Source organism: Metabacillus mesotrionivorans (assembly GCF_052171315.1).
Taxonomy (GTDB): Bacteria; Bacillota; Bacilli; order Bacillales; family Bacillaceae; genus Bacillus_P.
Genome location: NZ_JBQMFF010000010.1, coordinates 1 through 109,780, shown reverse-complemented (window position 1 = coordinate 109,780; position 109,780 = coordinate 1). Strand labels below are relative to the sequence as shown.

At 43.9% G+C, this 109,780-nt stretch carries 124 protein-coding genes, 1 tRNA gene, 2 pseudogenes and 2 riboswitches; of the genes and pseudogenes, 103 read left to right on the top strand and 24 right to left on the bottom strand.

From position 1 onward, the window contains the following. Positions 1-292: 292 nt before the first annotated feature. The 5 genes from dnaJ (at position 293) to deoC (ending at position 5,473) form a co-directional block, all read left to right on the top strand. On the top strand, positions 293-1,408 hold the full coding sequence (gene dnaJ / locus ACTSEZ_RS19140; RefSeq protein ID WP_369735914.1) for a molecular chaperone DnaJ: 1,116 nt from the start codon (positions 293-295) through the stop codon (positions 1,406-1,408). Between the two features lie 20 nt (positions 1,409-1,428). Continuing rightward, the gene (prmA, locus tag ACTSEZ_RS19135; RefSeq protein WP_369735913.1) at positions 1,429-2,367 is read left to right on the top strand and encodes a 50S ribosomal protein L11 methyltransferase; all 939 of its coding nucleotides are present in this window, start codon (positions 1,429-1,431) and stop codon (positions 2,365-2,367) included. 13 nt (positions 2,368-2,380) lie between these two features. After that, positions 2,381-3,136, top strand: coding sequence for a 16S rRNA (uracil(1498)-N(3))-methyltransferase (locus ACTSEZ_RS19130; protein WP_369735912.1), 756 nt, complete (start codon positions 2,381-2,383; stop codon positions 3,134-3,136). Positions 3,137-3,141: 5 nt separating this feature from the next. Next, the gene (gene mtaB / locus ACTSEZ_RS19125) at positions 3,142-4,500 is read left to right on the top strand and encodes a tRNA (N(6)-L-threonylcarbamoyladenosine(37)-C(2))-methylthiotransferase MtaB (protein ID WP_342823551.1); all 1,359 of its coding nucleotides are present in this window, start codon (positions 3,142-3,144) and stop codon (positions 4,498-4,500) included. 301 nt (positions 4,501-4,801) lie between these two features. Then, positions 4,802-5,473 (top strand): deoxyribose-phosphate aldolase, encoded by a 672-nt coding sequence (gene deoC / locus ACTSEZ_RS19120; protein ID WP_035207215.1) that lies wholly within the window; start codon positions 4,802-4,804, stop codon positions 5,471-5,473. 32 nt (positions 5,474-5,505) lie between these two features. On the opposite strand, the gene ACTSEZ_RS19115 is transcribed toward deoC, so the two are convergent. Next, positions 5,506-6,453, bottom strand: a complete 948-nt coding sequence (locus ACTSEZ_RS19115; RefSeq protein ID WP_369735911.1) for a Na/Pi symporter — start codon at positions 6,451-6,453, stop codon at positions 5,506-5,508. A gap of 206 nt (positions 6,454-6,659) precedes the next feature. On the opposite strand from ACTSEZ_RS19115, the gene rpsU reads away from it, so the two are divergent. The 26 genes from rpsU to ACTSEZ_RS18985 all read left to right on the top strand — a co-directional run bounded on the left by rpsU (position 6,660) and on the right by ACTSEZ_RS18985 (position 31,071). Further along, on the top strand, positions 6,660-6,833 hold the full coding sequence (gene rpsU, locus ACTSEZ_RS19110; protein WP_015595024.1) for a 30S ribosomal protein S21: 174 nt from the start codon (positions 6,660-6,662) through the stop codon (positions 6,831-6,833). A 13-nt stretch (positions 6,834-6,846) separates the two neighbouring features. Further along, on the top strand, positions 6,847-7,293 hold the full coding sequence (locus tag ACTSEZ_RS19105) for a GatB/YqeY domain-containing protein (protein ID WP_369735910.1): 447 nt from the start codon (positions 6,847-6,849) through the stop codon (positions 7,291-7,293). Positions 7,294-7,462: 169 nt separating this feature from the next. Further along, positions 7,463-8,761, top strand: a complete 1,299-nt coding sequence (locus ACTSEZ_RS19100; protein ID WP_442504693.1) for an NfeD family protein — start codon at positions 7,463-7,465, stop codon at positions 8,759-8,761. A 16-nt stretch (positions 8,762-8,777) separates the two neighbouring features. Beyond that, a complete protein-coding gene (floA, locus tag ACTSEZ_RS19095) occupies positions 8,778-9,767 on the top strand; it encodes a flotillin-like protein FloA (protein WP_369735909.1) in 990 nt (329 codons plus the stop codon). Positions 9,768-9,797: 30 nt separating this feature from the next. Continuing rightward, entirely contained in the window at positions 9,798-10,289 is a 492-nt protein-coding gene (locus ACTSEZ_RS19090) for a YqfB family membrane protein (RefSeq protein ID WP_369735908.1), read from the top strand. A 60-nt stretch (positions 10,290-10,349) separates the two neighbouring features. Continuing rightward, complete coding sequence (gene yqfC, locus ACTSEZ_RS19085; protein WP_029279581.1) at positions 10,350-10,637, top strand: sporulation protein YqfC; 288 nt, start codon at positions 10,350-10,352, stop codon at positions 10,635-10,637. 17 nt (positions 10,638-10,654) lie between these two features. Further along, positions 10,655-11,839 (top strand): sporulation protein YqfD, encoded by a 1,185-nt coding sequence (gene yqfD / locus ACTSEZ_RS19080; RefSeq protein ID WP_369735907.1) that lies wholly within the window; start codon positions 10,655-10,657, stop codon positions 11,837-11,839. A gap of 3 nt (positions 11,840-11,842) precedes the next feature. Continuing rightward, the gene (locus ACTSEZ_RS19075; RefSeq protein ID WP_369735906.1) at positions 11,843-12,802 is read left to right on the top strand and encodes a PhoH family protein; all 960 of its coding nucleotides are present in this window, start codon (positions 11,843-11,845) and stop codon (positions 12,800-12,802) included. Between the two features lie 62 nt (positions 12,803-12,864). Continuing rightward, the gene (locus ACTSEZ_RS19070) at positions 12,865-15,042 is read left to right on the top strand and encodes an HD family phosphohydrolase (protein ID WP_369735905.1); all 2,178 of its coding nucleotides are present in this window, start codon (positions 12,865-12,867) and stop codon (positions 15,040-15,042) included. Further along, positions 15,039-15,521 carry an rRNA maturation RNase YbeY gene (gene ybeY, locus ACTSEZ_RS19065; RefSeq protein ID WP_369735904.1) on the top strand — a complete coding sequence of 161 codons (483 nt, stop codon included), beginning with the start codon at positions 15,039-15,041 and terminating at the stop codon, positions 15,519-15,521. Before ACTSEZ_RS19070 ends, ybeY begins: the two co-directional genes overlap by 4 nt. Further along, positions 15,493-15,870: a diacylglycerol kinase family protein gene (locus tag ACTSEZ_RS19060; RefSeq protein WP_369735903.1), complete on the top strand. Its 378-nt coding sequence runs from the start codon at positions 15,493-15,495 to the stop codon at positions 15,868-15,870. The genes ybeY and ACTSEZ_RS19060 overlap by 29 nt, the downstream gene beginning before the upstream one ends. Positions 15,871-15,982: 112 nt before the next feature. Then, positions 15,983-16,381 carry a cytidine deaminase gene (locus tag ACTSEZ_RS19055; RefSeq protein ID WP_369735902.1) on the top strand — a complete coding sequence of 133 codons (399 nt, stop codon included), beginning with the start codon at positions 15,983-15,985 and terminating at the stop codon, positions 16,379-16,381. After that, positions 16,374-17,282: a GTPase Era gene (gene era, locus ACTSEZ_RS19050; protein ID WP_029279593.1), complete on the top strand. Its 909-nt coding sequence runs from the start codon at positions 16,374-16,376 to the stop codon at positions 17,280-17,282. The genes ACTSEZ_RS19055 and era overlap by 8 nt, the downstream gene beginning before the upstream one ends. A 117-nt stretch (positions 17,283-17,399) precedes the next feature. Continuing rightward, positions 17,400-17,543, top strand: coding sequence for a YqzL family protein (locus ACTSEZ_RS19045; RefSeq protein WP_369735901.1), 144 nt, complete (start codon positions 17,400-17,402; stop codon positions 17,541-17,543). A gap of 32 nt (positions 17,544-17,575) precedes the next feature. Beyond that, on the top strand, positions 17,576-18,334 hold the full coding sequence (gene recO / locus ACTSEZ_RS19040; protein ID WP_369735900.1) for a DNA repair protein RecO: 759 nt from the start codon (positions 17,576-17,578) through the stop codon (positions 18,332-18,334). A 311-nt stretch (positions 18,335-18,645) separates the two neighbouring features. Continuing rightward, positions 18,646-19,536 (top strand): glycine--tRNA ligase subunit alpha, encoded by an 891-nt coding sequence (gene glyQ / locus ACTSEZ_RS19035; protein WP_035207207.1) that lies wholly within the window; start codon positions 18,646-18,648, stop codon positions 19,534-19,536. After that, positions 19,529-21,589: a glycine--tRNA ligase subunit beta gene (gene glyS, locus ACTSEZ_RS19030; protein WP_369735899.1), complete on the top strand. Its 2,061-nt coding sequence runs from the start codon at positions 19,529-19,531 to the stop codon at positions 21,587-21,589. Before glyQ ends, glyS begins: the two co-directional genes overlap by 8 nt. A gap of 181 nt (positions 21,590-21,770) precedes the next feature. After that, the gene (ccpN, locus tag ACTSEZ_RS19025; protein ID WP_029279601.1) at positions 21,771-22,409 is read left to right on the top strand and encodes a transcriptional regulator CcpN; all 639 of its coding nucleotides are present in this window, start codon (positions 21,771-21,773) and stop codon (positions 22,407-22,409) included. Between the two features lie 19 nt (positions 22,410-22,428). Further along, positions 22,429-23,241: a pyruvate, water dikinase regulatory protein gene (locus ACTSEZ_RS19020; protein ID WP_369735898.1), complete on the top strand. Its 813-nt coding sequence runs from the start codon at positions 22,429-22,431 to the stop codon at positions 23,239-23,241. A 315-nt stretch (positions 23,242-23,556) separates the two neighbouring features. Next, positions 23,557-24,009: a YaiI/YqxD family protein gene (locus tag ACTSEZ_RS19015; protein ID WP_369735918.1), complete on the top strand. Its 453-nt coding sequence runs from the start codon at positions 23,557-23,559 to the stop codon at positions 24,007-24,009. A 32-nt stretch (positions 24,010-24,041) separates the two neighbouring features. Continuing rightward, positions 24,042-25,853: a DNA primase gene (gene dnaG, locus ACTSEZ_RS19010; protein ID WP_369735897.1), complete on the top strand. Its 1,812-nt coding sequence runs from the start codon at positions 24,042-24,044 to the stop codon at positions 25,851-25,853. Between the two features lie 99 nt (positions 25,854-25,952). Beyond that, on the top strand, positions 25,953-27,065 hold the full coding sequence (gene rpoD / locus ACTSEZ_RS19005; RefSeq protein WP_029279609.1) for an RNA polymerase sigma factor RpoD: 1,113 nt from the start codon (positions 25,953-25,955) through the stop codon (positions 27,063-27,065). A 357-nt stretch (positions 27,066-27,422) separates the two neighbouring features. Further along, on the top strand, positions 27,423-28,562 hold the full coding sequence (locus ACTSEZ_RS19000; protein WP_369735896.1) for an acyl-CoA dehydrogenase family protein: 1,140 nt from the start codon (positions 27,423-27,425) through the stop codon (positions 28,560-28,562). Between the two features lie 179 nt (positions 28,563-28,741). Further along, the gene (gene cccA / locus ACTSEZ_RS18995) at positions 28,742-29,104 is read left to right on the top strand and encodes a cytochrome c550 (protein ID WP_369735895.1); all 363 of its coding nucleotides are present in this window, start codon (positions 28,742-28,744) and stop codon (positions 29,102-29,104) included. A gap of 135 nt (positions 29,105-29,239) precedes the next feature. Further along, a complete protein-coding gene (locus ACTSEZ_RS18990; protein ID WP_369735894.1) occupies positions 29,240-29,953 on the top strand; it encodes a tRNA (adenine(22)-N(1))-methyltransferase in 714 nt (237 codons plus the stop codon). After that, positions 29,950-31,071, top strand: coding sequence for a Nif3-like dinuclear metal center hexameric protein (locus ACTSEZ_RS18985; RefSeq protein WP_369735893.1), 1,122 nt, complete (start codon positions 29,950-29,952; stop codon positions 31,069-31,071). The genes ACTSEZ_RS18990 and ACTSEZ_RS18985 overlap by 4 nt, the downstream gene beginning before the upstream one ends. A 162-nt stretch (positions 31,072-31,233) precedes the next feature. Here ACTSEZ_RS18985 and ACTSEZ_RS18980 read toward each other — a convergent pair whose 3' ends face one another. Further along, positions 31,234-32,178: a 4-hydroxy-3-methylbut-2-enyl diphosphate reductase gene (locus ACTSEZ_RS18980; protein WP_369735892.1), complete on the bottom strand. Its 945-nt coding sequence runs from the start codon at positions 32,176-32,178 to the stop codon at positions 31,234-31,236. Positions 32,179-32,303: 125 nt separating this feature from the next. Continuing rightward, entirely contained in the window at positions 32,304-33,050 is a 747-nt protein-coding gene (gene vrrA, locus ACTSEZ_RS18975) for a VrrA/YqfQ family protein (RefSeq protein WP_369735891.1), read from the bottom strand. Positions 33,051-33,293: 243 nt separating this feature from the next. Here vrrA and ACTSEZ_RS18970 point away from each other — a divergent pair, with 243 nt between their 5' ends. Together ACTSEZ_RS18970 and ACTSEZ_RS18965 are read left to right on the top strand one after the other, a co-directional pair. Next, positions 33,294-34,610: a DEAD/DEAH box helicase gene (locus ACTSEZ_RS18970; RefSeq protein ID WP_369735890.1), complete on the top strand. Its 1,317-nt coding sequence runs from the start codon at positions 33,294-33,296 to the stop codon at positions 34,608-34,610. Positions 34,611-34,621: 11 nt separating this feature from the next. Then, on the top strand, positions 34,622-35,518 hold the full coding sequence (locus ACTSEZ_RS18965; protein WP_369735889.1) for a deoxyribonuclease IV: 897 nt from the start codon (positions 34,622-34,624) through the stop codon (positions 35,516-35,518). Positions 35,519-35,551: 33 nt separating this feature from the next. Here the strand turns inward: ACTSEZ_RS18965 and ACTSEZ_RS18960 are convergent, their stop codons facing one another. Next, entirely contained in the window at positions 35,552-35,812 is a 261-nt protein-coding gene (locus ACTSEZ_RS18960; RefSeq protein ID WP_369735888.1) for a DUF2624 domain-containing protein, read from the bottom strand. Between the two features lie 118 nt (positions 35,813-35,930). On the opposite strand from ACTSEZ_RS18960, the gene ACTSEZ_RS18955 reads away from it, so the two are divergent. The 4 genes from ACTSEZ_RS18955 (at position 35,931) to zur (ending at position 38,973) form a co-directional block, all read left to right on the top strand. Beyond that, positions 35,931-36,812 carry a YitT family protein gene (locus ACTSEZ_RS18955; protein WP_369735887.1) on the top strand — a complete coding sequence of 294 codons (882 nt, stop codon included), beginning with the start codon at positions 35,931-35,933 and terminating at the stop codon, positions 36,810-36,812. A gap of 123 nt (positions 36,813-36,935) precedes the next feature. Next, positions 36,936-37,709 (top strand): metal ABC transporter ATP-binding protein, encoded by a 774-nt coding sequence (locus ACTSEZ_RS18950; protein ID WP_369735886.1) that lies wholly within the window; start codon positions 36,936-36,938, stop codon positions 37,707-37,709. Positions 37,710-37,711: 2 nt separating this feature from the next. Continuing rightward, positions 37,712-38,548: a metal ABC transporter permease gene (locus ACTSEZ_RS18945; RefSeq protein ID WP_369735885.1), complete on the top strand. Its 837-nt coding sequence runs from the start codon at positions 37,712-37,714 to the stop codon at positions 38,546-38,548. A 2-nt stretch (positions 38,549-38,550) separates the two neighbouring features. Next, complete coding sequence (gene zur / locus ACTSEZ_RS18940; protein ID WP_369735884.1) at positions 38,551-38,973, top strand: zinc uptake transcriptional repressor Zur; 423 nt, start codon at positions 38,551-38,553, stop codon at positions 38,971-38,973. A 39-nt stretch (positions 38,974-39,012) separates the two neighbouring features. Here zur and ACTSEZ_RS18935 read toward each other — a convergent pair whose 3' ends face one another. Beyond that, positions 39,013-39,594: a hypothetical protein gene (locus tag ACTSEZ_RS18935; RefSeq protein WP_369735917.1), complete on the bottom strand. Its 582-nt coding sequence runs from the start codon at positions 39,592-39,594 to the stop codon at positions 39,013-39,015. Positions 39,595-39,782: 188 nt separating this feature from the next. On the opposite strand from ACTSEZ_RS18935, the gene ACTSEZ_RS18930 reads away from it, so the two are divergent. After that, on the top strand, positions 39,783-40,169 hold the full coding sequence (locus ACTSEZ_RS18930) for a hypothetical protein (protein ID WP_369735883.1): 387 nt from the start codon (positions 39,783-39,785) through the stop codon (positions 40,167-40,169). A 47-nt stretch (positions 40,170-40,216) separates the two neighbouring features. On the opposite strand, the gene ispG is transcribed toward ACTSEZ_RS18930, so the two are convergent. Further along, positions 40,217-41,320 (bottom strand): flavodoxin-dependent (E)-4-hydroxy-3-methylbut-2-enyl-diphosphate synthase, encoded by a 1,104-nt coding sequence (ispG, locus tag ACTSEZ_RS18925; RefSeq protein WP_203290356.1) that lies wholly within the window; start codon positions 41,318-41,320, stop codon positions 40,217-40,219. Positions 41,321-41,461: 141 nt separating this feature from the next. Continuing rightward, the gene (gene yqfZ, locus ACTSEZ_RS18920; RefSeq protein ID WP_369735882.1) at positions 41,462-41,794 is read right to left on the bottom strand and encodes a protein YqfZ; all 333 of its coding nucleotides are present in this window, start codon (positions 41,792-41,794) and stop codon (positions 41,462-41,464) included. A 223-nt stretch (positions 41,795-42,017) separates the two neighbouring features. Here yqfZ and ACTSEZ_RS18915 point away from each other — a divergent pair, with 223 nt between their 5' ends. After that, positions 42,018-43,757: a methyl-accepting chemotaxis protein gene (locus tag ACTSEZ_RS18915; RefSeq protein ID WP_369735881.1), complete on the top strand. Its 1,740-nt coding sequence runs from the start codon at positions 42,018-42,020 to the stop codon at positions 43,755-43,757. Positions 43,758-43,814: 57 nt separating this feature from the next. Here ACTSEZ_RS18915 and ACTSEZ_RS18910 read toward each other — a convergent pair whose 3' ends face one another. Next, entirely contained in the window at positions 43,815-44,588 is a 774-nt protein-coding gene (locus ACTSEZ_RS18910) for a DUF1189 domain-containing protein (RefSeq protein ID WP_369735880.1), read from the bottom strand. Positions 44,589-44,796: 208 nt separating this feature from the next. Between ACTSEZ_RS18910 and ACTSEZ_RS18905 the strand changes: the two genes are divergently transcribed. The 10 genes from ACTSEZ_RS18905 (at position 44,797) to phoU (ending at position 56,610) form a co-directional block, all read left to right on the top strand. Beyond that, the gene (locus ACTSEZ_RS18905; RefSeq protein WP_369735879.1) at positions 44,797-46,434 is read left to right on the top strand and encodes a Na/Pi cotransporter family protein; all 1,638 of its coding nucleotides are present in this window, start codon (positions 44,797-44,799) and stop codon (positions 46,432-46,434) included. A 96-nt stretch (positions 46,435-46,530) separates the two neighbouring features. Further along, positions 46,531-47,013 (top strand): DUF456 domain-containing protein, encoded by a 483-nt coding sequence (locus tag ACTSEZ_RS18900; RefSeq protein ID WP_369735878.1) that lies wholly within the window; start codon positions 46,531-46,533, stop codon positions 47,011-47,013. Between the two features lie 117 nt (positions 47,014-47,130). Then, positions 47,131-47,739 carry a superoxide dismutase SodA gene (gene sodA / locus ACTSEZ_RS18895; protein WP_320156846.1) on the top strand — a complete coding sequence of 203 codons (609 nt, stop codon included), beginning with the start codon at positions 47,131-47,133 and terminating at the stop codon, positions 47,737-47,739. Between the two features lie 547 nt (positions 47,740-48,286). Then, complete coding sequence (locus ACTSEZ_RS18890; protein WP_369735877.1) at positions 48,287-49,582, top strand: MFS transporter; 1,296 nt, start codon at positions 48,287-48,289, stop codon at positions 49,580-49,582. A 140-nt stretch (positions 49,583-49,722) separates the two neighbouring features. After that, positions 49,723-51,885, top strand: a complete 2,163-nt coding sequence (locus ACTSEZ_RS18885; RefSeq protein ID WP_369735876.1) for a peptidoglycan D,D-transpeptidase FtsI family protein — start codon at positions 49,723-49,725, stop codon at positions 51,883-51,885. A 230-nt stretch (positions 51,886-52,115) separates the two neighbouring features. Further along, entirely contained in the window at positions 52,116-53,090 is a 975-nt protein-coding gene (locus ACTSEZ_RS18880) for a PstS family phosphate ABC transporter substrate-binding protein (RefSeq protein ID WP_369735875.1), read from the top strand. Positions 53,091-53,163: 73 nt separating this feature from the next. Then, positions 53,164-54,105 carry a phosphate ABC transporter permease subunit PstC gene (gene pstC, locus ACTSEZ_RS18875; RefSeq protein ID WP_369735874.1) on the top strand — a complete coding sequence of 314 codons (942 nt, stop codon included), beginning with the start codon at positions 53,164-53,166 and terminating at the stop codon, positions 54,103-54,105. A 1-nt stretch (position 54,106) separates the two neighbouring features. Beyond that, positions 54,107-54,985 (top strand): phosphate ABC transporter permease PstA, encoded by an 879-nt coding sequence (gene pstA / locus ACTSEZ_RS18870; RefSeq protein WP_035207164.1) that lies wholly within the window; start codon positions 54,107-54,109, stop codon positions 54,983-54,985. A 34-nt stretch (positions 54,986-55,019) separates the two neighbouring features. After that, a complete protein-coding gene (pstB, locus tag ACTSEZ_RS18865) occupies positions 55,020-55,844 on the top strand; it encodes a phosphate ABC transporter ATP-binding protein PstB (RefSeq protein WP_369735873.1) in 825 nt (274 codons plus the stop codon). A gap of 106 nt (positions 55,845-55,950) precedes the next feature. Then, positions 55,951-56,610 carry a phosphate signaling complex protein PhoU gene (gene phoU, locus ACTSEZ_RS18860; RefSeq protein ID WP_369735872.1) on the top strand — a complete coding sequence of 220 codons (660 nt, stop codon included), beginning with the start codon at positions 55,951-55,953 and terminating at the stop codon, positions 56,608-56,610. A gap of 100 nt (positions 56,611-56,710) precedes the next feature. On the opposite strand, the gene ACTSEZ_RS18855 is transcribed toward phoU, so the two are convergent. Both ACTSEZ_RS18855 and ACTSEZ_RS18850 read right to left on the bottom strand, forming a co-directional pair. Further along, on the bottom strand, positions 56,711-57,187 hold the full coding sequence (locus ACTSEZ_RS18855; protein WP_369735871.1) for a hypothetical protein: 477 nt from the start codon (positions 57,185-57,187) through the stop codon (positions 56,711-56,713). Continuing rightward, positions 57,184-57,531: a hypothetical protein gene (locus ACTSEZ_RS18850; protein ID WP_029279669.1), complete on the bottom strand. Its 348-nt coding sequence runs from the start codon at positions 57,529-57,531 to the stop codon at positions 57,184-57,186. Before ACTSEZ_RS18850 ends, ACTSEZ_RS18855 begins: the two co-directional genes overlap by 4 nt. 196 nt (positions 57,532-57,727) lie before the next feature. Here ACTSEZ_RS18850 and ACTSEZ_RS18845 point away from each other — a divergent pair, with 196 nt between their 5' ends. From ACTSEZ_RS18845 to ACTSEZ_RS18785, 13 genes are all read left to right on the top strand, one after another. Next, a complete protein-coding gene (locus ACTSEZ_RS18845) occupies positions 57,728-59,413 on the top strand; it encodes a glycosyltransferase family 4 protein (protein ID WP_369735870.1) in 1,686 nt (561 codons plus the stop codon). Positions 59,414-59,418: 5 nt separating this feature from the next. Beyond that, positions 59,419-60,468 carry a nucleotidyltransferase family protein gene (locus ACTSEZ_RS18840; protein WP_369735869.1) on the top strand — a complete coding sequence of 350 codons (1,050 nt, stop codon included), beginning with the start codon at positions 59,419-59,421 and terminating at the stop codon, positions 60,466-60,468. A 110-nt stretch (positions 60,469-60,578) separates the two neighbouring features. Further along, positions 60,579-60,728, top strand: a complete 150-nt coding sequence (gene rpmG / locus ACTSEZ_RS18835) for a 50S ribosomal protein L33 (protein ID WP_070875478.1) — start codon at positions 60,579-60,581, stop codon at positions 60,726-60,728. Positions 60,729-60,791: 63 nt separating this feature from the next. Further along, positions 60,792-61,358: a 5-formyltetrahydrofolate cyclo-ligase gene (locus tag ACTSEZ_RS18830; RefSeq protein ID WP_369735868.1), complete on the top strand. Its 567-nt coding sequence runs from the start codon at positions 60,792-60,794 to the stop codon at positions 61,356-61,358. Continuing rightward, complete coding sequence (locus ACTSEZ_RS18825; RefSeq protein WP_369735867.1) at positions 61,351-62,121, top strand: DUF92 domain-containing protein; 771 nt, start codon at positions 61,351-61,353, stop codon at positions 62,119-62,121. The genes ACTSEZ_RS18830 and ACTSEZ_RS18825 overlap by 8 nt, the downstream gene beginning before the upstream one ends. Before the next feature lie 67 nt (positions 62,122-62,188). Further along, complete coding sequence (gene yqgO, locus ACTSEZ_RS18820; RefSeq protein WP_087946341.1) at positions 62,189-62,365, top strand: protein YqgO; 177 nt, start codon at positions 62,189-62,191, stop codon at positions 62,363-62,365. Between the two features lie 190 nt (positions 62,366-62,555). Then, positions 62,556-63,725 carry a rhomboid family intramembrane serine protease gene (locus tag ACTSEZ_RS18815; RefSeq protein ID WP_369735866.1) on the top strand — a complete coding sequence of 390 codons (1,170 nt, stop codon included), beginning with the start codon at positions 62,556-62,558 and terminating at the stop codon, positions 63,723-63,725. A gap of 147 nt (positions 63,726-63,872) precedes the next feature. Beyond that, the gene (locus tag ACTSEZ_RS18810) at positions 63,873-64,073 is read left to right on the top strand and encodes a YqgQ family protein (RefSeq protein ID WP_029279680.1); all 201 of its coding nucleotides are present in this window, start codon (positions 63,873-63,875) and stop codon (positions 64,071-64,073) included. 68 nt (positions 64,074-64,141) lie between these two features. Further along, positions 64,142-65,110, top strand: coding sequence for an ROK family glucokinase (locus ACTSEZ_RS18805; RefSeq protein WP_035207153.1), 969 nt, complete (start codon positions 64,142-64,144; stop codon positions 65,108-65,110). Between the two features lie 351 nt (positions 65,111-65,461). Then, on the top strand, positions 65,462-67,345 hold the full coding sequence (locus tag ACTSEZ_RS18800) for an LTA synthase family protein (protein ID WP_369735865.1): 1,884 nt from the start codon (positions 65,462-65,464) through the stop codon (positions 67,343-67,345). Positions 67,346-67,476: 131 nt separating this feature from the next. Continuing rightward, positions 67,477-68,619, top strand: coding sequence for a M14 family metallopeptidase (locus ACTSEZ_RS18795; RefSeq protein ID WP_369735864.1), 1,143 nt, complete (start codon positions 67,477-67,479; stop codon positions 68,617-68,619). Between the two features lie 54 nt (positions 68,620-68,673). Next, positions 68,674-69,768, top strand: coding sequence for a YqgU-like beta propeller domain-containing protein (locus ACTSEZ_RS18790; protein ID WP_369735863.1), 1,095 nt, complete (start codon positions 68,674-68,676; stop codon positions 69,766-69,768). Positions 69,769-69,789: 21 nt separating this feature from the next. Further along, complete coding sequence (locus ACTSEZ_RS18785; protein WP_369735862.1) at positions 69,790-70,101, top strand: MTH1187 family thiamine-binding protein; 312 nt, start codon at positions 69,790-69,792, stop codon at positions 70,099-70,101. Positions 70,102-70,160: 59 nt separating this feature from the next. Here the strand turns inward: ACTSEZ_RS18785 and ACTSEZ_RS18780 are convergent, their stop codons facing one another. Both ACTSEZ_RS18780 and ACTSEZ_RS18775 read right to left on the bottom strand, forming a co-directional pair. Next, on the bottom strand, positions 70,161-70,334 hold the full coding sequence (locus tag ACTSEZ_RS18780) for a DUF2759 domain-containing protein (protein ID WP_029279690.1): 174 nt from the start codon (positions 70,332-70,334) through the stop codon (positions 70,161-70,163). Positions 70,335-70,417: 83 nt separating this feature from the next. After that, positions 70,418-70,864, bottom strand: a complete 447-nt coding sequence (locus ACTSEZ_RS18775; protein WP_369735861.1) for a hypothetical protein — start codon at positions 70,862-70,864, stop codon at positions 70,418-70,420. Positions 70,865-70,945: 81 nt separating this feature from the next. Between ACTSEZ_RS18775 and ACTSEZ_RS18770 the strand changes: the two genes are divergently transcribed. Both ACTSEZ_RS18770 and ACTSEZ_RS18765 read left to right on the top strand, forming a co-directional pair. Beyond that, on the top strand, positions 70,946-71,578 hold the full coding sequence (locus ACTSEZ_RS18770) for an MBL fold metallo-hydrolase (protein WP_369735860.1): 633 nt from the start codon (positions 70,946-70,948) through the stop codon (positions 71,576-71,578). A gap of 8 nt (positions 71,579-71,586) precedes the next feature. Further along, positions 71,587-72,675: a class I SAM-dependent methyltransferase gene (locus tag ACTSEZ_RS18765; RefSeq protein ID WP_369735859.1), complete on the top strand. Its 1,089-nt coding sequence runs from the start codon at positions 71,587-71,589 to the stop codon at positions 72,673-72,675. Between the two features lie 54 nt (positions 72,676-72,729). Here ACTSEZ_RS18765 and ACTSEZ_RS18760 read toward each other — a convergent pair whose 3' ends face one another. Beyond that, positions 72,730-72,975, bottom strand: coding sequence for a DUF2626 domain-containing protein (locus ACTSEZ_RS18760; protein WP_029279699.1), 246 nt, complete (start codon positions 72,973-72,975; stop codon positions 72,730-72,732). 269 nt (positions 72,976-73,244) lie between these two features. Between ACTSEZ_RS18760 and mgsR the strand changes: the two genes are divergently transcribed. Both mgsR and ACTSEZ_RS18750 read left to right on the top strand, forming a co-directional pair. After that, complete coding sequence (gene mgsR, locus ACTSEZ_RS18755; RefSeq protein WP_035207135.1) at positions 73,245-73,625, top strand: transcriptional regulator MgsR; 381 nt, start codon at positions 73,245-73,247, stop codon at positions 73,623-73,625. 182 nt (positions 73,626-73,807) lie between these two features. Then, on the top strand, positions 73,808-74,056 hold the full coding sequence (locus ACTSEZ_RS18750) for a hypothetical protein (protein WP_369735858.1): 249 nt from the start codon (positions 73,808-73,810) through the stop codon (positions 74,054-74,056). Between the two features lie 601 nt (positions 74,057-74,657). Here ACTSEZ_RS18750 and ACTSEZ_RS18745 read toward each other — a convergent pair. Beyond that, positions 74,658-74,729: transfer RNA gene (locus ACTSEZ_RS18745), tRNA-Gln, on the bottom strand. 196 nt (positions 74,730-74,925) lie between these two features. Here ACTSEZ_RS18745 and comGA point away from each other — a divergent pair. The 9 genes from comGA (at position 74,926) to ACTSEZ_RS18700 (ending at position 79,662) form a co-directional block, all read left to right on the top strand. Next, a complete protein-coding gene (gene comGA, locus ACTSEZ_RS18740) occupies positions 74,926-75,993 on the top strand; it encodes a competence type IV pilus ATPase ComGA (protein ID WP_369735857.1) in 1,068 nt (355 codons plus the stop codon). Beyond that, positions 75,983-77,017: a competence type IV pilus assembly protein ComGB gene (comGB, locus tag ACTSEZ_RS18735; protein WP_369735856.1), complete on the top strand. Its 1,035-nt coding sequence runs from the start codon at positions 75,983-75,985 to the stop codon at positions 77,015-77,017. The genes comGA and comGB overlap by 11 nt, the downstream gene beginning before the upstream one ends. 19 nt (positions 77,018-77,036) lie before the next feature. Then, positions 77,037-77,348: a competence type IV pilus major pilin ComGC gene (gene comGC, locus ACTSEZ_RS18730; protein ID WP_369735855.1), complete on the top strand. Its 312-nt coding sequence runs from the start codon at positions 77,037-77,039 to the stop codon at positions 77,346-77,348. Continuing rightward, on the top strand, positions 77,287-77,775 hold the full coding sequence (gene comGD, locus ACTSEZ_RS18725) for a competence type IV pilus minor pilin ComGD (protein ID WP_369735854.1): 489 nt from the start codon (positions 77,287-77,289) through the stop codon (positions 77,773-77,775). Before comGC ends, comGD begins: the two co-directional genes overlap by 62 nt. Further along, a complete protein-coding gene (locus tag ACTSEZ_RS18720; RefSeq protein ID WP_369735920.1) occupies positions 77,762-78,070 on the top strand; it encodes a hypothetical protein in 309 nt (102 codons plus the stop codon). The genes comGD and ACTSEZ_RS18720 overlap by 14 nt, the downstream gene beginning before the upstream one ends. Further along, positions 77,955-78,494, top strand: coding sequence for a competence type IV pilus minor pilin ComGF (gene comGF / locus ACTSEZ_RS18715; protein ID WP_369735853.1), 540 nt, complete (start codon positions 77,955-77,957; stop codon positions 78,492-78,494). Before ACTSEZ_RS18720 ends, comGF begins: the two co-directional genes overlap by 116 nt. Continuing rightward, positions 78,491-78,865, top strand: a complete 375-nt coding sequence (comGG, locus tag ACTSEZ_RS18710) for a competence type IV pilus minor pilin ComGG (protein ID WP_369735852.1) — start codon at positions 78,491-78,493, stop codon at positions 78,863-78,865. The genes comGF and comGG overlap by 4 nt, the downstream gene beginning before the upstream one ends. A 73-nt stretch (positions 78,866-78,938) precedes the next feature. Continuing rightward, positions 78,939-79,457 (top strand): shikimate kinase, encoded by a 519-nt coding sequence (locus tag ACTSEZ_RS18705; protein ID WP_369735851.1) that lies wholly within the window; start codon positions 78,939-78,941, stop codon positions 79,455-79,457. Positions 79,458-79,482: 25 nt separating this feature from the next. Further along, positions 79,483-79,662: a YqzE family protein gene (locus tag ACTSEZ_RS18700; RefSeq protein ID WP_369735850.1), complete on the top strand. Its 180-nt coding sequence runs from the start codon at positions 79,483-79,485 to the stop codon at positions 79,660-79,662. A gap of 49 nt (positions 79,663-79,711) precedes the next feature. On the opposite strand, the gene ACTSEZ_RS18695 is transcribed toward ACTSEZ_RS18700, so the two are convergent. Next, positions 79,712-80,035: a DUF3889 domain-containing protein gene (locus ACTSEZ_RS18695; protein WP_369735849.1), complete on the bottom strand. Its 324-nt coding sequence runs from the start codon at positions 80,033-80,035 to the stop codon at positions 79,712-79,714. A gap of 66 nt (positions 80,036-80,101) precedes the next feature. Here ACTSEZ_RS18695 and ACTSEZ_RS18690 point away from each other — a divergent pair, with 66 nt between their 5' ends. The 3 genes from ACTSEZ_RS18690 to ACTSEZ_RS18680 all read left to right on the top strand — a co-directional run bounded on the left by ACTSEZ_RS18690 (position 80,102) and on the right by ACTSEZ_RS18680 (position 81,072). Then, positions 80,102-80,308 (top strand): hypothetical protein, encoded by a 207-nt coding sequence (locus tag ACTSEZ_RS18690; RefSeq protein WP_369735848.1) that lies wholly within the window; start codon positions 80,102-80,104, stop codon positions 80,306-80,308. 270 nt (positions 80,309-80,578) lie between these two features. Next, a complete protein-coding gene (locus ACTSEZ_RS18685; RefSeq protein ID WP_369735916.1) occupies positions 80,579-80,860 on the top strand; it encodes a DUF5658 family protein in 282 nt (93 codons plus the stop codon). Between the two features lie 14 nt (positions 80,861-80,874). Beyond that, entirely contained in the window at positions 80,875-81,072 is a 198-nt protein-coding gene (locus tag ACTSEZ_RS18680) for a hypothetical protein (RefSeq protein ID WP_369735847.1), read from the top strand. Positions 81,073-81,127: 55 nt separating this feature from the next. On the opposite strand, the gene ACTSEZ_RS18675 is transcribed toward ACTSEZ_RS18680, so the two are convergent. The 4 genes from ACTSEZ_RS18675 to ACTSEZ_RS18660 form a co-directional block, all read right to left on the bottom strand. After that, positions 81,128-81,457, bottom strand: coding sequence for a helix-turn-helix domain-containing protein (locus tag ACTSEZ_RS18675; RefSeq protein ID WP_369735846.1), 330 nt, complete (start codon positions 81,455-81,457; stop codon positions 81,128-81,130). A 97-nt stretch (positions 81,458-81,554) separates the two neighbouring features. Continuing rightward, positions 81,555-81,686, bottom strand: a complete 132-nt coding sequence (locus ACTSEZ_RS18670) for an anti-repressor SinI family protein (protein ID WP_369735845.1) — start codon at positions 81,684-81,686, stop codon at positions 81,555-81,557. Between the two features lie 31 nt (positions 81,687-81,717). Continuing rightward, positions 81,718-81,804, bottom strand: a riboswitch (cyclic di-GMP riboswitch). A 296-nt stretch (positions 81,805-82,100) separates the two neighbouring features. Further along, positions 82,101-82,895 carry a YqhG family protein gene (locus tag ACTSEZ_RS18665; protein ID WP_369735844.1) on the bottom strand — a complete coding sequence of 265 codons (795 nt, stop codon included), beginning with the start codon at positions 82,893-82,895 and terminating at the stop codon, positions 82,101-82,103. A 3-nt stretch (positions 82,896-82,898) separates the two neighbouring features. Continuing rightward, positions 82,899-84,575, bottom strand: coding sequence for a DEAD/DEAH box helicase (locus tag ACTSEZ_RS18660; protein WP_369735843.1), 1,677 nt, complete (start codon positions 84,573-84,575; stop codon positions 82,899-82,901). A gap of 304 nt (positions 84,576-84,879) precedes the next feature. Continuing rightward, positions 84,880-84,972: riboswitch (glycine riboswitch) on the top strand. Between the two features lie 165 nt (positions 84,973-85,137). On the opposite strand from ACTSEZ_RS18660, the gene gcvT reads away from it, so the two are divergent. The 3 genes from gcvT to gcvPB are packed head-to-tail and all read left to right on the top strand — an operon-like array spanning position 85,138 to position 89,066. After that, a complete protein-coding gene (gcvT, locus tag ACTSEZ_RS18655) occupies positions 85,138-86,241 on the top strand; it encodes a glycine cleavage system aminomethyltransferase GcvT (RefSeq protein ID WP_369735842.1) in 1,104 nt (367 codons plus the stop codon). 25 nt (positions 86,242-86,266) lie between these two features. Further along, entirely contained in the window at positions 86,267-87,613 is a 1,347-nt protein-coding gene (gene gcvPA / locus ACTSEZ_RS18650; protein ID WP_369735841.1) for an aminomethyl-transferring glycine dehydrogenase subunit GcvPA, read from the top strand. Further along, a complete protein-coding gene (gene gcvPB / locus ACTSEZ_RS18645; protein WP_369735840.1) occupies positions 87,606-89,066 on the top strand; it encodes an aminomethyl-transferring glycine dehydrogenase subunit GcvPB in 1,461 nt (486 codons plus the stop codon). Before gcvPA ends, gcvPB begins: the two co-directional genes overlap by 8 nt. A 39-nt stretch (positions 89,067-89,105) precedes the next feature. On the opposite strand, the gene ACTSEZ_RS18640 is transcribed toward gcvPB, so the two are convergent. Beyond that, positions 89,106-89,465 carry a rhodanese-like domain-containing protein gene (locus ACTSEZ_RS18640; RefSeq protein WP_234703420.1) on the bottom strand — a complete coding sequence of 120 codons (360 nt, stop codon included), beginning with the start codon at positions 89,463-89,465 and terminating at the stop codon, positions 89,106-89,108. A gap of 231 nt (positions 89,466-89,696) precedes the next feature. Between ACTSEZ_RS18640 and lipM the strand changes: the two genes are divergently transcribed. The 6 genes and pseudogenes from lipM (at position 89,697) to ACTSEZ_RS18610 (ending at position 96,087) form a co-directional block, all read left to right on the top strand. After that, entirely contained in the window at positions 89,697-90,533 is an 837-nt protein-coding gene (gene lipM / locus ACTSEZ_RS18635; protein ID WP_369735839.1) for an octanoyltransferase LipM, read from the top strand. 318 nt (positions 90,534-90,851) lie between these two features. Further along, positions 90,852-92,807 (top strand): annotated as a pseudogene (locus ACTSEZ_RS18630) (vitamin B12-dependent ribonucleotide reductase); the annotation flags it as partial. A gap of 231 nt (positions 92,808-93,038) precedes the next feature. Beyond that, entirely contained in the window at positions 93,039-93,872 is an 834-nt protein-coding gene (locus ACTSEZ_RS18625) for an HNH endonuclease (RefSeq protein ID WP_369735838.1), read from the top strand. A 69-nt stretch (positions 93,873-93,941) separates the two neighbouring features. Beyond that, positions 93,942-94,541 (top strand): annotated as a pseudogene (locus ACTSEZ_RS18620) (ribonucleotide reductase barrel domain-containing protein); the annotation flags it as partial. A gap of 130 nt (positions 94,542-94,671) precedes the next feature. Next, positions 94,672-95,103: a transcriptional regulator MntR gene (gene mntR / locus ACTSEZ_RS18615; protein ID WP_029279748.1), complete on the top strand. Its 432-nt coding sequence runs from the start codon at positions 94,672-94,674 to the stop codon at positions 95,101-95,103. 111 nt (positions 95,104-95,214) lie between these two features. After that, entirely contained in the window at positions 95,215-96,087 is an 873-nt protein-coding gene (locus ACTSEZ_RS18610; protein ID WP_369735837.1) for a patatin-like phospholipase family protein, read from the top strand. 18 nt (positions 96,088-96,105) lie between these two features. Here ACTSEZ_RS18610 and ACTSEZ_RS18605 read toward each other — a convergent pair whose 3' ends face one another. Both ACTSEZ_RS18605 and ACTSEZ_RS18600 read right to left on the bottom strand, forming a co-directional pair. After that, positions 96,106-96,480, bottom strand: coding sequence for an SA1362 family protein (locus ACTSEZ_RS18605; protein WP_369735836.1), 375 nt, complete (start codon positions 96,478-96,480; stop codon positions 96,106-96,108). Between the two features lie 43 nt (positions 96,481-96,523). Then, the gene (locus tag ACTSEZ_RS18600) at positions 96,524-97,471 is read right to left on the bottom strand and encodes a DUF1385 domain-containing protein (RefSeq protein WP_369735835.1); all 948 of its coding nucleotides are present in this window, start codon (positions 97,469-97,471) and stop codon (positions 96,524-96,526) included. Positions 97,472-97,721: 250 nt separating this feature from the next. Here ACTSEZ_RS18600 and ACTSEZ_RS18595 point away from each other — a divergent pair, with 250 nt between their 5' ends. From ACTSEZ_RS18595 to efp, 4 genes are all read left to right on the top strand, one after another. Continuing rightward, entirely contained in the window at positions 97,722-98,252 is a 531-nt protein-coding gene (locus ACTSEZ_RS18595) for a YqhR family membrane protein (protein ID WP_369735834.1), read from the top strand. 150 nt (positions 98,253-98,402) lie between these two features. Then, the gene (aroQ, locus tag ACTSEZ_RS18590) at positions 98,403-98,858 is read left to right on the top strand and encodes a type II 3-dehydroquinate dehydratase (protein WP_369735833.1); all 456 of its coding nucleotides are present in this window, start codon (positions 98,403-98,405) and stop codon (positions 98,856-98,858) included. Then, the gene (locus tag ACTSEZ_RS18585) at positions 98,845-99,909 is read left to right on the top strand and encodes a M24 family metallopeptidase (protein WP_369735832.1); all 1,065 of its coding nucleotides are present in this window, start codon (positions 98,845-98,847) and stop codon (positions 99,907-99,909) included. Before aroQ ends, ACTSEZ_RS18585 begins: the two co-directional genes overlap by 14 nt. Before the next feature lie 48 nt (positions 99,910-99,957). Then, entirely contained in the window at positions 99,958-100,515 is a 558-nt protein-coding gene (gene efp / locus ACTSEZ_RS18580; RefSeq protein WP_029279759.1) for an elongation factor P, read from the top strand. Between the two features lie 153 nt (positions 100,516-100,668). Here the strand turns inward: efp and ACTSEZ_RS18575 are convergent, their stop codons facing one another. After that, on the bottom strand, positions 100,669-100,851 hold the full coding sequence (locus tag ACTSEZ_RS18575; protein ID WP_369735831.1) for a hypothetical protein: 183 nt from the start codon (positions 100,849-100,851) through the stop codon (positions 100,669-100,671). A 188-nt stretch (positions 100,852-101,039) separates the two neighbouring features. Here ACTSEZ_RS18575 and ACTSEZ_RS18570 point away from each other — a divergent pair, with 188 nt between their 5' ends. From ACTSEZ_RS18570 to ACTSEZ_RS18530, 9 genes are all read left to right on the top strand, one after another. Then, positions 101,040-101,321 (top strand): YqhV family protein, encoded by a 282-nt coding sequence (locus tag ACTSEZ_RS18570; protein ID WP_035207096.1) that lies wholly within the window; start codon positions 101,040-101,042, stop codon positions 101,319-101,321. A gap of 66 nt (positions 101,322-101,387) precedes the next feature. Next, positions 101,388-102,311 (top strand): stage III sporulation protein AA, encoded by a 924-nt coding sequence (spoIIIAA, locus tag ACTSEZ_RS18565; protein ID WP_369735830.1) that lies wholly within the window; start codon positions 101,388-101,390, stop codon positions 102,309-102,311. Then, positions 102,305-102,820 (top strand): stage III sporulation protein SpoIIIAB, encoded by a 516-nt coding sequence (spoIIIAB, locus tag ACTSEZ_RS18560; RefSeq protein WP_369735829.1) that lies wholly within the window; start codon positions 102,305-102,307, stop codon positions 102,818-102,820. Before spoIIIAA ends, spoIIIAB begins: the two co-directional genes overlap by 7 nt. A 21-nt stretch (positions 102,821-102,841) precedes the next feature. Next, positions 102,842-103,048 (top strand): stage III sporulation protein AC, encoded by a 207-nt coding sequence (spoIIIAC, locus tag ACTSEZ_RS18555; RefSeq protein ID WP_029279768.1) that lies wholly within the window; start codon positions 102,842-102,844, stop codon positions 103,046-103,048. A 12-nt stretch (positions 103,049-103,060) separates the two neighbouring features. Beyond that, on the top strand, positions 103,061-103,450 hold the full coding sequence (gene spoIIIAD, locus ACTSEZ_RS18550; protein ID WP_174434979.1) for a stage III sporulation protein AD: 390 nt from the start codon (positions 103,061-103,063) through the stop codon (positions 103,448-103,450). Positions 103,451-103,460: 10 nt separating this feature from the next. Then, on the top strand, positions 103,461-104,639 hold the full coding sequence (spoIIIAE, locus tag ACTSEZ_RS18545; protein ID WP_035207086.1) for a stage III sporulation protein AE: 1,179 nt from the start codon (positions 103,461-103,463) through the stop codon (positions 104,637-104,639). Positions 104,640-104,651: 12 nt separating this feature from the next. Continuing rightward, positions 104,652-105,281 carry a stage III sporulation protein AF gene (gene spoIIIAF / locus ACTSEZ_RS18540; RefSeq protein ID WP_369735828.1) on the top strand — a complete coding sequence of 210 codons (630 nt, stop codon included), beginning with the start codon at positions 104,652-104,654 and terminating at the stop codon, positions 105,279-105,281. Continuing rightward, on the top strand, positions 105,274-105,927 hold the full coding sequence (spoIIIAG, locus tag ACTSEZ_RS18535) for a stage III sporulation protein AG (protein ID WP_369735827.1): 654 nt from the start codon (positions 105,274-105,276) through the stop codon (positions 105,925-105,927). Before spoIIIAF ends, spoIIIAG begins: the two co-directional genes overlap by 8 nt. A gap of 17 nt (positions 105,928-105,944) precedes the next feature. Further along, positions 105,945-106,520, top strand: a complete 576-nt coding sequence (locus ACTSEZ_RS18530; protein WP_369735915.1) for a SpoIIIAH-like family protein — start codon at positions 105,945-105,947, stop codon at positions 106,518-106,520. Positions 106,521-106,856: 336 nt separating this feature from the next. Here the strand turns inward: ACTSEZ_RS18530 and ACTSEZ_RS18525 are convergent, their stop codons facing one another. Beyond that, a complete protein-coding gene (locus ACTSEZ_RS18525) occupies positions 106,857-107,048 on the bottom strand; it encodes a hypothetical protein (protein WP_369735826.1) in 192 nt (63 codons plus the stop codon). Positions 107,049-107,131: 83 nt separating this feature from the next. Here ACTSEZ_RS18525 and accB point away from each other — a divergent pair, with 83 nt between their 5' ends. The 3 genes from accB to ACTSEZ_RS18510 are packed head-to-tail and all read left to right on the top strand — an operon-like array spanning position 107,132 to position 109,426. Continuing rightward, positions 107,132-107,632, top strand: coding sequence for an acetyl-CoA carboxylase biotin carboxyl carrier protein (accB, locus tag ACTSEZ_RS18520; RefSeq protein ID WP_369735825.1), 501 nt, complete (start codon positions 107,132-107,134; stop codon positions 107,630-107,632). 11 nt (positions 107,633-107,643) lie between these two features. Beyond that, positions 107,644-108,996 (top strand): acetyl-CoA carboxylase biotin carboxylase subunit, encoded by a 1,353-nt coding sequence (gene accC / locus ACTSEZ_RS18515; RefSeq protein WP_369735824.1) that lies wholly within the window; start codon positions 107,644-107,646, stop codon positions 108,994-108,996. A gap of 22 nt (positions 108,997-109,018) precedes the next feature. Continuing rightward, complete coding sequence (locus tag ACTSEZ_RS18510) at positions 109,019-109,426, top strand: Asp23/Gls24 family envelope stress response protein (RefSeq protein WP_029279783.1); 408 nt, start codon at positions 109,019-109,021, stop codon at positions 109,424-109,426. The last annotated feature ends 354 nt before the right edge of the window (positions 109,427-109,780 follow it).

The window sequence follows — 109,780 nt, the reverse complement described above, 5'->3', positions numbered from 1 at the left end:
CGCTTCTCTTATTAAAGACGTTCAAAAAACGGTGTGCGGGAGGAACCTTGACAGTTTCGTTCATATCAGGAGGCTCCAGGCACTCCCCGCGGAAAGCAAGTGACTGGAGCGAAAGGGAGCGGGTATGACTGCAGAGTGATCAATTTATGCTGAAACTGACAAAATACAAAGACACTTTCAGCTGCCAAGAATAATGTATAGGTACAGAATGACCCCCACAAACATTATCTTGCAATCATGCCAAATCGAGTGATACAATTTACTTTATGTGAGAATTCGGGAGTGAGCAATTATGAGCAAGCGTGATTACTATGAAGTGCTTGGAGTAAGTAAGAGCGCGTCTAAGGATGAAATGAAAAAAGCGTACCGCAAGCTGTCCAAAAAATATCATCCTGATATTAATAAAGAAGCAGACGCTTCAGATAAATTCAAAGAAATTACAGAAGCATACGAAGTCCTTTCTGACGACCAAAAACGGGCTCAATATGATCAATTCGGCCATGCTGATCCAAATCAGGGCTTTGGCGGTTCTGACTTTGGCGGGGGATTCGGCGGTTTTGACGATATCTTCAGCTCTATTTTCGGAGGCGGCAGAAGACGCGACCCTAACGCGCCGAGACAGGGTGCAGACCTGCAGTATACAATGACGATTGCTTTTGAAGAAGCTGTATTCGGCAAAGAAACAACGATTGAAATTCCTCGCGAAGAAACATGTGATACGTGTGACGGATCCGGAGCCAAGCCCGGAACAAAACCTGAAACCTGTTCACACTGCAGCGGTTCAGGCCAGCTGAACGTTGAACAGAACACGCCGTTTGGAAGAATTGTCAACCGCAGAGTATGTCATTACTGCAGCGGGACAGGCAAACAAATCAAGCACAAATGTTCAACATGCGGCGGAGCCGGAAAAGTGCAAAAGCGCAAGAAAATCTCGGTTAAGATTCCTGCCGGTGTTGATGACGGCCAGCAGCTGAGAGTATCCGGACAGGGTGAGCCAGGCGTAAACGGCGGTCCTTCAGGAGACCTGTATGTTGTCTTTAATGTAAGGCCTCATGAATTCTTTGAACGAAACGGTGATGACATCTACTGCGAAATGCCTCTGACATTTGCACAGGCTGCTCTTGGAGATGAAATTGAAGTTCCGACTCTGCACGGCAAAGTGAAGCTGAAAGTGCCTGCCGGTACACAAACCGGCACCAAATTCCGCATGAAGGGCAAAGGTGTCGCGAATGTGCGTGGCTATGGCCAGGGCGATCAGCACATTGTTATCCGGGTGCTTACACCTACTAATATTAATGAAAAACAAAAAGAACTGCTGCGCGAATTTGCTGAAATGAGCGGCGGCAGACCGGATGAGCATGAAGAAAGTTTTTTTGATAAAGTGAAACGTGCTTTCAAGGGTGAATAAACAGAAGTGGAGCTGGTAGAATGAAATGGTCTGAGTTAAGTATTCATACAACACAGGAAGCGGTTGAGCCGATTTCCAATATCCTGCATGAGGCGGGAGCTAGCGGAGTCGTAATTGAAGATCAGATGGATCTGTTAAAAGAGCGCGAAAGTGTGTATGGAGAAATCTACCACCTCAATTCTGATGATTATCCTGATGAAGGTGTTATTATTAAAGCATATCTTCCAGTAAACAGTTTTCTCGGGGAAACGGTGGAAGAAATTAAAGAAGCTGTGAACAATCTGCTTATTCATGACATTGATTTAGGGAAGAATGATATATCAATCAGTGAAGTGAATGAGGAAGAATGGGCTACAGCCTGGAAAAAGTACTACCACCCTGTGAAAATTTCAGAGCGGTTCACCATTGTTCCAACATGGGAAACCTATACTCCTGTCCATTCGGATGAACTCATTATCGAGCTTGATCCCGGAATGGCGTTCGGTACAGGAACGCATCCGACGACCGTTTTATGCATTCAGGCGCTTGAACGCTCTGTTAAAGAAAATGACACGGTTGTCGATGTAGGTACCGGTTCAGGCGTTCTAAGCATTGCATCAGCAATGCTTGGGGCAAAACATGTACAGGCAATGGATCTTGATCCGGTTGCAGTTGATGCGGCGCGGCTCAATACGAAGCTCAACAAAGTCCATCAGACAGTCACGGTTACACAGAACAACCTTCTGAACGGTGTCGAAGGACCGGTTGATGTAGTTGTTGCGAATATTTTGGCTGAAGTCATTCTGCGATTTGCAGATGACGCAAATCATATCCTGAAGCAGGGCGGATTATTCATTACTTCAGGCATTATTCTTAATAAAAAGGCAGAAGTCAGGAACGGTCTGATTGAAGCCGGGTTTGAGATTGAGGAAACAGTGGTCATGGAAGACTGGGTGGCCTTTATCGCCAGAAAAAAATAAGAGGTGCTCATCTGTGCAGCGTTATTTTATTGAGGAAAAAAAAGAAAACAGTCCATCCAGAATAACAATCACGGGAGACGATGTTCATCACATCTCCCGTGTTATGCGTATGAAGCCAGGCAATGAAATTGTATGCTGTACAGCAGACGGGTTTTCTGCGCTGTGTGAAATCGCAGAGCTCCACGAGGATGCGGTTGTATGTTCTGTTCGGGAATGGCAGGATGCGGACAATGAACTGCCTGTGAAGGTCACGATTGCGAGCGGGCTGCCTAAAGGGGATAAGCTCGAGTGGATTTTTCAAAAAGGCACTGAGCTTGGTGCTTCTTCGTTTATCCCTTTTAATGCTGCCCGTTCCGTTGTTAAACTTGATGCAAAAAAAGCAGGCAAGAAAGCGGACCGCTGGAGAAAAATCGTGAAAGAAGCTTCAGAGCAATCGTACAGAAATGTGATTCCCGATGTTTCTGAGCCTCAAAGTTTTAAAGAACTTTTAAGACTTTCAGAGTCTTATGATTATAAAATGGCCGCTTACGAGGAATCAGCCAAAACAGGCGAGATGTCGAACCTTGCGAAGGTGCTGCAGTCTTGCAGTCCGGGGCAGTCGGTTCTTGCTGTGTTCGGACCTGAAGGCGGCCTGACGAAAGAAGAAACAGAGCAGCTGGCAGCCGCAGGATTTAACCTTTGCGGACTTGGGCCAAGAATTTTAAGGACGGAAACGGCTCCTCTATACCTTTTGTCTGCTGTTTCCTATCATTTTGAATTATCGAGGTGAATCCCATGCCAACAGTAGCTTTTCATACACTTGGCTGTAAAGTAAATCATTACGAAACAGAAGCGATCTGGCAGCTGTTCAAAGAATCAGGCTATGAGCGGTCTGATTTTGAAAGCAAAGCAGACGTATATGTTATTAATACATGCACCGTTACAAATACGGGCGATAAAAAAAGCCGGCAGGTCATCCGCCGCGCCATCAGAAAAAATCCGGACGGCGTCATCTGTGTAACCGGCTGTTATGCACAAACTTCTCCTGCTGAAATTATGGCAATTCCGGGAGTCGATATTGTAGTTGGAACATCCGACCGCATTAAAATGCTTGATTATATCGAGCAGTTCAAAAAAGAAAGACAGCCAATCAACGGTGTCAGCAACATCATGAAGGCGCGCGTCTATGAAGAACTGGACGTTCCGGCCTTCACAGACCGCACGCGTGCTTCCCTTAAGATCCAGGAAGGCTGCAATAACTTCTGCACATTCTGCATTATTCCATGGGCACGCGGACTTATGCGTTCACGTGACCCGGAGGAAGTCATCAATCAGGCTCAGCAGCTTGTTGATGCAGGATACAAAGAAATTGTTCTGACCGGCATTCACACAGGCGGATACGGCGAAGATATGAAAGATTACAACTTCGCGATGCTTCTCCGTGATCTTGATGCACGGGTAAAAGGACTGAAACGCATCCGGATTTCATCTATTGAAGCAAGCCAAATTACAGACGAAGTGATTGAAGTATTGGATCAGTCGGACAAAATTGTCCGTCATTTGCACATTCCTATTCAATCCGCTTCAAACACAGTGCTGAAAAGAATGAGACGAAAGTACACAATGGAATTTTTCGCAGAGCGTCTGACGCGCCTGAAACAAGCGCTGCCGGGCCTTGCGGTTACATCTGACGTTATTGTTGGTTTCCCTGGGGAAACAGAAGAAGAATTCATGGAAACCTACAACTTTATTAAAGAGCACAAATTTTCCGAGCTTCACGTATTCCCGTACTCGAAACGTACCGGAACACCTGCTGCAAGAATGGAAGATCAGGTGGACGAAGAAATTAAAAACGAACGCGTTCATCAGCTTATTGCGCTGTCTGACCAGCTTGCAAAAGAATATGCTTCAGATTACGAAGGCGAGGTGCTTGAGGTCATTCCTGAGGAAGAGTACAAAGAATCTCCTGAGAGCGGCCTTTATGTAGGATATACTGACAATTATCTGAAAGTCGTATTCCCGGCTTCTGAAGAAATGGTTGGAAAAATAGTAAAAGTGAAAATTACAAAAGCAGGCTATCCGTACTCAGAAGGACAATTTGTCCGTGTCATGGACGAAGACACCACAGCTGAAGCGGTCCGCCAGATTTCATAGAGACTTTGTTAGAGGAAAATCCGGACTGGAGATAAACAGTTCGGATTTTTACTTTCTGGAATGCTTTTACAAAGTAAAGTTTTAATTAAGTTATTTAAGCACCAGACTAACATATATGGCGCTATTCCTCACTCCAGTGGAGCGAAAGGGAACGGGTTTTCATTCTAACTAAAAGAATTACCGAAAGCAGGTTTATAATTATTTTCCCGGTGTAAATTAAACTTGTACTCGTATTTCAATAAAAAAAATGATAAGATGTAAGAGGTCAGACGACTATAATAATGGAAAAGGGGTAGTACATATGTCAGTAAACATTGGCAGTATGATCGACCATACGGCTTTAAAGCCTGAAACATCTAAATCACAAATCGAAACATTATGCGCAGAAGCGAAAGAATATAAATTTGCATCTGTCTGTGTAAACCCGACTTGGGTTGAAACAGCAGCAGCCCTTCTAAAAGGCACAGAAGTAAAAGTTTGCACAGTAATCGGTTTTCCGCTGGGAGCATCTACTCCTGAAACGAAAGCATTTGAAACAGGCGATGCGATTGCAAAAGGTGCAACTGAAGTAGACATGGTCATCAACATCGGTGCCCTGAAAGACAAAAACGATGAGCTTGTTGAGCGAGACATCCGCGCAGTTGTCGATGCAGCTAAAGGAAAAGCGCTTACGAAGGTAATCATTGAATCATGCCTTCTGACTGACGAAGAAAAAGTCAGAGCATGTGAGCTTTCTGTGAAAGCAGGAGCTGACTTTGTTAAAACATCTACTGGCTTCTCAACTGGCGGAGCAACGGTAGAAGACATCGCTCTTATGCGCAAAACAGTAGGGCCTGATATCGGCGTAAAAGCTTCAGGCGGAGTCCGTGACCGTGCAGGCGCAATGGCAATGGTTGAAGCCGGCGCTACACGCATCGGTGCAAGTGCGGGAATTGCTATTGTAAATGGTGAAACTTCAACTTCAGATTATTAATTGCGGAAAAAAGCTGCCACCGGCAGCTTTTTTTAATGCTTTCTATTAAAAAACCTGGCGGAAGACTCCACAAATCTTCCGAAGGGTTCAGCAAAAGGAAGTACGGCAATCGAACTTACTACATTGAACACGAGACTGAAATGGGCCAGCTGCAAATCAGGCTCGGCTGCAAAATGCTCTGCAATCCCGCTGCACAAAGCGATGAAAGGGTAAAAGGCTGCGACCCCAAGTACATTGAGCCATACATGGGCATAGGCGGTCAGTTTGGCTTCATGCCCCGCTCCGGCAGATGCCATCAGACCGGTGATGCACGTGCCGATATTGGCTCCGAGAATGTAGGCTATGCCGGCGCTTAGAGTCAAAAGGTCGGCATTCATAAAGCTCATAATAATGCCTGCGGCTGCAGCACTTGAGTGAATGATGGCAGTCAGCACCGTGCCGCCGAGCACTCCTGCAAATGCATGGGTGTTCGAATACATCAGCAGCTCACTTACTGTCTCAAGATGCGACAGCGGTTCTGCAAGCTTGCCGAACCCCGACATGGATAAAAACAGCAGGCCAAGTCCTGATAAGATGCCGCTGATCCTTACAAGGGACTGCCTTTTCATCATCGCACCCGCTAAAAAGAAAAGAAATCCCCCGCCTATCATGGGTATAATCAGCGATCCAAGGTCAAGAGTGATGAGCTGAGTCGTAAAAGTGGATCCAATATTTGTCCCCAGTATGATGCCGATTGTTTGTCTGAAAGTAATGACACCCGCGGAAACCAGCCCGATCACAATGACCATAACCGCTGAGCTGCTCTGCAGAATGCCGGTAAAAACAATGCCTGCAAGAAACGCTTTGAACGGGTGATCGATACAGGCAAACACCCAGTTTCTCATAGTGCTCCCTGATAAGATGGAAAGACCGTTTTTAAGTATATGCATACCTGTCAGAAAGAAAAGTAAATATAACAAAAAGAACCCTGCAGCCGCCATGTGCTCACCTCTTCTTACCACTATATGGACAAGCGCGCAGAAACATGACAGAAACACCAGGGACAAACGATTGTTCTTTAGAAGTTTATTTATATAAGTTGACCTCTGAGGCACGTTATATTATAATGGCAAAGTACATGTTTTCTTTAAACATGTTTATTAAACAGATGATGTCGATTGGTTGTATTCGGAGGGAGGGAATAAGAATGTCAAAAACGGTCGTTCGTAAAAACGAGTCGCTTGAGGACGCTCTTCGTCGCTTCAAACGTACAGTATCAAAAAGCGGTACTATACAAGAAGCAAGAAAGCGCGAATTCTATGAAAAACCTAGCGTAAAACGTAAGAAAAAGTCTGAAGCTGCTAGAAAACGCAAATTCTAAAGAGGGTGGATTTATGAGTCTTCTTGAGCGTTTGAATCAAGATATGAAACAAGCGATGAAGAACAAAGAGAAGGACAAACTGGCTGTTATCCGTATGGTGAAAGCCTCATTACAGAATGAAGCCATCAAACTGGGTAAACAGGAGTTGTCTGCTGAAGAGGAACTGACTGTGTTTTCTCGCGAATTAAAGCAACGTAAAGACTCCCTCCAGGAATTCAGTAAAGCTGATCGCTTAGATTTAGTTGAAAAGACACAGGCTGAACTTGATATTTTAACTGTATACATGCCTAAGCAGCTGACAGAAGAAGAGCTTACGGTCATCGTTCAGGAAACGATTGCCGAAGTGAATGCTGTGTCAAAAGCGGACATGGGGAAAGTTATGGCCGCCATCATGCCTAAGGTTAAAGGTAAGGCTGACGGTGCGCTTGTCAATAAAACTGTAGCTGGACAGCTATCATAAAAACCGGAAAACACTCTGTTCATTTGAACAGAGTGTTTTTTATTGGGTCTTTCCGGAGAATTTTTATAAAAATTGAAACCTATACTTAAGTAGAAACGTATAACAGATAGACTGTAAATGGAAGGGGGCCAGCTGAACTTTGAGGAGTCATCATAACCGTCTTTTTCACATCTTTTTCGGCGTTGTTCTTTTCCTTTCGCTTTTCGGAAGTGCTTATATGCCCGCAGCTGACAATTCAGCAGATAAAGTTGCGGTTATCCCCATTGAAGAGACGGTTGAAAAAGGATTGTCGCAGTTTATCAAGAGGTCGTTTAAGGAAGCCGCTGCAGAAAATGCAGACCATATTATTTTAGACATCAATACTCCAGGGGGAGCGGTTGATGCCGCTCTTGAAATTGCGGATACAATCAGAGGATCGAAAATCCCTGTAACCGCTTTTATTGACCGCAGGGCGCTGTCTGCCGGAGCGTATATTGCCCTGAATGCAGATCAGATTTATATGGTTCCGGGTGCGAAAATGGGATCTGCCGCTATCATTGATCTGGAAGGCAATACAGCAGATAAAAAGGCAGAATCGCTCTGGCTAGCGGAAATGAAGGAATCAGCTGAGCAAAATAACCGTAATGCCAAATATGCCCTTGCCATGGCAGATCCTGATGTGGATGTGCCTGAATACGGAGCCGGAAAAGGTGATCTTCTAACACTGAATTCGGAACAGGCGCTTGAGGTCGGTTATTCCGAGGGAACAGCTGAAAATCTGGACAGTTTGCTCCAAAAGCTGAATCTTGCCTCGGCTGAAGTGATTGATATTGAAGTAAGCTTTGCTGAGAAGGTTGCGCGGTTTGTCACAAACCCGATTGTCATCCCTATTTTGCTCTCTATTGGAAGCCTCGGGCTGATTGTTGAGCTTTACAGTCCAGGTTTCGGACTGCCGGGGATTATGGGGCTGTCTTCTCTTTTCCTGTTCTTCTACGGTCACTATATTGCGGGGCTTGCAGGGCTTGAGACCATCATTCTTTTCGCTGCCGGAATCATTCTTGTGGCAGCTGAGTTTTTCGTCCCGGGAGGCATTATAGGATTTATTGGATTTGGAGCGATCCTGCTCAGTTTCTTCATCGCAACAGATGACATAGGGTATATGGCCTTTTCGCTTGGGATTGCGCTTTTAGTTGCCGTATCGGCAGCCATCATATTTGTAAAGGTGTTTGGAAAACGTATGAATATCTTTAAAAAAATCATTTTGCGTGATTCAACCAATACGGAAAGCGGATATGTTTCGAGCCGCAGCAGGCTCGAGCTGATCGGCAAAACGGGTGTGGCTTTAACTTCAATGAGGCCTTCGGGCACAGCTCTGATTGATGATGAGCGCATTGATGTGGTAACGGAAGGAACGTTTATTGCAAAAGATCAGAAAGTAAAGGTTATTAAAGTAGAGGGCTCACGGGTCGTCGTAAGAGAAATCATTTAATTGAAGGAGGAACAACATGGATCCATCATTGCTGCTTACGTTAGGCTTAATTGTTATTGGTGTCATTGTACTTGGTGTTTTATTTACCTTTGTGCCGATTACACTGTGGATTTCAGCACTTGCTGCAGGGGTAAGAATCAGTATTTTCACCCTGATTGGGATGAGGCTTCGCCGAGTAAGTCCGAACAGAATCATTAATCCGCTCATTAAAGCGCATAAGGCTGGACTTGGAGTAACCATCAATCAGCTTGAAAGCCATTATCTTGCCGGAGGGAACGTAGACCGGGTTGTTAATGCTTTGATTGCAGCTGAGCGCGCCAACATCGAACTGACATTTGAGCGCTGTGCAGCCATTGACCTGGCCGGACGCGATGTTCTTGAAGCCGTTCAGATGAGTGTTAATCCAAAAGTGATTGAAACGCCGTTTATTGCAGGGGTTGCCATGGACGGAATCGAAGTAAAAGCAAAAGCGCGCATCACAGTCCGCGCAAACATTGAAAGACTTGTCGGCGGTGCCGGCGAAGACACCATTATCGCAAGGGTAGGAGAAGGAATAGTAAGTACGATCGGTTCATCTGACAACCATAAAAAAGTTCTCGAAAACCCGGACATGATTTCTCAGACCGTATTAAACAAAGGACTTGATTCCGGGACTGCTTTTGAAATTCTGTCGATCGATATCGCGGATGTTGATATCGGCAAAAACATCGGGGCGATTCTGCAGACTGACCAGGCTGAAGCAGATAAGAAAATTGCCCAGGCAAAAGCAGAAGAACGCCGTGCGATGGCGGTCGCTCTTGAACAGGAAATGAATGCTAAAACGCAGGAAATGAGAGCGAAGGTTGTGGAGGCAGAAGCTACAGTCCCGCTTGCTATGGCAGAAGCACTTCGAAATGGAAAAATCGGCGTAATGGACTATATGAATTTTGAAAATATCCATGCCGATACAGGCATGAGAGATTCAATTGGAAAGCTTTCGAAAGATCAGCCTGATCATGAAGAGTAGGAATCAGCCCAAATCAGGAGGTGCTGATGGATGGAATGGATCGATTTTCTTTTAAACAACCCGCTTGTGATAGCAGGTCTTATCTTTGCCATTTCCTCCCTGTTCGGAAAAAAAGCGAGAGATAAAAAAGCAGAAGCGCAGCGTGATCGAAAAAGAAAACCTGCATCTGTACCAAATCAGTCTGCCGCCACGCATAAAGCGGAGGCTGAAAAACCGGGCAGGGAATCGTTTGAAGAAGCAAAGGAACGAATGAAAGAAACGGCTAAAACAATTGAAGCAAGATATAAGTCTGCTAAAAGCACCCTGCCGAATGCAGACGGCGGTGCGGCTTCAAGGAATGTGACGGAAATAAAGGAGCAGGCAGATCAGTTTATGCAGCAGACAGCTCAGAAGGCTCCTGCTGCTCCTAAGAAAACACCTGCAGCTGCAAGAGATGATATTGTCCGGGGAATTATCTGGAGCGAGATCATCGGACCGCCGCGATCTAAAAAGCCGCACAGGGCAGCAAGGCGGCAACTTTAAAAAAATGTGTTAGAACCCCCTTTAAACTCATACATATGAGATGAGAGGGGGTTCTTTTTTATGGCGAAAAAATGGCGGCAGAACGTTGCTAAATGGATCACGCGAACAATTGAAATACCCCAGGATGTCATGATGGATCTTCCCCGCATCACGATGATCGGCCAAATACATATTTATATAGAAAATCACAGAGGGCTGCTTACATTTACAGACAATGAACTGAGGCTTCTGTTAAAACAGGGGCAGCTTCAAATAAAGGGAGAAGCTTTTGTCATTAAAACGATTCTGCCTGAAGAGATTCTTCTGCAGGGGAAAATTGATCAGGTCAATTACTTGGAACAATCATAAAAAATCGGGGGATGACGATGAAAAATCAGTGGATGCATTTCTTTTACGGCGTGATAAAAGTAACAGCAGCGGGAAGAGGAACGGAACGGTTTGTGAATGACTGCATCAGACAGGGAATCCCTGTCTGGAATGTGAGAAAAGAAGAGAATGGACTCTCTTTTTTTATTCGCCTGAAAGATGTACATGCCTTGAGGCGGGCGGCAAGAAAAAGCGAGTGCAAATGTTCGCTGCAAAAGGTGTCGGGACTTCCGTTTCTAATCCAGAAATCATTGAAAAACAGTGGCTTTGTTATCGGATTCACCCTGTTCTTTGCTGTCATCCTGCTCCTCTCCAATATGATTTGGGGAATTGATGTGAAAGGCGCAAAGCCGAGCACGGAGCATAAAATCATGAAAGAGCTGGATGCAATGGGGGTGAAAACAGGAAGGCTACAGTTCATGATGCTTGATCCGGATTCCATCCAGAAAAAGCTGACAGACAACATCAGTGAATTGACATGGGTGGGTGTTGAACTCAGGGGAACGCATTTTCATTTTGAGGTGGTCGAAAAGAATGAACCTGAAAAAACAGCAGAAGCAGGACCTCAGCATATTGTAGCGAAAAAGAAAGCGGTCATTACAAAGATGTATGTTGAAAAAGGACAGCCTTCCGTGACCATTCATGATCATGTTGAAAAAGGGCAGCTGCTCGTATCCGGATTAATCGGCGGGGAAAAAAAGAAGCAGCTTGTTGCGGCTAAAGCGGAAATTCTGGGTGAAACCTGGTACAAATCTGAAATTACGGTCCCGTCAAAACAGACATTTCAGCTTTTTTCCGGCAGCGAAGTAAGAAAAACGTACCTTTCAGTTGGTTCGGCTGATCTCCAGATTTGGGGATTTAATCAGGAGCTGTTCGCAAAATATGAAGAGGAAAATGATATAAGGCCGCTAAGGTTTTTGAAATGGACTCTGCCGCTCGGATTCGGCCAAAAAATCTACCGTGAAAAAGAAGTTTTTGAAAAAAAATATACTGAGCAGGAAGCACGTGCTGCTGCGATAGATCAGGGCAAAAAAGAGATCCTTGGACAATTAGGAGAAGATGCAGAGGTAAAGGGTCAAAAAGTTTTGCACCAGACGAACGAGAATGGTAAAGTAAAACTAACAGTGCTCTACCAAGTTATAGAAAATATCGTAAAAACAACACCAATTGTTCAGGGAGACTAAATCATGCCAGAAGAACTCATTACGATAAATCTGCAAGTGGAAAATCCAAACGAAGCAGCCTCTCTTTTTGGAAACAATGATGTACACCTGAAAAGGATGGAAGATGAGCTTTCCGTGACAATCGTATCAAGAGGCGAAGCTGTCTATGTAAATGGAGAAGAAGAGAATGCAAATATAGCAGGTGATGTGCTTGCGTCGCTTCAGGTTCTCCTTAAAAGAGGAATAGCCATCAGCGAACGCGACGTCATCTATGGCATTGAAATGGCAAAAAAACAAAAGCTTGACGAATTTGAAGCCCTGTATGTTGAGGAAGTAAGCAAAAATGCGCAGGGAAAATCCATCAGAGTCAAAACTCTCGGTCAAAGACATTATGTGTCTTCTATCCGCAATAAGGATCTGATATTCGGCATCGGCCCTGCAGGAACAGGCAAAACGTATCTCGCCGTTGTAATGGCGGTCAGTGCGCTTAAGAATAATCAAGTAAAAAGGATCATTCTCACGCGGCCTGCTGTTGAAGCAGGAGAAAGTCTCGGCTTCCTGCCTGGAGACCTCAAAGAAAAAGTCGATCCATATTTGCGCCCGCTCTATGATGCGCTTCACGATGTTCTCGGAACGGAACATACGCAGCGGCTGATTGAGAGAGGCACCATCGAAATTGCGCCTCTTGCCTATATGAGAGGAAGAACGCTCGATGATGCGTTTGTTATTTTGGATGAAGCCCAGAATACAACACCTGCACAGATGAAAATGTTTTTAACAAGACTCGGATTTGGTTCGAAAATGGTCATTACCGGTGATATTACACAGGTTGACCTGCCGAGAGGCGTACAGTCGGGTCTTGCTGCAGCAAGGGATACACTCAGTTCTGTAAGCGGTATAGCGTTTAATGAACTGCAGCAGTCAGACGTCGTGCGCCATCCGCTTGTAGCGAAAATCATTGAAGCATATGACAAGACAAAGTGACCCGGGCGGCCCGTTTTCGGGTCACTTTTTTCAGGAATGCAAAGGGGAGCGGGGGTGATGTTATGAAAACAAAGCGAAGTGCAAAGCTCAGTCAGCTCATTGAAACGTTAAAGCATTATAAGTTTATACATATTTCCATGTATTTTTTGCTTGCTGCTGTCATTTTTGTCTCACTTTACAGCAATGTAAAGCCGGAAACGGTTGATGTTGAACTTTTTACTTACTCTGATCAGACAATCATAGCTCCGACTCAGGCGGAAGATACGTTTGAAACAGAAAGCAAACGGCAGGAAGCGTACGATGCCGTTCAAGATGAATATGTCTTGAGAAAAGACTATGTCGTAAACCGCGTAGAAGTCATAACATCGATCTTTGACTTTGTAAAAGAAACAAACAAAGAGACGGCAGCTGAAATAAAGCTGCAAAATGAAAGTGTGACTGAAGGCGAAGAGGCATACACAATATCAATTGACGAAAAGCTCATTCGGCTGAAGGACAAGCTTACAGAAGATATCAGAGAAAAAATTTCAGATGATACATTCACTGCCCTTCTTGAATCCTCCGATAATGAGCTGAATATAGCCAAGGATGCAGCGGTCACGGCAGTCAACCGGGTGATGAGCGAGGAAATTCCCCTGCAGAAGCAGGATGAGGCAAAGGATCTGGTTGAAGAGGACCTTACATCCTCAAATTTAAGGGCGGACTTACTGAAAGCAGCGATTGAGCTCGGAAGATATGCCGTTATTGCGAACTATGTCTTTGATCTTGATGCGACAGAAGAGAAAAAGCAGCAGGCATACGATGATGTAAATGAAGTGCAGATTAAACAGGGGCAGATTCTTGTTGAAGAAGGCGGTTACATCAGCAGGGATATCTACCGCAAGCTTGATCTTGTCGGTCTGCTTGACAATAAGCTTGCTTTGAAGCCGTTTGCGGGGCTGCTTCTGATGATCCTGCTGATCCTTGCGGCGCTCATTTATTACTTTGAGGCACCTGACAGGCAGCCGCACAGAAAAAATCATTCTCTCATTCTGTATGTCCTGATATTCAGCATTACAATTCTGATGATTAAAATTATCAGCTTCTTTCAGGAAATCAATTATAATAACGTAGGGTATCTCGTTCCTGTCGCTATGGGAGCCATGCTGATCAAGCTGCTTCTCCATGAAAGACTGGCCATTTTGACAAGTATTATATTTGCTGTGTGCGGCAGCATTATCTTTAATGAAGGCGTAACGGGGACATTCAATTTCACGATCGGCATATACTTCCTGTTCGGCAGTATAGCAGGCGTCCTCTTTTTGAACGACCAGAACGTCAGGTCAAGAATTTTGCAGACGGGATTGTTTGTGTCGCTGATCAACATCATGATCATCACAGCCATCACCCTGATACAAAACGGAAGCTACTCGAATATTGAGCTTGGCTCTTATTTCATAATGGCTCTTGCTTCCGGACTCATATCGTCTGTGCTGACAATTGGATTCATGCCGTTTTTTGAAACGGGATTCGGCATTCTCTCCACGATGAAACTGATAGAGCTGTCGAACCCAAATCACCCTCTGCTCAGAAAAATTCTGACTGAAACACCTGGGACATATCATCACAGTGTCATGGTCGCAAATCTTTCAGAAGCAGCGTGCGAGGCAATCGGCGCGAATGGACTGCTTGCCCGCGTGGGAGCCTATTACCATGATATTGGAAAAACAAAACGGCCTCAGTACTTTATTGAGAACCAGATGAATATTGAGAATCCGCATGATAAGCTGTCTCCTCAGCTAAGCAAAAATGTGATTATCGCACATGCTTCAGACGGTGCGGAAATGCTAAGAAAACACAAAATGCCCAAAGAGTTTGTGGATATTGCAGAACAGCATCACGGGACAACCCTGCTGAAGTTTTTCTATCATAAAGCTAAGCAGAACCACCCTGATATATACGAAGAAGAGTTCAGATATCCCGGACCGAAGCCGCAGACAAAAGAAATCGCGATTATTTCGATTGCAGACAGTGTAGAGGCTGCGGTAAGATCCATGTCGAGTCCGACACCGGATAAAATTGAGAAGCTGATACGCGGGATTATTGCGGACAGGCTTCAGGACCATCAGCTGAACGAGTGTGATCTGACACTGAGGGAACTGGACATCATTGCGAAATCATTCAGCGAAACATTAAAGGGAATATTCCATTCAAGAATTGAATATCCGGAAATTACAAAACAGAAGGTGAAACAGGCATGAACAGAATCATAATCGATATGGAGGATGAAACAGATCAGCTCGCACAGGACCAGCTTTCAATGGTCGAAAATCTGCTGCAGCACGCGGCTCAAACAGAGAACGTGCCTCAGGATGCAGAGCTTTCTGTTACGTTCGTAGACAATCAGAGAATTCAGGAAGTAAACAGAGAGTACCGGAACAAAAATCAAGTAACGGACGTCATTTCTTTTGCGATGGAAGAGATGGGTGAAGGCGAGGTTTCAATCGTCGGCGGGGAAGATATGCCGCGCATCCTCGGGGATATCATCATTTCTGTGCCCCGTGCAAAGGAACAGGCGGAAGAATACGGCCATTCTTTTACGAGAGAGCTCGGATTTCTGGCTGTTCACGGACTTCTTCATTTGCTCGGATATGACCACATGACAGAAGATGATGAAAAAAAGATGTTCGGCAAACAAAAGGATATTCTCGATGCGTATGGACTTAAAAGAGAAGTCTGAGCGTGAACGGTTTTTAAAAAGTTTTTATCATGCATGGCAGGGGATAAAGATGACCCTGATTCATGAGCGGAACTTTCAGATTCATGCAGCTGTTTGTCTGATCGTGACAGGGGCCGGGCTGTACTTTCACCTGTCTGCAGTCGAATGGATCATCGTTCTTTTCCTGATGGGAGGAATGCTCTCGCTTGAGCTCATGAATACGGCGGTAGAGCGTGTTGTTGACCTTGTAACCGCCGACTATCACCCGCTTGCAAAGGCAGCCAAAGATGCAGCAGCCGGCGCTGTTTTGATTTATGCCATTCTTGCGGTTATGATAGGGTTACTCATTTTCTTTCCAAAGATCCTTTAAGTTATGAGAAAATTCTTACAATTAAATTACATTTGCGGCAATCAGGTGAAATTTCATTCCGGCAGAGGTAAAATAGAAGTACACAGAGCCGCTTAAGAAAGGGAGAATAGCATTGAACTCAGAACAACTCATCAAAGAAGCAATAGCAGCTCGGGAAATGGCATATGTTCCTTATTCCAAATTTCAGGTTGGTGCTTCTCTATTAACGAAAGACGGAAAAGTGTACAGAGGCTGCAACATTGAAAATGCCTCATACGGCATGACAAACTGTGCAGAACGGACAGCGCTTTTTAAGGCTGTTTCAGAAGGAGACAAAGAGTTTGCGGCAATTGCCATCGTAGCAGATACCGAGGGCCCTGTGTCCCCATGCGGTGCGTGCAGACAGGTCATCTCGGAATTGTGTCCAAAAGACATGAAAGTAATATTGACAAATTTAAAAGGCGACGTAAAAGAATGGACAGTTGCTGAATTATTGCCCGGGGCATTTTCATCGGAGGATTTGAATGAGTAAAAATGAATATAAGTCAGGTTTTGTTTCCATTATCGGCAGACCGAACGTCGGGAAATCAACATTTTTAAACCGCGTGATCGGACAGAAAATCGCGATTATGAGCGACAAACCGCAGACAACACGTAATAAAATACAAGGCGTATATACAACAAACGAATCTCAGATTGTGTTCATAGACACACCTGGAATCCACAAACCAAAGCACAAGCTGGGCGATTTCATGATGAAGGTAGCCCAGAATACGCTTAAGGAAGTCGATGTCGTCTTATTTATGATCAATGCAGAAGAAGGCTACGGCCGCGGAGATGAATTTATCATTGAAAAACTTCAGCATACAAAGACACCAGTTTTCCTGATCATTAATAAAATAGACCAGATCCATCCGGATCAGCTTCTGCCGCTGATTGACCAGTACCGCGCATTCTATCCCTTCAAGGAAATTATTCCGATTTCAGCTCTTCAGGGCAATAATGTGGACACTCTTCTTGAACAGATTGAATCCTATCTTCCAGCGGGACCTCAGTATTACCCTGCCGATCAGGTGACAGATCACCCTGAACGGTTCATTATTTCTGAACTTATCAGGGAAAAAGTGCTGCATTTAACACGCGAAGAAATTCCCCACTCGGTTGCAGTGGTAATTGATGCCATCGAAAGACGCGACAACAATCAGTCCATTTATGTAAGTGCAACCGTTATTGTCGAACGCGATTCACAAAAAGGAATCGTCATCGGCAAGCAGGGGAAAATGCTGAAAGAAGTAGGCCAGCGGGCAAGGGCAGATATTGAAGCGCTGCTTGGCACGAAAGTATTTTTGGAGCTTTGGGTGAAAGTGCAGAAAGACTGGCGCAATAAAATGAATCAGCTCAGAGACTTCGGTTTCAGAGAAGACGAATATTAAAGGCTCCTTGAAATTAACAAATTTTATCTAACATGAAACGAAGGATGTTCGGTCAAGATAACGGTATAGAATTGGATAACAGCTTGCTTCTCTTAACAACAGAAAGGCGGGGTTAACATGCTTGATTTTACCTGGAAAGTGTTCATTCAGACAGGTAATATTGATACCTATCTTCTTTTTAAGGAAATGGAAAAAGATACTGGTGACGGACCCGATTTACATGATCATGAGGTGACAGAAGCGGACTTTCCAATTTCGTGATCTGACCGAATCCTTCTGGATGGTGAGAATGATTGCTTCAAAAATGCGAAGGCATTGTGATACGGACAAATGATTACGGTGAAACAAACAAGATTGTGACACTTTATACCCGTGAGCTTGGAAAAGTGGGCGTTATGGCGAGAGGTGCTAAAAAACCGAACAGCCGCCTGACTGCTTCTACACAGTTATTCACTTACGGGTATTTTTTATTTCAAAAATCAACAGGTCTCGGCGGTCTTCAGCAGGGAGAAACGATTGCATCAATGAGAGGCATAAGGGAAGATATTTTTCTGACGGCATATGCGTCCTATATGGCCGAGCTGCTTGATAAAAGCACGGAACAAAATGACCCTAATCCCTTTCTTTTTGAGCTTTTCAGCCAGTCTCTCAAGCTTTTAAATGAAGGAGTGGACCCGGACGTTCTGCAGCACATTTTCGAGATGAAAATGCTGAATGTTCTTGGTCTTTATCCTCAGCTTGACTCTTGCGTTAACTGCGGAAGCAGGGATGGGACGTTTCATTTTTCCATTCGTGAAAACGGCTTTTTGTGCCATCGCTGCTTTGAAATGGACCCTTACAGACTCAAGATCTCACAGGGAACCGCCAAGTTGCTGAGGCTGTTTTATTATTTTGATCTGGAAAGGCTTGGACAGGTGTCGTTAAAACCCGAAACGAAGGCTGAGCTGAAAATGGTCATCCATACATACTACAGCGAGTACTCAGGCCTTTTTCTTAAATCCAAGCGGTTCCTTGATCAGATGGACGCGCTGCGGGGCAAGCTGTCGGAATAACGGGCCTATTGACTTTGAACAGGCATTCAGGTTATGATGCTAGTAATTATATGGAGCTGCTATGAAGGAAAAAGAGTATTTGCTGCAGTTGTGTGAAAGCGAGCCCGGGACGGTGGAAGCCGGGTGACAACAGGCAAAGAAAGGCGTTTCCCGAGCGGCGCTTACGGAAAGTGGCAGTGCAAAAATGCACTTGCAATTAGGGTGGAACCGCGGGGTAACTCTCGTCCCTATGCTGAGATTAAGCAGCATAGAGACGGGAGTTTTTTTGTTGCTTATCTTGTGAATGACAATCAATTTTGGAGGTGCATGTTATGAATATTCAAGACATGATTTTGACATTGCAAAAACACTGGTCTGATCACGGCTGTGTATTAATGCAGGCGTATGACACAGAAAAAGGGGCAGGTACAATGAGCCCGTATACATTCCTGAAAGCTGTAGGTCCGGAGCCTTGGAAGGTAGCCTATGTTGAACCTTCCCGCCGCCCGGCAGACGGCCGCTACGGTGAGAATCCAAACAGACTGTATCAGCATCATCAGTTTCAGGTCATTATTAAGCCTTCTCCCGACAATATCCAGGAGTGGTATCTCGATTCTCTTAAAGCGCTTGGCATTGACCCGCTGAAGCATGATATCCGTTTTGTTGAGGATAACTGGGAAAACCCGTCTCTCGGATGCGCGGGACTCGGGTGGGAAGTTTGGCTTGACGGCATGGAAATTACGCAGTTCACCTACTTCCAGCAAGTTGGGGGACTCGAATGCAAACCTGTATCTGTTGAAATTACTTACGGTATTGAACGTCTCGCATCCTACATTCAGGATAAAGAAAATGTGTTCGATCTGGAATGGACAGAAGGATATACTGTGCGGGACATCTTCCTGATGCCTGAATACGAACATTCTAAATATACGTTTGAAACATCTGATGCAGATATGCTCTTTAACCTGTTTTCCATTTATGAAAAAGAGGCCCACCGCCAGATGGATGAAGGACTTGTGCACCCTGCTTACGACTATGTTTTAAAATGTTCCCATACCTTCAATCTGCTTGATGCAAGAGGGGCCATTTCCGTGACAGAAAGAACGGGATATATCGGCCGCGTCCGAAACCTTGCCAGAAAAGTAGCCAAAACATTTTATAATGAACGGGAGAAGCTTGGATTTCCAATGCTGAAACAAGAGGAGGCTGAAACAAATGAGTAAACAGGATCTGCTGCTTGAACTTGGACTTGAGGAGCTTCCGGCAAGATTTGTAACAGATGCGATGAATCAGCTTTCTATGAAAGTTGAAAACTGGCTGAAAGAGAAAAACATTTCGTTTGGAGATGTACATGTTTACTCAACTCCGAGAAGGCTTGCCGTTCGGATTGAGGATGTGGCGGAAAAGCAGAAGGATATTGAAGAAGAAGCTAAAGGGCCGGCAAAGAAAATTGCGCTTGATTCAGAAGGAAACTGGTCCAAAGCGGCTGCCGGCTTTTCAAGAGGCCAGGGAGCGTCTCCCGAGGATATTTATTTTAAAGAAATCGGCGGCATTGAATATGCCCATGTCCATAAATTTATTAAGGGAAAAGAAACAGTACAGCTGTTGTCAGAGCTTAAAGACATCATCACAAGCCTGACATTCCCGAAGAATATGCGCTGGGGATCCCAGGATCTTAGATTTGCACGTCCAATCAAATGGATGATTGCGCTCTTTGGCAGAGAAGTCATTCCGTTTGAAATCACCGGTGTAAAAACAGGCAATGAAACAAGAGGACACCGCTTCCTGGGGCAGGATCAGACCGTGCAATCAGGATCTGATTATGAAGAAACCCTGCTTTCACAATACGTTATCGCTTCCCCGGTAAAACGGAAAGAAGCGATCCTGACTCAGCTTCATCATATTGAAGAAGAAAACGGGTGGGAGATTCCGATTGATAAGGATCTGCTTGAAGAAGTAACAAATCTTGTGGAGTATCCGACGGCGCTGTTCGGTAAATTTGAAGAAGAGTATCTGTCTCTTCCTGAAGAAGTTCTGATTACAACGATGAAAGAACATCAGAGATATTTCCCTGTGAAAAACAAAGAAGGAAAGCTGCTTCCATACTTTGTGACTGTCAGAAACGGTGATCACAACCATATTGAAAATGTAGCAAGAGGAAACGAAAAAGTGCTGCGTGCACGCCTTTCTGATGCTGCGTTCTTCTATAATGAAGATCAGAAGCTTGTGATTGCAAATAATGTAAAGAAACTCGATAAAATCATTTTCCACGAAGAACTTGGTTCCACAGGCGATAAAGTGAGAAGAGTAACGGCATTGTCTGAAAACCTGGCAGACCGTTTTGCGTCAGAAGCAGAGAAAAAACATGCTGTGCGTGCAGCAGAAATCTGCAAATTTGACCTGGTCACTCATATGGTCTATGAATTCCCTGAGCTGCAGGGAATCATCGGTGAAAAATATGCCAGAGCATTCGGAGAAGCAGAAGAAGTGGCAGTCGCCATTAATGAACACTATATGCCTCGTCATGCAGATGATGCAGCACCTTCAACGACCGCGGGTGCAATTGTTGCTCTTGCGGATAAACTGGATACGATTGCGGGCTTCTTCTCGATCGGCGTCATTCCGACAGGATCGCAGGATCCATATGCACTAAGACGCCAGGCGAGCGGTATTGTTCATATTCTTCTTGCTAAGCAGTGGAAGGTGACACTTGATGAATTGTTTGAAGCTGCGCTTGCGCCATTTGAAGGATCGGATAAAGCAAAAGTGATGGCAGATTTGCGTTCGTTCTTTAAAATGCGCATCAAGCATGTTCTTGATGAAAAGAAAATCAGATACGATATCGTCGATGCGGTTCTTGGTTCTGAACAGCTTGAACTTACGGCTGTCCTCTCCAAAGCGGAAGTTCTGGCCGCAGCTGCAGGTGAAGCAGGATTTAAAGAAGAAATGGAAGCTTTTGCGCGCGTTCAGAATATCTCCAAAAAAGGAACGGGTGACACTGTAGATCCTTCTTTATTCAAGAATCAGGAAGAAAAAGATCTTTACAGCAAGTACACAGAAGCAGCGGAAGCATACGCTGCACACGAAGCCCGCGGCGAGTATAAAGAAGCGTTTAAAGCTCTTCGCTCCCTTCAGCCTGCCATTGAGAAATATTTCAGCGAAACCATGGTTATGGCAGATGACGAAGCACTGAAAACAAATCGCCTTGCCCAGATGAAAAAGCTTGCAGCGCTCATTGAATCCTTTGCGGACATGAACGCTGTCATTGTAAAATAGAGAAACGAGGACGGTTGCCTTAAGGCAATCGTCCCGTTTGTTTACGTATTTCAAAAGCAGCCTGTGAAAAGGTTCTTTTCAATCTGCTCAAATAGTATATAATATTTTTATATGAGTATAACCTATTTGGATTGAGTTGAAAGCAGAACTATAGATACATATGTATTGGAACCTTAAGGTGGTGAGTACAATCGAATTAAATAAAAGACAGGAACATATTCTGCAGATTGTAAAAGCAAGCGGGCCGATTACCGGCGAACACATTGCAGACCAGCTGAATTTAACGAGGGCAACACTGCGGCCTGACCTTGCCATCCTGACGATGGCCGGATACCTGGAAGCGAGGCCGAGAGTCGGCTATTTCTACACAGGCAAGACCGGAGCCGGCATGCTGTCTGATAAACTGAAAAAACTTCAGGTGAAGGATTTTCAGTCCATACCTGTCGTTGTAAATGAAAATGTGTCTGTTTACGATGCCATTGTGACCATGTTCCTTGAAGATGTGGGGACGCTCTTTGTAGTCGACCAGGGGTCCATCCTTGTCGGTGTGCTGTCAAGGAAAGATCTTCTCAGGGCAAGCATCGGAAAGCAGGAGCTTGCATCGATACCGGTCAATATCATTATGACAAGAATGCCGAACATCACGATGTGCAGCAGAGAGGACAACATCGTGGATGTAGCGAAATATTTAATTCATAAACAAATTGATGCCATTCCAGTTATTAAAGAAACAGATAAAGGGTTCGAAGTAACAGGCAGAATTACAAAAACAAATATGACAAAGATATTGGTCGGACTAGCGGAGAATGAAATCATCTAACTGGGGAGTGGGGAATGGTATGTACAATCGTCATGTCTATGTTGTTTCGGATTCTGTCGGAGAAACGGCTGAACTGGTCATCAAAGCTGCGATCAGCCAGTTCAACGGGTACGCTGCAGACACCAAAATCAAGCGGATTCCATATGTTGAGGACCTTGGAACGATTAAAGAGATTATCGCTCATGCAAAGCTTGAACAGGCTATTGTCTGCTTTACCCTTGTTGTGCCTGAACTAAGGCAGGGACTGATTGAGGAAGCGGATGCACAGGGCGTCGTTTATTACGATATTATCGGACCGCTCATTGATAAAATGGAATCTGCGTACGGCATCTCAGCCAAATATGAGCCGGGTAGAGTCAGAAAACTTGATGAAGATTACTTCAAAAAGGTTGAGGCAATTGAATTTGCCGTAAAATACGATGATGGAAGAGATCCAAGGGGCATAATGAAAGCGGATATCATCCTTGTCGGTGTGTCAAGAACGTCGAAAACACCGTTGTCCCAGTATTTGGCGCACAAACGGTTTAAAGTGGCCAATGTTCCGCTCGTTCCGGAAGTTGAACCGCCTGAAGAGCTGTTTAAAGTGTCGCCGCAAAAATGCATCGGTCTTAAAATAAGCCCGGACAAGTTAAATGATATCAGAAAAGAACGGCTCATTTCACTGGGACTGAACGACAAAGCGATCTACGCCAATATTGACAGGATCAAGGTGGAGCTCGAATACTTCGAAAAGATCATCGACAGGATTGGCTGCCAGGTAATTGATGTTTCAAATAAAGCGGTAGAAGAGACAGCCAACATGATCCAGAACATCATGAACAAATACAATTAAATCTCAAACTGATTTAAAGACTCAGAGTGGCCTGATACTCTGAGTTTTCTGCATGTATCTTGTTTACAGCTTTAATTGGCTAAAAACAATGGAAAAATGAAAGACTTTGTATTATAATAAAAAATTGTGATAAAATTACTTATTTTAGGTTTAGACTTGACTTATTACGAATAAACTATTTATTGTGATCTGTCAAGTTAATCATTAAAAAAAAATTCGACAAATTCAGTCTTGATTTCCTCTGGCATCTTTTCTGGATAGTTTAGAAGGAATCCTTCGGAGTGATGTAGAATAGTGAAAGACGGCGAAAAAAAGATGCAGATTATTGTCGACGCAGATGCGTGTCCGGTTAAACAGGAGATTGCTGATCTGGCTGCAGTACACGGGGTACGGGCCCTGTTTATTGCTTCCTACAATCATCAGTCATCAACTACATATGGATGCGACTGGGTATACGTGGACACAGGAAAAGAAGCTGCTGATTTATACATTGTTAATCACACCTCGAGGCACGATACAGTTGTGACTCAGGACATCGGTCTTGCAGGGCTTCTCCTTAAAAAAGGGGTTACAGTTATCACACCCCGGGGTATAGAACTTACAGAAGATTCGATTGAAACAGCTCTTCAGTTCAGGTATCTTTCCGCAAAGGAACGGCGAAGCGGGAATCATACGAAAGGACCGAAGAAGTTTACCGGAGCAGACCGGGAGCATTTTGTCCGCACCCTTCAAAAGATTTTGTCGAAAGATGCAGGAATTAGTGATTAAATCGCGAATATTAGTTTCACGGAGATGTTACTATGGCAAATCGTATTCCTGACGAACTTATTGATCAGATTCAGAAGTCTGCAGATATCGTGGATGTTGTAGGCGAATATGTTCAATTGAAAAAGCAGGGGCGAAATCATTTTGGTCTCTGTCCTTTTCATGGAGAAAAATCTCCGTCATTTTCTGTCTCGCATGATAAGCAGATCTACCACTGTTTTGGATGCGGCGCCGGCGGAAATGTGTTCTCCTTTCTGATGCAGATAGAAGGGCTTTCCTTTGTGGAGGCGGCCGGATCTTTAGCAGACAGGCTGAACATAGAACTGCCGGATCATATTCATTCCGCCCAGCCAAAAGACGCAAACAGCGAAGATGAAAAAATGATTGAAGCTCATGAACTGCTGAAAAAGTTTTATCATCACCTGCTCGTAAACACGAAAGAAGGCCAGGAAGCACTTGATTATCTGACTGGCAGAGGCTTCGATAAGGAAACAATCGATCAATTCGAAATCGGCTACTCGCTTGATTCGTGGGATTTTGCTGCGAAATTCCTGACCAAACGCGGATACAGTCCCGAAATGATGGAACGAGCCGGACTGCTTGTTAAGAAGAACAATTCTGATTCTTATCTTGACCGCTTCAGAAACAGAATTATGTTCCCGATCCTTGACCATACAGGGAGAACAATCGCTTTCTCCGGCAGAGTGCTCGGGAAGGAACAGCCGAAATTTCTGAACAGCCCGGAAACCCCGATTTTTAATAAGAGCAAAGTCCTTTACAATTTTCATCAGGCAAGAGTACATATACGCAAAAATCAGCAGGCCGTTTTATTCGAAGGTTTTGCCGATGTGATATCTGCCGTCCGTTCAAATGTGCCGAATGCGATTGCCACAATGGGAACATCGCTTACAGATGCCCAGGCAAAAATCATTAAAAGAAATGCAGGAGATGTTATCATATGCTATGACTCTGATTCTGCAGGCCTGGAAGCAACGCTCAGGGCTTCAAAAACACTTGCTGCCGCAGGATGCAAAATGCGGGTAGCCGCCCTGCCTCATGGTACAGACCCTGATGACTACATCCGGACACACGGAGCTGAGAAGTTCAGGCAGGATGTAATAGGGGCAAGCATTACGCTTATGGCATTTAAGATGCAGATGTTCAGAAAAGGCAAAAACCTGCATGATGAAGGACAAAGACTGCAATACATCGAAGATATAGTAAGAGAGCTGAGTCTTCTTGACAATCCTGTTGAAATTGAGCTTTATCTGAAACAGCTGTCTGAAGAATTTTCACTCTCAATGGATGTTTTGAAAAGCCGCGTGCTGGATCAAAAAGGAAGCAGGCAGCGTGAGCCGAAAAAAGAGCAGGCTGCGCCGGCATCTCCAAAAACGGAGACAAGGAAACCGCAGCAAAAGCGCCTTCTGAAAGCTTATCATAACGCCGAAAGGCTGCTCATTGCCCATATGCTGAGAAATAAAGAAATCGCCCAAAAAGTGCTGGACAGGGTGGGGCTGCAATTTAATATTGAGGAACACAGAGCCATTATTACTTACTTATATGCTTATTACGAAGAGGGCTTTGAAGCAAATGTAAGCTCCTTTCTAAGGAGACTGCCTGATCATAAGCTTCATCAAGTGGTTTCAGATATCGCCATGCTTTCCGTCAATGAAGAAATTTCGGAGCGGGAGCTGTCAGATTATATCAAACAGGTGTTGAATCACCAAAATTGGTTAATGATAAAAGAAAAAGAATCTGAAAAGCACGATGCAGAACGCAAAAAGGATTTTGTCAAAGCTGCCGGCATTGCCATGGAAATCATTAAGCTGAAGCAAAGCCTTAAGTAGCACTGAAATGAGATTCACTGTTGCTGATTGATTAATTTTTTTCCAATCAGAACATTACTATAAAGCACTAATTGCAAGAGTTTGGAAGGAGGGGATCCAATGGCTGATAAACAAACCCATGATTCTGAATTGACATTGGAACAGGCTAAGGACCAATTAACTGAAATCGGAAAAAAACGTGGAGTTTTAACATACGAAGAGATTGCTGAACGCATGTCAGGCTTCGAAATTGAATCAGACCAAATGGATGAGTATTATGAGTTCCTGGGTGAACAGGGTGTTGAACTGGTGGGAGATAACGAATCAACAGAAGACCCGAACATTCAGCAGCTTGCAAAGGAAGAAGAGTTTGACCTGAATGACCTGAGTGTGCCGCCTGGCGTTAAAATAAATGACCCTGTCCGCATGTACCTTAAAGAAATCGGACGAGTTGACCTTTTGACTGCAGACGAAGAGATTAAGCTTGCAAACCGTATAGAAGAAGGAGACGAAGAAGCGAAAAGAAGACTCGCTGAAGCAAACCTCCGACTTGTAGTCAGTATTGCAAAACGGTATGTAGGCCGCGGAATGCTGTTTCTCGATCTGATTCAGGAAGGCAACATGGGACTTATGAAGGCGGTAGAGAAATTCGATTACCGTAAAGGCTTTAAATTCAGTACCTATGCTACATGGTGGATTCGCCAGGCCATTACTCGCGCCATTGCCGACCAGGCAAGAACGATCCGTATTCCTGTTCATATGGTTGAAACGATTAACAAGCTGATCCGGGTTCAGCGCCAGCTGCTTCAGGATTTAGGCCGCGAGCCTTCACCGGAGGAAATTGCAGAAGATATGGATCTGACACCGGATAAGGTCAGAGAAATCCTTAAAATTGCCCAGGAGCCAGTTTCTCTTGAAACTCCAATCGGGGAAGAGGATGACTCGCATCTTGGTGACTTTATAGAAGATCAGGATGCCACTTCTCCATCGGAGCATGCTGCATACGAACTTTTAAAAGAACAGCTTGAAGATGTTCTTGATACTCTTACTGACCGGGAAGAAAACGTGCTTCGTCTCCGCTTTGGACTTGACGACGGACGCACCCGCACTCTTGAAGAGGTTGGAAAAGTTTTCGGTGTGACAAGAGAACGTATCCGTCAGATTGAAGCAAAAGCGCTTCGCAAGCTTCGCCATCCAAGCAGAAGCAAACGATTGAAAGATTTTCTGGAATAGAAAGCGGACAATTTGTCCGCTTTTTTTTGTTGTTTAAAAACTGTAACATGCGTGGTAGCGCTAACACCCTTTTTCTTACATCTTCTTTTCATTATTTTACTTAATTGTTATTTATTTTGCAAACTGCCTTCCGAAAAAAAATCTTCGGCCATTTATTTCTTCCCTTCTAAGTAATCAGGTTTTTCCCCTTTTAATACGCGGGTTTTATTCGAACTGAATACTCGTTATGGGACACTTGGACAAAAATCAAGATGAAAAAAATATTTTTTCATAAAATAAAAAATTTAAAAAGTTGTGAAAATAGATCAGTTCAATTTATAATTTATAATGTAAGCGTATTCAAAACGGAGGGATAAAATGAATTTTGAATTATCACAAGAGCAGCGCATGATTCAAAAAACCATCAGGGAATTCGCAGAAGAAGTTGTGGAACCGGGAGCATATGAACGGGACAAAACAAAACAGTTTCCTGCCGAAATTTTTAAACAGCTCGGGGATATGGGCATTCTTGGCCTGCCATTTTCTGAGGAATACGGCGGAAGCGGAGCAGATACAACCAGTTTTGCAATCGTAACAGAAGAATTAAGCAAAGCTTGCGGTTCGACAGGCATTACATATTCCGCCCATATTTCTTTAGGCGGGGCCCCAATCAGCATGTTTGGAACAGAAGAGCAGAAGCGAACGTATCTATCAAAGATCTGCTCGGGGGAGTCTCTCGGAGCTTTCGGCCTTACTGAGCCTAACGCTGGCTCTGATGCAGGAGGAACCCTGACTGAAGCAGTTGAAAAGGACGGCAAGTTTACGATAAACGGCAACAAATGCTACATTACAAATGCATCTTACGCCAAATTTCTTTCATTAACAGCCATTACTGGGCGAAATGAAGGAAAAAAAGAAATCAGTGCCATTATTGTCCCTACAGATGCACCTGGCTTCAAGGTCATTGATAATTATGAAAAAATGGGGCTGAACGCATCCAACACGACAGAACTGATACTAGAAGATGTCGAGGTTCCGTCTGAAAATCTCCTTGGCAAGAAAGGGAACGGCTTCAGACAATTTCTGATGACTCTTGACGGCGGAAGAATCGGAATCGCTGCAATGGCTGTCGGAATTGCCCAGGCGGCATTTGAAAAGGCGCTTGCTTACTCAAAAGAGCGAAAGCAATTCGGCAAAACGCTAAGCGAGTTTCAGGCGATACAGTTTAAGCTTGCTGATATGGCCATGAAAATCGACCTTGCGCGTACGGCTGTTTATAAAGCGGCCTGGCTCAAGGATCAGGGAAAGCCATTTACTAAAGAAGCGTCATTCTGCAAGCTGTTCGCATCAGAAATGTGCACAGAGGTATCCAACCAGGCCATCCAAATTCATGGCGGATACGGCTATATGAAAGAATACCAGGTGGAGCGGTATCTGAGGGATGCAAAGCTTCTTGAGATTGGTGAAGGCACGAGTGAAGTTCAAAGAATGGTTATTGCGAGACAGATTGGGTGCTGAACGAACGTGATTTGAAGAACTTCATCTTAACAGATGAGGTTTTTTTGTCTAATTTTTGAAAAATACGCCATCTTTCTGCAATAACTCTTTTCCTTCAAAGCGTTTTCAAGTAAAATAGAGATTGTTTAAATCTATCGTTTACCTGCATTTCAAGATTTTTACATAGGGGAGGTTACATAATGAATCGCAATCCGCTCATTCCATTTGCTCTAGTTGCCGTAATCGGAATCGGCCTTATGTTTTTCTTATCCATCAAGGGGCTCGGCGATATGAAGGAAATGGCTGGCGAAGGAAAAGAAGAAGATAAATCAGGCGAAGTTGCAAACGCTTCACCGGAGGAAATCTACAAGCAGAACTGTATTTCCTGCCATGGTGAGAATTACGAAGGCGGAGCAGGCCCGGCTCTTAAAGGAGTAGGGGACAAGCTCGGTGTTGACGGAATTAAAGAGACGATTAAAAACGGCCGAGGAGCAATGCCTGCAGGACTTGTTCCTGATGAAAAGCTTGACGAAATGGCCAAATGGGTATCTGAAATTAAATAGTCTTGAACCGGGTCATATTATGACGCTTAAAGCTTTACATAATGTGATAGAGAAAAGTCCTTTGCATCTGCGGAGGACTTTTCTTATTATATAGAGAGACTGATTTTAAAGTACATAAGAATGTGGTGATAGAAAATGAACGATGTTAACTTATCAAAACGGCTCAAAACAGTAGCTGATTATATACCTGAAGGTGCAGTGCTTGCTGATATCGGCTCAGACCATGCCTATTTGCCGTGCTATGCCCTCCTGAACGGGCTGGCCGCTTCTGCAGTAGCAGGAGAGGTTGTCGAAGGGCCTTACCAGTCTGCCAAAAAACAGGTCAAAAAAAGCGGACTCGAGGATGTCATCTCTGTGCGTCTCGGCAGCGGACTGGAAGTGATAGAGCCGAATGAAGTAACCTGCATTACAATCGCCGGAATGGGCGGTGCTTTGATCGAAAAGATTCTGGATGCGGGAAAAGAAAAGCTCCAGGGTGTGCAGAGGCTGATTCTTCAGCCGAATATCCATGCTCATCATATTAGAGAATGGCTTCTTCAAAACGGCTGGGAGCTGGTGAATGAAGAGATTCTGGAAGAGGACGGAAAGATCTATGAAATTCTTGTCGGGGAAAAAGGAGACGCAAAAGCTGCGTATAAAGATGTTCCGCTTGAAACCGGCCTTCTTGTAGGACCCCATTTAATGCGGGAACAATCAAGCACGTTTAAAAAGAAATGGTCACAGGAAAAAGAACACTATAAACGTATTTTAGAAAATATCAGCAAAGCATCAGAAAGCGAAGAAAACAACAGGAAGAAGCAGGAATTAACTCGCTTGATTGCAATGCTTGAGGAGGCGGCTGGAGAATGAGCAAACAACCGAACGGCTTTGAAATCATTCAGCTCTTTGAATCTTTTTCAAAGAAAGAATATGCGGTAGAAGGAGACAAAATCGGCCTGCAGATCGGAACACTGAATAAACCGATAACAGGTGTATTAGTAGCATTGGATGTACTCGATGAAGTGGTGGATGAAGCCATTGAAAAAAAGGCAAACCTGATCATTGCCCATCATCCTCCCATTTTCAGGCCGCTTAAACAGCTTGCAACTGATCAGCCCGGCGGAGCACTGATTGAGAAGTGCATCAAGCATGATATCGCTGTGTATGCTGCCCATACAAACCTTGATGTCGCAGAAGGCGGAGTGAATGATCTGCTCGCAGAAGCTCTCGGGCTCACAGACACAGAAGTCCTTGCAGACACCTATCAGGAGACATTGAAGAAACTAGTGGTCTATGTCCCGAAAGATCACGCCGGCCGGATACGGGCCGTTCTGGGGGATTCAGGTGCAGGTCACATCGGCATGTACAGCAATTGTTCTTTTTCCTCTGAAGGAACGGGGCGTTTTCTTCCCCTTGAAGGAACGAATCCTTACATCGGAGAAAAAGGAAAACTGGAAATTGCTGAAGAAGAGAGAATCGAAACAGTCATACCGGCAGGCAGCCAGAAGAAAATTGTATCAGCTATGCTGAAAGCACATCCTTACGAAGAGCCTGCGTTCGACATCTACCCGGTTGAAAATGAAGGAAAGACTCTTGGGCTAGGGAGAATCGGAAAACTGGAAAAAGAAATGACACTTGAAGAGTTTGCCGTTCATGTGAAGGAGGCACTCGATGTGCCATTTGTCAGAATGGTCGGCAACAAAAAGGACACTGTCAAGAAAGTTGCCGTTCTTGGCGGTGACGGAAACAAATACATTCATCACGCCAAACGCAAGGGTGCTGATGTTTATGTGACAGGGGATATGTACTACCATACGGCCCACGACGCTATGATGCTCGGCCTGAACATCATTGACCCGGGCCACAACGCGGAAAAAGTGATGAAAAAAGGGGTCACGGATCTCTTGCTTTCAATGTGTGAAGAGAAGAAATTTGAAGTGGGAATATACCCTTCAGCAATCAACACCGATCCATTTAGCCTTGTATAAAAAACAGCCGCCGGAAAAATTCCGGCGGCTGTACTTTTTCGTCCAGCTCCAGCGCCTAGATCTTCTGTCAGAACAAATCCGGCAAAAAAGGCGGGACCCGGACTTTTCCGCCGGATTCTTATCTGCCTATCGGATCTGAGCAAGGCGCTTCCGCTTTTGTTATTACTTAGCAGCTTTAACTTTCGGAAGAATTTTCTGCAGGGGAACATTGTGCTCGATATTCCACGTCAGACTGTTCTCAGGGTCATACTTTTCAAGGAATTGAATGACCTCTTTGGTAATAGGAGTCGGAGTTGAAGCGCCAGCTGTGATGGCCACTTTCTTCACTCCTTCAAACCACTGGAGCTTCAGTTCGCTGATATCTGAAATGCGGTAGGCTTTCGTGCCTGCAATCTCTTCAGAAACCTGGGCAAGACGGTTTGAGTTGTTGCTTTTCGGATCTCCGACAACAATCGTCAGGTCAGCATCTTTGGCCTGTTCGGCAACTGCTTCCTGGCGTACCTGTGTCGCAAGGCAGATCTCCTGGTGATATTCAACATGCGGGTATTTTTCTTTCACGCGTTCCATAATGTCATAAACGTCCCACTGGCTCATCGTTGTCTGGTTTGTGACGATGATTTTATCATTCTGGAATGTCAGAGCATCGACATCTTCTTCTGTTTCAACAAGATGGACGATATCAGGCGCTACACCGACAGCTCCTTCAGGTTCAGGATGGGACTTCTTTCCGATGTATATGACATGATAGCCTTCCGCTTTTTTTGCACGGATCAGATCATGTGTTTTTGTTACATCAGGGCATGTCGCATCAAGGGTAACCAGCCCTTTTTCGGATGCTATCTTTCTTACTTCCGGAGAAACGCCGTGAGCGGTAAAAATGACGGTTCCGCTTTGGACTTTCTCAAGAATCTCAAGGCGGTTGCTTCCGTCGAGCGTGATGATGCCTTCATCTTCAAATGCGTCAGTTACATGTTTATTGTGAACAATCATGCCGAGGATATAAATCGGTCTCGGCAGAGTTTTATCGAGAGCGGCATTCTTGGCAATAACCATGGCATCTACTACGCCATAGCAATAGCCCCGCGGTGCAATCTTAATTACTTCCATTAAAAAGAGCCCCCTAAAGAGAAGTACTTTACAGAAAAGAGAAAAAAGCCAAAGAATCAGGCTCTTGGCTCTTGTAATCTCTTCATTATTATAGCTGAGACTGGGGAAGAATACAAAGAAGAATATCAGATATACAGTTTCGGAGCAGAAGCGCCTTTGACTGCAGGTGTTTTTTCTTTTACCGCAGCCTGTTTTACTTCAGCTGAAGTTTCCTGCTCTGATGTTTCGGTTAAAACGGCCTCAGTCTGGATTGCGGCAGGCTGAGTTTCAGCTGTTTCTGTGCTTTCGCCGTCGTCACTTGAGCCTCCGCCTTTAAGTTCGCTGTATATTTTAATCATTGCCGGAAGGTTCCGTACCAAAGGCCCGTACTGCTGAACCATTGGAGTGACCTGCTGAGCCATGCCCAGCACTTTTTGAACGTTTCCAAGCATGCCTGAAAGATTGGCTGGATTTGTGAGTCCCTGAAGGCCCTGCGCTGCATTCGCCGCACCTGTAAGTCCCTGGCCTCCGCCGCCCGGCAAAAATCTTGATAAAAGACCTTTTAGCCCTCCGCCTCTACCGATTGCCTGCTGTCCGAATTGCTGTGCGCCAAATCCTGCTCCTCCGAATCCCTGTCCCCCGAATCCCGGTCCGCCAAAACCGGCACCGCCAAAACCGGCACCACCAAAACCAGAACCTCCAAAACCCGGTCCGCCAAACTGCGGTCCAAATGATCCCATCTGCGGTCCGAAAGGCTGAAATCTGGATGAGCCTAATCCTCTTGCTTGCTGATATCCAATAGGCTGCCCCGAAAACGGCTGTGCGCCCATCTGCATTCTTTGGGGCTGCATACCTCTTGAAGGCATTTGGGGCATTGGTCTTTGCTGAAACATGTTGACCCTCCTTTAAACTAACGTCTATCCTACCTACACAATATGCAGGGTACCTGCGGATGGTCAGCGGATTTATGAGAATAGGCCAAAAAGCAAATTGGTTTTTTTGCCGGATATCGTATATAATGTTTTGATGGACAGGCGTGTCTTCGGATGCGTGCAGTGTTTTTGTTTGAAAGAAGATCTCACCTTCGTATGGCTAAAACCGTCTTACTTTAATTTTTCATCAAGGAGATGATGAACATGGAACAGACAAAGTTCACTCAGTTTCCATTTAAGCCTTTTATTATAGATGCTGTTAAAGCGCTGGGTTTTTATGAACCAACTGAAATACAGGAACGCTTATTTCCATCCCTTCTGAAAGGGGAAACGGCAATCGGGCAGTCGCAGACAGGAACGGGAAAAACCCATGCATATCTGCTGCCGCTTATTCAAAGAATTGATGCCGCGGACGAAAGTGTGCAGGTTGTCATTACCGCACCGACAAGAGAACTTGCAAATCAAATCTACCAGGATGCCCTTAACATTATTAAATTTGCACCTGAAAACGAAACGATTACAGCTAAATGCTTTATCGGAGGAACCGATAAGCAAAGAATGATTGATAAACTGAAAACGCAGCCTCAAATCGTCATTGGCACGCCTGGGCGGATTAAAGACCTTGTTGCAGCAAATGCCCTGCTTGTTCATCATGCAAAAGCGCTTGTTGTCGATGAAGCTGATCTTATGCTTGATATGGGCTTTATTGAAGATGTGGACAAAATTGGTGCATCTATGCCTGCAAAGCTTCAAATGCTTGTATTCTCAGCAACGATTCCCGAGAAACTTAAGCCATTCTTAAAAAAATACATGGAAAACCCGAAATTCACCCATGTTGCACCAAAACAGGCAGCGGCGAAGAAAATCAAACATGTGCTTGTGCCTCTGCGCCACCGCAACAAAACAAATCTGCTCTATGAAATGCTGAAAAGCTATAATCCGTTTCTTGCCATCGTGTTTACAAACACGAAAAAGAAAGCGGATGAGGTTGCAGACGGACTGATTGCAAAAGGACTGAGAGTCGGCAGAATCCATGGGGATCTGACGCCTAGAGACCGCAAAAAAATGATGAAACAGATTAATGATCTGGAGTATCAGTACGTTGTTGCAACAGACCTTGCATCGCGCGGAATTGATATCGACGGAGTCAGCCACGTCATCAATTTTGAACTGCCGAGCGATCTTGATTTTTACATCCACCGTGTCGGCCGTACAGGACGGGCAGACTATTCTGGCATTGCGGCAACCATTTATGAGCCTGAAAATGAGCATGCTCTGAACTTGCTTGAAAAGCTTGGCATCCAGTTTGAAAACATGGACCTTGCAAACGGCGAATGGAAAACGATTGACGACCGCAAACGGAGACAAAAACGGGCTAAGCCGTCAGACGGTACCGAACAGATGGCGAGAAGCATGGTGAGAAAGCCTAAGGGTGTCAAACCGGGCTACAAAAAGAAAATGTCCCGTGAAATGGATGAAATTAAAAAACGCCAAAGAAGATTGAACAAAAAACGCAAGTAGGGGGATAAGGCATGCTTAAAATTGGATCACATGTATCAATGAGCGGAAAAAAAATGCTCCTTGCGGCAAGTGAGGAAGCGGCTTCTTACGGTGCAAATACGTTTATGATCTATACAGGAGCACCCCAGAATACAAGAAGAAAAAAGATAGAAGACCTGAACATCGCGGCCGGTCTTGCACACATGAAGGAGCACGGCATTTCGGATATTGTTGTGCATGCTCCGTACATCATCAATATCGGCAACACAACAAATCCGGCAACTTTTGAGCTCGGTGTACAGTTTCTGCGCTCGGAAATAGACCGTTCCCACGCACTCGGCGCAAAGCAGATTGTTCTGCATCCTGGTGCGCACGTGGGTGCGGGAGCTGACATAGGCATTAAAAAGATTATCGAAGGGCTGAACGAAGTGCTTGTCAGGGAAGAAAATGTTCAAATCGCCCTTGAGACTATGGCCGGAAAGGGCTCAGAGTGCGGCCGGTCGTTTGAGGAACTGGCTCAGATCATTGACGGAGTGACTCATAACGAACATTTATCCGTATGTTTTGATACGTGTCATACTCATGATGCCGGCTACGATTTGATCAATGACTTTGACGGCGTCCTGAAGGAATTTGATTCCATCATTGGACTCGACAGACTGAAAGTTCTTCACATCAATGACAGCAAAAACCCGGCAGGAGCCAGAAAAGACCGCCATGAAAACATCGGCTTCGGTCACATCGGCTTTGAAGCACTGAACCGGATCGTTCATCATCCTGAACTCTCGGACGTGCCGAAAATTCTTGAAACGCCTTATGTCGGCGAAGATAAAAAAGACAAGAAGCCTCCGTACCGCTTTGAAATTGAGATGCTCCGCAATCAGGAATATAACCCGGATTTGCTTGATTTAATACGCAATCAGGAATAAAACAAAAAAAAGCTGCCGGGAAACCGGCAGCTTTTACCCAATAAACTGCTGCAGGAGCTGATTGACCTTCTGGGCTGTCGCAGGCGAAGTAATGGCAGCCACCCGTTTTAAAAGATCAATTCGTTCTGCATCGTTAAAAATATTGATGTTTTTCCCTCTGATGATTTTCACAATCTCCTGTGCCTGGGGTCTGCTGATGGTAAGGTTATTCTGCTTGGCAAGCTGAAGCAGGCCGTCTGTATCAAGGGAATTCAGTTTCTGGTTGACAATCTTTTGAAATAATATCACGTACATAACCTCCTCTACAGTTCAATGTATGGCGGAGTTTTTTAAAAAGTGCCTATTCATGAAAGAAGAAAGGCAAATTTTTTACACATATTTGAAACGGGAAATTCTTGAAAGGAGTTTTATTGTGGCAAAAAAACAGCATAAAAAGGAAAGTGCAGGACGGTTTATCAGAAGGATGATCCTGATTGTAATCGGAGCTGCGCTTGCAGCAGCGTCGATTGAACTGTTTTTGATTCCCAATCAGATCATTGACGGAGGAATTATCGGAATTTCGCTGATCTTGGACTACATTACACCTGACAGTCTCCCGTTTATTAATTTCGGGACACTTGTGGTCGTTCTGAATCTGCCGTTTATGTACTACGGCTACAAACAGATAGGGAAAACATTTATGATCTCGTCTATTTTCGGCATTGTGTTCCTCGCAGTCATTGAAAGTGTGCTGCATCATGTAGAACCTTTTACAAACCAGCCGGTGCTTGCTACGGTGTTTGGCGGACTGATGCTTGGAGCGGGTGTAGGGCTTGTTATCCGAAATGGGGGTTCGATGGACGGAACGGAGATCCTCGGGATTCTTCTGACTAAGAAGCTTCCGTTTTCAGTTGGAGAGTTTGTGATGTTCATCAACATATTCATTTTTACATGGGCAGCGTTCGTGTTCGGGCCTGAACAGGCGATGTACTCTGTCATGGCATACTATATTGCGTTTAAAACAATTGATACGGTCATTCAGGGGCTTGATGAAACAAAAGCGGTCATCATTATTTCCGATTATTATGAGGATGTATCAGATGCCATTCTTCAGCGCCTTGGAAGGGGTACGACAAAGCTGAAAGGAAAAGGCGGCTATACAGATGACGAAAAAGAAGTCATTTATGTCGTTGTAACGAGGCTAGAGGTGACCAAGCTTAAATCCATCGTGCATGAAATTGACACAAACGCCTTTATCACCATCATGAACACACAGGAAACAAAAGGAACCAACTTTAAATCTGCGATTCACTAAGCAGAAATTCTTGCTCTTTTACGGGTAATCTTGTATAATCTCTATGTTAAAGATCAGACATCGCTTCTGATCTTTTTTTACGAAAATAAATCGGAACCATTCTGAAACTTGGAAGTGAATGAAATGAATCAGCCTATTATTGATGTTCAAAGTCTGACCTTCACATATGAACGCACTGCGGTGCTTGAGGATATTCATTTTACCGTGAGAGAGGGAGACTTTCTTGGTCTTGTCGGTCCCAACGGATCCGGAAAAACAACGCTGCTTAAATGCATGCTTGGGCTCTTAAAGCCAGATCACGGGAATATAAAGCTTTTTGGCCAGGACATCCGCAAATTTAAAGATTGGCACCGCATCGGTTTTGTTTCTCAAAAAGCCAGCAGCTTTAATACCGGGTTTCCGGCTTCTGTCTATGAAGTGGTTGCGAGCGGCCTGACATCAAAGCTCGGGTTATTTAAAAAACTGAACCATGCTCACCATCAAAAAGTAAAAGAAGCGATTGGGGCAGTCGGGCTTGACGAACTGTCAAACCGGAACATAGGAGAGCTTTCAGGCGGGCAGCAGCAGCGGACTTTTATTGCCAGAGCGCTTGTGAGTGATCCGGATTTGCTCATTTTGGATGAGCCGACAGTTGGAGTTGATGCTCAAACGGTTCAGAGTTTCTATGAAATGCTGCAGCGTTTAAACAAAGGCATGGGTATTACCCTCATTCTCGTTACACATGATGTCGGAACGATCACAGATAAGGTAACTCATGTCGCTTGCTTAAATAAACATATGCATTTCCACGGAAATACACAGGAATTTGAAAGCCTGAAAAGCTCTGACATGTCTGACTATTATGGTCATTCAGTTCATGTGTTGACTCACGATCATCACGATCATGGGGGAAGGTAAAAATGATTAACAGTATATTTACGTACGAATTCCTGCAGAATGCGTTTCTTGCAGGCATATTAATTGGTTTAATTGCTCCGCTTTTGGGAGTATTTGTTGTCGTCAGGAGACTGTCGCTGATTGCAGATGCTTTAAGTCATGTAACACTCGCCGGCATCGCTGCGAGTCTTCTTCTTGAAAAGAAAGTACTCGGTATGTCAGGGCTCAATCCTATCTACCTCGGAATGGGCTTTTCGGTTGCGGGATCATTATTTATTGAAAAGCTCAGAGGTGTTTATAAACATTTTCAGGAGCTCGCGATTCCGATTATCCTGTCGGCAGGAGTCGGCCTCAGTGTTATCTTCATTTCGCTTGCGGACGGATTTAACACAGATTTGTTCAACTATTTATTTGGAAGTGTAAGTGCCGTAACACGTACGGATTTATGGGTGATTATCTCCATTGCTGCCTTTGTTCTGATTGTTGTTTTTGCTCTATATAAAGAACTGTTCCTTTTGTCTTTTGACGAGGAGCATGCAGCAGCATCGGGCATCCATTCAAAGTGGATCCATTTTATCTTTATTTTAACAGTCGCGCTTGTCATTGCAGCGTCTATGCGGATTGTCGGCATTCTGCTTGTTTCATCGCTTATGACGCTTCCTGTAGCAGCAAGCATCCGGATTTCGAAAGGGTTTAAGCAGGCGATTTTCTTTTCTGTACTCTTTGGAGAAATATCTGTTATCATTGGTTTAGTGTTAGCCTATCAGCTCGATTTAGCTCCGGGTGGGACGATTGTTATGCTTTCCGTTCTCATTCTCGTTCTTACAATTGGATGGACTAAATTAAAAAGGGGCCAGTAAATATGAATGTACAGGAAGCTCTCCTTTTAATGAAGGAAAAGGGATACAAATATACGAGCAAGAGGGAAGAGATGCTTGAACTTTTTTCACAGTCAAACAAATACTTGACTGCGAGGGACGTGCTTGAAGAAATGAAGCCGGAATATCCCGGTTTGAGTTTTGATACGATTTACCGCAACCTTTCTCTTTTTGCAGAAATGGGCATTCTTGAAACGACAGAACTCTCAGGCGAAAAGCATTTCCGCTTTTCATGCTCAACGAAACATCATCATCATCACTTTATCTGCCTGACCTGCGGAAAGACAAAGGAAATTTCGTCTTGTCCGATGGAAAAGCTGAAAGAAAATTTATCCGGTTATGAAATCAGCGGCCACAAGTTTGAAATATACGGAACGTGCCCTGAATGCCATGAAATGACCACATAAAAAACGCCTGCGTCTGTCTGCAGGCGTTTTTCTGTGTGGTTATTTTGTTAAAGAGTAGCGGTTTTGTGCATAAGAATTGACCCAGTCTCTTGCCTCCAGCCAATTATCTGCCCTGATGACGTTTTTTGGAACAGGTTCCTGGTTGTAGGGGGTATTAAATAAGATGACAGGAATATTAAATACCTCACTGATCGTGCATGCATTATCATGCTTGTCTTCAAAAAAGACATCAATTTGATTTTTTCTCACTGCTTCAAGCTTATCGTGTGTGCCGATTAAGTCGATTTGATGGTACGTAAGACCGTTTCGCTTAAACCACTCATACGTAACTTCTTCCAAATGGCTTCTTCTTGCACTGATGAAGAGAAGCTTATGTTTATTTTTCCATTCATCAAGAACGAGTTTCGCATCCAGTGCCATTGGCGCTTCTTTGTAAATAAGCGGTTCCTTTTCATCCATCCATTTCCAGAATTCAGCTTCTGTGATCTTTAAAAGCTTCGTCAGGTCGTATTCCTTCATATCTTCAAACGTAATGGATTCATTAAATGATTTTTGCAAATACGGCACAAAGGTTTCAGGTGATGTAACTGTGCCATCTATATCAATTCCCAAACGCAGCATCATGTCTTCTCTCCCTTGCTGTAAAACCTTTCCCTAAAGGTTTATCTCATAACCGATTAATGATGAACTATACTCCTTAGTGTATCATAATCAGCCGTTACAATCACAGTAAACTTTAACAGTTATACTGACGTGCCGATCAACTCATACTATAAATGTTCCTTACAATATGAATGGAGGGATCACGCATGGCAGATGAGAAACATTATGATTATCACGGCAACATCAAGGAATATGACCTCCGTGATGACGAAGTTGGCTACAGCAGAGATTTTCGCGATGACTATAAAGAGGAAACGGCTGCCGAAATTGCAGCTCCGGCTACTCTGAGAAGAGATGAAGACTACGACCGCCGCGAAGAAGAAGGAGGCAGAACCGACGGACGAAGAATGGGATATTTGGCCATTGTTCTGTCAGTCATCTCCTTGTTCGTTTTCCCGGTTATCCTCGGGGCAGCGGGCATCATTGTGGGCTTTGTCGCACGCCGCAGAGGGGCAGAAGCTCTTGGCGGATGGGCAATCGGCATCGGTATCGTATCACTCATCCTCGGAATTTTTATCCTGCCGTTCTTTTAGGATTAGGATAAATAAAAAACAAGCCCGGCCATTTGGCCAGGCTTGTTTTACATTTCAGCAGCAGCTTTTTCAGCTTCCTGCTTTGCATAATGCTCTTCGGCAATTTTGTCGATTTCTTTTTTCAGTTCCTCAACCATTGTTTCCTCCGGCACTTTACGGACAATTTGTCCTTTGCGGAAAAGCAGACCTTCACCGCGTGCTCCTGCAATTCCAATATCAGCTTCCCGTGCTTCTCCAGGTCCGTTTACGGCACAGCCGAGAACGGCAACTTTGATTGGAGCTTTGATGGTTGAAATATATTCTTCCACTTCATTTGCAATACTGATCAGGTCAATTTCAATACGTCCGCATGTCGGGCATGAAATTAATGTCGCGGCGTTCGATGCAAGACCGAATGATTTAAGAAGCTCGCGTGCAACTTTCACTTCCTCAACCGGATCTGCGCTAAGGGAAATGCGGAGCGTGTTTCCGATTCCTTTGTTTAAAATAGCGCCAAGTCCGGCAGCACTTTTAACCGTTCCGGCAAACAGCGTTCCTGATTCCGTAATTCCAAGATGAAGGGGATAGTCAAAAGCCTTTGCCGCTTTCTCATAAGCCTCGATGGCAAGATTTACATCAGATGCTTTCATGGAAACAATAATATCGTGGAAATCAAGATCTTCAAGAATTTTAATATGGTGCAGGGCACTCTCGACCATACCGTCTGCTGTCGGATAGCCGTATTTCTCAATGATGCGTTTTTCAAGGGAACCAGCATTCACTCCGATGCGGATCGGGATTCCTTTTTCTTTCGCTGCTTTTACAACAGCCTCGACTTTTTCTCTGCGGCCGATGTTTCCCGGATTGATGCGGATCTTATCTGCACCGCCCTCAATTGCTTTTAGAGCCAGTTTATAATCGAAATGAATATCTACAACAAGCGGAATGTTGATGCGTTTTTTAATTTCAGCAATTGCATCGGCTGCACGCTCATCCGGGCAGGCAACACGCACTACTTGGCATCCTGCTTCTTCTAATCGCAGGATTTCAGCGACTGTAGCTTCCACATCGTGTGTTTTCGTTGTTGTCATACTCTGAATGACTAGTTCATTATTTCCGCCAATTGTCAGGTTGCCGACTTTAACTGGACGGGTTTTGGTACGATGTATGATTTCACTCACGTGTAAATCGCTCCTTAATTCATAATCATGGTCCTATGGTTTCATAGTACCTATTTGATCATCATTCAATGCGGGGAAAATTGTGCTTTCCCTCACAATATTGTAACAGTGAGTGCGCGATATTGACAAGAATTAAGAAGCAACTTCTTTTTCATAAAGTGGAAATTTATATGCTTTTCCTACCTGGATCGCATCTGCTTTTTCATTTGGATTCAGCTTTTCAAAGTCTTTCCTGACTTGTTCTATGGAAACGGGCAGTCCGCTGTTAAGCTGTTCAACGATGGTTAAGACGGTTTCACCCTGTTTAATTTCTTTTACTGTAAATGGAGAGGGGGACGTCTGAACTGCCGCTGCAGGTTCAGTTTCCTTGGCAGGGGGCGAAAACGCAATCGTTCCTGTACTGATGTCATAGTACATAATATAGAGAAGAAAGAGTGTTAAAAGAAAAACCATCAGCCGCTTCATATGTATCATCTCCCAATCCGTCACGATGATTATTTATATGGCTTGTCCACTAAAAATATGACATGCATTTCTTTTTTCCTTTCAAAGAAAGATCTAGGGGTGTAGAAACCTTCTTAATACCTATAAATACGACAAAATTCTCCATAAATTAATGAGGAATTTACACTGTCTTAACATTAATCTGGGATAATTTTCATGAGTTAAGAGGAAGGGTGTATGCACATTGAAGGGACTTACGGGGAAAGTAAGCAAAAAGAATGGGTCTTTACCCTATATATACAGGAAGATTCGGACTGTAAAAATATCAGAAGTGAGCCTCCAGGCAAGGCTCCTGTTCCTTGTATTAACCATTATGGCAGCATCGATCAGTGCTGTCGGCTTCATCTCCTATTCAAAATCGAAAGAAGCAACAATGTCACTGATTGAGGACAGACTTGTACGGGAGGTTAACACGACAGGCGAAATCGCAGGAAATCTTATGATTGCGTACGTAGGCGAAGAGGATTCATTCCTTGAAAGGTTTAATAAAGTGGTCCTCTCCAATCAGGCCTCCGCATTAATACAGGACGGGCTGAAGGCGGATTTTTTCCTTGTAGGCGAAGGGAAAGTTGATCCTTTTTCTGTGAGTTCAAACAGCAGGCTGCAATTTGAAGAGGATCAGCTGAAAGAAATCAGCGAAAAGAAAAATGGAGTGATCCACCAGACGATAAACGGGACCGACTATACATTGTCTTTTAAGAAAGTACAGGAACTCAAGGGTCAATTCCTGATTGCGGTAGAGACAGAAAGCTATATGAAAACCACAGAGACCCTTGCTTCGTTTACCATTTGGATGATTGGAATCAGTGTCCTGCTTACAGCTGCCGTGCTGATTCTTGTGATCAGAAGTTTAACAAATCCTCTTGCCGTACTCAGAAAAGCGATGAAAGATGTGAGAGATGGCGATTTAACAAGAAATGTCCATGTGAAAACGAAGGTTCCTGAAATAAATTCAGTCATGAAAAGCTTTAACTCCATGATGGATCATATGCGCAGCATAATTGGTGATATCAATCATGCAGCAGATGAGCTGTCGAACAAGGGAGACCAGCTCAGGGAAGCAACAGATGAAGGAATTATGCAGAATGGGCAGCTTGTCGAGGCCATTAAAATCGTAAAACTGGGTGCAGAGCAGACAGCAGCAGGTTCAGGGGAAAGCGCAGAGGCGTTCAGCAGGATGAAAGATGAATTAAAAGAAGTATTCCGAAACATGGAATTTTTGTTCAGCCGTGCATCAGATATGAACTCTTCAGCAGCACGCGGAGAAGAGCAGGGATCAAAGATGATACGTACTATGAATGTGTTTGAGCGGGAAACAGAGAAAATGACGGCTGTGATCAGAAGCGTTAAAGAGCATTCCATCTCAATTGCGGATGTTGCCGCCATTATTCATACGATTGCTGAACAGACGAAACTTCTTGCACTCAATGCAGCGATTGAAGCAGCAAGAGCGGGAGAGGCGGGAAAAGGGTTTGCCGTTGTTGCAGATGAGGTGAAAAAACTCGCTGAACAATCATCAAATGCCACTCATAAAATCAGGAATTCCATCTCAAACATGGAGAATATCGCCGTTCAGGCATCTAAAGAATATGATGATATGCTGTCAGCCATTCATTCGCACCTCAGCGCAGCATCACAGTCACGGGTATTGTTCGATGAACTTTCAATTGAAATCAAGTCAGTAACAGACAGGCTGTCCGGAATGAAGAGGCAAATGAATAAGCTGCATGACTATCTGCCTGTGATGGAAAAATCTTCGGCAAGCTTTGAATCTGTCTCTCAGGAAACGCTTGCGAGCGCAGAGCAGATGCTTTTTGCTTCAGAAGAACAAATGACTCAGGTAAGCAGAACGCATCAAATCGGCTTAAGGGTTTCAGAGCTTTCAAAAAGCCTCGCGAAATCCGCCAAAGAATACAAGGTGTAAAAACACTTGTACATAAAACGAGCCCCAAAGCTGAAGAAAGCTTTGGGGCTCGTTTTGTCATTCAAGCGTTTTCTTGCGTGCACCCGGAATTTCCTTTAGTGCGAGATACATCACGATCAGATTCACAAACCAGTTGATGAAGATCCCGCTTGGGACTGATACCTGCAAAAACTCCATGATCATAAAGAAAATGGAAGCGAGTGTGACTGAATATGCAGCCATTACCCACATCTGTTTAAAATTCACTTTTTTCTGCAGACTGTTCTTAAACAGAATACTCACAAACGCAAGAAACGTAATTTCGATAAACTTTGATGCAGCGGTAAAAAGATAAAAGACGAGTAGAACAGTTCCGATGACAATCGGCATGACACTTTCAAATTGACCAGAGTATGTAAGCAAATCTGCTTTCGTCAATGTGTTCAGCATAGAGTAATCATAGCTTTGCGACTGTCCCGCAAAAGCATAGACAAATTCATTTTTGAGGAGGCCGACCGCATTTTCTTTGTTTTCAATTTCCTGAGTGGTAAACGCGCCTGTCGGGTCAAAAACAATAAAGAGATCGTCTTTTGTCAGCTCTATTGGCTCTTTCGCATCAGAAACCAATGTTCCATCCTCTATCGTGAAGTCGGGCAAATCCTCTCTAAGCGTTGAGTCAAGCCCTTTAAGCATTGCTGAAATGCCGGAGGACATATAAATCCCCATAGGCAGGGTAATGAGTACTGTCAGCATAAAGACGTATAGAATCGTTTTGCCGATTCCCTGAAATCTGTACATAGAGATCGATTTGGGGGAATAAGTACTTTTTGCAAGCTGTTTAAAAATGTTCAATTATATGCACATCCTTCTATAATCATCCAGTTTTCATTTTAACCATGCAGACCGCAAGAAACAAGGAATAACCGAACAGAAACTGCTAATGTTAAGATATTGTAAATTTTTTATGAAAAAGGAATAAACACCTTTACAATTAATCCACAATTCGTTAATAATTGTGGGGGTTGTAGAAACATGTCGATAAAAAGATGTTAGGGGTTGAATGAAGTTGGATCTCGATTTACAGAAGATGATCTTTGAATTTCTCGGAGGCCTTGGGATTTTCCTTTTTGGAATTAAATTCATGGGCGACGGACTGCAAAAATCAGCTGGTGACAGACTGCGTGACATACTGGATAAATTTACAACAAATCCTGTTATGGGTGTTCTGGCAGGTATATTTGTGACAATACTTATCCAGTCAAGCAGCGGTACGACTGTACTCGTCGTAGGACTTGTCAGCGCAGGGTTCATGAATCTGCGCCAGGCAATTGGTGTTATTATGGGTGCAAATATTGGAACAACTGTCACAGCCTTTATCATAGGTATAAAAATTTCAGACTATGCACTTCCTGTTTTATTTGCGGGAGCCGTATTGCTTTTCTTCTTTAAAAACAAAAAAATTCACAACATCGGTCAGATTGTCTTCGGATTTGGCGCTTTGTTCTTTGGACTTGAATTAATGGGCGATGGAATGAAGCCTCTGCGTTCACTTCAGGCTTTTCAGGACCTTACAGTCAGCATGAGTGACAATCCTCTGCTTGGCGTTGTGATTGGAACAGTATTCACTGTCATCGTCCAAAGCTCGAGTGCGACAATCGGTATTCTGCAGGAGCTTCATGGCCTTGGCCTGATTGATATAAAAGCTTCGCTGCCTGTTCTTTTCGGAGATAACATTGGTACTACAATCACAGCAGTTTTAGCTTCGATTGGTGCTTCAGTTGCTGCCAGAAGAGCGGCATTGACGCATGTTATCTTTAACTTGATAGGGACAGCCATCTTCTTGCTGATTCTTCCGCTGTTCACAGCCTTTATCGCTATGCTGAAGGCAAACCTTGGATTGAATCCTGAAATGACGATTGCCTTTGCTCATGGAACATTTAACTTAACAAATACGTTAATTCAGCTTCCGTTTATCGGCGTGCTTGCTTACATTGTAACGAAGTTAATTCCAGGTGAAGATTCCTTGGTGGAATACAAAGCTAAACACTTGGATCCGCTGTTTATTGAGCAATCTTCTTCCATTGCGCTAGGGCAGGCCAAAGAAGAAATCCTGCGCATGGGTCAGTTTGCATCTCTTGGTCTTGAAGAGGCAAATCAGTATCTGAAAACAAATCAGCATAAACATGCCGATACAGCTTATCAGATCGAAGACGCCATCAATAATCTTGACCGGAAAATTACGGACTACCTTGTGTTGATTTCAAGGGCAGAAATGTCTGCAGCAGAGTCTGAAGAACATTCAACTCTGATGGATACTGTAAGAGACATCGAACGCGTCGGCGATCACTTTGAAAACATTGTGGAATTAGTCGATTATCAGCTTACGAACAAAGTGAAGCTTACTGAATCCGCACTAAAAGATTTAGATGAAATGTTCAGATTGACAATCAGCACTCTGAAAGATGCCATAACTGCTTTAGACGACAAAGACACAGATCTTGCAGCAAAAGTCATGAAATCAGAAGAACAGATTGACAAAATGGAGCGCACACTGCGCAAGAAGCATATTCTCCGCATAAATGAGGGAAGCTGCACGGGTCAGGCAGGCATTGTGTTTGTCGACATCATCAGCAACCTTGAGAGGATAGGGGACCATTCAGTCAACATTGCTGAAGCTGTGCTCGGATACCGCAAATAATGGGTTAAAATCAGACTTAATAAGCTATAATGAAAGCAAGGGCTGCGGCTCTTGCTTTTTTTCATGACTAAATAAGAAGGTGTGGTGTTTTCCGAATTGGAAGCTTTATATTGGACACTGATTATTATCATGTTTGTTATTGGATTTGCAGGCCTGATTTATCCGATTATCCCAAGCGTTCTTTTCATTGTCGGCGGATTCCTTCTTTTTGGAGCCTTCTTTGGCTTTGAGGAATTCGGCTATCAATTCTGGCTGATTGAGGGAGTCTTTGTCGCAGTTTTATTTGCCGCTGACTATGTGGCAAATTTAATGGGGGTCAAAAGAGTGGGAGGAAGCAAGGCTGCCATTTGGGGAAGCACAATTGGCCTTTTGATCGGTCCATTTATCATTCCGATAGCGGGAATCATCATTGGCCCGTTTGTCGGTGCAGTGCTTGCAGAGCTTCTCGTTCACAAAAAAGACTTTAATGAATCTGTAAAAGTCGGCCTGGGATCTCTTATTGGATTTATATCCGGGGTTTTTGCCAAAACGATTATTCAGCTCGTTATGATCGGTTATTTCCTGTATACCGTTCTCTGACGTGCAGAACATTCCAAAAAGCCGTGCATATAAATTGAAACAATCGGTCAATTTTGGTAATCTTAATGTGACAAGCTTAGGCTTAGCAACTACATACCATTCGAGGAGGAGATTTAAATGGCTTACGAACTACCGCAACTGCCTTACGCATATGATGCACTTGAACCGCATATCGATAAGGAAACAATGAACATTCACCACACGAAACACCATAACACATACATCACGAACGTGAATGCTGCTCTAGAAGGTCATGACGATCTTCTCAGCAAAAGTGTTGAAGAACTTGTTTCAAATCTTGACGCAGTGCCTGAATCTGCACGCACAGCTGTACGCAACAACGGCGGCGGCCATGCGAACCACAGCTTGTTCTGGACAATCCTTTCACCAAACGGCGGAGGAGCTCCATCAGGAGAACTGGCTGACAAAATCAACAGCAAATTCGGAAGCTTTGAAACATTCAAAGAAGAATTCGCCAAAGCCGGCGCTACACGCTTTGGATCTGGCTGGGCATGGCTTGTTGTAAACAATGGCGAGCTTGAAGTAACAAGCACTCCAAACCAGGACTCTCCTTTAATGGAAGGCAAAACGCCGATCCTTGGTCTTGATGTCTGGGAGCATGCTTACTACTTGAACTACCAAAACCGCCGTCCTGACTACATCGGAGCTTTCTGGAACGTTGTAAACTGGGATGAAGTAAACAGACGCTACGAAGAAGCAAAATAATAGACGTGAAAAAACAGGGAATCTTGGATTTCCTGTTTTTTTATTGGCGTTTATCAGCTGAAAGTGTATATCAGGCAGGCATAATAGTCCTTTCACCATTCATAATTGGTTTTGAGCTGAAAGTAACAAAGCAGGCATCTTACGGAAAAAAGAGCGAAAGATAGCATAAGAAAGGGATGGAATCGTACGGTATAAAAAGAGTGCGGGTGCAAGATAGCGTATGAAGGAGATTCCGCTTTTCGTGGTGTCTAGCTCCATCGCCCAACTCCTCGGCCAGAACGGCTCCGCCAGAAAAAGCAAACCCGGCTTTTTCCGTCGGATCCTTTTCTGTCCTTCGGAGCTAACCGGGCGATTCCGCTTTTCGTGGTGTCCAGCTCCATCGCTCAGCTCCTCTGTCAGAACGGAACCATCGGCAAAGGCAAAAAGCGCCTTTACCGCTGTTTCCTTATCTGACTCCCGGAGCTAAACGAGCGCTTCCGCTTTTCTTTGTATATCTCCCCCCCCTTTACACAGACTAATTAGTAGCTGATGAAGGGGAGTTTTAGGTATGTCTAAGCTGCAGAAAGTCTTTGGTAATGTGGAAGTTAACCGTGATTTGCTTCTGCTTCTGACGATTGGGGGCATGTATTCTTTAGGGATTGCCCTCTCAAATGCTTTTGTTAATGTGTATTTGTGGAAGCAGTCCGGCAGTTTTTTGGATTTAGGGATCTATAATCTGACGATTGTGATCATGCAGCCCATTACATTTATTATTGCCGGGAGATGGGCCAAAAAAATTGACCGGGTGATTGTGTTTCGTCTTGGTGTTGCATTCCTGGCAGTATTTTATCTGTCTGTTCTCTTAATTGGGGACAGGGCAGCAGACAATTTGATTTTGCTTGGAGGTCTTCTCGGGATAGGCTCAGGTTTTTACTGGCTTTCCTTTAATGTACTGACATTTGAAATTACAGAACCTGAGACAAGGGACTTTTTTAACGGATTTTTAGGGGTCATGACTTCCTCTGCTGGAATGATCGGCCCGATTGTCGCCGGTTTTGTCATCTCAAGGCTTGCAGGAGACACGGGATACAAAACAATCTTTTCCCTGTCGCTTGCCCTGTTTTTTTGTGCAGTGATTCTAAGTCTCTTCTTAAAAAGAAGGCATGCGAACGGGCGTTTTCTGCTTATGGATGTTTTAAAAGAAAGAAAGCGGAATGTGAACTGGCGTATGATTACGAACGCTCACTTCTTTCAGGGACTCAGGGAAGGGACATTTATTTTTGTCATTGGAGTCCTTGTTTTCATCACGACCGGCAGCGAACTTGCTCTGGGGAAGTATGGGCTGATTAACTCTGCGGTTGCTTTCGTATTTTATTATCTGGCTACAAGGATGATTACGAAGAAAATGAGGAAGAAGTTTATCCTGGCAGGGGGAATTCTGCTTTATGCCTCCATTTTCCTGCTCCTTTTTGATCTGACCTATGCAAAGCTCATCATCTATGCGATTTCCATTGCGGTCGCCTATCCGCTTCTGCTTGTTCCCTACATTTCATTGACCTACGATGTGATTGGGCGGTCATGGAACGCAGGAGAAGCAAGGATCGAATACATTGTCGTCAGAGAACTGTTTTTAAACATGGGAAGAATTACATCCATTCTGCTGTTTATTCTTTCTGTCACGCTATTCGATGAAAAACAGAGCATTCCTTTTCTGCTTGCCATCATAGGGGCAGGGCACAGCTGTATTTATTTTTTCATCAGGAAGGTTTCGCTGCCTGAAACAAATGAACCCATTGATAAAAAAGAAGTTAACGGACAGAAAAAAATGCCTGAGCCGAACCTTGTAGATGGAGAAAGCAGCTGACACGGCATATGACAATCGTGTTACAACTGTCGAAAATAATAGAAATTAGTCGATTTTTTTCATAAACTAGAGGATAGACACCATGTTATGGTGTCTATTTTAATTTTCGAAACCTGATATCGACAATAAGGCGGTGCAGCATGACAAAGAAAAAGAAACGGACAGTCCCGCTTCGCTTGAATATCCTGTTTTTTCTTATCTTCCTGTTATTTTCAGGAATGATTTTAAGGCTTGGCATTGTCCAGATTGTATATGGAGAAGATTACCGCAAAGAAGTTGAGCGCACGGAAGAAGTAACAATCAGCACTTCTGTCCCGCGGGGGAAAATCTTTGACAGAAACTACAATACAATTGTAGACAACAAGCCGATCAAGGCGATTACATATACAAGATCGGCTTCTTCTGATCAAGAGGAGCGACTTGAAACAGCAGCCAAACTTGCCAAGATTTTTGACCAGGACAGAACGGACTCAAAAGAGGACCAGGAATCTTTGGAGAACGAGTTAAAGAAAATAACGGAAAGAGATAAAAAAGATTATTGGATCTTAACGCGTCCGGAGCGGGCGGAAAAGAAAATTACGAAAGCGGACCGTCAGAAGGTGCTCGACGGTGTGATGAGCGATGAGGATCTGTATGATCTGCAGCTTGAGAGAATAACGGAAAACGAGCTGAAGGAAATCACCCAGGAAGAGCTTAAAGTCCTTGCGATTAAACGGGAAATGGACAGCGGCTATGCCCTGACGCCCCGGATTATAAAAAAAGACAACATATCTGAAAAGGAATTCGCTTTTATTAGCGAGAACCTTGATGAACTGCCGGGTATAGACATTACAACAGACTGGCAGCGCAACTATGTATTTGATAAAACTCTACGAACCCTTATAGGCAGCATCTCTTCCTCTGAAGAGGGGATACCCCAGGACAGACTGGATTATTTCACTTCCCGTGAGTACAGCAGAAATGACAGAGTAGGGAAAAGCTATCTGGAATATCAATATGAAGACATTCTTCAGGGGCAAAAAGCAAAAGCCCGCAACATTACAGATAAGTCGGGGAACATCCTTGATACAGAAATCATTACTGAAGGAAAGAGCGGCAAAGACTTGATCATGACTGTCGATGTAGAGCTTCAGCAGGAAGTTGAAAAAATCATCGAAGAAGAATTGACAGCTGCCAAACAGAAATCAGGAACTGCTCTCCTTGATCGGGCGTTTGTCGTCATGATGGATCCAAGAAACGGTGAAGTGCTTTCTATGGCAGGAAAACAAATTAAAAAAGATGAAAATGGAAAAACCGTCATTGATGATTATGCCCTGGGCACGATGACCAGCTCATACACAATGGGGTCGGCTGTAAAAGGGGCCACTGTCCTGTCAGGTTTTCAATCAGGCGTGATTAAGCCTGGAAGCATACAGCTGGACGAACCTCTATACATTAAAGGCTCCCCGCCTAAAAAATCCTATCAGACAATGGGAAACATCAATGATCTTGAAGCGCTTCAGAGATCTTCCAATGTATACATGTTCAAAACAGCCATTGCTATGGCTGACGGCGAGTATAGACGAAATAAATCGCTGCCTCTTGATACATCAGCCTTTTCCGTGCTGAGAAACTACTACAGCCAGTTTGGCCTTGGCGTAAAAACGGGCATAGACCTCCCAAATGAAGCAACAGGCTTTAAAGGAAAGGATGTTACCCCCGGCCTGCTTCTTGATTTATCAATTGGACAATATGACACGTATACGCCGCTTCAGCTTGCGCAGTATGTTTCTACTATTGCAAATGGCGGCTATCGGATGAAGCCGCAGCTAGTGAAAGAAATCAGAGAACCTTCTCCGAAAGACAATCTCGGCTCAGTAATTGAATCCATTAATCCTGAAGTACTTAACAAGGTTGAAATGAAGCCTGAGTATGTTGAACGTGTTCAAGAAGGGTTCAGAAAAGTCATGCAGGAGAAAAGAGGGACTGCCTACGGTTATTTTATGGGAGCGGATTATCTTCCTGCAGGCAAAACAGGGACAGCGCAGGCATTTTACGATGGACCGAATAAAGACCAGTTCCTTTCGCCTACTTATAATCTGACCCTTGTCGGCTATGCGCCTCACAATAATCCCGAAATTGCCTTTTCAGTGGTTGTACCATGGGCCTATGATAAAGCAAGCAATTCTCACCCAATCAATAACCTGATCGGACGAAGAATCATGGATAAGTATTTCGAACTGAAAAGCGAACAGAGCAAAGAAGGCATTGAAGAAGGCGTAGGCCAGCCTGAAAATGCAAGAGAATTAGAAGAAGCTGAATAAAAACATGGGATAAAGAGGACAATAAAAGCACTCAAATGAGAGTGCTTTTTTGTGTTACATTGGCTGAAAGTCTGCTGGAGCAATTATGAAGCCGGCATCTTTTCATCATTCGACAAAATGATTCATGCATTTACAAAACCTTAACATTCGATTAAAACCATGTTAACACTTAAGCGTTATTGTATTACTTGTAGGACAAAAACACCACTTTGTAGGGGGAATTAAGAAATATGAAAAGCTTCAAATTTTTAGCCATGACTATTATGATTTCGTCTTTGCTTGCATTCGCAGCAGCATGCGGAAATGGTGACAGCACAGAAGGAAACGGTTCTGAAGACAAAACTTCTGATGAAGCAGCTCAATTAGAAGGTGAAGTTGGAATCGACGGATCTTCAACTGTTGCTCCTATCGGTGAAGCAGTTTCTGAAGAATTCGCTATGGAAAACCAAGGTGTTAAAGCTCCGATCGGCGTATCAGGAACTGGCGGCGGATTTGAGAAATTCGTAGCAGGCGAAACGGATATTTCTCAGGCGTCACGTCCAATTAAAGATGAAGAAGCTCAAGCAGCTAAAGACGCAGGCATTGAATACACAGAACTTCAAGTTGCCTTTGACGGACTTTCAGTTGTTGTAAATAAAGAAAATGATTTCATTAAGGAACTAACGGTTGAAGACCTTAAAAAGATCTGGGTTGAAGACGGAAAAGAAAAGAAATGGTCTGATATCAACCCTGACTGGCCAAACGAGCCAATCAAGCTTTTCTCTCCAGGAACCGATTCGGGAACATATGACTACTTCGACGAAGTAATTCTTGATGAAGAGCCAGTTGCTAAAGCTGCTACTCTTTCTGAAGATGACAACGTTCTTGTTAAAGGCGTACAGGGAGACAAAAACGCTATGGCATTCTTCGGATATGCTTACTACCTGGAAAACAAAGATACACTTAAAGTTGTACCGATCATAAATGAAGAAGGCAAAGCAGTTGAGCCGACTAACGACACAGTTGAGTCTGGCGAATACAACCCGCTTTCACGTCCTCTTTACATCTATGTGAACAACGCTTCAATGAAAGAAAAGCCTCAAGTTGCAGAATATGTGAAGTTCTACATGGAAAACGCTGGCGCACTTGCTGAAGAAGTAGGATACGTAAGCCTTCCTGAAGACAAATACAAAGAGCAGCTTGAAACAATCGAAGGTTTAAAATAATTTAAAATCTAATAGATGAGAAGCATAAAACTGCTTCTCATCTTCCCATGTTTTGGAAAGGGGTTTTCGCATTATGGCAACAGAAATGAGCCGCTCTGTCAGTGAGCTGATCAAAGAAAAAAAAGAGAAAAGATCCTGGATGAGATCTTCTGAAAAACTGGTCCCTGCTTTTTTATTGCTGACAGCTGTTATATCTGTACTCACAACAGTAGGTATTGTATTAACATTAATCGTAGAAACAGTGACGTTTTTCAGCAAAGTTCCATTGTTAGACTTTATTACTCAGCGGGAATGGTATCCGTTTTTTGAAAGTGATCCAGCCTACGGAATTATAACCCTTATTTCTGGAACACTTCTTGTAGCAGTAATTGCAATGGTTGTAGCTTTGCCGATTGGTTTGGCATCTGCTATTTATTTGAGTGAGTATGCATCAGACCGGGTAAGAAGGATTATAAAGCCGATCCTTGAAGTACTTGCCGGGATACCGACTATTGTGTACGGATTCTTCGCCCTGACATTTGTTACACCGCTGCTTCGTTCGATTATGCCTGATCTTGGATTCTTCAATGCTCTGAGCCCGGGTATTGTGGTGGGAATTATGATTATTCCAATGATTGCTTCATTATCTGAGGATGCCATGACATCTGTTCCAAGAGCAATGAGAGAAGGTGCGCTGGCACTTGGATCAACGAAATTTGAAGTTGCCATTAAGGTAGTGCTTCCAGCCGCCATATCTGGAGTAATTGCTTCATTCGTACTGGCCATTTCACGTGCAATCGGCGAAACAATGATCGTTACATTAGCAGGCGGTGCAACACCTAAGCTTACATTTGATCCGACGGAATCAATTCAGACGATGACAGCTTACATTGTCCAGGTAAGTTCGGGTGATGCAGGTTATGGAACAACAATCTACTACAGTATTTATGCTGTCGGTATGACACTCTTCCTGTTCACATTACTTATGAACCTGCTTGCACAGTTTATTTCCCGCCGCTTCAGGGAGGAATACTAAGATGAACTACATTAATAAAGATAAAGTCGCAAAGAAGATGGGCAGCAGGCTTGCGGTAAACGGTATCTACAAAGGTATTTTTATGATTGCCACAAGTTTTGCTCTCGTTGTTCTCGGAATTCTTTTATATCGGATATTCACTCAAGGATTTAGCTTTTTAACACCGGAATTTTTTCAGAATTTCGCATCAAGAAGACCGTCAGCATCAGGTATTAAAGCAGCATTGGTCGGTTCCCTATGGGTAATGGCTGTTGTCATACCGACTGGACTGATACTTGGTGTCGGCACGGCTTTATATATGGAAGAATACGCTAAGAAAAATAAATTCACGAACTTCCTGCAAGTAAATATTGCAAACCTTGCCGGAGTTCCATCGATCGTTTTTGGACTCTTGGGTCTTACTGTATTTGTCCGTTACTTTGACCTTGGAAGAAGCATTTTAGCTGGAGGATTTACAATGGCGCTTCTTGTTCTTCCGGTTATTGTCGTTGCGTCTCAGGAAGCGATCAGAGCTGTTCCTAAAGAGCTCCGTGAAGCATCTTTCGGTATGGGGGCAACTAAGTGGCAGACTATCCGCAGGGTTGTTTTACCTGCTGCTATACCAGGTATTTTAACAGGAAGCATCCTTGCTTTCTCAAGAGCAATAGGAGAAACAGCGCCTCTGCTTGTTGTAGGAGCCTTTGCATTTGTTAACTATCTGCCTGAAAATGTAATGAGTACATTTACCGTTATGCCAATTCAGATCTTTAACTGGGCTTCAAGACCGCAGGCTGATTTCCAGGATGTAGCTGCCGCCGGTATTATCGTTCTGTTTATCTTCCTGATTGTCATGAACTCTGTGGCAGTTTTGATACGTAATAAATTCCAGAAAAATTATTAATTATGCTTTAAATGGATGAAGGAGGTTTCACACGATGGAAATGACAAAAGTTGTGAATGAGCGCAAGGAAAACGAGGAGTTTGCGGCGAAGGCTGAAAAAGAAAAAAGCATCGTCTATAAAACAGATAACCTGAATCTTTGGTACGGAAATGACCAGGCACTGAAGAATATTGACCTTGATATCTATGAAAACGAAGTAACGGCGATTATCGGACCTTCAGGCTGCGGTAAATCAACTTACATTAAAACATTGAACCGCATGGTTGAACTAATCCCTACAGTCCGCACATCAGGCAAAATTATCTACCGCGGAAAAAATATCTTTGACAAAGGCTACGGGGTTGAAGACCTTCGTACAAGAGTAGGAATGGTGTTTCAAAAGCCAAATCCGTTCCCTAAATCTATTTATGACAATGTGGCATACGGACCAAGAATTCATGGAATCCGTGATAAAAAGACGCTTGATGCCATTGTTGAAAAAAGCTTAAAAGGCGCAGCCATCTGGGATGAAGTGAAAGACCGCTTAAAAGAAAATGCATACGGCCTTTCCGGCGGACAGCAGCAGCGTCTGTGCATCGCGCGCTGTCTTGCAATTGAACCGGACGTGATCCTGATGGATGAGCCGACATCTGCACTTGACCCGATTTCAACCTTAAAAGTTGAAGAGCTTGTTCAGGAATTGAAAAAGCAGTACAGCATCGTGATTGTTACTCATAACATGCAGCAGGCTGCACGTATTTCCGACCGTACAGCATTCTTCCTAAACGGCGAAGTCGTGGAATATGCTCATACTGACAAGCTGTTCTCAAACCCGTCTGATAAACGTACAGAAGATTACATCACAGGACGTTTCGGTTAAATAAAGGTAAGTCGTGCAAAACGATCAGTTTGCACGGCTTATTCCTTTATGATTTACTAGAATAAACACACACTGCTGAATGATGATACTATTGGAGGGAAGCGACATGGTAGTAAGAGAGAAGTTTGAATATGATCTTAAAATTCTTCAAGATAAATTAAATGAAATTGCAAGCCTTTCCGTAAAATCGCTGTCGGATGCAATCAGTGCTCTTGAAACAAGAAATGTAGAAGCAGCGCTTGAAATTATCGAAAATGATGAAAGAATTGATGATCTGGATGAAGAAATCAATGACCTGGCCATCCTTCTTATTGCCAAGCAGCAGCCTGTTGCCATTGATCTGAGAAGAATAATTGTTGCCATTAAAATCTCCAACGACATCGAAAGAATGGCTGACTTTGCCGTAAATATTGCAAAATCAACAATCAGAATCGGGGACGAGCCTTTGTTTAAACCGATTGAAACCATTAAAAAAATGCATGCGATTGCTGTGGAAATGTTGTCCCTGTCTGTAAAGGCATATAACGAAGAAGATATTGTCCTTGCCAAACAAGTAGCGGAGATGGATGATCAGGTAGACGATTTATACGGCCAGACAATCCGCGAACTGCTTGAAATCATGCCTGAGCGCAAAGAGCTTATGCAGCAGCTTACTCAGCTTATGTTTGTCTGCAGATACATCGAACGCACGGCTGACCATGCGACAAATATCTCAGAAAGCGTCCTTTACCTCGTAAAAGGCAGAAGATACGACCTTAATGCCTAAACCATCAAAAAAGCTTGCCGCATATGCGGCAAGCTTTTTTATGTACGGAAATCCCGAATAGAAAAATGAACGCCTTGATTTCTCTGGCGTTCACTCTTTGTTATTTTACAAGAACATTTACAATCTCGCTGAAGCTCATGCCTTTTTTAAGCTGGAATGTTCCCATGCGTACTTTTGTATGATAATTTCCGTTTATGACAAAATCGTTAAACTCGCTTGCTGATTCGATAACGCCTTCCTGTTCGAGAATGCGCGAAACATCAGATGTCGCCATGCCGTCTACAATTTTAAGGATATAGTTTTCCTGCTGTGGTTTTTCTTCTGCCGGTTTTTCAGCCTGTTTTTGCTTTTCGATTAAGGCCTTTTCTTTAAAGGCGATCAATTCGTCATATTCTTTCGTATCAACAGCCGTCTGGCCGTTTTTGATTAAGTATTCTTTGATGTCATTTTCAGTTACTTCTCTATCGACAGTCACAGTCGCTTTGTCGTTGGTTTCTCCGAAAAAGTGAGTGGCAGCGAGTACAGATGTGGAAAGAATCATTCCTGCTGCGAACGATTGAAATCCTTTTCTGCTCATGTGAGGACCCTCTCATTCTTTTTAAGAATGTCTCTGATTTCGTCCTCGCTTAAGTATTCAGAACGTGCAATGGCTTCAGTGGATAATCCTTGATTATGCTTTAAAACAATGCGCTGAAGCGTTTGAGGATCAATTGAATCATAATCTGAAAGCTGAAGGCCGTTTTGCAGAATTTCTTCTTCTAAAACTCTGACTTTTTTCTTCAGCTTGTAGATCTCCTGCATAGATGATACTGACAGGTGCTCTACTTCCTGTTCAATGTCTTTAACGGAATCTCTCTGAAAATATGAGACGCCAATTAAAAGGATGCTTACGGCAAACAGGGCAATAATCATAATCTCCATTTTATTCACCTTCTAATATTTTTTCCCTTTTTCTTTATACCACAAAAAGCTTAAGGACTAAAGGAAATTCGTAGATATTGTCGAAAATTGTCCCTATTGGATCAGCTTTTTTCCATTGCCGGATTTATGTCATAATAAGGAGAGAAATGGGTGTGGGAGAAATGCCAATGAATCAAGTGAAGAGAGGGGAATAGCAGTGGAAATCATTCATGAAAAGGGGACAGGAATCAGTCTGGTCAGAAAACGGTCAGGTTTGTATGCAAGCTTGCATATTGATGAGCCTGATCAAAGGATTGTGTCCGCTCTATTCGGCAAAGCGTTTTCCCTCCTTGGAGTAAAGATTCGCATTTTCAGGCAGGCAGAAGGGTTTCTTGCTTATAAGGATATAGAGCTGCAACATGAATGGCACGCATTCATTCCATACATTGGAACTGAAGCAACCTACTTTGCCGACCTTGTCATATATGATCAAAACAAGGAACTTACACTTGCAAGATCAGACTCCGTTGATGGAGAAACCGGCAGCGGCAGCAGTTCAGATTGGCGATCGGCCTCTTCCAGGACGAACTGGGAACGCTGCTTTTCCGGATACACCTCCTATGGGAATGTTCCAGATGAAATAGATCCGCTAAAGTTTAAGGACATAAACACGAATATGGAGGATGTGGAGGAGATCAAAAGCACGCTCCTCAAACTCCACGCTTCTGTTCTTATGATCTCAACAGAATATCCGCCAAATCTGATTGGCGGGCTTGGCCGTCATGTGCATGTCCTTGTTCAAGCCCTCGCTGAAAAAAAGAAAACAGTCATTCTATTAACTGCTGCAGCAGATCACGCTCTGGCAGGCTATGAGAACCCGGCGCCTTTTCTGCACATATTCAGGTTAAAACCCCTGCATAAAACAAGCAACAGCCTTGAAGAGTGGGTACTGAACATGAACTTTGCTTTCGTTCAGTTTTTGAAAAAAAACAGATGCCTCTCATTTGATCTTGTTCATGTACATGACTGGCTGACTGCCGGAGCCGGACGGGCTGTAAGGAAAGTATGGGGAGTTCCGCTTGCAGCAACCATACATGCGACAGAAATAGGGCGAAACGGGTCAGCATGCACCCGGCTGCAGAAACACATTACTATGGAAGAAAAAAGACTTGTTAAAGAATCTGACAGGGTCATCGTATGCAGCAAATATATGAAGAAACAGGCTGAAGACCAATTAGAAATGGCCCAAGGCAAGTCTGCGGTCATCTATAATGGAATAAATCCGCTGAAAAGTAATATGAATGATAAAAATTCTAAAAACAAAAAACCTCTTTTATTCTCTGGAGAGCCATATATTTTTGCAGCGGGACGGCTGGTCCCCGAAAAAGGATTCGGAGTGCTGCTTGCAGCCATGCCGGAAATTTTAAAGCGTTTTCCTGAAATTAGGCTTATGATTGCAGGAGATGGGCCGTTCCGCAGCGAATATGAAAAACTAGCGAAAGAATTGAACGTTCAAGATCATGTCATATTTCTTGGTTTTTTAGACGATGCACCTCTTCATATATTTTTTAAGAACTGTGAGATGACCGTTGTGCCAAGTTTGTATGAACCCTTTGGAATGATCTCCCTTGAGAGCATGTCAGCGGGTAAGCTTACAATTGCATCTGATACCGGCGGACTTAAAGAAATCATCCGGCATAGAGAAAACGGTCTTTTATTTGAGCGGGGGAATTCGGAAGCTTTAACATCAGCTATCTTAGAGGCACTCACAAATAAAAAATGGGCAGATCGCCTTGCGAAGAAAGGGTTGTCTGACGTTTCGCGGCGTTTTTCCCATGATCTGTTTGCAGAGCAAGTGATAGAAGTATATGAAGTGCTGAATTCCATAAAGACAAGGAGCTGACTAAAGTGAAAGCTGTTATCCTCGCAGGCGGAGAAGGCTGCCGGCTCAGACCGCTTACAAATCATTGTCCAAAGCCGCTTGTGCCCATATTGAATAAGCCCGTACTGGAATATAGCCTTGAGCTTCTCAAAAGGCATGGTATAGATGATGTTATTATGACTGTGCATTACTTGTCATCAGCCATCAGGTCATATTTCGGAGACGGTTCGAAGTGGGGCATCAGAATCACATACAGTGAAGAGGAAATGCCTCTTGGCACAGCAGGGAGCGTCAAGCTTGCAGAAGAGCTTCTGACAGAACCCTTTCTTGTCATCAGCGGGGACATTCTGACCGATTTTGATCTAACAGCAGGCATTGATCATCATTTGTCACACGGTGCGGCTGCGACGATTTTCACAAAGCCGCTGGATCTCCCGATTGAATACGGAGTGCTGCTTTCAAAAGAAACCCATATCAGCAGGATGTTTGAAAAACCGAAGTGGAATGACCTTTCAGACCACTCCATCAATACGGGGATTTATATTTTCAATCCAAGCATTTTCTCTTATCTGGAAGAGTTTACATGCAGTGACTTCAGCAATGATCTATTTCCTGAAATGATCCGAAATAAAGAAACCATCTCCCTTTTCAGAGCGGATGGGTACTGGTCGGATATTGGTACTCTCTCAAATTACCGCGAAGCACAATTTGATATGCTTGAACATCGGGTGAACCTGGCCCCAAGAGGAAAAGAGATTGCCAAGGGCATCTGGATGGAGGACGGAGTTACCATCCATGACGATGTAACCTTAAAGGGCCCAATCTATATCAGCAGCAATACAATTATACATGAAGGGGCTACAGTGGGTCCTCACACTGTATTGTCTGAATCAGCCATCATCCACGAAAAATCTTCCGTTACACATTCCATTCTTTGGGAAAACAGCTATATAGGAAAATCGTGCAGTCTTGGCGGGATGATCGGGCAGTGCCAGATTCAGGATCACTCAGCTCTCGCAGATATGAATGAGGAGACGGCAAATGCCTGGCAGGAGTACACGAAAAAAAATTCCTAACATCTGTATGAAATAAAATATGAAAATAATGTGGCATTTATTTTTTAAAAATGCTATTATAGTTAAGTCTGATTTAGTATAAGTTTTTTTCAGTTTGGAGGGAAATCAACATGCGCGTTAATCTTACATTGGCTTGCACAGAATGCGGCGAACGTAATTACATTTCTAAAAAGAATAAACGTAATAACCCAGATCGTATGGAGCTTAAAAAATACTGCTCTAGAGAGAAAAAGGTTACATTGCACCGCGAAACAAAGTAAGCAGCAGGAATTTTTTCCTTGCTGTTTTTTTTTACGCGCATTTTAGCAAAGGGAGAATGGCTGATGCTGAAAAAAACATTGAGAAAACAAATGCTGGACCAAATGTCGGAGATGAACCCTGATACATACAGGAGCCTTTGCGGGCGTATACATAAACAACTCTTTCAATCTTCCTGCTGGAAAGACAGCAAGACGATTGGCATTACAATCTCACGCGGCATGGAAGTAGACACAAATAGTATCATTGAAAAAGCGCTGCAGATGAACAAGCGTGTAGCTATTCCGAGATGCCTGCCGAAAACCAGGGAAATGGAATTTCGCACGTATACATCAGAAGATCAGCTGGAGATTGTTTATTATGGCTTGAAGGAACCCGCTGTTTCAAAAACATCCTTAGTGACGCCTGACGAAATGGATCTTCTATTTGTTCCCGGGGTTTGTTTTAGCAAATTGGGGTACCGGATCGGCTACGGTGGAGGCTATTATGACCGGTATCTTCCTTCGTTTGGCGGGATGACGGTCTCTCTTGCCTTTTCTGAACAAATTTTGCCTGAGCTTCCTGCTGAACATCATGATATTCCGGTCAGGAAGATCATAACTGAAGATGAGGTGATCATAACAAGTGGCTGATCTTTCAATTGCCATTCTGTTTATTCTGGGCATTTCTGCTGCAGGATTTAAGCTGAAGTCTTTAACGCTTGGCGGTGCAGCGGCAGCGGCTTGTACCGGCGTCTCCATTTATGCAGGCTTTGGATATCCGGGACTGATATTGCTTGGCGTCTTTTTTGGAAGCTCAAGCTTATGGAGCAAGTACAAGCGGAATCAAAAAGCGAGTGTTGAAGAAATACTTGTTAAAGGAGATCAGAGGGATGCCGTTCAAGTGTTTGCAAATGGAGGTGCTGCCTCACTTTTAAGCATTCTGTATGCATTTTTTCCATTTGAGGGGGGATTTGCTGTCTACAGCGCTGCAATTGCTGCTGCAAATGCTGACACCTGGGCTTCAGAGATTGGAACATTGAGCAGAAAAAAGCCGAGAATGATTTTTTCCTTTAAACAAGTGGAGAAAGGAACATCAGGCGCAGTCAGCGTTCTCGGCACAGCAGCCGCAGCGGCAGGATCCGGGCTGATAGCGCTTTGCGCATATGCTGTTTTTTCCCTTGAGCCAATGGAGTTCTATCTGATCTTTCTTATAGGCTTTGCCGGAAATCTGCTCGATACATTTCTCGGTGCGGCAGTTCAGGTTCAGTTTCAATGCCCTTCATGCGGAAAAGTAACAGAAAAAAAGATGCACTGCGGTACAGAAGGAGTGAAAACGGGCGGCTTTCTTGATAATGATGCCGTTAATTTCACCGCGATCCTTGGTGCAGCTTTGCTTGTATTTCTTTTTTATTAACCGAAAGTGAATGATGTATGGATAAAACCGTGATCTCCCGCAGAGAGTAATAGCAGGAGGGATGATCATGCGAAAGGTGAATTCTGTACTTTTGACTATACTCGGAGCTCTTGTCTTTTATCAGTACCGCTACAGGCTGATGAATGCCGTTCTGAGCAGCCCGGCCATCCGGCACCAATTTATACAGCTGTCGATGAGGATACCGTTTATCCGAAATAAGTTTATGTTCCGTGTTTTCCGCTGAAAAGCGCCTCCTGCAGGTGCTTTTTTGTCTTTTTGCATACATATACATAATCACAGGCATTAGGAAGACCTCTGGAACACCTGTTGTGCAGGCGGATTTGCAGGCTTCATCAGATTAAGGAACAGGCGCTTTTCTTAACAGGGATGCATGGAGTTGGTATACTATATTTAAAAAGGTCGGAGAGAAGCATATGGGAATGAGGCAGGAACAGCTTTTCTGGAAATATGTTCATGATGCTGTCACGCGGCATAACGATCAGATCATCCGTCTTTCGGACGATGATCAAGAAGTGCTGCTTGCTCCAAATAAAAATAAAGAGTTTCAGCTGATCCGCATCCTGCAGATTGACCTGGACTGGGGCAGTCAGCTTCAGCAGGATATCGAGAGAACCGCATTCAGAATGGATAGGCTACGCGCGCAAACATTCAAGCATCCTGTCCAGCTTCTGAATATTTATCTTTCTACCTATCCGCCTGTCGATGATTGGGAACACCGGATCCAAAAACCGCATCAGGAAGGAAAAATAACCATTAAATCGGTTGTTATCCATAAAGACAATGAGCAGAAAATGATTGACTATCTTGGAGCGCTGCTTGGGAAAAGGCTGTCGTTTTTAGAAGATGCAGAAGAAGCAGACATAAGCTTGTTAAAGAAGGAGGCCATCTTTCATTCAAACAAGAAAGCGAATGAAGAAAGGCAGCTTTTCCGTTATGGAAAACCTCTTTTTACCTATTTGTTTATCGGTTTGCAGGTCGGCATGTTTATGCTTCTTGAAGCTTCAGGAGGCAGCCAAAATCCTCAGACGCTTGTTGACTATGGGGCGAAATACAACCCGCTGCTTGCTGACGGGGAATGGTGGCGTTTGTTCACTCCCATTCTTCTTCACATCGGAATCCTTCATCTGCTGATGAATACACTGGCGCTTCTTTATATAGGGGGTGCGGTTGAGAGGATGTACGGGTCTGTAAGGTTTCTGCTTATTTACTTGTTTGCGGGAGCATCAGGAACGCTCGCAAGCTTTGCATTCAGTCCTTCTATATCCGCCGGGGCCTCGGGCGCCATTTTTGGTTGTTTCGGAGCCTTGCTCTATATGGGCATTGCCAAGCCTAAGCTGTTTTTCAGGACAATTGGAACAAATGTCATCTTCATTATCGTTTTGAATCTTCTCTTTGGCTTTGCATTTCCCGGAGTGGATAACGCCGGTCACATCGGAGGTCTTGCAGGAGGATTTCTTGCAGCTTTGATGGTGCAGCTGCCCAAACAGAAGAAATGGGGACTGCGGCTGACAGGAGCTGTTCTTGCATTGTTTTTTACGGGGGGACTGTATCTATATGGTTCACTCCTGATAAATGGATTGTAGCGAAGAGCGGGTCCCGCTCTTTTTTTGTTCCCGTAAAAAATTTGTTCTAGTTTTGAATTGAAAAATATTCTCTTGACGGAAAGTGACAATCCTTTATACTTTTATGTAGGTTCATGCAGAATATCTTTGAAGTGAGCAGGTGTATTTATGAAAACGATTTACGATATTCAGCAGTTTCTGAAAAAAATGGGAACGATCATATATATTGGAGACAGAGCAGCTGATCTTGAACTGATGGAAATGGAAATCAGGCAAATATATGAATCAAACCTAATGGACGTAAAGGACTACCAAATGGCGATCCTGCTTCTGAGGCAGGAAAGGCAGCGGGTTCTTGAAAAGAAATAGCTCCTGCTGTTTTAAATGATTGTGCAAACGGTTTCTCAAAAGACTACAACAAAAAAGGATGACATATTATGACAGATAAATGGCTGGTTGGAATAGATCTTGGCGGTACAACAATTAAAATGGCATTTATCAGCCATTACGGCGAAATGATCGAAAAGTGGGAGATCCCTACAGATAAAAGCGGAAAAACCATTACGACAGATATTGCAAAGGCAATTGACGCCAAACTTGCAGAACTAGGCCAGACAAAAGCAAAGCTTGCCGGCATCGGAATGGGTGCACCCGGACCTGTGAATTTAGAAACAGGACTTGTGTATGAAACAGTGAACCTCGGCTGGAAGAACTACCCGCTAAAGCATCATCTTGAAATTGAAACAGGCCTTAGAGCCGTTATTGACAACGATGCAAACATCGCAGCGATCGGCGAGATGTGGAAGGGAGCCGGAGACGGAGCGACGGATGTTATTTGTGTTACGCTTGGCACGGGAGTCGGCGGCGGCATCATTTCAAACGGAACTGTTGTGCATGGTGTAAACGGTGCAGGGGGAGAAATAGGGCACATTACCTCTGTGACTGAAGGCGGAGCACCCTGCAACTGCGGAAAAGAAGGCTGTCTAGAGACAATTGCATCTGCAACGGGCATTGTAAGACTTGCCGTTGAAAAACTGAGCGAAAGTGATGCACAGAGCAGCCTCAGAACCCTTTATGCCGAAAATGGCAGCATTTCGTCGAGAGATGTCTTTGAAGCTTCTGAACAGGGAGATGCTCTTGCATCGGAAGTTGTTGAGTATATTACGAAACAGCTTGGACTTGCACTTGCAAACCTTTCAAACGGTCTGAATCCGGAGAAGATTGTAATCGGCGGGGGAGTTTCAAGAGCCGGAGAGCACTTAAGAAAAAACACAGAAAAGTATTTCAAGCGTTATGCATTCCCGCGTGTGGCTGAAGGCGCGTCTATATCCATTGCAACTCTTGGCAATGATGCTGGCGTTATTGGCGGAGCGTGGCTTGTAAAAACAAAACTTTCCGCGGTTTAATCGCATATAAAACCCTGAGCAAGCAATACTAAAAGGAGCCTTATCAAAGCAGATAAGGCTCCTTTCTTATTTTAAAGAATATTCAGAAGATATTTACTTTGGCATTTTTGAAACCTTTTTGGGTTTTATACGTCTAACTATAGGGTAAAACGAATAAGCTGAACAACATTACAATTCTATCATCCTATTGTAAGCTAAGTGTTAAAAACGATTGATTTTTTGTTAAAGAAGTATTAAGATATGGTTTAGTTGTTTAATCTGCCTAATTTATGGAAATTAAAGAGAATTTTAAAAAAATAAAAAAAACGAAATCTTGACTGCGCAGGTTCTAACGAATGAGGAGGTTATGAAATGCGTATCCAATCATTTTCAAAAATTTCATTTTTGCTTATCGCGACATTGTTCATGTGGATCAAAACATACGTTGTCTACAAAACTAGCTTTGATATCAAAATTGAAAATTTCACCCAGGAGTTTATCCTGTTTATTAACCCCCTGAGCTTTCTTTTGTTTATATTCGGCTTTGGCCTGTTCATGAAAGAGAAGAACCGCAACCGCTATATCCTTGCTGCAAGCATGATCGTTACGTTTGTCCTGCTTGCCAACATTGTTTTTTACCGGTTTTTCAATGACTTCCTGACAATTCCGGTTCTTTTTCAGACAAGCAATATGGGTGACCTGGGAAGCAGCATTTCCTCCCTGTTTGAACCGCTTGATCTGCTATTGCTTGTTGACATTGTCATTCTTGCCTGGCTTATGAAGCGTCCGCGCTTTCGGGCAGATGCCGCCGTCACAAGAAAAGAAAAATCGGCCTTCTATCTGCTTGTTGCCGGAATCTTTTTCTTTAACCTTGGACTGGCTGAGACAGAACGTCCGCAGCTGCTTACACGTTCCTTTGACCGTGAGATGCTTGTGAAAAACATCAGCGTCTACAATTTCCACATTTATGACGGCGTGCTGCAGTCCAAAACATCTGCACAGCGGGCTCTTGCAGACAGCAACAGTCTTACTGAAATAGAGAACTATGTAAAAGCGAATAAAAAAGAACCGAATAAAGACATGTTCGGAATCGCAAAAGACAGAAACGTTATCCTGGTTTCACTGGAATCAACTCAGAGCTTTGTCATTAACGAAACCATTAACGGCAAAGAAATCACGCCATTCTTAAATGATTTTATCGGTGAAAGCTACAACTTTGACAACTTTTATCATCAGACAGGACAGGGTAAAACGTCCGATTCTGAATTTATCGTAGAGAATTCATTGTATCCGCTTGGGCGGGGAGCAGTATTCTTTACAAACAGCAACAACGAATATGCAGCGGCTCCTGAGCTGCTTAAAGAGCAAGGATACTATTCGGCCGTTTTCCATGCCAACAATAAAAGCTTCTGGAACCGTGACATCATGTATCAGACACTCGGGTATGACAGGTTCTTTGATGTAAACGACTATGAGGTAAATGAAGAAAATTCTGTCGGATGGGGATTAAAAGACAAAGAGTTCTTTGAACAGTCTGTTGACCATATGAAAGAGCTTCCCCAGCCATTTTACAGCAAGCATATTACGCTTACCAACCATTTCCCGTTTGAACTGAACGAAGAAGACAAAATGGTGGATGAGTTTAACTCAAACAGCAAAACGCTGAATAATTACTTCCCGACTGTGCGCTACCAGGATGAGGCCTTAAAACACTTCATTCAAAAACTAAAAGATGAAGGTCTTTACGAGAACTCTATTATCGTCCTTTATGGCGACCATTACGGCATTTCTGAAAACCACAATGCAGCCATGGGCGAATTCCTCGGCAAAGAAGTGACGCCGTACGATGAAATTCAGCTTCAGAGAGTGCCTTTTGTCATTCACATTCCTGGGGTGACAGATAAGAATCCTAAAACCATTTCTGATGTTTCAGGTCAGATTGATATTCGTCCTACACTCATGCATTTGCTTGGCGTAGAGACGAAAGATGAGATTGAATTCGGCAAGGATCTTTTCTCAAAAGATAAACTTCCGTTTACGGTTCTGCGTGATGGAAGCTTCATCACAGACAAATTTGTCTACACAAGCGGCACCTGCTACGACAAATCAACAGAGGAGCCTGCTGAAGACAAGGATGCATGTGAACCATATATGGATAAAGCGAAACAGGAGCTTAACTACTCCGATAAAATCATCTATGGTGACCTGCTTCGTTTCTATGATGAAATGAAAAAGGAAAATGAAAAACAAGAATAAACCTGCAAAAGCTTTGGCCCTGTGCCAAAGCTTTTTTTATTCTATTTGATCCCCTTGAGAAAATGCTTTAACAAGAAAGCCTACATGCAATCATATGCTGAATATAAGCACATTTTTTTGGGGGGATTGTAATGATTGTCAGAGTAAAAAGGGATACACATTTAAAAGAACTGTCCCATCTGCTGAATATACATGAACAGCTCCTGTTTGAGGCAAATCCAGCATGTTCCGCAGCCTGCATCCTTTCAGGAGAGACGCTCCGCATACCTTTTACCGATAATGTAAAATGTCACATATCGTCCACTTTCAATGCACCGCATATTAGGAATATAATAGACTTTTATGAGGGTCAGCTTCCACTGCCGCCATCACCTGAGTTTATCCAAAAGAAGAGAGCATATGATTACATTGTTCTGCTTGAAGATCTGGAAAAAATCCTTCATGCCTATCCTTTTGTAGAAAAGCGGACCATTGGACACAGTGTTTTGGGTCTGCCAGTGTATGAGCTTAAAATTGGAAACGGACCCAAAAAAGTTCATATGAACGGCTCCTTTCATGCAAATGAATGGATTACAACATCTGTTCTGATGAACTGGCTTCATGAATATTTAGAAGCGATTGTTGACGGAGGGTCATTTGAAGGTCATTCCGCAATGGATTTATATCAGCAAGTATCCCTTTCTTTTGTCCCGATGGTCAATCCTGACGGTGTACAGCTTGTACTGAACGGTCTGCCGTCTGATCATCCGCACTATCATTCGACGCTTCACATGAACAATAACAGCCTTGATTTTGAACAGTGGAAGGCGAATATTAACGGAATTGATCTGAACAATCAATATCCTGCGAACTGGGAGATTGAAAAGGAGAGAAAAATTCCTAAAGCTCCGTCTTCAAGGGACTACCCGGGTGACGCACCGTTGACTGAACCGGAATCCATTATGATGGCAAAGCTTGCGGACACAGAGAATTTTGATATGGTTGTGGCTGTTCATACCCAGGGAGAAGAAATCTATTGGGGATATATGAACTGTGAGCCGGAACAAGCGGGCATCATCGTGAAAGAATTCAGCAGGCAGAGCGGCTATAAAGCGATCAGAACCATTGACAGTCACGCTGGATTCAGGGACTGGTTTGTTTTGGAGAAGAAGAAATGCGGGTATACTATAGAGCTTGGGACGGGAGTGAATCCTCTTCCGCTCAGTCAGTTCGATGAAATTTACAAAAAAAGCAGAGGCATTTTCTGGGCTTCATTATATATGCTGAAATCCTGAAACTTTTCAGCAAGTCTGAACGTATTACAAGATAAGAAGAGGGGAGACGAGATGATGAGAGCCAGACTATTTACCGTTTTACTATTTATTGTCATGCTTGCTGCCGGCTGCTCGCAGGAGCCTCATCAATCTCGGGATGTCCCGGACGAAAAGGAAGTTAAATCAGAGCAAACGAATGAGAAAGACATGTCTGCAGACAAGGCAGCAGAAAAAGATGCCGTCCCGCTTTCGGATGCAGAATTCTTTTCGGCTGAAGATTGGGCAGATGAAAGCAGTATTTATTATTTAAGCGAAAATGCCGGCGGATCCGTCGTCTACCAATACCATTTGTTCACAGGAGAAAGAAAACCGTTTTTTGAAACAAAGGCATCCATCGTTCAATTGTCAATCAACCGGGAGGCGGGCTTGCTCGCCGTTCACTCCAGCCCTTCAAGCTATGAGGCAAGCATCACGATCCTTGATCAATCAGGAAATATCAGAACAGAGCGGTCATTCCCGTCAACTGAACTGAATCTGTCATGGAGTCCATCAGGAGAAAAACTTTTCATTACAGCTTTTGATGAAAACTGGTCATTTGAAACATTTCTCCTTTCAATGAGTGATTATTCGCTTGAAAAAAATCCGGTCGAGCTTCCCTTTATTCAGTGGCTCACTGATGATGAAATCACTTATCTGAAATGGAATGAAGCAGAACCGCAGCTCACAGCTCCCCTTGCAGCCTATTCTCTGCAGACAAAGGAAGAGCGGATTCTTGATGAACACATTATTTCACATGCGCATTTTGGGGAATACACATTTTCAATAAAAGTAGAGAACGAAGAGGAATCAACCGGCACGTATTTATTTTTCAAAAACCGAGAACTTCTCTATTCGTTTGACGTTCCATTAACTCCTTTATACTCCGAGTGGCTTATTCCTGAATATGACACTGCGGAAGGTGTATTCTATACTTTTATTCCGGGAGATACGGAAGGGAAGTTCGATTTGACTGCTGTTGACCCGGAAAAAGCATCAATGGAGGTCATCACCCGGAATGTCGATAACAGTCCGATCAGCCTTTCACCTGACGGGAAATATGCCCTGTACGGATCGTACCGGGAAAAGCTCATTCACTTGAAAGATGGTGAAATTAAGAGTATCGTTAAATGAAAAAAGAAGGCAGGAACGAACATGGCCATAGCAGATGTAACCGTCATACCAATAGGCACCGAAACGGCAAGTGTAAGCCAATATGTAGCAGCAGTTCAAAAAATCCTCAGAGGATATGAAGCAGAAGGCAAGATTAAATTTCAGCTTACCCCGATGAATACACTTATCGAAGGGGAGCTGCCGGATTTATTTGAAGTCATTCAGGCGATTCACGAGTCTCCTTTTGAGAAAGGGATTCAACGAGTAGCCACCAATATCCGCATTGATGACCGGAGAGACAAACCGTCTACAATGGAAAGCAAGCTTAAAAGTGTAAATGCCCATCAAGAGTAAAAACAAAAACGGCCATACAGAGTGCATGTGCACCCCGTATGGCCGTTTTTTGCTGCCTATTAGTGAGCAGTCGGAAATCCATGGTGAAGAATGGTCATAACAGTAAACCATCCGAAAACAGCAAGTGTTCCGCCGGCGAAAACAATGCCCATTACATTTTTGTCTTTAAACGAGCGCAGCAATCCGAGCACAGACAGCAATGTAACAAGAGCAAAAATAATAACTAACCCCATATTTGTAGCCCCCTGACGTATGTAAGTCGTTTCATAAAATCATGAAGAAAAGCAAAATATTCCTTTTAATAGTTTAAACGTTTTCATTCTGTTTGTCGAGGCCCGAATTCTATGCAGACCCCATATGAATCAGCCATTTTTTTCATGAGCTCCAAATTGTCTGCGTCTGTGAATAAAACGCTGCCATTCTCTGCAATCAGGTGCTCCTCTGTCTGAAGTCTGCACATGCGTTCCTGGAGAGGATCACGGCTTGTGAGTCTGAACGAAAGGATCATCTCTGAAAGAAAATAGTTGCGGCCGGCTTCACTTGTAAAACCATAATCAGTAAATGTACCGTACAGCACACTCAGATCTGTCTGCAGCAGCTCATGAACATCCTCTATCAGAGTATGTTTTTCTTCTTTCAGCTGTGTGACAAGACGGCTGCAGTCTGTTACCGTGATCATATCCGCTCTGTCTATCCAGTCATATTCCTGAATATCTTCAGCAGAGGCATCACTGGTCCATTCGATTCCCCATAATCTTTTCACCCTTTTTCAGCCTCTCCTTCTTTTAGTTGTTTCCCTTTTTAGTGTAGAATAGAAAGAAAATGCATGCAACGGGGTGTTTATATGAATTGGGAGCAGCTGCCTTTAGGTCCTCTCCAAACAAATTGCTACATAATCTCTAACCGCGAAAAGGAATGCCTGGTCATTGATCCGGGAAGCGAAGGGAATAAATTGATTCAGCACCTGCAAAAACGCGGCCTGAAGCCAATGGCTGTGCTTCTGACACACGCCCATTTTGATCATATCGGCGCAGTTGACGACCTGCGCAATGAATACAAAATTCCTGTCTACATACACAGACATGAAAAAAAATGGCTTGGAAATCCCGCTAAGAACGGGTCAAACGCTTTTCTTGGACAGTCCATTGCAGCTGAAGATGCCGACTATCTAATTGATGAGGAAACCATTCTGAATGCGGGGTCTTTTTCCTGCAAAGTGCTGGAAACGCCGGGCCACTCACCGGGAAGCATTTCCTTTTACTTTGAGGAAAGCGGATTTGTCGTCTCGGGAGATGCTCTTTTTGCGGGCAGCATTGGCCGGACGGATCTTCCAGAAGGCAATCATCGCCAGCTGATTAAAAGCATTCATGACAAATTGCTGAACCTTCCTGAAGACACGGTCGTGCTGCCTGGACACGGACAGGATACAACGATAGGAGCCGAAATGGACAGCAATCCATTTTTAAACGGTTTTTAGGAAGTGCCATGAAACAGCTTGTCTTCGATTTGATTGACCGGCAGGGAGGCTCTATTTCATATGCGGAGTATATGAACCTTGTCCTCTATCATCCTGAGCATGGCTATTATTCAAGAACCCGGCAAAAGATAGGAAAAGGCGGAGACTTTTACACCTCAAGCAATGTCTCGGATGTTTATGCGAAAGTATTTGCAGCCTTTTTTTCCAGGATTGTTGAAAAAGACCTTGCTGAACCGGCGTTTTGTGAAATCGGGGGGGGCACAGGGAGATTTCTTGAAGCACTCCTTTTGGAATGGAAGAAGTGTTCACCTCATACTTATAAGGCTTTAACGGTTATTTCTGTTGAAGGAAGCGGGTTTCACAGAAACCTTCAAATGGAGAGGTGTGCACACCTTGCCGTTTCTGTTCAGGAGCAGCTTCCGGAAAATTTCAGAGGCATTATCTTCTCAAATGAACTGTTTGATGCCTTCCCTGTACATGTAGTTGCTAAAATAGATTCACAGCTTGCTGAAGTGAAAGTGGCTTATAAAAATGGCGTGCTCGTTGAAGAATTCGAGCCTCTCAAAAATGAGGAGATTGTTTCTTTCCTGCTGTGGCAGAATATTCAGCTCTCAGAAGGCCAGCGTTTTGAAGTGCCGCTGTCTATGCTCAGCTATATGCGGATGCTGGATCATGCTTGTGAGGCTGCTGTCATCGCAATGGCGGACTATGGCTACACAAACGCAGAGTGGCACACTCCTGCAAGAAAGCAGGGGAGCATGAGGGGATATTTCAAACATCAAATGATGCCGCCGCTTCTGCACCCGTTTGAAATGGATATCACAACACATATCCATTTTGATGCTTATGAGAAAAAAGCGGAAGAGCTTGGGTGGAATCTGCTCGTGAAAGAAAGGCAGGATCAGTTTCTGATGAATGCGGGAATCCTTTCATTTCTTCATGAGCATTCCCAGAGGGATCCTTTCAGCCCGTCTGCCAAACAAAACAGAGCTGTAAGAGACCTGATCATGCCGGGCGGCATCAGTTCTGCGTTTCATGTGTATCTGCATGGCAAAGGAATTGAGTGCCTGACTGAAGACATTTATAAAAAATGGTGACCTGCAATTTGCAGGTCACCATTTTTGTATTGATAAGTTTGTTGGGGTTTGATCTTAGTGACCGCCTTGCCCAGGAACCATCATAAATGTAGTCCAATATGTAAAGCCCACGAAGAAAATCGTTAAATATGCGCCGAACACGTAAATGTACATGCGCTCAGAAAGTTTAAGATAAGATAAAAACACGAAAAATCCCGTCTGACCGAAGAATAATAATGAAGTCGTTTTCATATCTCCCAGGTAAAACATGACAGCAAAGATGCCAGTCCAGAAGCCTAATACTCGGAACATGCGATCCATATGTCAATCCCTCCTTTGTTAAGTCCCTAAGTCCATCACTTTTTTTATTATAATGTACGTCCAACACCCTTGTAAATAGCGTTTACATTCTAGAAGTACCAATTATGTCACAAAGTGTAAACAAACCTAAAAAAAAGTTTGTTGAATTCGAGGCTTATTGCTGTACAAAAGTTAAACAATTGCTGTACAATCGGTTTATACAAGTTGAACAGCTGTCGTCTAAGCAAAATTGATCATAAAAAAACAATATAAAATGGGAGATGAAGACAATGAACGAATTGGTTTTTTATAGTTATCCGAGCTGTACATCATGCAGAAAGACAAAGCATTGGCTTAAGGCACATAACGTTGATTTCAATGAAAAACATTTGTTTCGCGAAACTCCTACTTATTCAGAACTTCAAAAAATCCTTCAGCTTACAACAGACGGTATGGATGAGATTCTAGCGACCCGCAGCCAGACATACAAGGAACTGAACCTGGATATAGATGAACTGCCGCTTTCAGATGTGATAAAACTGATTATCGACGAGCCCAAACTTCTGAGAAGGCCTATTATCACAGACGGAAAAAAACTGGTTGTCGGCTATAACCCTCAAGCACTGACAAAGCTTTCTAAAAAGAAAGAAGTACAGAAATCCGTTTCATAAAAAGTCCTTACGTTCTTTATAGGGAACAAAATAATAAGAATTCATGAGAAATATGAAGAAATACCTAGTTAAGCTGTGATAATTTAAATATTTGACCGAATTTAAAGATTTTCATTTCTGCCTTTTCTTTGTATAGTGAATACAGACAGTTCATTATAAAGAACGAAAAGGGTGGAATGATGATGACAGAAATTCAATTTTTCCTTGAAGGCATTGGCAACCGGAACGTAGCAACTGACTACTCCAGCCCGAATTTTATTACAGATGAAGCAAGCATTGAAAAAGCTTCCAAAGAGTTTGCTAAAAAGAACAAACTGAAATATATTGACTATGAAATCTTGAACAGCGGGTACAGGGTTTACTATCTAAAACCATCCTTGCTCAAATCAAAGAGGAAGCCATATATTTATTATGCGAAAAGAAACGCTTAAAAAACCTGCGGATATTGTATCCGCAGGTTTTTTTGCTGTTTGGTGATTGTGCAAAGGTTGAACATCCCGAACCGACTTTTGTCAGGGCTGAACAGTCGGCTCCGCTTTTCGTGGTGTCCAGCTGCATCGCCCAACTCCTCGGCCAGAACGGCTCCGCCGCAAAAAGCAAACCCGGCTTTTTCCGTCGGATCCTTTTCTGTCCTTCAGAGCTAACCGGGCGATTTCGCTTTTCGTGGTGTCCAGCTCCGCCTCTTAGCCCTTCCGTCAGAACAAAATCCCCGAAAAAGTCAAACCCGGACTTTTCCGGGGATTTCTTTTCTGCCTGTCAGGGCTGAACAGTCGGCTCCGCTTTTCGTTGTGTCTAGCTCCATCGCTCAACTCCTCTGCCAGAACAAATCCGTCTAAAAAGTCAAAACCGGACTTTTCCGCCGGATTCTTATCTGGCTCCCGGAGCTAAACGAGCGATTCCGCTTTTCGTGGTGTCCAGCTCCATCGCCCAACTCCTCTGTCAGAACAGAAACGGCGGTATAGGCAAAAAGCGCCTATACCGCCGTTTCCTTATCTGACTCCCGGAGCTAACCGGGCGATTCCACATTTCTGACTGGGCTAGCTGGATTCGAACCAGCGCATGACGGAGTCAAAGTCCGTTGCCTTACCGCTTGGCTATAGCCCATTAAAGACTTTATACAGTATGGGCAGAACTTGTAAAATTATTCATTGCCGCTCTATTTTTTGTTTTTCATCCAGGGGAAAATGAGTTTTTCACCCTTATAGAACTCCTGAATCGTCCAGAAAATTACCTTTTCGCCATGTGCGTTATCTCCTTAAATGAGGTAGGCTTTCAGTAGCCGAACAGAAAGGAGGAAATCATGAATTCCATCGAATTGCTCAGTGAAAGAATTGTAGAAGAAGCCTGTGAGCTTAACGCTTCTGATATTCATTTTGTTCCCAGGGAAACAGACGCGGTCATTCAATACAGAATCGATGATGATCTCATTGAAAAGAGGATTATCCGCAAAGAAGTCTGCGGCAGGATCATCGCACATTTTAAATTTCTTGCATCTATGGATATTGGCGAGAGGAGGAGGCCGCAGAACGGTTCACTTGCTCTGTCAAATCAGGCAATCAATGTTCAGCTTCGCATGTCCACTCTTCCTACCGTTTTTGAAGAAAGTCTAGTGATCAGAATCCTCCCGAATGATTGCATCCCTTCCGTCACCAAGCTGTCGCTTTTTCCGCAGTCCGCACAAAAACTTCTCTCTTTTCTAAATCATTCCCACGGTTTAATGGTTTTCACCGGTCCAACCGGTTCCGGAAAAACAACAACTCTCTATTCTCTCATTCATTATGCAAAAAAACATTTTAACCGCAGCATCATAACGCTTGAGGATCCGGTTGAAACGAAAAGCTCCGAGGTTCTGCAGGTACAGGTTAATGAAAAAGCGGGGATCACGTATGCTGTCGGGCTAAAGGCCATACTCAGGCACGACCCGGATATTATTATGGTCGGTGAAATAAGAGACCGGGAAACCGCACAAATTGCAATCAGGGCAGCGCTCACTGGGCACTTGGTGCTGTCGACGATGCATACAAGAGATGCCAAAGGCGCCATTTACAGAATGCTTGAATTTGATGTAAGCCTGTCTGAAATTGAGCAGACTTTTCTCGCGGTCGTTGCTCAGAGGCTTGTCGGGGTTAAATGTCCATTTTGCGAGGGCGAATGCTCGCCGCAGTGTAAAAAAATGAGGAACGTCAGGAGACTTGGAATCTTTGAAATGCTGTACGGTAAAAATCTTACTCTTGCCATAAAAGAAGCCCGGGGAGAAAAGGTCGAATGTGATTATGCCACCTTAAGGGATGCGATAAAAAAGGGAATTGCCCTTGGGTACTTGCCCTCCTATGCTCTTCATAAATGGATGTATGCATATGAAGACTAAAAAAAGATGGAGCCTTAAGGAGCAATCTCAATTTCTGAAGAGGATGAGCAGTCTTTTAGAAAAGGGCTACACATTAAATGAAGCATTAACATTTACTTCAATTGATCTTCGGACAGACAAAAGCGGGGATGTGGCTCATTGTCTGCGGAGGCTCTCTGCAGGCCAGTCCATCCGGTCGGCTTTTGAAGAATTATCCTTTCACCGTGAAGTCCTGAGCTATTTGTATTTTGCTGAAAAGCACGGGGATTTGGATGCCGCCTTTAAAGAGGCGGGAGATATGCTCAGCAGAAAAGTCGTACAGCACGAAAAATGGAAGAAGGTCATGCAATATCCTCTTTTTCTCTTCTTTACAATTGGAATTCTCTTTTACCTCTCACAATCTGTTATTGCCCCTCAGTTTCAGCAGATCTACCATTCGATGAACCTAGAGCCCAGTTTTTTGACACATTTTCTATTTTTCCTGTTTGAAGCAGTAAAATTAGCGATGATTGGAAGCCTCGTCTTCCTGATGCTTGGCGGTGTATATTATATGGTCCGGCTGAGAGCCTTTAAACCTCAGAGGAAAATGAGGGTTATGCTGAAAATTCCAATCTGGAAAAAAATCATTATCCTTATTAACAGCTACTATTTTTCCCTGCAGCTGAGCAATCTTCTGAAAAGCGGTTTATCGATTTATGAATCACTCAAGGTTTTTGAACATCAGAATTTTCTTCCGTTTTACAGAGATGAAGCAAAATGGTTTATTGAACATTTAAAAAAAGGGGAGAGATTTGAAACCCTCATAAGCCTTAACTGTTTTTACGAAAAGGAAATGAGTCAGGTCGTCGGCCACGGACAAGCAAACGGAAGGCTTGCAAGAGAGCTGTATACATACAGCCAGTTTGTCCTTGAAAGGCTAGAAGACAAAACTATGAAATGGCTGATGATGATTCAGCCTGCAGCCTATATCACAGTGGGAATTACAGTGCTGATCATGTACCTGTCAATGATCATGCCCATGTATCACATGATGGAAGCTTTATAAAGGGAAAGGAGTCTGATTTATGGTTAAAAATGAAAAGGGATTTACACTGATTGAAATGCTTATTGTCCTTCTTGTCATATCCGTACTGCTTTTGATCACCATTCCCAATATTACAAAGCATCATGCAAACATCCAGAGCAAAGGGTGTGAAGGACTGAAAAATACGGTTCAGGCCCAAGCCTCCGCCTATCAGATTGAAACGAAAAAGACTGCGACAATCGAAGCACTTGTGACGGCAGGGTACCTTGAAGAAGCACCAGCATGTCCTAATGGCACGGCGCTTACCATTGATGCTGATGGCAAAGTCGGTGAGGCGCCTGCAGCCGAATAAAGGGTTCACGCTTATGGAAACAGTCATCGTAATCAGCATCGTTACTGTGATGACAGGGACCGCTGTTTTCATCCTTCAGCCATTTCAAAGTCAAAAACCTGCTCAGCTTTTCTTCAAGGCGCTTGAACAGGATCTTTTATATGCCCAGCAGTATGCCATTTCAAATAAAAAAACGATCGTCCTGTTATTTGACCCTGCTAACCACAGGTATATAGGTACAGAAGGCGGAATTTCCAAGGATAGGCTCTATACCGTTTCTTATGATTCGGATATTCTTCTTACACCTTCCACCATGGAAGCGAGGGTTCAGTTTACTCCTGACGGGAGGCTGTCTGAAAGCGGCACGATTGTCGTGCAGTACCGTAAAAAAAGATACAATATGGTTTTTTACATGGGGATGGGGAGGATGGGTGTTGAGGAACAATAGAGGCACTACATTGGCTGAGACGGTTATGGCTTTTAGCATCTGGTCTATGATTTCGCTGATTTTGCTCCCTGCCTCTATGTATATCAGTCAGGAACGGGAAAAAACGCGGCATAAACATGAAGCTGTCACTGAATTGCAGACAATCATTGAAAAGCGCGCATATAAGGAAGGAGAACACAATGAAAAAGGAAAGGATATCAGCTGGAGTGTTTCCGGAGAGCTGGAAAAAGCATGCATTGAGTGGAGCTACAAAGGCAAGCTCGAAGGGGAATGCCTCTATTCTTTCAGACCATAGCGGTTTTACGTTCTTGAATATGCTGTTTTCTTTCAGTATATTCGCTGTGATTACAGCATCGTCAGCTCTGCTCATTCCCCATCTTTACAGAGTGTCGGAAGATAAACGGGACATAAATCCGCTGGAATGGGAGATCTTTAAGCAACAGGCTGTCATTGAGTTCAGAGAAGGCACCGGCTTCAAAGTCCAGGACCAAAAGCTTTCATTTACCTCAAAAACGGGAAGAAGCATTGAATTTGAAAAGTACGGAACGATGATTCGGAGACAGGTGAATAACACCGGCCACATTATTTGCTTGAGACATGTGAAGGATATGCATTTTACCCAAATTGAAGGCGGAGCGATGCTGACAGTTGTCAGTACTTCAGGCAAAACCTACAGGTACACATTCAGAAGCTTTTTAGGATTGAAGCGATCAGGATGAGAAATGAAAAAGGATTTATCCTGCCGTCTGTTTCAATGATCGCGTTCTTTATCTTACTGATTCTTCTTCACCAGACAGCTGTGTTCACAGCTGAAAAAAAGTTTTACAGCGAGAGAGAGCGTTCAATGATTCTTGAGAATCTGCTCCTTTGCGGTGTTCAGCATTCGATGCAGTCCATTGCTGATCAAGAAGGGGTAAACCACTATGAAATAAAGACGGACGATGGTTCCATCACTTATACGGCTGCTGAAAAAGGTGAAGGCGAATTGCTGGTATCACTTGCTGCAAAACTGAATACGGGCCATTTTTCATCAGCAAAATATACGTACAATCTGAATTCCGGAGTAATGACTGATTGGACGGTCTACTGATTTACCTGCAGAGGAGTTCCCTGCATCCTGATTCTGTGGTAAGGTAGTTGAAAAACAAGCGGAGTGAACAGAAGTGAAGCCAATTTTTATCACGGGATTTATGGGGACCGGAAAAACGACTGTAGGCAAGGCTCTTGCCGAAAAACTCGGATGCCCTGTATTAGATACTGATCAAATGATTGAACACGCAGCAGGAAAGCAGATCAAAGACATCTTTAAAGAAGACGGGGAAGAGGTGTTCCGTTCACTAGAAACACAGATGATTGAGCGTGCGCCTTCCGAAAATGCTGTGATAACGACAGGCGGCGGACTGCCTGTGCGCAAAGTGAACAGGGAAAAAATGAAAGAGAGCGGCATTGTGATTTTCCTTCAAACCGATCTTGATGTCATTTTTGAACGTGTGCAGCAGGATGAAAACCGGCCGCTTGCTTCAAAGGCTTCAAAAGAAGAGCTTTCATCCCTGTATGAGTCACGCAGAAATGCATATGAGGACTGTACAATAAAAATCAAAACAGAAGGAAAAACCATAGAACAGCTGGCAGATGAATTGATTGAACGTATAAAAGAGCTGGAAACGCGGTATACTAGCTAAAAAGTGCGTACGAGGTGTGTTTGCAGTGTCTACGAATGATTATGTGAAATATATGACTCAGCAGCTGGTCAGATATATGGATACTCCAAAAGAAGAGCGGAAGGCACTAAAAACAATGCGGAAAACGGAGAAGTCGCCGTTTGCAAGCAGGTGGTTCGGCATCCTTCCCTTTGCTTTTATGTTTTTCTTAAAAAAGAGAAAATAGAAAGAAGGTACCTCATAGAGAGGTACCTTCTTTCATGTTCTTCATCTGCTTAATCCGCTTCTTCCAAAACCTGTATCTTTTTGATTTTTTCTGTTTTTGCATCGTAAGAGATGGTGACAAACACCCCGATGTCCTTCATTCCCTCGCGCAATGTCACCTTGTATTGTTTGACCGTCTGATTTTTCTTGGTATTGTCCCAGATCTTCTGGGCAAACAGTACTTGTGAGAGCGGATAACGTTTTTTCGTTTCTTTAACCGCTACGTTTTTCCAGTCTGTATGCTTTTCCGCATAAACATTTGCTGATTGTGAAACCAAAGCCGGCTGCAGACCGTATATAAGGAGAAGCAGCAAAAGCAATATGGTTTTCCTCATGATATTCACCGTCCTTGTTAGTTATTTTTTCCAAAAATCATGCTGCTATTCAAAGGGGGATTTGAAATGGAATTTATCATGGTTATTGTATTTGTCGGAATTTTGGCAGTGATGGGGATTGCTGGTGACAGCAGAAAAAGAAGCAGACGCAGGGACTCCTCTGGTTTTACGTATACGGGTTCAGACAATGGAAGAGACTGTCATTCTGATTCAGGATTCTTCGGCGGGGATTCAGGCGGGGGAGACTGCGGCGGCGGTGGCGGAGGAGATTGAGAAAGAGGGAGCCTGCAAACACAGGCTTTTTTGTTTTCTACAAAGAATCTGACCTGGTAGTGCTTGTTCTTTATAATGTTCCAATATAGTAAGATTTTTGAAGTAAATTGGAGGGAACTGGCGATAAACGTTCTTTAAAAAGAAATAAAGCGGAATTCGATCCTGTTTTTATTCGCTAGAGAGGTATATACTTTTAGTAGACGGATTAAGTTTGCTTTTTTGTTCTTTATTAAGAATAAAGGCGGAAATGTGTTGAAGGCACTCTTTTTGATGTTAGCAGCTTTAAATAGTATGGACGCAGCATTGACCCTTGCCGGTCTGCACCTTGAGCTGATTACAGAAGCCAATCCTGTTATGAGGATTCTGTATGAGATGCATCCTGCGGCATTTACATGTACTAAGCTGTCATTTTCGTTATTTCTGCTTTTGTTTGTATTCACGGGGCGTGTACCGTCATCACCGACAATTAAAGTCCTTTCAATTGCCGCTGCATTTCTGTATTCAGCTGTTCTTTTGGCTCATTTGTACTGGATCCGGCTGCTGATTGGATGAAAAGGGGAAAAGCGATGTATAAAAAACTTTGCAGTCAGTGCTATCAGCCATCTTTCAGCAGTAGCAAAACAAATCAGTGGATTTGTCCTGTCTGCTCGAATGATATTACCTCCCATAAAGCGATACAGGCTGTTCACGCTGTAAAGAAAATACCGCTGTCAGCCTATCAGCCAATAAGGGCCACGACTTACGGATTTGACAGAAAAGGATAGCTGCATGAAAACAGCACCATACAAAAGGGTCCAGAAGACCTTTTGTATGGTGCTGTTATTTTTCCTGATTCATTTTCCAGCGGTTGAATTCCAGAAACTCTCTGAACTGATCCTTGGTAACACCTGAATCCATTGCCTCTTTGACCAGGTTTGCCCAATCATGATCAAGGTTAGCCTGTTTCGTGTTCTGCTCCTCAAGAATAAGTGTATTCATCGAGACCCCGAGGACAGTAGAGACCTTTTCAAGAAATTGAACAGAAGGATTTGACTGCAGGTTCCGTTCGATTGAGCTTAAATATGATTTGGCAACTCCGGCCCGATCGGCAAGCTCTGATAGTGACAGTCCCCGCTCTTTGCGGTATTTTCGTATGCGTTCACCAATCATATAATCACCTTCCCAGAGGTATTATAGCATATAGCGAAGGGGTTGTTATATATATAGAACGAATTTACGAAAAAAAATTACGTCATGCAGGAGATTGTCAACTTTTAACTGTTTGCGTTTTCAAAAACTCTCTGATTTCTTCTTTGCTGATTCCCATTTCCAAGGCTGACAGAATTAACTCTTTCCATTCCTGATCCAGCATTTGAACATCCTGCATTAACACTTCCATTGTAACTCCTCCTAAAATACGCGATAGTATTTCAGGCAGTCCAGCCATCATAGCTCCGGAGAACCGTAGACCTGTGACTTTGCGTCCCGGCTTTTCAGCAGGTTTGCCTTTGTCTGATTATGTGCAACTCTGACACTGCATCAATAACAAAGTATTTCTTTTGTCACTTCTTGCTGTCTATCTAATTTACTACTATTATAAAATTTTATTTTCACTGATTGTGCTGAAATATGTCGATAGAAAAAAATATTTTCATTTTTTTCAAAAAAATACTAATAATTAGAAGTATATTCCTTTTATGTGGGTATTTTGGCTTGATTCACCTGTTTTCTTCGACAGCCATTCTTCGGCAAAAATAAAAAGGCAAAAAATGATTTTCTGACACTAAAATCATTTTTTGCGTAAATTTTGACATTAAGCGAGGGCAGTCCGGGATAAGTAGAATAAACCGCCGTTTGTAATCGAGACATGAATGTGAGGATCATACAGCTCTTTTAAGGCTTCTTTTTCAAGATGGTAAGATTCCGGCTTTACTTCAAGATCTTCGTAAAAGTGGCTTAACAGCATCATGTCCGAATTCCAGCGCTGTCTTGCATCATCTGCCCAGGAGTGGTCGTCCTGTTCAAATTTAGCTTGTATATAATTCTGAATCCGAACAAGGCCGCTTTGTACTTTGATCATTGGTGATGTTGTAAAACACAAATCAGGAATTCTCGGAGTAAGGGCCATGTTTTCCAGATAATCTTGAAAATCTTCTATGATTGCTCCGCTGATCAGGTGAAGTCCGATTGAATAGAGATGATCTTTTTTCTTGTCGCTCTGATAGGATACCATGACATTCACACCGAGCCATGGATGCAGGGACTGGGAGCTTCCTGTATTTGGCGGGTTTTCATATAGGCGGATATGGCCTCCGAATTTTTGGGCAGTCCGGAAAATCTGATGCAGTCTTGGTGCTCCAAAGTGCATGATTTCCCCTTTCAAATCAGCCGGGGCCCGTTTGGCATCTGTTATTAAAGTCAGCTGCATCGGATTTGGCACGCCGCCTGTTTTCTCTAGATATGTCCAGTAAAACGGCCTGTTCATCAATTCTTTATCCATGTCCACTGTCAGCTGGATCGTCATATAGCCAGGCTGTTTTTCTGTAATGTCGCATGAATTGGCCGTGAAAAAGGTTTCAAGAAACTCGCTGATCTGCTGCTGCTGCATCGTTTATCCCTCCATTCTCTGTTTTGTGTGTTCCTGTTCTGCAGAATGCAGGATGGATGTCAGGTTTTCCATCTTAATTTTCATTTCTCCGTCGCTTTTTGATTTGAACAGGATGTCCTGCAGGTGATCTTCGAAATTGGATATCTCCAGTTTAGTCAGAATCTCATCAAGCTCGCCGATGACCTTTTCAAACAGGTTGATTTTTTCATAGAGAAGTTTCAGAATGTGCTCTTCAACGGTGTTTTTTGTAGCCATATTATAAATGTATACATCTTTTTCCTGCCCGAGACGGTGAATTCGTCCAATCCGCTGTTCAAGCCGCATCGGATTCCAGGGAAGATCATAGTTGATGATGTGATTGCAGAACTGCAGGTTGATTCCTTCACCGCCGGCCTCTGTCGCAATCAAGACTTGAACACGGTTTTTGAAAAGGTCTTTCATCCAGTCTTTTTTGCCTCTCTTGAATCCTCCCCTGAAAGGAACAGATGAAATGCCGTGCTGCTGAAGAAACCACTGAAGATAAAACTGGGTGGCCCTGTATTCTGTAAAAATGATGACTTTGTCATTGATTTGCTGAATCAGTTCAACGGTCCGCTGTGCTTTGGAATTTCCGTCAACTTCATTAATGCAGTTCATCAGTTCTTCTATTACAGAGTCTGGAAGAGGAGATGCTTCGCCTTCAGGACGCTCGGCCATTTTTTTCAGCGTCATGTAGACAGCTTCCCTGCTTGAGCATGCCTCTCTTTGCAGCGTCATGATTGAAAACGTGCTGGCTGAAGAGGCGCCGAATGTTTTTAGACGTGAAATAGCCGTATACAGCTGGCGTTCACTCTCAGACAGTTCAATCGGAACGGTTTCAACATGCCGTTTAGGCCATTCAATTCCCGTATCTCCCCTGCGGTTTCGGATCATGACTTTGTTCACGAGTTCCTGAAGATGCTCATGGTGTTCCAAAGAGCGGTTCTTGGCAGAAAATACTTCTGAAAAGTAAGCTTCATTCCCTAAATGACCGGGCTTCAGCAGAGAGACAAGATTAAAGATCTCTTCTACGCGGTTTTGAATGGGCGTTGCAGTAAGAAGCAGGCAGTATTTCTTTTTCAGGCTCTGAACAAATTCATAGTTTTTCGTTTTGCTGTTTTTCAGTTTATGAGCTTCATCGATGATGACCAGGTCGTACTGCTGGTTTAAAACAATTTCCCGGTGAGGGCTTCTTTTAGCCGTGTCAATAGAAGAAACGACAACATCGCAGGCTTCCCATACGTAGCTTTTCTTTTGCTCAACGGCTGGAATATAGAACTTTTCATGAAGCTCTCTTGCCCACTGGGAGACAAGAGAGGCCGGAACGAGGATGAGAATTTTCTTAGCGAGTCCCCGAATCATATATTCTTTGACGATGAGGCCTGCTTCAATTGTTTTTCCAAGGCCCACCTCATCTGCAAGAATGGCCTTACCGTTCATGTTTTCCACCACCTGCCTCGCAACCTCCAATTGATGCGGAAGAGGAGTGAAGTCTGTCAGGTGATTTGGAGCCTGAAGCCCTTCAAAGGATGGAACAATAAGGTGCTTTTGCACGGCGCATGCCAGTTTGTAATTCTCCCAGCTGGCCCATGGGCCGTCATCATCAAGCTTTTTAAGAAAAGCATCTTGCCACGCGGAGTCAAATTTCAGTTTTACGTTCATGATTGACAGCCCTTTCAAAAAAGAGTGGATCTTTCTCTATTGTTCACGTTAAGTGGTAAAATAGCAGGTTATCACGATGGATTAGATGAAATGACAGTAAAACACGAACATTCCAATGTGTTTTAAACGAAACATTTGTGAAAAAAGTGATTGATGAATAAAGTCCTTAATGGTAGGATGTTAATAAGTAAGAAAGTTGCTAACTTACTCAGTTTTCAGTCAGCGGGCTTCTTATGTCAAAAATGTCATAATGTCTAAAATGTCTACTTATCAGTATCACCAATTAATGAAAAAATATGAGCGGATGAGAGCAAGGGGAGAGACTGCAGCATACGCATGCAGCGCCGAAGGAGCAAACTGATGTGAATCTCTCAGGCAAAAGAACTCTTGCTTGACGCAACTCTGGAGAGAGTTTGTGAAAGCGGCAAACCACCAAAGGGGAAAGCTCGGCCATTTTATTGGCCGGGTAAACTTTCAGGTGCAGGGACAGAGACTTCCATTAAAGGGAGTTCTCTGTCCTTTTTTTGATGAAAAAAAGAGGATCATACCGGGAGGCGATGAGATGGCGGATTTAAAGCGGACACCGCTTTTTGACTTATACAAAGAGCAGGGTGCAAAAACGATTGATTTCGGCGGCTGGGACTTGCCGGTGCAGTTTTCTTCTATTAAAGAAGAACATGAAGCTGTTCGCGAAAGGGCAGGCTTATTCGATGTATCCCACATGGGGGAAATTGAAGTAACAGGCACAGGCAGCCTTGCGTTTCTTCAAAAAACAATGACAAACGATGTTGCTCTTTTGAAAGACGGAGGAGCACAGTATACCGCTATGTGCTATGAAGACGGCGGAACGGTGGATGACTTATTAATCTATAAAAAATCAGATGCGCATTATCTCCTTGTAGTGAATGCATCCAACATTGAAAAGGATTTTGAGTGGCTGAATTCCCAGCTGTTCGGGGACACGGAACTGCAGAATGTATCGTCAGATGTTGCCCAGCTCGCTATCCAGGGACCGCTTGCTGAGTCAATCCTACAAAAACTCACGGATACAAATTTAAGTGAAATCAGGTTTTTTAAATTCAAAGATGACGTAAAAATTGCAGGAGCTGATGCTCTTGTGTCAAGAACAGGCTATACAGGTGAAGATGGTTTTGAAATTTACTGCGCCGCGTCTGAAGCACCTGAGCTTTGGAAGGCGATTTTGGAAGCCGGAAAAGAAGACGGTCTTCTGCCATGCGGACTCGGCGCCCGTGACACGCTCCGCTTTGAAGCGAACCTGCCGCTTTACGGCCAGGAACTTTCCAAAGACATTACACCGATAGAAGCAGGCATCGGGTTTGCGGTGAAACCGAATAAGGAAAGTGATTTCAACGGCAAAGCTGTATTAAAGGAACAAAAGGAAAACGGACCGGACCGTAAGCTTGCCGGAATTGAAATGATCGATAAAGGCATACCGCGATACGGCTATGAGGTGTTCGCAGGAGAAGAGCAGATTGGGGAAGTTACAACCGGCACACAGTCTCCTACACTTAAAAAGAATATCGGGTGGGCACTGCTTAAGAAAGAATTTGCTGAGCCCGGCACTGAAGTGTTTGTTCAAGTACGAAAGAAACGCTTAAAAGCAGTTGTCGTGCAGACGCCTTTTTATAAACGACCAAAAAAATAAACCGGGTTGAAAGGGGAATACATCCATGAAACATCGTTACTTGCCGATGACAGAGCAAGATCAGCAGGAGATGCTTCAAGCTGTCGGAGTAGCATCGATTGATGAGCTTTTTCAGGACATTCCTGAGAGCGTCCGATTTAAGGGCGAATACAGCATCAAGAAGGCAAAATCGGAAACAGAGCTAATGAAAGAGATGAGCGCGCTTGCTGCTAAAAATAAAGATTTAAGAAGCAACGCATCTTTCCTTGGAGCTGGTGTTTATGACCACTACATGCCAATCATTGTGGATCATGTGATTTCAAGATCAGAATTCTATACGGCCTACACGCCATATCAGCCTGAGATCTCACAGGGCGAGCTGCAGGCTATCTTCGAATTTCAGACGATGATCGCAGAGCTTACCGGCATGGATGCAGCCAACTCTTCTATGTACGATGGCGGAACGTCACTTGCTGAAGCGGCTATGCTTGCCTGCGGACAGACGAAAAAGAAAAAGGTCATTGTGTCAGAGGCTGTTCATCCGGAAAGCAGAGATGTACTGAAAACGTATGCCAAAGGACAGTACATTGAAGTCGTGGAAGTGCCTGTCAAAAACGGCGTGACGGACCTTGATGCTCTGAAAGCAGAAATGTCTGATGATGTGGCGGCAGTTGTTGTTCAATATCCTAACTTTTTCGGCCAGATTGAACCTCTCAAGGACATTGAGCCGATTGCCCATACAGGCAAAAGTATGTTTATCGTCTCTTCCAATCCGCTGGCACTGGGAGCTTTAACGCCTCCTGGAGCATTTGGCGCGGACATTGTTGCCGGAGACGCCCAGCCGTTCGGGATTCCAACAGCATTTGGAGGCCCGCACTGCGGCTATTTTGCTGTTACGCAGAAACTGATCCGCAAAGTGCCCGGCCGTCTTGTCGGACAGACAAAGGACGACCAAGGACGCAGAGGCTTTGTTCTGACTCTTCAGGCGCGCGAGCAGCATATCAGACGTGATAAAGCGACATCAAACATTTGCTCAAATCAGGCTTTGAATGCACTTGCAGCATCTGTTGCCATGACAGCGCTCGGAAGAAAAGGAGTCAAAGAAATGGCTCTGCAGAATATCCAGAAAGCAAACTATGCCAAAAAAGCATTTAAGGAAAAAGGATTCGACGTGCCGTTTGAAGGACCGATTTTTAATGAGTTTGCCGTTAAATTAACTAAGCCCGTGAAAGAAGTGAATGCCCGCCTGATTGAAAAGGGCATCATCGGAGGCTTCGATCTTGGACGCGTGTATCCGGAACTTGAAAATCACATGCTTATTGCTGTAACTGAACTTCGCACCAAAGAAGAAATTGATCAACTTGTTTTGGAATTGGGGGATGGACATGAATAACGAGAATCAGCCATTGATTTTTGAACTGACTAAGCCTGGCAGAACAGGCTACAGCCTGCCTGAAATGGATATTCCAGAACGATCAGCAGATGAACTCATTCCCGCTGACTATCTCCGCACAGAGGAAGCTGAACTGCCGGAGGTATCAGAGCTTGATATCATGAGGCACTATACAGCTCTTTCAAAGCGCAATCATGGAGTGGACTCAGGCTTTTATCCGCTTGGTTCATGCACGATGAAGTATAACCCGAAGATAAATGAAAATGTTGCCCGCATGGCAGGGCTTGCCCATATTCATCCCCTTCAGGATGAAAGCACCGTACAGGGAGCCCTTGAGCTGATGTATGACCTGCAGGAGCATCTTGTAGAAATTACAGGAATGGATGAAGTCACGCTTCAGCCGGCAGCAGGTGCTCACGGAGAGTGGACCGGACTTATGATGATCCGTGCCTATCACGAAGCAAACGGCGACACCGGACGCACAAAGGTCATCGTACCTGATTCTGCACACGGAACCAATCCTGCATCTGCTACAGTGGCAGGTTTTGAAACGGTCACTGTTAAATCAAATGAACATGGACTCGTCGATCTTGAAGATCTGAAGCGTGTGGTAGGAGATGATACCGCTGCGCTGATGCTGACAAATCCGAATACGCTGGGGCTGTTTGAGGAGAATATTCTGGACATGGCAAAGATCGTGCATGATGCAGGCGGCAAACTGTACTATGACGGAGCCAACCTGAACGCCGTACTAAGCAAGGCACGTCCCGGAGATATGGGATTTGACGTCGTTCACTTAAATCTCCATAAAACCTTTACCGGGCCGCATGGCGGGGGAGGACCGGGTTCAGGTCCTGTCGGTGTAAAAGCAGATCTTATTCCGTACCTTCCAAAGCCTGTTCTTGTGAAACGTGGTGACAAATATGCATTTGACTATGATAGACCGCAGTCCATCGGTAGAGTCAAGCCGTTTTACGGCAACTTCGGAATCAACGTGCGTGCTTATACATATATCCGCACAATGGGTCCTGACGGCTTAAAAGCTGTCACAGAATTTGCTGTTTTAAATGCAAACTACATGATGAGAAGACTTTCAGAAGCCTATGATCTGCCGTTTGACAGACACTGCAAGCATGAGTTTGTTCTATCAGGAAAACGCCAGAAAAAACTTGGCGTGCGCACGCTCGATATCGCGAAGCGCCTTCTGGATTTCGGCTACCATCCGCCGACAATCTACTTCCCGCTCAATGTTGAGGAGTGCATCATGATTGAACCGACGGAAACCGAGTCAAAAGAAACACTTGATTCATTTATTGATGCCATGCTTCAAATTGCGAAGGAAGCAGAGGAAAACCCTGAAATGGTTCAGGAAGCTCCTCATACTACCGTTGTTGGACGTCTTGATGAGACAACGGCAGCACGCAAGCCGATTCTCCGCTATCAGAAGCAATAAGAAAGGATTCGCCATCAGGCGAATCCTTTTTTTAAGAACTTATTTCTTCGTTTTAATTCTTCCGCTCCAGCCTTTAAAGCCGCCTTTTAATGTGTAAAGGTCTGAATAGCCCTTTTTCTTAAGCATCTGCGCTGTGCGTCCGCTTCTTACTGTGTTTTGGCAATACAGATAAACAGGCTGGTCTTTGCGGATTTCTTTATGGCGCTGTCTCATTTGTGACATTGGGATGTTTCTTGCGCCAAGAATATGGCCGCCTTCAAATTCGTTCGGCTCGCGTACATCGATGAGCTGAGCCTTTCTGTATCCTGCACGGAATTCCTCTTCCGTTAATGTTTTCATAATTTTACGCTGGTAAAAATAAGAGAAGATTGTGTAGGCTGCAATTGCGCCGACTAAAATTAATAAGAAAACCCATGTTGTCAAGCTGACCCGACTCCTTTTTTATACCCTTTATGCGGGCTGGTTCATGTAAACCTCTGTTTATTGGACAAGTATAATTATATAAGAGCAGGGGCAAATTGTCATCCATGAATCAGACTTATTTGTTTTCAACCCGGTTTTCTTTTTGATAGACTATGATAGCGGAATGAATTTAACAAACAGCCTAAGCATGAAAAATGGGGTATGAACATGGAGAAAGAAATTTGGAGATTTATTGATTCGGGCAATTGCTCTCCTGCTTACAATATGGCGCTTGATGAGGTGCTGCTTGAGTGGAACAGCGAAGGGAACTTTCCGCCTGTCATCCGTTTTTACGGATGGAACCCTGCGACACTCTCTGTAGGTTATTTTCAGAAAGCGGAAAAAGAAATTGATCTTGAAGCTGTTAAACGGAACGGACTCGGCTTTGTGCGCAGGCCAACCGGCGGCAGGGGTGTCCTGCATGATCAAGAACTTACATACAGTGTCATTGTTTCAGAAGACCATCCTGAGATGCCGAAGACCGTTACAGAAGCATACCGTGTGATCTCAGAAGGAATTCTTCAGGGATTTAGAGAGCTTGGCCTAGATGCATATTTTGCTGTGCCGAGAACGGAGGAAGAGAAGCAGGGGCTTAAAAATCCGCGTTCAGCGGTTTGCTTTGATGCACCCTCCTGGTATGAGCTTGTCGTTGAAGGAAGGAAAGTGGCAGGCAGTGCCCAGACACGTCAAAAAGGCGTGATTCTCCAGCACGGCTCGATTCTGCTTGATCTTGATGAAGATCTTTTGTTCAGCCTGTTTAAGTACCCGAGTGACAGGGTAAAAGAACGAATGCAGAAGAACTTTAAAAATAAGGCAGTTGCAGTGAATGCTCTCAGAGAAACAAAAGTAACGATCGAAGAGGCAAAAGAGGCGTTTAGAAGAGGGTTTGAAAAAGGGCTGAACATTAAGCTCGAACCGTATAAACTGACTGAAAAAGAACAGGCTGCAGCCATGAAACTGGCAGCTGAAAAATATGAATCGGATGAGTGGAATTATAAACGATAGGCGGCTGAAATAAGTCGCTTTCGTTTATTTTTATTTTTCTATTTATTTCTATGTGTTCCTTATTTTTCTAGGTTTCTTCTCTCTTTTAAATTTGCAACCGACAAATTACTTCAAAAAAAGTGATTTACAATCTCCTATCTTCTTTATTCTCTTTTTTTCACACTCAATTATGAAGTTTTTAATTTGACAAAATTACAACAGACTGACTTTTTATCCATATGTAGTATTGTCGAATGAAAAAGAAACACTATATATTGATAAACGAGTGGCTGTGTGATAAATTAAATCAAGTACAAAGATAATAGGGGAGTTGTTTGAATGACCGTTGCACTGAATGAAAATCTGAAACTTGATGTGGACAAGCTTAACCACGATATTTCACTTTTTCCCCAAGTTCATCCGATTACAGAAGATATGAAGCTTACACACAAAGGTGTATCGCGTTTAGTCATGCTTGACCGGTATACATTTAAAGACACTGAAAAGCTGACGCTGTCCAAAGGCGATTTTGTCGTTCTGACAATTAAGGAAGATCCGAAATTCCCGGCAAGAGGCCTCGGGTACATCTTAGATATAGACTGGCAGGCAAAAATGGCGCATGTACAGGTGGAAGAAGAGTACCGCCATTCACTTGAGAAGCCTGAAGAAGTGGAATCAGGAGTCATTCACCGCTCTCTTGACGTCATAGAAAAACCGCTTGAAGTATATTACGAACAAATAGCCAAACGGAATGCGACTGGTCTTGCATCTGTTGAGAAAACTGAAGAAAAGCGCAAGGAATGGTTTGAGAAATTCTATCAGGAACTCGTCGGCCTGAACTTTGTTCCTGCTGGACGCGTGTTATACGGAGCGGGAGCGGGAACAGATGTGACTTATTTCAACTGCTACGTGATGCCGTTTGTGCAGGATTCACGCGAAGGCATTTCCGAACACCGCAAGCAGGTCATGGAAATCATGAGCCGCGGCGGAGGCGTCGGGACAAACGGTTCAACGCTGCGTCCGAGAAACACCCTTGCAAGAGGAGTCAACGGCAAATCATCCGGTTCAGTATCCTGGCTTGATGACATTGCAAAGCTGACTCATCTGGTTGAGCAGGGCGGGTCGCGGAGGGGCGCCCAAATGATCATGCTTGCCGACTGGCATCCTGACATTATTGAATTCATTATTTCCAAAATGCAGAATCCCCGCATCCTGCGTTACCTGATTGAAAATACAAACGATGAAACCATTAAGAAATACGCCCAGGAAAAGCTGAAGTTCAAGCCGCTTACACAGGACGAGGAAGCCATGTATCAGAGCATCGTCAATTACAAGCAGATTCCGGGATACGGCGGATTTAACGAAAAAATCATTAAAGACGCTGAAGTGAAGCTTGCAGTCGGCGGAACCTATACCGTTCACAATTCAGAATTCCTTACAGGAGCCAACATCTCTGTCACGCTGACAAAGGATTTCATGGATGCTGTTGAAAAGGATGCCGATTACGAGCTGCGCTTCCCTGACGTTGAAAGCTATAATGCAGAGGAAATGAAGGCTTACAATGAAGACTGGCATAACCATGGTGACGTTCGCGAGTGGGAAAAACTCGGCTACAAAGTGCGCACGTACCGTACGATCAAGGCGAAAGAACTTTGGAACCTGATCAACATCTGCGCGACATACTCTGCAGAGCCGGGCATTTTCTTCATTGATAACGCCAATGACATGACAAATGCTAAAGCGTATGGACAGAAGGTAGTTGCAACGAATCCTTGCGGGGAACAGCCTCTTGCACCATATTCTGTCTGCAACCTTGCTGCCGTCAACCTTGCTGAAATGGCAGACAAAGAAACAAAAACAGTCAATTTCGAAAAACTGAAAAGAACGGTTGAAGTCGGAGTACGCATGCAGGATAACGTAATCGATGCAACACCGTACTTCCTTGACGAAAATAAAAAACAGGCACTAGGCGAACGCCGTGTAGGTCTGGGTGTTATGGGACTTCACGACCTTCTGATTTACTGTGAAACACAGTACGGTTCTGAAGAGGGCAACGACCTGATTGACAAGGTCTTTGAAACGATCGCTGTTACTGCTTATAAAGCATCTGTAGAGCTTGCAAAAGAAAAAGGCAGCTTCCCATTCTTGACTGGCGAAACAGCTGAAGAAACGAACAGACTGCGCCAGGCCTTAACTGAGACCGGCTTTATGAGCAAAATGCCTTCTGATATCCGGGAAGATATTAAAGAATACGGTATCCGCAACTCACACTTGCTGACTGTTGCTCCCACGGGTAAACAACTTGCCCCATACATTCGTAAGAGTGTAGCGTAAACTTGGCTATATGCGGGAAACTCCGAGCATCCTTTTGTACTCGTGCTTTGCCAGCATATCTAAAGAGTAAAAATTAAAAGGTGCGGACAATCCGCAGGGAAGTCGTGGCTGACCCCTCAACGACTACATGCCGAGCAGCCAGATTATTGAGTACAACTCTGATCTTTTTATAAAGCAAAAGAGGTGTACGTAATGGAAAAGTTGTGTTTAAACTGCGGGATGAAGATGAAAGTGAAACCGAGTCATTATACACGAAAAAAATATTGTTCTCGTGTATGCAAAGGTCAATACTCTTCAAAACATCCTGAAGCATTTTCACATTTAAAGAAGTCTCTAATCGTAAAATGTAACAATTGTGATAAGTCTATAACAAAAAAGCCTTCTACCGTTTTTAAAACAAATTTTTGCAATCATAAGTGCAAACAGGAATTCCAAATCAGGAACGGCTCTCAAATTAACCAGCATTTAGTGAAAAAAATACCAAAGGTTTGTTTGATTTGCGGCAAAGAGTTCTCAGTTATCATATCCAGGGCAGACACAGCAAAGTATTGTTCACGTAACTGCTTAGGAGTTGAGAATGGAAAAAGAGGACAGATAGCTTACAGAAAAAGAACAAACATTTCATGTACGAATTGCGGCACTGAATTTGAGAAGAAGCCATCAGTAGTGAAGAGATGGAACTTTTGCAACAAGGAATGTATGAGAGAATATTATTCTAAATCTAAATCTTTTTCTGGTGAAAATAGCCCTACATGGAAAGGTGGAGACATAAATTATTATGGATCCAACTGGTGGGAGCAAAGGCGAAAAGCAAGAAAAAGAGATGATTATACATGTCAGGATTGCGGAATAACTGAAGAGAATTACGGTAGAGAACTTTCGGTTCATCACATTGTACCTTTTAGAGATTTCAAAGGTGACTGGAAGGAAGCTAACAAGCTTTCTAATCTGATCAGCTTATGTGAATATCCATGTCATAGAAAAAGACACAGTAAAAATAATCATCTGGCTGATGATATAGTCTGACCTGTATGGCGACATACAGAGTGGGTACTGATAATCCCACCCTCTTTCATAAAGAGAGTAACAAAAGTGAGCACAGGGACAATGGTCGGAGTTTCAACCGGACTAGAACCATACTTCTCCTTCTCTTACTACAGAAGCGGAAGACTTGGCAAGTTCATTGAAGTAAAAGCAGATATCGTACAGGAGTATCTGGACAAAAATCCTGATGCAGATCCGGAGAATCTTCCTGAATGGTTTATCTCAGCTATGGAACTGAGTGCAGAAGCGCATGCAGATGCACAATGCGTCATCCAGCGCTGGATTGACAGTTCGATCAGCAAAACGGTTAACGCACCTAGAGGATATACGGTGGACCAGGTCCAAAAAGTATATGAGCGTCTGTATAAAGGCGGAGCAAAAGGCGGAACAGTCTACGTTGACGGAAGCCGGGACACTCAGGTCCTTACATTAAAAGCGGAGGAGAATACCTTCTCTGAAACAGAAGAAGCACCGAAAGAAAAAGGTAAAGTTGTTCTTGTGGATACGATCCAGGCTTTGCGCTCGACAAATGTAACAATTGGAAACGAAGTGGGCAATACATGCCCTGTATGCCGCGAAGGTACAGTTGAAGACATTGGCGGATGCAACACATGCACAAGCTGCGGTGCACAGCTGAAGTGCGGATTATAAGAAATGGAAGAGCCGGGACATCCGGCTCTTTTCTTGTGCTTCTCCCGTAAGCTTTCTTGTCATGACCTGCAAACTAGTGTACACTTGTAATGATTTCCTATGTTTTGAACGTTTTTTTGGAGGGGACCGCATGCCAACACCAAGTATGGAAGATTATATTGAACAAATCTACATTTTAATAGAAGAAAAAGGATATGCCCGTGTTTCAGATATCGCGGAAGCATTATCCGTTCATCCCTCCTCAGTGACAAAGATGGTCCAAAAACTAGACAAAGATGAATATCTCATATACGAAAAATACCGTGGACTTATTTTGACGCCTAAGGGCAAGAAGATCGGAAAGCGCCTTGTCTACCGTCATGAGCTGCTTGAGCAGTTCATGCGTTTGATCGGCGTGGATGAAGAAAAGATTTACAACGATGTTGAAGGCATTGAGCATCACCTCAGCTGGAATGCCATTGACCGCATCGGAGATCTCGTGCAATTTTTTGAAAGTGATGAAGCGCGTGTAGATACCCTGCGTGCAATCCAAAAACAAAATGAACAGGATAACGAGTCCTGAAAAAACGAAAGCAGCTGCTTTCGTTTTTTTCTTGCGCCAAAACTGGAAAAGGTCTAATTCCCCGGACTTCATCTTACACTATAAGGATAGGAGAAGAGGGGAGGAACTTCTGTGTACATTGATGGTGTCTTCTCTGGCGGCGGCATAAAAGGGTTTGCGCTGATTGGAGCCTATCAGGCAATTGAACAGCGCGGGCTGCAGTTTGTAAGAGTGGCAGGCACAAGCGCAGGTTCGATTGTGGCATCCTTTATCGCAGCAGGATACAGAAGTGATGAAATTATCCGAATGATGGACGATATGGAGCTTGGAAAGTTTCTTGAGAAAAACCCTTCCATTCTTCCATTTAAATTGATGAAATGGCTTAACCTCTATTGGCGCCTCGGTCTGTACAAAGGCGGGAAGCTTGAGGAATGGATCGCTGCCAGGCTGAAGGAAAGGGGAGTTTCCACCTTTGGTGATTTGAGGCCCGGATCTTTAAAAATTGTAGCCTCTGATCTTACAAACGGCAGGATTATTGTGCTGCCTGATGATCTTCCCAGGTACGGACTTGTTCCGGAGAGGTTTTCAGTTGCACGGGCTGTCTTAATGAGCTGCAGTCTTCCGTATTTCTTTGAACCTGTTAAGCTGACGAGTGCTGAAGGGACGAACATAGTGGTAGACGGAGGAGTTTTAAGTAACTTTCCAATCTGGCTTTTCAAGGAAAAGGCGAGGCCTGTAATTGGAATCAAGCTAAGTCCGAGAGATGAAGAAAGGCCGAGGAATCAGATTAAAAATGCGATTGAAATGTACGGAGCGCTGTTTGAAACGATGAAAGATGCCCATGATGCCAGGCATATATCAAGCAGGCATGAGAGAAACATCATTTTTCTTCCGGTAGAAAGCATTCTCACGACAGAATTTGATCTCTCGGAACAAAAAAAACTAGCTCTGATTGAGCTAGGAAGAAGCCGGACGGAACAGTTTCTCAAACGGTGGACTTATTAATGCGAAAAGAAAAGCAGGTCAGAAAAAAGCCCTGCTTTTCTTTTTGCCTTTTCTGCCTTCAATCACGGTCAGGTGTGAAGCCTGCTTCTTTTTAAGAGCGCTTGTTTTGCTGCTCTTTTTAGGAGCCGACACACTTTTCAAATGGGAGCTGCTCTGATTGCGGTCGCTGAAACGCCTTTTGGACTGTTTAACAGCTTTGGAATAAGAGGAAGAGTCTTTTCCCATTCTTTGTTTTGTAAAGTAACGGACAACAAAATAGATGATGGCTAGAACAGCAGCAAACACGAGCATTTCTCTGAAGAGGAAGCCGGGCCTGCTGATGAGAGTCACTAAAAACCCGATTCCTCCCAGAGCTAACACAATCATCACAAATGGATTCATTCTATTTTTCATGAGTCCACCTCCCAAGATGAAAATGAGTTAATGAAGTTTTAGCTTATACAATTTGTTCTGTTTTTATACCTTCTTCTGTTTCTTTTTCCAGGCGGAGCATTTCATTGAAGCTTGCAATTGCGACTTCGGTCTGTTCGTTGTCAGGCTCTTTTGTGGTTAAAAGCTGAAGGCATAAGCCCGGGTAGCCAAGCCATTTAAGGACAGGCACATCTCTCAGCTTGTTTGTAAACTGCAGCACTTCAAATGAAATGCCGATCACAACGGGAATTAGGGCCAGTCTGTTCAGAACGCGCACATAAAGCGGTTCAGTCGGAACAAGCATGTAGACAAAAACTCCGACAATCACGGTGAAAAGAAGGAAGCTGCTTCCGCATCTGTAATGAAGTCGGCTGTTGCTCTGAACGTTCTCAACTGTGAGCGGCATACCGTTTTCATAACAGTTAATGACTTTATGCTCTGCCCCGTGATACTGGAATACACGCTTGATCAGCGGAGTAAAGGATATCGCGTAAATATAGGCAAGCAGGAGAATAAGTTTGAAAAGACCTTCAATCAGGATCTGTGACAAATCCGAAGAAAAAACAGGTCTTGTAAGCTCTGCAAGAAAAAGCGGGACGAGTGTAAAGATGAATTTTCCGAATAAAAAGGACAGAACCCCGATTGCTGCAACTCCGAGTATCATCGTCAGTTTTGATTCTTTTTTCGGCTCGTTCAGCTGCTCGTCATCTTCTGGATCAAGGTCGTACCTGTCTGTTGAAAAGTTGAGATGTTTCGTACCATTTGCGCTTGCTTCTATGATTGCTGCGATTCCGCGGATAAATGGTATTTTTTTAAGGGCTGTCAGTGTGCTGTTTGATTTTCTCGACAGCCGGAAATAATCAATTTCCTTGTTTTTCCGTCTGATGGCTGTAACGTAGTGATGCTTGCCGCCAAACATGACGCCCTCTACTACTGCTTGCCCTCCATATGCGGGCTTGTTCTGCTTTGACATTTTTCACCAACCTACCTATCTATTCTCTTTTTGAGCGGATTTTAAACAAGACGGAAGAGAATGTTATGTTTATATTCTACATAAAAACAGCATAAACCTCTAGGCAGTTATATTTTATTCTTCAATTTATGGGCGCCGGAAAGGTTCTGCAGGTAAGTACGTCTGTAGTATATCCTAATACTTGCCAGTTAGACATTTTCTGCATCGATTTTCGGATTGGATGTACATACTAGAAGTAGGAGGTGTACATATGACAGATGATTATCAGTCTAATTCTGCAGGAATAGAAGATGGACAGGATGATAAGCAGGGCGAGGGTCTCCCGTTTATCGCAAGAGCTATGATTACCGGATTTGCAGGAGGTATTTTCTGGGGTTTAATCGGCTATTTGGCTTATGTGCTGAACATGACAGAAATCAGTCCGAACATGCTGCTGCAGCCGTTTCTGCTTGGTGACTGGAAAAACGGCACGATCGGAAATTTTGCGGGAGTACTGGTCATCGGATTCCTTTCTGTAGGAACGGCACTCGTCTATTACTTAGTTTTAAAAAGGTTTTCGTCTATTTTCGTCGGCATGATTTATGGAGCGGCTTTATGGGCGCTTGTCTTTTTCCTCTTGAATCCGATTTTTCCAAACGTCAAAACAGTCTTTGAACTCGAGCGACTGACAACGGTTACGATGATATGTTTATACATTTTATATGGGGTCTTTATCGGGTATTCCATTTCCTTTGAACAAAATGAGCTTCAATCGAAAAAAAAGGGCAGCGCTTCCACGTAACAATGGAGGTAACGCACAATGAAGTATGGTAGAATGTTCTAAAATGAACATTCTATTTTTTGTCGGCTTTTAATTCATGCGGCTTGAGTGTTTTTGACGAAAACATCTGTCACATGAAGAAGAGTCCTCATAGTGCTTGGAGGTTGAAAGATGAGACACTATATGGTAATTAACGGCCCAAACCTGAATCGCCTTGGGCTGCGTGAACCTGATATTTATGGAAGCAAAACGCTGACAGATCTTGAGCGTGAGCTGATGGTTTTTGCTGAAAAGCAGGGGTTTCAGGTCACTTGCTTTCAGTCCAATCATGAAGGAGACCTGATTGATGCCATTCATGGATCAGATGGCCACTACGATGGCATTGTGCTGAATCCGGGGGCGTTTACCCACTACAGCTATGCCTTGAGAGATGCCATTGCAAGCGTTCCTCTTCCTGTGATTGAAGTGCATATCTCCAATGTTCACAGCCGGGAGCCGTTCAGGCATCAGTCTGTCACTGCGCCGGTCACTGCCGGACAGGTGGTCGGACTCGGATTTCAGGGGTACCAGTTTGCCCTGCAGGCAATACATACAAAGATAGGGGAGAAACAGCATGCTGAAGATTGAGAAATTAAGAAACAGGCTTAAGGAGCTTGATGTTGACGGACTTCTTATTGCAAGCGACTATAACAGACGGTACATGACCGGTTTTACAGGCTCATCGGGTGTCGCGCTCATTTCTCTGTCAGGAGCCGTATTTATCACGGACTTCAGGTATACAGAGCAGGCAGCCAAGCAGGTTGAAGGCTATGAAATTGTTCAGCACAAGGGGCCGATTCTGGACGAAGTGGCTGCACAGGCAGAAAAGCTTTCAATCAAGCGTCTTGGCTTTGAACAGGATCATTTATCCTTTGCAGCGTATTCCGCTTATGCTTCCAAACTGAAGGGAATTGAGTTTGTTCCGGTGTCTGAGGCGGTGGAAAAGTTACGCTTGATTAAGTCTGCAGCAGAGATTAAGATATTAAAGGAAGCTGCGGAGATCGCCGATGCTGCATTTAAGCATATTCTTACAGTCATACAGCCGGGCATGAAGGAAATTGAGGTTTCAAACGAACTTGAATTCTTTATGAGAAAGCAGGGCGCTGTTTCTTCATCATTTGATATCATAGTCGCATCCGGCCACAGGTCAGCTCTTCCGCACGGTGTGGCAAGTGAAAAAGAAATTGAAAAGGGCGATTTTGTAACCTTTGACTTTGGAGCATACTACAAAGGATATTGTTCAGATATTACACGCACGATTGCAGTCGGCAATCCAGGTGATGAACTGAAGAAGATTTATTCCATAGTTCTTGAAGCCCAGCTCCGCGGCATGAATGGTATTAAAGCAGGTATGACCGGAAAAGAAGCTGATGCTTTGACAAGGGATTATATTTCAGAGAACGGCTATGGCGAGTATTTTGGCCATTCAACCGGACACGGCCTTGGAATGGAAGTTCACGAAAGTCCGTCATTATCCGCAAAATCAGAAACGGTTCTTGAGCCGGGCATGATTGTCACAGTAGAGCCGGGAATTTATGTTCCTAAGCTTGGCGGAGTCCGGATCGAGGACGATACAGTGGTTAAGGAAGATGGCAATGAATCTCTGACACACTCCCCTAAAGAGCTTATTATCTTATAAAAAGCTTCCGGAAGGTTAAAAAGTGTTATTTACATAGGAGGAACAAATATGATTTCAGTTAATGATTTTCGTACGGGCTTAACAATCGAGGTAGATAACGGCATTTGGCGCGTTATGGATTTCCAGCATGTAAAACCGGGAAAGGGCGCTGCTTTCGTTCGCTCTAAACTGCGCAACCTTCGTACTGGAGCTGTTCAGGAAAAAACGTTCCGTGCTGGTGAAAAAGTAGCGAAAGCTCAAATTGAAAACCGCAAAATGCAGTATCTTTATGCAAATGGCGACCAGCATGTGTTCATGGACAATGAGTCTTATGATCAAGTGGAACTGCCTGAAGCTTCAATCGAGTATGAACTTAAATTCCTTAAGGAAAACATGGAAGTATCCATCATGATGTTCGGCAGCGAAACGCTTGGTGTTGAGCTTCCTAATACAGTTGAACTTGAAGTTATTGAAACAGAGCCTGGCATTAAAGGTGATACAGCTTCCGGCGGAACAAAGCCTGCTAAAGTGCAGACTGGACTGATCGTCAACGTCCCGTTCTTCGTAAACGAAGGAGACGTTCTGATCATCAACACAACAGACAGCTCATACGTGTCACGCGCGTAACCAGCTTAAAAAACTCCATCTCATCAGATGGAGTTTTTTTCGTTTATTCAATCATCATAAATTCTTGGGTGTGTATATTTTTATAAAATTTTCTTCGTCCAGCTCCAGCGCCTAGATCCTCTTCTGTCAGAACCAATCTCCTATCGGATCTGTTCAAGGCGCCTGCGCTTTTGTTCCTTCCTCAATCATTGTCTGCGCCTGGAAAGTGCGCGGCTCCTGCTCTCTTTTTTTCCCCGCTTTGAAAAGAAGTGCGGCCGGCAATAGTATGTATACGGCAATCCCGATGGCCCACTGCAAATAGTGATAGACCTCATAAGCTTCTATTCCAAATCCCATGACACATCCCCCTTTGTACCTATTATTATAAAATCTGAAAATTCTGTCAAGAATTCTTTTTGTCTAAACGGCCTTTTTCTCTCATAGACTGGACTATAACTCCGTTTGCGGGAGCCGGTTTCGTTCTTTTGGGAATGGACAAGCGAAAATCCGCAGCTTTGTGATTAGAAGAGTAGGGGAGGAAGAAGATGAAGCATTTTCTTGCCGGTCTGGATCCTGCTGTCAGATCCATGGCCCTTTTGAGGCTGCTGTCTGCAAGCATTGAAATGACGGCTGCTGTTTTGATGCTTGTCTTTAATGATGTGCGGAAGGCTGTACTGATCAACTCCATGCTGGCTATTGTCGGGCCGGTCATTTTTATTTTGACAATGACGATCGGCATTTTCCAAATTGCAGAACAGCTGTCTTATGCAAAACTGATTTTTATCTCAATCGGCGTAGCCTTTATCTTAATTGGCGTTTATAAATGAGGTCATAATGTGTCCAAGCCTGCATAAACATAGGAGTATTAAGAGACTATGCAAGGAGGAAGCCATGTGAATGAGATTACAGCTATGCTTCCTGAGCCGATCAGACAGCATATACTGGACCTTCCGCCGCATGTGCTGCAGCAAATGGAAGAGATTCGCATCAGAATTTCAAAGCGGGTTGAAGTGACAGCGGCGGGAAAACCTGTTTTCCTGTCATACATCGCTACACATCAGGACGGAATTTCTCTTCTGAGCGAACTGAGCCAGTACAGCATCTACGCACTTGAAGAAGAGCTTAAACGCGGCTTTATCACCATTCAGGGCGGCCATCGTGTAGGGCTTTCGGGGCGGGTCATTACAGAGAATGGACGTGTTAAAGCCATCCGGAATGTCACGTCTTTCAACATTCGTGTGGCACGTCAAAAACGCGGGATTGCTGACCGGTTCATCCCTTGCTGCTACAGCGGAGAGTGGCTGAATACCATGATTATCGGCCCGCCTCAGACTGGTAAAACGACGATGCTCCGCGATTTTGCACGAATCATGAGTACAGGCCATGGACAGATTCCATCAAGAAAAGTAGGGATTGTAGATGAGCGCTCAGAGATTGCAGGATGCATAAACGGCATCCCCCAGCACGAGTTTGGCGAAAGAGTGGACGTGCTTGATGCATGCCCGAAAGCAGAAGGCATGATGATGATGATCCGCTCCATGAGTCCCGATGTTCTCGTCGTGGATGAGGCGGGGAGAATGGAAGATACAGAAGCGATTCTTGAGGCTGTTCATGCGGGTGTCGGACTGTTTATATCCGTTCACGGATGCTCTCTTGAGGATATTAAAGTGCGGCCGACTATTGCTCCTCTATTAAACCATCATGTTTTTAAGAGATTCATAGAGCTGTCAAGAGTGAGCGGCCCAGGAACGGTTCAGAGAGTGATTGATGCACAAGGGCGGATTGTCAGAACGGAAGAAGGTGTCCCGCTATGCTGAAGCTGCTTGGAGCTGTATTTATCCTGCTTGCTACAACATGGGCCGGTTTTGAAACGGCAAAACACATCAGTGAACGCCCTCGCCAGCTGAGACAGCTGAAGGTTGCTCTGCAGGCGCTCGAAGCGGAAATTATGTATGCACATACCCCATTAAAAGAAGCAGCCGCCACCCTTTCAAAGCAAATGCCAAAGCCGCTTTCCTGGTTTTTTGAGGTATTTTCAAAGCGTCTGTCTGCAGGGCATACAAGCGTCAGGGCAGCCTGGGAAAACAGCATGCAGGAAGTGTGGAGGATGACTGCCTTTAAACAGGGAGAGTACGAGATTATGAAGCAGTTTGGCGAAACACTCGGCCAGCATGATCTGATCTCGCAGCAGAAACATATCCGCCTCGCACTTGCTCATCTTGAAAGAGAGGAAGCAGATGCACTGGACAGACAGAGCCGCTATGAAAAGATGCTGAAAAGCCTCGGATTCTTATCTGGTTTATTGCTGGTTATTTTATTGATGTAGCAGTCAGGAGGATTACATGCAATGGGAGTAGATGTAAATATCATTTTTCAAATAGCGGGCATCGGAATTGTCGTCGCTTTTCTTCACACAATCCTTGATCAGATGGGAAAAAAAGAGTATGCGCAATGGGTCACGCTCCTTGGCTTTATTTATATTCTGTTTATGGTGGCTTCCATTGTGGAAGATTTGTTTCAGAAAATTAAATCAGTCTTCCTTTTTCAGGGATAGGGGGGCTCAGCCATTGAAATTATCCAGATTGTCGGACTTGGTTTAGTTGCTACCTTTCTCGCGCTGATTGTAAAAGAACAAAAGCCGACATATGCATTCATGCTCGTGGTTTTTGTCGGCTGCGTCATATTTCTGTTTTTAGTTGACGGCGTTTCTCAGATTATCACCATGATTGAAAAAATTGCGCTGAATGCAAACATCAACATGATGTATGTGGAGACGATCCTGAAAATTATCGGAATTGCCTATATTGCCGAATTCGGTGCACAGATTACAAAGGATGCAGGTCAGGGAGCCATTGCTTCGAAAATTGAGCTTGGCGGAAAAATCATTATTCTTGCGATGGCCGTTCCGATCCTGACTGTCATAATTGAAACCATCATCGGCCTGATACCGGCGTGATGGATAAGGGGTGAGAGTTATTAAAAAGGGAATCGCAGCTGTCTTTTTTCTTTTCTTTTTTTCATTTCCGGCACTTGTACAAGCTTCTCCCCCTCCGCCGCAGCAGGAATTGGTTGATCAGCAGATAGACAAGCTTGGAATCCAGGAAATTAAAACGTTCTGGGACGACATAATGACAGAATACGGAGGGTATCTTCCTGAAAGCCAAAAAGGAAGTCTGCTTCAATTTTTAAACGGCGAGAAAGAATTATCCTTTAAAGAATGGTCAAAAGCTTTCCTGAGCTATATTTTCCATGAAATCATCGCAAACGGAAAACTGCTGGGGACATTGATTATGCTGACAATCTTCAGCATGCTGCTGCAGCTCCTTCAGGACGCGTTCAGCCAGAGCACAGTCAGCAAAGTCGCTTATGCTCTCGTTTACATGGTTCTAATGATCATTGCTCTGAACAGCTTTCATATTGCAATTGAATATACAGTTGAAGCGATCCGGACGATGTCAAGCTTCATACTCGCACTCATTCCGCTTCTTCTCGCTCTGATGGCGGCTTCCGGAGGGCTGATATCAGCCGCCTTTTTTCACCCGGTCATCCTTTTCCTCATGAATACAAGCGGAGTGCTGATTGAAAAAATTGTTCTGCCGCTGTTGTTTCTCTCCGCCTTGCTGAGCATTGTCAGCACGCTCACAGATCAGTATAAAGTCACGCAGCTAGCCCAGCTTCTAAGAAACATAGGGATCGGGCTGCTTGGTACGTTCTTGACGGTATTTCTCGGAGTGATTTCCGTTCAGGGGGCATCAGCTGCCGTTTCTGACGGGATGGCCATCCGCACGGCCAAGTTTGTCACAGGAAACTTTATACCTGTCCTCGGGCGGATGTTTACCGATGCAACCGATACGGTCATCAGCGCTTCTGTTCTTCTGAAGAACACAGTGGGCATTCTCGGTGTGGCGATTCTGCTGTTTATCGCCGCTTTCCCGGCGATAAAAGTGCTGACTCTGGCCTTTATTTATAAATTTACAGCTGCACTGCTTCAGCCCCTTGGCGGCGGTCCAATCATCAAATGCCTGGATATCATCAGCAAAAGTGTCATCTATATTTTTGCGGCGCTTGCCATTGTATCACTGATGTTTTTCCTGAGTCTTACAGTCATTATTGCGGCTGGCAATATAACCATGATGGTTCGTTAGGAGGGAGTCGGCATGTCATTTCTGACAGAGTGGATTGCAAACATTATTCTTTTCATCATGCTGGCTGTCATACTGGACCTGCTTTTGCCGAACTCGGCCATGCAAAAGTACGCCAAAATGGTGATCAGCCTTCTGCTAATCGTGATTATCCTGTCGCCGATCTTTAAGCTCTTGTCCGCCGATATCCCGGCAATGGTCCAGGAAGCAGGGATCGGCAGCTATTCATCTGCAAAAGAAGCAGAAATAAAAAAATCCATAGATTCACAAAAAAAAGAAATACAAGCCTCAAATGATGCATATATTTTAGAAAACATGGCTGTCCAACTAAAAACGCAGGCAAAAGAGGAGCTGGTGAAAAGCTATGATTTAGCGATAAAAGACATCCGTCTATCTGCAGAAGCACCTTTTGAAAAAATAGAAACCAGTCTGCAGAGCATTGAAGTAACGCTTCAGCCAGGCACAAAAGAAACAGGAGCCGTTGAAGCTGTACAGCCGGTAGACATCAGCGGTACTAATAGGGGAGAGGAAGACTCCATTTCTTCTGAACCTGAAATTAAAGCCTATTTAGCAAGTATCTGGGGAGTCGACCCTGAGAAGATTTCCTTGAAAATGGAAGGAGGGGAGGGCAGCACAAATGAATAGTCCCAAACAAATGCTGGAAAAATTGAAAACACTGCTAAACTCTGAAAACGGCAAAAAACCGAACAAGTACCACTACCTCCTGATCGCGCTTGCGCTTGGCATCGGATTTATGCTCGTAAGCAATCTGTTGTCCGGTAAGACGGCCATGCCTGACGTATCTCAAGTATCCGGGATGTCTTCTTCGTCTCTAAAAGACGAAGAAGTGTTTAAGCCGGCTGATGAAGGCGGGGGCTCAGGTTCGATCGAGAAATATGAGCAGGAATACGAGAATCAATTAAAAGAAGCACTTGATTCCATGTCCGGAATAAACAATGCCATGGTCGTTGTCAACGTAGAAGCGACTTCCGAGCAAATTCTTGAGAGAAACAGCGTGAGCCAGAATCAGACAACAGAAGAAACGGATCCTCAGGGCGGCAAGCGGACAGTAGAAGATGGTTCAACAGAAGAATCCGTTGTTATTATCCGAAAGGGAGATCAGGAGACACCCATTATCCTGCAGACGAAAAAACCGGAAATCAGGGGTGTGCTTGTGGTAGCTGAGGGTGCTGACAACATTCAAATAAAAAAATCTATCGTTGAGGCTGTAACGAGAGTGCTTGGAGTTCCAAGCCACCGCGTAGCAGTTGCAGCGAAAAAAGGGAAATAGAGGAGGATTCTTGAATGATGCTGAAAAAACAAACGGTTTGGTTATTAACAATGTTAAGCTTGGTGGTTGTGCTTTCAGTGTACTACATCACGACACCTGAAGAAATCAAAAATGATGTGGCTATGACAGGTGCTGAAAAAGCAGAAAAAGCGGAAGCTGCGAAAGAAGCCAAGAAAGATGGAGAAGCAGAAGTGACGGTTGAAGAAGCAGAAGAAGGAACAGTTGTTTCTGTTTCAAATGATGAACTTTTTGCAACAATCCGCATGCAGCTTGAAGATTCCCGAAACGCCAAGAAAGAAAGCCTTGAAGACATTGTAGCAAGCAAAGAGGCGAGTGCTGCAGAAAAAAGCGCTGCCCGTGATGAAATGAATGCCATTGACGAAGCAGTTGCCAATGAGGAAATCCTTGAGACGTTCATCAAATCAAACGGCTACGATGATGCCCTTGTTAGAATTGAAGGCGAAAAAGTCAAAGTAACAGTAAAAGCGAAAGAAAGCTCAGCTTCAGAAGCCAACAAAATCATCCAGCTAGTCAGCGGCGAGATGAAAGGCATGGAAGATGTAGCTGTCACGCTTGAACCTTCAAATCAATAATCGTAAAACCCCGCGTCCATGGCGCGGGGTTTTGTCTTTTACCTGCCTGTCATTTCAAAATTTTCAATTATCCCTTATAATTGAAAAGAACAGATTATTTTAAGATCACCGGGGGCGGGCAAGAATACATATTGAATTTAAGGACTCAAATGTCGTAAGATAGACATAGGACTTCGTTTTAGTACTAGGCTATAAGAAAAGCGGAAGCACCCGTTCAGCTCCGACAGGCAGAAAAGAAATCACCCGAAAAGTCCGGTTTTGACTTTTTGGGGGATTTTGTTCTGACGGAGGAGCTGGGTGCTGGAGCTGGACAATGCGAAAAGCGGAAGCACCCGTTCAGCTCCGACAGGCAGAAAAGAAATCACCGGAAAAGTCCGGTTTTGCTTTTTCGACGATTCTGTTCTGGCAGAGGAGCTGGCTGTTGAAGCTGGACAATGCGAAAAGCGTAAACACCCGTTCAGCTCCGACAGGCAGAAAAGAAATCACCCGAAGAGTACGGGTAATGCTTTTTTTGCGTTTTTCTGTCATAGTCCATTATCCTTAAATGAAGCTTTGCCTTGCTTAAAACAAGGAAACACAATCATCAAGAATTTGAATAGGGGTGCCAGCAGATGTTGAAAATACAAGAAATCAGAGAACTGATCAAGCTTGTTGACCAGTCTTCAATCGACGAATTTACGTATGAACATGAAGGTTCAAAAATTAAATTAAAGAAACGCATGGAAGAGCTTGAGAAAGCAGCTGTGCAGACAGCTCCTGTACAAGCAGCTCCTCAAATGCCAGCAGCACAGCCGGCTGCGGCTCCTGCAGCCCTTCAGGAAGTAAAAGAAGTGCCAAAGGAAGAAGCGAAGGCTCCTGCACACGAAGAAAATCTACATAAAATCACTTCACCGATGGTCGGCACATTCTATGCAGCCTCATCTCCTGAAACAGACAACTACGTGAGCGTTGGCTCAAAGGTAACAAATGATTCGGTTGTCTGCATCGTGGAAGCGATGAAGCTGTTTAACGAAATTGAAGCAGAAGTAAAAGGCGAGATCGTGGAAATCCTGGCTGAAAATGGACAGCTGGTAGAATACGGACAGCCTTTATTCCTTGTCAGACCAGAGTAAGGAGAGAAACTATGATTAAGAAATTGCTTATAGCAAACAGAGGAGAAATTGCGGTACGGATTATTCGGGCCTGCAAAGAACTTGGGATCGAAACAGTCGCCGTCTTTTCAGAAGCAGACAGAGAATCTTTGCACGTCCAGCTCGCTGATGAAGCGTATTGTGTCGGACCGACAGCTTCAAAAGACAGCTATCTGAATTTCACAAATATCATCAGCGTGGCAAAACTTACAGGCAGTGAAGCCATTCATCCGGGATACGGATTCCTGGCGGAAAATGCTGATTTTGCAGAGCTGTGCGAAGAGTGCAACATTATCTTCGTCGGACCAAGCGCAGATGCGATCTCTAAAATGGGAACAAAGGACGTTGCCAGGGAAACGATGAGAAAAGCCGGTGTTCCGATTGTTCCGGGATCTCAAGGCATCATCAAGGATACGGGTGACGCTGTTTCACTTGCAAATGACATCGGATACCCTGTCATTATTAAAGCAACTGCAGGCGGAGGCGGAAAAGGAATCCGTGTTGCAAAAACAGAACAGGATCTGATCAAAGGCATCCAAATCACCCAGCAGGAAGCTGCCACTGCATTCGGAAATCCTGGTGTCTATATTGAAAAGTATATTGAGGATTTCAGACACGTGGAGATTCAGGTCATGGCCGACTCTCTCGGCAATGTGATCCATTTAGGAGAAAGAGACTGCTCCATTCAGCGCAGACTTCAAAAACTGGTTGAAGAAACTCCGTCTCCTGCACTTTCAGCTGAAATGCGCGAGACGATGGGAAGAGCTGCTGTTAAAGCTGCTGAAGCCGTCAATTATACTGGAGCAGGCACAGTCGAATTTATTTTCGATCACATCGAAGATAAGTTTTACTTCATGGAGATGAACACGCGGATTCAGGTTGAGCATCCTGTCACGGAAATGGTTACAGGGATCGACCTGATCAAGGAGCAAATCATGGTTGCTTCAGGCAAAGAGCTTTCTGTGAGGCAGGAAGATGTTGTCTTTAACGGCTGGGCAATCGAATGCCGCATCAATGCAGAGAATCCGGAGAAGAATTTTATGCCCTCTCCTGGTAAAATAGAAATGTACTTGCCGCCCGGAGGCCTTGGTGTTAGAGTAGACTCAGCGGCATACCCTGGTTATTCCATTCCTCCATATTACGACTCCATGATCGCCAAGTTGATTACATATGGAGCAACCCGCGAGGAAGCGATTGCCAGAATGAAACGCGCGCTTAGTGAATTTGTTATAGAGGGGATCCACACAACGATTCCTTTCCATCAAAAACTGCTTGAACACGAAACGTTTGTTTCCGGAGACTTTAATACGAAGTTCTTAGAAATCCATAAGGTTATGGAATCTTAAAAATACACGGAGGTGCTGACTCTTGAAAGAGAACAGGCTGCTTGAAATGACTCATGAAGAAAATGGTCTCGGCAAAGTGGAAATTGCCCCGGAAGTCATTGAAGTGATTGCCGGAATCGCTGCTTCTGAAGTAGAAGGCGTTGCTCAAATGCGCGGAAACTTCGCTTCAGGCGTTGTAGAACGCCTCGGCAAGAAAAACCACGGCAAAGGCGTAAAGGTTGACCTTTCTGAAGACGGAATCACAATCGATGTCTACTGTGTCATGATGTTCGGCGTTTCCATCCCGACCGTCGCCCAGCGCATCCAGGACAACACGCGCCAGGCGCTGTACAACATGACAGCCCTTGAAATCAACGAGATTAATATCCATGTAGTCGGAATTCAGTTCGAAACAAAATCGCAGGAAATTGAAATCGACCAGGAAATGTAAAGCCAGAGGAGTTCTTCCTTTGGTTTTTTTTCTGAATTCAGTTCTTAAAGAAGTATGATAAGAAACAGATTATGTGAAAAATGTAAACATCAGTGGACTGCAGCGGAAGGCACTTGACTCCTTGTCTAGCTGCAGCGCCCAACTCCTCTGTCAGAACAAAATCCCCCAAAAAGTCAAACCCGGACTTTTCGGGTGATTTCTTATCTGACTGCCGGAGCAAAACGGGCGCTTCCGCTTTTCTTCGGGATGAAGAGGGCACTGGAGACCCCGCAAGCGAAGCGAGTTATCATGAACGAAACTAGCTCCTTACTCGTAACATCGTAGGTTAATTTGGTTAGAATGTTTACTGGAAAA

Coding starts and splice junctions, on each gene's coding strand:
- accC (WP_369735824.1), top strand. CDS start 107,644: ATGATTAAGAAATTGCTTATAGCAAACAGAGGAGAAATTGCGGTACGG.
- spoIIIAF (WP_369735828.1), top strand. CDS start 104,652: ATGTCATTTCTGACAGAGTGGATTGCAAACATTATTCTTTTCATCATG.
- glyS (WP_369735899.1), top strand. CDS start 19,529: ATGAGTAAACAGGATCTGCTGCTTGAACTTGGACTTGAGGAGCTTCCG.
- ACTSEZ_RS18985 (WP_369735893.1), top strand. CDS start 29,950: ATGAGCAAACAACCGAACGGCTTTGAAATCATTCAGCTCTTTGAATCT.
- ACTSEZ_RS18945 (WP_369735885.1), top strand. CDS start 37,712: ATGATTAACAGTATATTTACGTACGAATTCCTGCAGAATGCGTTTCTT.
- ACTSEZ_RS18880 (WP_369735875.1), top strand. CDS start 52,116: ATGAAAAGCTTCAAATTTTTAGCCATGACTATTATGATTTCGTCTTTG.
- ACTSEZ_RS18810 (WP_029279680.1), top strand. CDS start 63,873: ATGAAAACGATTTACGATATTCAGCAGTTTCTGAAAAAAATGGGAACG.
- comGF (WP_369735853.1), top strand. CDS start 77,955: ATGAAAAAGGAAAGGATATCAGCTGGAGTGTTTCCGGAGAGCTGGAAA.
- spoIIIAG (WP_369735827.1), top strand. CDS start 105,274: ATGAATAGTCCCAAACAAATGCTGGAAAAATTGAAAACACTGCTAAAC.
- mntR (WP_029279748.1), top strand. CDS start 94,672: ATGCCAACACCAAGTATGGAAGATTATATTGAACAAATCTACATTTTA.
- comGA (WP_369735857.1), top strand. CDS start 74,926: ATGAATTCCATCGAATTGCTCAGTGAAAGAATTGTAGAAGAAGCCTGT.
- vrrA (WP_369735891.1), bottom strand. CDS start 33,050: ATGTTTCAGCAAAGACCAATGCCCCAAATGCCTTCAAGAGGTATGCAG.
- ACTSEZ_RS18970 (WP_369735890.1), top strand. CDS start 33,294: ATGGAACAGACAAAGTTCACTCAGTTTCCATTTAAGCCTTTTATTATA.
- ACTSEZ_RS18905 (WP_369735879.1), top strand. CDS start 44,797: ATGAAGTTGGATCTCGATTTACAGAAGATGATCTTTGAATTTCTCGGA.
- lipM (WP_369735839.1), top strand. CDS start 89,697: ATGGAGAAAGAAATTTGGAGATTTATTGATTCGGGCAATTGCTCTCCT.
- ACTSEZ_RS18680 (WP_369735847.1), top strand. CDS start 80,875: ATGTATAAAAAACTTTGCAGTCAGTGCTATCAGCCATCTTTCAGCAGT.
- ACTSEZ_RS18675 (WP_369735846.1), bottom strand. CDS start 81,457: ATGATTGGTGAACGCATACGAAAATACCGCAAAGAGCGGGGACTGTCA.
- ACTSEZ_RS18750 (WP_369735858.1), top strand. CDS start 73,808: ATGACAGAAATTCAATTTTTCCTTGAAGGCATTGGCAACCGGAACGTA.
- ACTSEZ_RS18570 (WP_035207096.1), top strand. CDS start 101,040: ATGAAGCATTTTCTTGCCGGTCTGGATCCTGCTGTCAGATCCATGGCC.
- ACTSEZ_RS19075 (WP_369735906.1), top strand. CDS start 11,843: ATGCCAGAAGAACTCATTACGATAAATCTGCAAGTGGAAAATCCAAAC.
- ACTSEZ_RS18890 (WP_369735877.1), top strand. CDS start 48,287: ATGTCTAAGCTGCAGAAAGTCTTTGGTAATGTGGAAGTTAACCGTGAT.
- ACTSEZ_RS18965 (WP_369735889.1), top strand. CDS start 34,622: ATGCTTAAAATTGGATCACATGTATCAATGAGCGGAAAAAAAATGCTC.
- ACTSEZ_RS18850 (WP_029279669.1), bottom strand. CDS start 57,531: ATGGAGATTATGATTATTGCCCTGTTTGCCGTAAGCATCCTTTTAATT.
- pstA (WP_035207164.1), top strand. CDS start 54,107: ATGAACTACATTAATAAAGATAAAGTCGCAAAGAAGATGGGCAGCAGG.
- phoU (WP_369735872.1), top strand. CDS start 55,951: ATGGTAGTAAGAGAGAAGTTTGAATATGATCTTAAAATTCTTCAAGAT.
- deoC (WP_035207215.1), top strand. CDS start 4,802: ATGTCAGTAAACATTGGCAGTATGATCGACCATACGGCTTTAAAGCCT.
- gcvPA (WP_369735841.1), top strand. CDS start 86,267: ATGAAACATCGTTACTTGCCGATGACAGAGCAAGATCAGCAGGAGATG.
- ACTSEZ_RS19090 (WP_369735908.1), top strand. CDS start 9,798: ATGGAATGGATCGATTTTCTTTTAAACAACCCGCTTGTGATAGCAGGT.
- ACTSEZ_RS18585 (WP_369735832.1), top strand. CDS start 98,845: ATGCTGAAGATTGAGAAATTAAGAAACAGGCTTAAGGAGCTTGATGTT.
- pstB (WP_369735873.1), top strand. CDS start 55,020: ATGGAAATGACAAAAGTTGTGAATGAGCGCAAGGAAAACGAGGAGTTT.
- comGG (WP_369735852.1), top strand. CDS start 78,491: ATGAGAAATGAAAAAGGATTTATCCTGCCGTCTGTTTCAATGATCGCG.
- ACTSEZ_RS18670 (WP_369735845.1), bottom strand. CDS start 81,686: ATGGAAGTGTTAATGCAGGATGTTCAAATGCTGGATCAGGAATGGAAA.
- ACTSEZ_RS18885 (WP_369735876.1), top strand. CDS start 49,723: ATGACAAAGAAAAAGAAACGGACAGTCCCGCTTCGCTTGAATATCCTG.
- ACTSEZ_RS18805 (WP_035207153.1), top strand. CDS start 64,142: ATGACAGATAAATGGCTGGTTGGAATAGATCTTGGCGGTACAACAATT.
- floA (WP_369735909.1), top strand. CDS start 8,778: ATGGATCCATCATTGCTGCTTACGTTAGGCTTAATTGTTATTGGTGTC.
- ACTSEZ_RS18960 (WP_369735888.1), bottom strand. CDS start 35,812: ATGTACGTGATATTATTTCAAAAGATTGTCAACCAGAAACTGAATTCC.
- glyQ (WP_035207207.1), top strand. CDS start 18,646: ATGAATATTCAAGACATGATTTTGACATTGCAAAAACACTGGTCTGAT.
- pstC (WP_369735874.1), top strand. CDS start 53,164: ATGGCAACAGAAATGAGCCGCTCTGTCAGTGAGCTGATCAAAGAAAAA.
- yqfD (WP_369735907.1), top strand. CDS start 10,655: ATGAAAAATCAGTGGATGCATTTCTTTTACGGCGTGATAAAAGTAACA.
- comGC (WP_369735855.1), top strand. CDS start 77,037: ATGGTTAAAAATGAAAAGGGATTTACACTGATTGAAATGCTTATTGTC.
- rpoD (WP_029279609.1), top strand. CDS start 25,953: ATGGCTGATAAACAAACCCATGATTCTGAATTGACATTGGAACAGGCT.
- ACTSEZ_RS18690 (WP_369735848.1), top strand. CDS start 80,102: ATGGAATTTATCATGGTTATTGTATTTGTCGGAATTTTGGCAGTGATG.
- ACTSEZ_RS18795 (WP_369735864.1), top strand. CDS start 67,477: ATGATTGTCAGAGTAAAAAGGGATACACATTTAAAAGAACTGTCCCAT.
- ACTSEZ_RS18605 (WP_369735836.1), bottom strand. CDS start 96,480: ATGAAAAATAGAATGAATCCATTTGTGATGATTGTGTTAGCTCTGGGA.
- era (WP_029279593.1), top strand. CDS start 16,374: ATGAGTAAAAATGAATATAAGTCAGGTTTTGTTTCCATTATCGGCAGA.
- gcvT (WP_369735842.1), top strand. CDS start 85,138: ATGGCGGATTTAAAGCGGACACCGCTTTTTGACTTATACAAAGAGCAG.
- ACTSEZ_RS18950 (WP_369735886.1), top strand. CDS start 36,936: ATGAATCAGCCTATTATTGATGTTCAAAGTCTGACCTTCACATATGAA.
- ACTSEZ_RS19115 (WP_369735911.1), bottom strand. CDS start 6,453: ATGGCGGCTGCAGGGTTCTTTTTGTTATATTTACTTTTCTTTCTGACA.
- yqfZ (WP_369735882.1), bottom strand. CDS start 41,794: ATGAAGCGGCTGATGGTTTTTCTTTTAACACTCTTTCTTCTCTATATT.
- mtaB (WP_342823551.1), top strand. CDS start 3,142: ATGCCAACAGTAGCTTTTCATACACTTGGCTGTAAAGTAAATCATTAC.
- ACTSEZ_RS18660 (WP_369735843.1), bottom strand. CDS start 84,575: ATGAACGTAAAACTGAAATTTGACTCCGCGTGGCAAGATGCTTTTCTT.
- ACTSEZ_RS18800 (WP_369735865.1), top strand. CDS start 65,462: ATGCGTATCCAATCATTTTCAAAAATTTCATTTTTGCTTATCGCGACA.
- ACTSEZ_RS18855 (WP_369735871.1), bottom strand. CDS start 57,187: ATGAGCAGAAAAGGATTTCAATCGTTCGCAGCAGGAATGATTCTTTCC.
- rpmG (WP_070875478.1), top strand. CDS start 60,579: ATGCGCGTTAATCTTACATTGGCTTGCACAGAATGCGGCGAACGTAAT.
- yqfC (WP_029279581.1), top strand. CDS start 10,350: ATGGCGAAAAAATGGCGGCAGAACGTTGCTAAATGGATCACGCGAACA.
- ACTSEZ_RS19020 (WP_369735898.1), top strand. CDS start 22,429: ATGTACAATCGTCATGTCTATGTTGTTTCGGATTCTGTCGGAGAAACG.
- accB (WP_369735825.1), top strand. CDS start 107,132: ATGTTGAAAATACAAGAAATCAGAGAACTGATCAAGCTTGTTGACCAG.
- ACTSEZ_RS19015 (WP_369735918.1), top strand. CDS start 23,557: ATGCAGATTATTGTCGACGCAGATGCGTGTCCGGTTAAACAGGAGATT.
- ACTSEZ_RS18930 (WP_369735883.1), top strand. CDS start 39,783: ATGGCAGATGAGAAACATTATGATTATCACGGCAACATCAAGGAATAT.
- ACTSEZ_RS18595 (WP_369735834.1), top strand. CDS start 97,722: ATGACAGATGATTATCAGTCTAATTCTGCAGGAATAGAAGATGGACAG.
- ACTSEZ_RS18780 (WP_029279690.1), bottom strand. CDS start 70,334: ATGGGGTTAGTTATTATTTTTGCTCTTGTTACATTGCTGTCTGTGCTC.
- ACTSEZ_RS18760 (WP_029279699.1), bottom strand. CDS start 72,975: ATGGATCGCATGTTCCGAGTATTAGGCTTCTGGACTGGCATCTTTGCT.
- ACTSEZ_RS18990 (WP_369735894.1), top strand. CDS start 29,240: ATGAACGATGTTAACTTATCAAAACGGCTCAAAACAGTAGCTGATTAT.
- ACTSEZ_RS18575 (WP_369735831.1), bottom strand. CDS start 100,851: ATGGGATTTGGAATAGAAGCTTATGAGGTCTATCACTATTTGCAGTGG.
- sodA (WP_320156846.1), top strand. CDS start 47,131: ATGGCTTACGAACTACCGCAACTGCCTTACGCATATGATGCACTTGAA.
- efp (WP_029279759.1), top strand. CDS start 99,958: ATGATTTCAGTTAATGATTTTCGTACGGGCTTAACAATCGAGGTAGAT.
- ACTSEZ_RS19045 (WP_369735901.1), top strand. CDS start 17,400: ATGCTTGATTTTACCTGGAAAGTGTTCATTCAGACAGGTAATATTGAT.
- yqgO (WP_087946341.1), top strand. CDS start 62,189: ATGCGAAAGGTGAATTCTGTACTTTTGACTATACTCGGAGCTCTTGTC.
- dnaG (WP_369735897.1), top strand. CDS start 24,042: ATGGCAAATCGTATTCCTGACGAACTTATTGATCAGATTCAGAAGTCT.
- ACTSEZ_RS18935 (WP_369735917.1), bottom strand. CDS start 39,594: ATGCTGCGTTTGGGAATTGATATAGATGGCACAGTTACATCACCTGAA.
- cccA (WP_369735895.1), top strand. CDS start 28,742: ATGAATCGCAATCCGCTCATTCCATTTGCTCTAGTTGCCGTAATCGGA.
- spoIIIAC (WP_029279768.1), top strand. CDS start 102,842: ATGGGAGTAGATGTAAATATCATTTTTCAAATAGCGGGCATCGGAATT.
- mgsR (WP_035207135.1), top strand. CDS start 73,245: ATGAACGAATTGGTTTTTTATAGTTATCCGAGCTGTACATCATGCAGA.
- ACTSEZ_RS18625 (WP_369735838.1), top strand. CDS start 93,039: ATGGAAAAGTTGTGTTTAAACTGCGGGATGAAGATGAAAGTGAAACCG.
- ACTSEZ_RS18785 (WP_369735862.1), top strand. CDS start 69,790: ATGGCCATAGCAGATGTAACCGTCATACCAATAGGCACCGAAACGGCA.
- ACTSEZ_RS18525 (WP_369735826.1), bottom strand. CDS start 107,048: ATGACAGAAAAACGCAAAAAAAGCATTACCCGTACTCTTCGGGTGATT.
- ACTSEZ_RS18815 (WP_369735866.1), top strand. CDS start 62,556: ATGGGAATGAGGCAGGAACAGCTTTTCTGGAAATATGTTCATGATGCT.
- ACTSEZ_RS18770 (WP_369735860.1), top strand. CDS start 70,946: ATGAATTGGGAGCAGCTGCCTTTAGGTCCTCTCCAAACAAATTGCTAC.
- ACTSEZ_RS18790 (WP_369735863.1), top strand. CDS start 68,674: ATGAGAGCCAGACTATTTACCGTTTTACTATTTATTGTCATGCTTGCT.
- spoIIIAB (WP_369735829.1), top strand. CDS start 102,305: ATGCTGAAGCTGCTTGGAGCTGTATTTATCCTGCTTGCTACAACATGG.
- ACTSEZ_RS18830 (WP_369735868.1), top strand. CDS start 60,792: ATGCTGAAAAAAACATTGAGAAAACAAATGCTGGACCAAATGTCGGAG.
- aroQ (WP_369735833.1), top strand. CDS start 98,403: ATGAGACACTATATGGTAATTAACGGCCCAAACCTGAATCGCCTTGGG.
- ACTSEZ_RS18530 (WP_369735915.1), top strand. CDS start 105,945: ATGCTGAAAAAACAAACGGTTTGGTTATTAACAATGTTAAGCTTGGTG.
- ybeY (WP_369735904.1), top strand. CDS start 15,039: ATGAACAGAATCATAATCGATATGGAGGATGAAACAGATCAGCTCGCA.
- ACTSEZ_RS19105 (WP_369735910.1), top strand. CDS start 6,847: ATGAGTCTTCTTGAGCGTTTGAATCAAGATATGAAACAAGCGATGAAG.
- dnaJ (WP_369735914.1), top strand. CDS start 293: ATGAGCAAGCGTGATTACTATGAAGTGCTTGGAGTAAGTAAGAGCGCG.
- ACTSEZ_RS18685 (WP_369735916.1), top strand. CDS start 80,579: ATGTTAGCAGCTTTAAATAGTATGGACGCAGCATTGACCCTTGCCGGT.
- comGD (WP_369735854.1), top strand. CDS start 77,287: ATGGCACGGCGCTTACCATTGATGCTGATGGCAAAGTCGGTGAGGCGC.
- prmA (WP_369735913.1), top strand. CDS start 1,429: ATGAAATGGTCTGAGTTAAGTATTCATACAACACAGGAAGCGGTTGAG.
- gcvPB (WP_369735840.1), top strand. CDS start 87,606: ATGAATAACGAGAATCAGCCATTGATTTTTGAACTGACTAAGCCTGGC.
- ACTSEZ_RS18980 (WP_369735892.1), bottom strand. CDS start 32,178: ATGGAAGTAATTAAGATTGCACCGCGGGGCTATTGCTATGGCGTAGTA.
- ACTSEZ_RS19060 (WP_369735903.1), top strand. CDS start 15,493: ATGCGTATGGACTTAAAAGAGAAGTCTGAGCGTGAACGGTTTTTAAAA.
- ACTSEZ_RS18765 (WP_369735859.1), top strand. CDS start 71,587: ATGAAACAGCTTGTCTTCGATTTGATTGACCGGCAGGGAGGCTCTATT.
- ACTSEZ_RS18695 (WP_369735849.1), bottom strand. CDS start 80,035: ATGAGGAAAACCATATTGCTTTTGCTGCTTCTCCTTATATACGGTCTG.
- ACTSEZ_RS19070 (WP_369735905.1), top strand. CDS start 12,865: ATGAAAACAAAGCGAAGTGCAAAGCTCAGTCAGCTCATTGAAACGTTA.
- comGB (WP_369735856.1), top strand. CDS start 75,983: ATGAAGACTAAAAAAAGATGGAGCCTTAAGGAGCAATCTCAATTTCTG.
- rpsU (WP_015595024.1), top strand. CDS start 6,660: ATGTCAAAAACGGTCGTTCGTAAAAACGAGTCGCTTGAGGACGCTCTT.
- ACTSEZ_RS18665 (WP_369735844.1), bottom strand. CDS start 82,895: ATGCAGCAGCAGCAGATCAGCGAGTTTCTTGAAACCTTTTTCACGGCC.
- zur (WP_369735884.1), top strand. CDS start 38,551: ATGAATGTACAGGAAGCTCTCCTTTTAATGAAGGAAAAGGGATACAAA.
- ACTSEZ_RS19000 (WP_369735896.1), top strand. CDS start 27,423: ATGAATTTTGAATTATCACAAGAGCAGCGCATGATTCAAAAAACCATC.
- ACTSEZ_RS18600 (WP_369735835.1), bottom strand. CDS start 97,471: ATGTCAAAGCAGAACAAGCCCGCATATGGAGGGCAAGCAGTAGTAGAG.